Origin of the sequence: Amycolatopsis sp. cmx-8-4 (assembly GCF_046548675.1) — a bacterium.
Taxonomy (GTDB): Bacteria; Actinomycetota; Actinomycetes; order Mycobacteriales; family Pseudonocardiaceae; genus Amycolatopsis.
This window is the reverse complement of record NZ_JAEBDZ010000001.1, coordinates 53,633-164,659: the sequence shown is the minus strand read 5'-3', so window position 1 is coordinate 164,659 and position 111,027 is coordinate 53,633. Positions and strand designations below refer to the sequence as shown.

The following is a 111,027-nucleotide window of genomic DNA, read 5'->3' as shown; positions in this document are numbered from 1 at the left end:
CCACGGGGCTACGACGCGTGGACGCTGGCCGGGGACATCGGCGGGCTGGTCAAGTCGCTCGGCGCCCGGCGCGCGCACCTCGTCGGCCACGCGTGGGGCGGCATGCTCGCCTGGACGGTCGCCGCGCTGCACCCCCGGCTCGTGTCGTCGGTGACGGCGATCGGCGGCGCCCACCCGCTCGCGCTGCGGTCGTCGATCGCCCGCACGCTCTGGCGTGGCCAGGGCCGCGCGGCCGGGCACCTCTTCCGCTTCCAGATGCCGATGGCGCCCGAGAAGTGGCTGATCCGCGAAGATGCCCAAGCCGTCGAGGACCTCTTCGACGCGTGGGCCGGCGACTCCTGGCGGTCCACTTCGGACTTCGCCGAGAGCACGGCGGCGTTCCGGCAGGCGATGCTCGTGCCGGGCGTCGCGCACAGCGCGCTGGAGTACTACCGCTGGGCGTTCCGCGCGCAGTTCCGCGGTGAGGGCCGCCGGTTCACCGACGCCGTCGGCCGCCGGATCGCCGCCCCGACGCTGCAGCTGCACGGCGCCGACGACACCTGCATCCTCCCCGAGACGGCGAGGTCGTCCGCGCGCTGGGCGGGCCCGCACGCCGAGCCGGAGTTCTGGCCGGGCGTCGGGCACTTCCCCCACCTCGAGGTGCCGGACCGCACGTCGGCGGCCCTGGTGGACTTCCTCAGCCGAGCGTGAGCGCGTTCTTGGCCCGCCCGACGGACTCCTCCGCCGGACCGCCCGTCGGGTTCTCGGTGGCCAGCGCCTGGTTGAGCGCGACGAACGGCCGCATCCGGCGCTCGTAGGCCGCGAACGCCTCCTCGTGCCCGGCGCGGCCGAGCTCCTGCGCCAGGACGTACGCGCCGGCGAGCGCGAGACTCGTGCCCTGGCCGGACAGCGCCGACGCGCAGTACCCGGCGTCGCCGACCAGCACGACCCGGCCCGCCGACCAGCGGTCCAGGTGGATCCGCGCCATCGCGTCGAAGTAGAACACCTCGGCTTCGGCCATCGCGGCCAGCAGCTTCGGCATCTCCCAGCCGACGCCGGCCAGCTTCTCGGCGACCAGCCGCTTCTGCTCCGGGACGCTCATCGGGGGCAGCGGTTCCGAACCGAACCCGAGCGTCACGCGCAGCTCGGTGTTGTCCCGCACCGGGTAGACCGCGCCGCCGGTCTCCTCGTGCCGGACCCACAGCTGCCAGTCCTCGAGGCCCAGGAAGTTCGGCGCCGGGAAGATCGCCAGGTACTGGCCGAGGTGCGTGCTGAAGCGCTCCTCCGGGCCGAAGGCCAGCCGCCGGACCGCCGAGTGCAGGCCGTCTGCGCCGACGACGAGGTCGAACGTCCGGAAGCCGCCGTGCTCGAACTCCACGCGCACGCCGTGCGCATCCTCGGTCAACGCCGTGATCGAGTCGCCGAAGACGTACTCGACGCGGTCCGCGGTCACCTCGTGCAGGATCGCGACGGCGTCGTCGCGCAGGATTTCGAAGTCGGCGCTGTCGAGCCGGCCGCTGCTGTGGGTGAACTCCTCGGACCGGTACAGCTCCTGCCCGGCCCCGTCCACCACGGACATCCCGCGCATCCGCGTCCGCTTCGCCCGCAGCCGCTCGCCCAGGCCCATCCGGTCGACGACGTCGAGCGCGACCCCGCGCACGTCGACCGCCTGGCCGCCGGTGCGCGGGCCGGCCGCGCGTTCCACCACGGTCACCGTCCAGCCGTCGCGGGCCAGGAACCAGGCCAGGGTGGCGCCGGCGACGCCCGCTCCCGAGATCAGTACGTTCCGCATGCTTCCTCCAGAGTTGTACGCTTGCCTGCGTCACACTGGAGTCATCACAGTTCAGCAGCTAATTCTGTACTAGTACAGATGGCCATCTGTGCTAGGTCAGGGGGCAGCCGTGAAGTACGTGGTCATCGCCGAGGAGCTGCGCGGCCGGATCGCGCGCGGCGACCTCCCGCCGGGCGCGCGGGTGCCCTCGACCCGGCGGCTCGCGGCCGATCACGGCGTCGCGATGGCGACCGCGGCCAAGGCGCTCGCCCTGCTGAACCAGGAGGGGCTGGTGCGCGCGGAGCCGCGGTCCGGCACGGTCGTCGCCGGACGTGAGCACCGCGGCGGGCACCAGGGCCTGACGCGCGACCGGATCGTGCGCACGGCGATCGACATCGCCGACGCCGAAGGGCTCGGCGCGCTGTCCATGCGCGGGGTGGCGGCCCGGCTCGGCGTCGCGGCCATGGCGCCCTACCGGTACGTGCGCGGCAAGGACGAGCTGGTGCTGCTGATGGCCGACTCCGCGTACGGCGAGCGCGGCTACCCGGAAACCCCGCCGTCGGGCTGGCGTGAGCGGCTGACGCTGGCCGGCCGGACGCTCTGGTCGCTGCACCGGCGGCACCCGTGGCTGGCCCAGCTCACGCCGATCACCCGCCCGCTGCCGCTGCGCAACCTCGCGACGCACGCGGAATGGGCGCTCTCGGCGCTGGCCGAGCTGGACGACGACGCCGCCACCCTGTGCGACCTGCACGTGCTGTTCTTCAGCTACGTCCAGGGCATCGCGATCCACCTCGAACGCGAGCAGCACGCGCTCGCCGCGTCCGGGCTGTCCGAAGAGCAGTGGATCGACCACCAGGCGCCCGCGATGGCGGCGATGGTCAGCGGCCACCCGATCTTCACCCGGATGATGACCGAGCTGGGCTCGAACGGCTACGACCTCGTCCTGGACGACCTCTTCGAGTCGGGCCTGCGCGCCCTGCTCGACGGCCTCGCGCTGCGCTACGGCCGCTAGCTCTTCACGCCGTGTTGGCCACTCCGGGCGCCGTGTTGGCCGTTCTGGGCACTGTGTTGGCCACTCCGGGCGCCACGATCACCGGCGAGGTCACCCGGCGGCGTACGGAAACGGCCAACTCACTGCCCGGAACGGCCAACACGGCGACCGGAACGGCCAACACGCGGGCGTGGGCGGAACGCGGGCGAGGGTCAGGCCGCGCAGGAGCCGGTCGAGACGTCCGTCGTCTGCGTCGACGCCGCGTCGACCTCGCCGCGGACCTGCTCGGCCGTCAGCGTGAACCCGGTTTCCGGGTCTTCCACCGCCGCGCCGAACACGACGCCGATGACCCGGCCGTCCGGCGTCACCATCGGGCCGCCGGAGTTGCCGCTGCGGATCTCCGCGCGGACCGTGAAGACGTCGCGCTGCACGGTGTTGGCCTCGTAGATGTCCGGGCCGCGCAGGTTGATCCGGCCGCGCACGCGGGCCGGCGTCGCGCGGTAGGGGCCGTCGAGCGGGTAGCCGAGCACGACCGCGCTGTCACCCGCGCGGGCCGTCTCCGGCGCGAACTGCAGCGGCGGGGCGCTCAGCCGGGGCACGGCGAGCACGGCGATGTCGACCTCGGGGTCGAAGTAGACGACGCGCGCCGGGTAGTCGCCCTGCGTCGTCTCGATGCCGACGGTGTCGGTGCCGGCCACGACGTGCGCGTTGGTCATCACCCGCTGCGGCGAGATCACGAACCCGCTGCCTTCGAGGGATCGCGAGCAGGAGCTGGCCGTGCCGCGGATCTTGACGACGCTGCCGTGCAGCTGCTGGACGATCCCGCTGCTCTGCAGGGCCGGGTCCGGCGGGGACGTGTCCGCCGTCGGGGCCTTCTCGAACGGGTCCACTATGGACGGGAAGCCGGACGCGTCGAGCAGCTTCCGCAGCTGGCTCGGGAAGCCCTGGGCGGCCGCGGGCATGGTGTCGTTGACCTTGCCGAGCACGACCGAGTTGTTGATCGCCTTGGCCAGGCCGGGCAGGCCGGACACGGTCGTCAGCGGCGTCGCGATCAGCCACGCGACCACGAACACGACCGCGGCCTGCACGATCGCGCCGAGCGTCTTGTCGATGCCGGAGAGCTTGTCCGGGTTGATCTTCTGCCGCAGCCGGCGCCCGACGTACACGCCGAGCGCCTCGCCGAAGGCGACCAGGAACACCACGGTCGCCACCGCGAACGCGACCTTCCACACCGGGTCGTCGAAGAACGCGACGACCACCGGCGCCAGCTTGATGCCGGTGATCGCGCCGAGCACGACCCCGACCAAGGACGGCAGCGCGATGATCACGCCCTGGTATGCACCGGACACCGCCGCCAGCACGGCGAGCAGGAGGACCAGCACATCGACCCAGTTCACCGTGTCACTCCTCCACTGCTTTCGGGGGCTCCGGGTGGCGGAGCCCCCGGCCCGGGGCGGAGCCCTGGTGAGACGCTGCTACCCGCGCCTGGTACGCGGCCAGCGCCTCGTCGAGGTCCCGGACGTCGCCCGGGTTCCATTCGCGCTCCCAGCCTCCCAGGCCGAGCAACACGGACAGCAACCCGGCGGTGAACCCCCACACGAACAGGCCCGAGACCTCGAAGGCCGGGCCCTTCCACGGCGCGCCGGCCTTCTTGACCGTGAACCGGTTGGCCGGGTCGACGAGCTCGGCCACCGGGACGCGGGCCACCGACGCCGTCTCGCCCGGGTCGACGGCGTGCACCGGCGACGGCTCGGCCCAGTACGCCAGCACCGGCGTCACGGCGAACGCCGACACCGGGACGAACAGCTCCGGCAGGATCGCCACCGGCCGGATGCCCGCCGGGACGACCCCGGTCTCCTCCTCGGCCTCGCGCAGCGCCGTGCCGACCGGGCCGCCGTCGCCGTCCTCGGCACCGCCGCCCGGGAAGGCGACCTGGCCGGCGTGCGAGCCGAGCGTGTCGGCGCGCCGCTGCAGCAGGACGTCCGGCTCGCCGTCGGCTTCGCGCTCCCCGAAGAGGATGAGCACCGCGGCGGACCGGGTGTAGGCGCCGTCGGGCGGGCTGAACCGGGTGAACGTTTTCGAGTCGACCTCACCGCTGACCTTGACCAGCGGCCGGAGCCACTCCGGAACCGACTCCGGCTCGACCAGCGGTCCGATCACGATGCCCCCTCGACAGCCACGCGCACTTCGTCAGTGTTCCGGAAGGTCCGGGGATTCGCGATGAACCGCACCGCACCCGCGGCGGTGACCAGGTAGGACGCCGGCAACGCCGCGGGCACCTTGAGCGCGGTCCGGACCGGCCCGCGCTGCCCGTCGCCGTCGAACACCGACGGTAGGTGCACGCCCAGCCGGGCCAGCAGGTTCAAGCCGTCCGCCGCCGGGCTCTGGACCTGGACGCCGAGGACGCGCACCGCGCCCGGCTGCTTCGCGTAGTCCTGGAGCACGGGCAGCTCCGTCTTGCACGGCTGGCACCACGACGCCCACACGTTGACCAGCACCGGAGCGCCGGCCAGCGCGCGTCCGACGTCGACGCTCGCGCCGTCACCGAGGCAGTCGGCGCGGACGCCGTCGAGCTGCTTCACGGGCGCGGCCGGGCTCGCCGGCGGGCACGGCTGCAGCGCCGCCGCCGACCGCGCGGGCGCGAGGTCGGCCGACGGCGTCGCCGCGGTGTCCGCGCCCCCGCGCGGCAGCAGCGCGACGATCAGCGCCACCACCAGCACGGCGACGGCCAGGGCCCATTTGGTGACGGTCGTCACCGGGGCGCCGCCAGCGCCAGGATGTGGTCCCGTTCGACGCCTTTGACCAGCTTCGCGGCTTCCTCGAACCCGGTCGGGCCGGTGCCGTAGGAGGGGCAGTCCCGGGCCAGCGGGCAGGCGCCGCAGGCCGGTTTCTTGGCGTGGCAGACGCGGCGGCCGTGGAAGATCACCCGGTGGGACAGCATCGTCCACTCCTTGCGGGGGATCAGCTCGCCGACGACGTGCTCGACCTTGACCGGGTCCTCCTCCGCCGTCCAGCCCCAGCGCCGGACCAGCCGGCCGAAGTGGGTGTCGACGGTGATCCCCGGCACGTCGAAGGCGTTCCCGAGCACGACGTTGGCGGTCTTGCGGCCGACGCCGGGCAGGGTGACGAGGTCGGCGAGCTTGGCGGGCACCTCGCCACTGAAGCGTTCGACCAGCGCCGCGCCGAGCCCCATCACGGAGTTCGCCTTGGCCCGGTAGAACCCGGTCGAACGCAGGTATTCCTCCAGTTCAGGACGGTCGGCGCCGGCGTAGTCGGCGGCGGTCCGGTAGCGCTTGAACAGCGCGGGCGTGACGAGGTTCACCCGGACGTCGGTGGTCTGGGCGGACAACACGACCGCGACCAGCAGTTCCAGTGGTGTGGTGAAGTCGAGCTCGCAGTGGGCGTCCGGATACACGTCGTCGAGGCAACGCTTCATCCGCCTGGCGCGTCTCACCAGAGCTAACCGGCTTTCACCAGCGCCCTCACGGGGGGCGTTCGTGGTGGCAGGTGGCACCCCGATAGCCTACGGGCGCCGTCGGACGGGCCGGGCACAGCACCGGTGGACGACCGACACGCCAGAGCACCACCTCGGCGCAGTTTCCGGCCGCCATGAGCGAGGATCTGGAGTAGATGCTTTTCACTGAGTGTTTCCGGCTGTGTTCAGGAGTCCGGCCATGACCGTCTGGTTCGTCATCCTGGTCCCCCTGGTGATCATGTTCTTCGCCCTGTTCATGGAGCGGGTGGAGAGCCGGTTGAAGCACGTCACGGTGCAGGAGAACGAGGTCGAAGAGTTCCTCGAGCAGGCGCAGCCCAACGAGGTCCGGGCGCTCTACGGGCACGGCATCAGCCGCGCGCTGGAGCTATTCCGGCTGCGTAGGCTGGGCGGACGGGCAGCCAGGCAACGCGCGCGTCGCGTGCGGAGTTAGGCTCCACGTTCGGACGAGATCGTTTGCCGGGCCGCGCGCCCGGCGAGCGATCTCGGCTGTACGCCCTAGACTGACGCGCAAGTGACTGGCGTCACGCTCTGCGACCGACGCCGAGCGTGATCGTTTCTCGACGAGGAGGCACCCGAGGTGGACGAAACCCTGGCCCGTGCGGGCATTTTCCAGGGTGTGGAGCCGGCAGCGGCGGAGGCGCTGGCCCAGACCTTGGAATCCGTGGAGTTCCCCCGCGGCCATGTCATCTTCAACGAGGGTGAACCCGGCGACAAGCTGTACATCATCCAGTCCGGCAAGGTGAAGATCGGCCGCAAGTCCCCGGACGGCCGCGAGAACCTGCTGGGCATCTTCGGCCCGTCCGACATGTTCGGCGAGCTGTCGATCTTCGACCCCGGCCCCCGGACGTCGAGCGCGACCACGGTCACCGAGGTCCGCGCGGTCACGATGGACCGCCCGGCGCTGCGGCAGTGGATCTCGACCCGTCCGGAGATAGCGGAACAGCTGCTGCGCGTCGTCGCGCGCCGCCTGCGCCGGACGAACAACATGGTCGCGGAACTGATCTTCACCGACGTCCCGGGCCGCGTGGCGCGCGCGCTGCTGCAGCTCGCGCAGCGGTTCGGCAGCCAGGAGGCGGGCCTGCTGCGGGTCACGCACGACCTGACGCAGGAAGAGATCGCCCAGTACGTCGGCGCGTCCCGCGAGACCGTGAACAAGGCCCTGGCCGACTTCGCGCACCGCGGCTGGCTGCGGCTGGAAGGCAAGAGCGTCCTGATCCTGGACCCGGAGCGCCTGGCCCGCCGCGCCCGTTGATCCTGTTCCACAGCTGAAGAAGGCCTCCTGACCCGCGGGTCGGGAGGCCTTCTTCGCAGTGTTCAGCGCAAAACACTGTGCTGACCCAAAACAAAGAGCCGGGCGCCACCCCCGACGTGGCGCACCGGCTCTTCGTTTGTCGCGCGGACCATCCCCCGACGATCCGCGCTCCCCGCCCTCCGGGCCAGGCCCCGACCCATATGCCGGAGGGAGCTGGGTTATCTGTTGCTGTTGTCCAACCATCACGGCCCATACCCACTAATTCAAGGCCATTCACTCTCAAGGACGCGGTCGGCGCCGTTTCGTTGCAGGAGACCACACAGAATGTCGTGAGTGTTACCTGATCGAGACTTCCGGCTCCGACACCAAGATCCACCACCAGTCTGCCGGTGACCCACCTGACCGTCAAATAACTGGTACTGACGTACCACTCTGCGGCATACTTGTACGCGTGTCCCAGTCTGCCTCGAACCACGAAAGCCGGACGTCCCTCGCCGACTACCGCACCGCGCTGACGACCCGCGCGGCCCGGCGGCCCGCCGTCGCGTCCGTGCTCGCCCGCCTGCCGATCGCCATGATCGGCATCTCGGCCCTGCTCTACGTCCAGCGCGAAACCGGTTCCTTCGCCGCCGCCGGGCTCGTTTCGGCCGGTTCACTCGCCGGTGTCTCGGTGGGCGCGGTGATCCAGGGCCGGCTGATCGACCGGTTCGGGCCGACGCGGCCGCTGCTCACCGTCGCGGTCCTCCTGATGCTGTCGATGAGCGCGCTCGTCACGGCGATCGAGTCGCACGCGCCGACCGCCGTGCTGGTCGCGCTGGGCGCGGCCACCGGGCTGTCGGAGCCGATGGTCGGGTCGGCGTCACGCGCGCTGTGGACGCGTCTCCTGCCGCCGGGCGGGGCGCGCAACGCGGCGTTCTCGTACGAGGCGATCAGCATGGAGGTCTTCTTCATCCTGGGCCCGGGCGTGGCCGGGCTGCTGGTCATGGCGCCGTGGGCGGGCACCGGCCTGGTGCTGGGCGTCGCCCTGCAGTTCACCGGCGCGGTGCTGTTCGCGCTGAGCCCGGCCGTCCGCGCGTGGGGCCCGGCCGCCGCTTCGCGCGGCTCGCTGCTGGGCGCGCTGTCGAGCCCCGGCATGCGGACGCTCGCCGTGGCCGCGCTCGGCTTCGGCATCGTGATCGGCTTCGTCGAGGTCGCCGTGCCGGCGTCGGCCACCGAAGCCGGGCACGCCTCGGTCGGTGGCCTGCTGCTGTCGGCGTGGTCGCTGAGCTCGGTCGCGTTCGGCGTCGTGTACAGCCTGTCACCGTGGCCGCGCCGGCTGGGCGTGCGGCTGCCGGTGCTGCTGGGCGGATTCGGCGCGCTGGTGGCACTGCTCGCGTGGCCGTCGTCGCTGTGGGGCCTGGCGCTGGCGATGCTGGTCGCCGGGGCCCTGATCACCCCGCAGTCGACGGCCCACTCGGCGGCGATCGAGGTGGTCGCACCCGAGGGCACGGCCGCGGAGGCGTTCGGCTGGGTCCTGACGGCGGTGACGCTGGGGCTGGCCATGGGCCAGTCGGTGAGCGGTTACGTCGTCGAGCACGCGGGCCCGAGCACGGCGTTCCTGGTGGCGAGCGTCGCCGGGCTGGTGCTGGCCGGAGTCGTCTGGTTGCTGCGCGGCACGGTCCACCCGGTGCGTTCGGCGGCGGTCGAGCCGACCACGCTGGTGAGCGTCGGCCGCTAAGCCGTGGCGCGGCGCGACCTGACGAAGCCCCAGCCGACCAGCGCCGCGGCCGCCGCGGTGAGCACCAGGGCCGCGATCATGACCGCCGTCTCGAACTGCGAGGTCTGCTGGGCGCTCCAGTTCGACGTGGCGATGCTGCCGGTGAACAGCGCCGCGAGGATGGTGCCCACCGCGGCGATGCCGGCGCCCGTCGTGACTTCGGACGCGGTGTCGATGAGCGCCGCGCCGATCGTCGTGCGGTTCTCGGGCAGGCCGCGGAGGACGTTGACGCCGGCGACGACGCCGACCACGCGCAGCCCGGCGGCCACGAGCGCCAGCGCCAGCGCGACCCAGACGTAGCCGAGCCGGCCGAGCAGCGCGTAGAACGCGAGCCCGAGCACGACCGCCGCGGCACTGAGCCACGCGGCCCGCTCGAGACCGACCTTCCGCACGAACGGGCTGACGAACGCGCCGCCCGCGACGAGGACGACCACCTGCGGCAGCAGCCCGAGCGCCGCGAGCGCGGGCGGCCACCCCCAGTCGAGCTGCAGCTGCAGCGTCACCAGGTACCCGAGGCCGGCGGTCGCCAGCCCGGCCGCGGACTTGAACGCCAGGCCGCTGGAGACCAGCGGCCTGGCGACGAGCTTCAGGTCGAGCAGCGGATACCGGGTCGAGCGCTCACGGAGGACGAACGAGATCGCCCCCGCGACGGCCGCGGCGGTGACCGTCCACGGCGCCCACGATCCGGTGCCTTCGTTCACGAACAGGGTGGGCGCGACGAGCGCGAGTACGATCGTCGCCGTGCCCAGCACCGCTCCGAGGACGTCCAATGGGTCGCGGTGGAGGTCAGCGGGGTCGTCCGCGACGATGCCGGCCCGCACGCCGACGATCGCGAGCGCGGCGATCGGCACGTTCACCAGGAGCAGGACCTGCCACGGCGCGATCGCGAGCACCAGACCACCCGCGGTCGGGCCGATCGCGAGGCCGACCAGGCCCACGGTCGAGATGAGCGTGGTCGCCCGGACGCGCAGGTCGTCCGCCTCGAACAGCCGGAAGGCCAGCGCCATCGAGCCCGGCGTCGTCATCGCGGCCGCGATCCCCATCAGCACCCGGACGGCGATCAGCTGTTCCGCGGTGCCGACGAAGGCGGTCGCCAGGCTCGCGAGGCCGAGCAGGACCAGCCCGATGAGCATGATCCGCCGCCGGCCGAACCGGTCGGCGAGCGCGCCGAACGCCAGCATCAGCCCGCCGAAGACGACCGAGTACGCGCCGGTCACCCACTGCAGGGACGTCGTCGACGCGTGCAGTTCGCGGCCGATCGTCGGCAGCGCGACGTTCAGGATCGAGTTGTCCAGCATCTCGAAGAGGAAGACCGCGGACAGCCCCGCCAGGGCCACCCAGGCTTCCCGCAGCGATCGTGGCGAGCGGGCTGTCAGTTCGGTGTGCATGCCACTAGATTAAGCGACTAAGTTTAGTTACACAAGAGAGTGAGGTCCGGATGCCCAGGACGAGTGAACGCGGCGGGCCGCAGACGCGCGCGAAGATCGCGGAGGTCGCGGCTCGGCTGTTCCTCGAGCGCGGGTACGACACGGTCACGGTCGCCGAGGTCGCGAAGGAGGCCGGCGTCTCGAGCGTGACGGTCTTCAACCACTTCCCGCGCAAGGAGGACCTCTTCCTGGACCGCGCGGACGACGCCGCCGAGGTCCTGCGCGCGGCGGTGCGCGACCGCGCCCCGGACGTCGACGTGCTGACGTCCCTGCGCGACGCGGCGTTCCGGCTCTTCGACGACCGTCACCCGCTTTCCGGCGTCAACGACCGGTCGATCCCGTTCTTCCGGACCGTCGCGGGCTCGCCCGCCCTGATCGCGCGCGCCCGGGAGATCGCCGCCGAGCTCCAGGGCGTCCTTGCTGAGGAACTCGGCGGCGACGGGACGCTGCTCGCCGCCTTCTTCATCGCCGGGTACGCCGCGGTGCTGACCGAGACCGCTTCCCGGCTCGTCGCGGGAGAATCGCCGGACGTCGTGGTGGACGACCACCGTGTCCGGCTGGAGCGGCTGTTCGACGCCCTCCGCGACGGCGTCGTTTTTGTCGGTGGTGGCCGCTAGCTTGCGGGGATGGACGTCACCGCGCCTGCTCACCGCCTCTCGGCGGCCGTCTCCGCCGCGTCCCGCCTGCTGCCCGCGCGTGCCGCGCTGAGGCTGCGGGCGGACGCGTCCGGGCTGACGGTCGCGGGCAGCGACCCGGATCTCGCCGTCCGGTTCGACTGCCCGGCGACCACCCACACCGACGGCGAGGTGGCCGTGCCCGCGGCCCCGCTGGCCGAGACGCTGAAGATGCTGGGCGCGGCGCCGGTGCGCCTGGTCGTCGAAGGCAGCCGGCTGGCGTTGCGCCTGGATCAGGCCCGGTTCGCGTTGCCGTTGCTCGCTTCCGCTGCCGCGTCGCCCGCTTTTGCCGCACCCCAAGTGTCCGAAGTGGACGGACCGGCGTTCGCCTCGGCGTTGCGGATCGTCGCCGGCACGGCGGCCAAGGACGACCCGCTGCCGTTGTTCACCGGCGTCCGCGTCCAGGCCGCCGACGGCCGGCTGACGTTGACGGCGTCGGACCGCTACCGGATGGCGGTGGCCCGGCTGCCGCTGCGGTCATCGGGCGCGCTGGACGTCTTGGTGCCCGCGGCCCTGCTGACGGAGGCGGCGCGGCAAGCGCGGGGCGTGGTCGGGCTCCACACCGGCCCGGGCCGGTTCGGCCTGAGCTGGGCGGGCGGCTTGGTGGGTACAGCGGTCCTGGACGCGGGTTTCCTGTCGGAGGAGGCAATCCCCTCGGGCGCGGTCGACACCAGGGTGACGCTGGAGTCGGACGCCCTGGCGGCGGCGGTCCGCCGGGTCGGGGTGTACGCGGAGGACCGCCGGGTGCTGACGCTGGAGGTCGGCGACGCGCAGGTCCGCCTGGCGAGCGCGCGCCTGGACGCCGGCGAGGCGGAGGAGACGCTGAAGGCGGACGTGAGCGGTGGCCGGACGTCGCCCTCGTTCCAGGCTCGGTACCTGCTGGACGCGTTGAGCGCGTTCGCCGGGGAGCGGGTGGAGCTGTCGATCCAGCCGGGTATGCGAGCGTGCATCCTCCGGGCTGTGGACGCTGGGGAGGTGGAGCTGACGTACTACCTGATGCCGATGCTGCCCCGCTGACTCACGGATCCAGGGTGCCGAAGCGTTTCAGGGTGCGGATCATCGGGGCCGTCTCCACCTGCTGGACTCCGGCCAGTCCGCCGAGGTCGTCGGCCAAGTACTCGTACAGGGCCGCGTCGTCGCGGCAGCCAACGTTCGCCACCAGGTTCGACGGGCCCGTTGTGGCCGCCGCGAAGGCGACCGGTGGATGCTGTGCAAGTGCGCGGCCCGTCGATGACAGGGCCGAGGGGGCGACGGTGAGCCAGAGCGTTGCCGTCAACGGGTAGCCGAGGCGGGCCGCGTCTATCTCGACGTCGAAGTACAGCGCTCCCGCGTCTCGCAGGTGCTCCAGGCGTCGGCGGGTTGTCGACTCCGAGCGGCCCGCGGCCGCGGACAGTGTCGACATGTCGGCGCGGCCGTCGTGGGCCAAGGCCTCCAGCAAGGCCGGGTCCTCCGGCTCCGGGCGGTAGCCGACCTCGGCAGGAGGACGGCGCAGCGACGCCACGGATGACTCCGGCAGCGCGCTCGATCGGCCCGGCCAGCCCGCCGGGCCGCCCGCGAAGCGGCGTAGCAGCCGGTACGCCGTCATCGAAACCACGCGCGGCGTTCGCGGCAGCCGACCCAGCAGCAGGCCGTCCGCTTCCTCGCGTTGCGGGGCGCGGATGAAGCACACGATCTCCGTCCCGCCGGACATCAGGCTCACCCACTGCGTGTCCGCACGCCGGGCCAGGGCGGTCGCGATCGGGGCCGCCGCGTCCGGGACGCACCTCAAGCGCACCAGCCAGTGGACCTGGCCCAGCGGTGCCGCCTCCGGGACGCCGACCACGCGCAGCACTCCGGACGAGCGCAGCTTGCGGTAGCGGCGCGCGATCGTCTGGTCCGAGACACCGAGCACCTCGGCGATCGTGCTGAACGACGCGCGCCCGTCGAGCTGGAGCGCGTGCGCGAGCCGGCGGTCCAGGTCGTCGAGCAGGTCGGAATTCATCAAATCAGCCTAGAGAACGTCGGATTTCGCGCACAATCCCGCCACGGATGGAAGACCTGCCCAGGAGAATCCACGCTGGGGGACATGAACATCGACCACACCGTCTTCCTGACCCGCGGCTACGAACGAACCTGGCGCCGCTACGAAGAACTCGGCTTCACGCTCAGCCCGCCGTCGCGGCACTTCGCGTCCCGCAGCGAGGGCGGCGAACTGCTGCCGAGCTGCACGGCGAACCGCTGCGCCTACTTCGGCGGCTCCTTCCTCGAACTGATCGGCATCGTCGACGCGGCCGCCGGTGACCCGTGGCGCGTGCTGCCCATCCTGGACGAGCGCGGCGACGGCCTGCACGGCGTCTCCTTCGGCTGCGACGACTCCGAAGCCGCCGAACGCCGGCTGCGCGAAGCCGGGCTCTCGACGTCCGGGGTGCTCTCGCTGCAGCGCGACGTCGAACTGCCGGAAGGCACGCGCACCGCGCGCTTCCGCAGTGTCCACATCAGCCGCGACAAGACGCCCGAAGGCATCCTGCACACCGCCGAGCACCTCACCCCGGAGTACGTCCACCAGCCGCGCTACCTCGATCACCCGAACGGTGCCCGCCGCGTCGCCGGGATCCTGCTGGTCGTGGCCGACGACGAAGTCGAGAACTACCGCCGCCGCTACGACGTCATCACCGGCGGCGAGCAGCTCGTCGACATCGTCGGCGCGAGCGACCTCGACGCCGTCCTGCCCGGTGAGACCGCGCCGCGGCTGCCCTGCTTCGCGGCGCACGGCGTCGCGGTGGACGATCTGGACAAGGCACGGAAACTGGTCGAGCGGCACGTCCCGACCACCACTCGCGACCGCGGTTTCTTCGTCCGCGCCGAGGACGCGTACGGCGCCGCGGTGTACTTCGAAGAGGAGGCACGATGATCGTCGACACCACCAGCGGCCGGGTTCGCGGAGCGGCCGGCACGTTCCGAGGGATCCCTTACGCGGAAGCGAAACGCTTCGAACTTCCGACGCCGCCGAAGCCGTGGACCGGCGTCCGCGACGCCCTCGAACCCGGGCCCGCGGCGCCGCAGCCGCCGTCGCGGCTCGAACACGCCCTCGGGTCGATGCCGCTCCCCCAGAGCGAAGACTGCTTGTCGCTCAACGTCTTCACGCCGTCGACCACCGGCCGCAGGCCGGTGCTCGTGTGGATCCACGGCGGCGGGTTCTCCAGCGGCTCGGGCGGCCAGGTCTGGTACACCGGCACGCGCCTGGCCCGCGAGGCGGATGCCGTCGTCGTGACGCTCAACTACCGGCTCGGCGCCCTCGGTTTCCTGGCCATGGACGGCGTTCCGCCCAACCTCGGGGTCGCCGACCAGCTCGCGGCCCTCGAATGGGTTCGCGACAACATCGCCGCGTTCGGCGGAAACCCGGCCGAGGTCACCCTCGGCGGTCAGTCGGCCGGCGCGCAGTCGACGCTCGCACTGTGGTCGTCACCGCGAACGAAGAACCTCGTCAAGCGGATCGCCCTGCAGAGCGCGCCACTCGGCATGCGACCATCCACTTGGGACGACGCGAGCCAGAACGCCTTGCTGCTACAACAAGAAGCAGACGTCCGTACGGCCACAGTGGACCAACTGCTCGAAGCGCAGCTCAAGGTCGCCGCGAAGACCACGAAGCCCGGCTCGCTCGAACCACCGTTCCAGCTCGTCGCCGACGGCGATCTCGTCGCGGAAGACCTCATCGAGGCGGCGCCCCAAGGCGAAGCGCTCATCAGCTGGACGCGGGACGAGCTGCGCGCGTTCGTCCCCGACGCCCCGCAAGACGTCGTCGACAAGGCGACCAACACGTTCTTCGCCGGTGACATCCCGCGGCTCGCCGGGAAGCTCGACGCCGTCACTTTCCGCTTCGACTGGCAGGCGCCCGGCAACCGGTTCGGCGCGTGCCACTGCGTCGACCTGCCGTTCCTGTTCGGCACCCACGACGTCTGGGCCGCGCCGATGCTCGAAGGCGCGCCGAAGGGGCTCGAAGAGGAAGCCGGGCTGCGCAAGGTCTGGGCCGCCTTCCTGCACGGAAAGCGGCCCAGCCTCGAGTGGGCCGTGCTCAGGCCGCCTGAGCGGCCTTGACGGCGGCTTCGACCTCGGCGAACGACGGGTTGACCATCGCGACCGAGCCGACGATCACCGTCGGGACGGTTTCGTTCCCGTTCGCCACCTCGCGCACGCGCGCCGCGCCGTCCGGGTCCTCCCAGATGTTGATCTTCCGGACGTTGAAGCCGCTCTTGGAGATCGGCCGGTCGAGCGCGGCACAGAACCCGCACCCGGGCCGCCAGTAGAACTCCACCTCGACGTTGCTCATCCCTGTCCTTCCGACCGCAAGTAGTCCAGCTGCGCCTGCACGCTCCATTCGGCGGGCGCCCACAGTGCCCGGTCGACGTCGGCGTAGACGACTTCGACCACCTGGCGCGGTGTGGCGTCCGCCCCGAGCACCTGCAAGGCCGAACGCACCTGGTCGAGCCGCTGTTCCCGATGGGCAAGGTACTCGCGCGCGGTCGCGGGCAGATCGAGGAGCTCCGGACCGTGCCCGGGCAGCCCGAGCGTGCCCGCCGGCAGCTCGATCAGCTTGCGCAGCGACCGCAGGTAGTCACCGAGGTCGTGCAGCACGGTGGTGCCGCGGCCGAGCACGGTGTCGCCGGTCAGCACCTGGCCCTCGAGCACCAGCGACACCGAGTCGGGGGTGTGCCCGGGCGTGTGCAGCACCCGGATCTCCAGGCCCGCGGCGGAAATCAGCTCACCATCCTCAATGGACGTCGCATTGAGACAGAGCGAAGGGTCGAACGCGCGCACCGGCGCGCCGGTGCGCTCGGCGAACCACGGCGCGCCTTCGGCGTGGTCCGGGTGGAAGTGCGTCAGCAGGATCAGCTCGACCTCGCCGACGCCGGCCAGCAGTTCGAGGTGGTCCAGGTCGCGGTAGCCGGGGTCGACGACGACCGCCGACCGCTCCGGCGTCGCCCGCAGCACCCAGCTGTTCGTGCCTTCGAGCGTCATCGACGAGGGGTTGTTCTCCAGCAGCACCGACGCCGTCTCCGACACCCGCCGCAGGACGCCGTAGGCCGGGGCGCTCATCGCCGCTCCAGCACGACGCGGACCTGGTCGTTCTCGCGGACCAGCGTCGGCGCGATCCGGACGATCTCACGCTGCGCGTTCAGCACGTCGTCAGCCGTCGCGAACTCGGCCAGCTCGCTCAGCGTCAGCCAGGTCGGCGGCATCAGCATCCGGCGGCCTTCGCGGGCGTCGGCGATCGCGTCCTCCGGGCGCTGCCAGCCGGAGCTCGACGCCTCGGACGTCGCGCCGTCCGCCTGCTGGCCCTCGGGCAGCTTCGCGACGTAGAAGCGGGTGTCGTACCGGCGCGGCTCCTGCTCGGGGGTGATCCAGTGCGCCCACGGGCGCAGCAGGTCCGCGCGCAGCGTCAGCCCGGCGTCGGCGAGGAACCCGGCCAGCGACACCTCGCGGGTCTCCAGGGCGTGGCGGGCCGACGCGTACGGCGTGACGTCGACGAGGACCTCGTCCGCGCTGCCCGCGAGCAGCACGCCGGACTCCTCGAACGTCTCGCGCACCGCCGCGCAGGTCAATGCCCGCGCGAGCGCGTCGTCACAGCCGAAGCGGGCCGCCCACCACGACGGCGCCGGGCCGGCCCACGTCACGGACGCGTCGGCGTCGCGCTTGTCGACGCCGCCGCCGGGGAAGACCGTCATGCCGCCGGCGAAGGGCATGCCCTCGACCCGGTGCTGCAGGAAGGTCTCGACGCCCTCGGTCCCGTCGCGGACGAGGATCACCGTGGCCGCGTCCTTGGGGACGGCGGGTGGTCCATCGGCGTTGGCGCGGGTGGCGATCCCGGCGCCGACGGGGATGTCGAAGACGAACTCCTTGGGCTGCTCCACCCGGGAAACATACCTCCGATACCCGACGTTCCGTCGCGCAGTTGTGGCGTCCCGGACACAGCAAAAGCGGCACTTTCACGTGAAAGTGCCGCTTTGTGCCGTGAAACTACGGGGCGGTCCAGCCGCGCTGGTCGCCACCGGAGCGGGACGCGCCGTTGAGCCGCATCTTCGCCGCCTCGGCCCGCTCGCGCTCGGCCAGCTCGGCGTGCAGCTCGCGCAGCAGCGCCCGGTCGCGCTCGCTCAGGCTCGGGTCGTCCAGGTCCAGCGCGGGCAGCTCGACGACCTCGTGCATCGACGGCTTGCCCGCGGCGATCTCGCGGCCCTTCTCCGGGTCTTCGGCCAGCGCCTGCCGCAGCTGCGCGACCTCCGCCGGCGTCAGGTCGGCCGTGCGCTCCGCCCGCGTCTCGGCCCGTTCCGACCGCACCTTGCGGGGCGGCTCGGGGACCGGGGGCGGCGGCGACACGATCGGCACCACCGGAGCGACCGGCTCCGGCGCCGTGGTCGTCGGGGCGTTCGCCCGCATGCTGTGCCGGCTGCCCGACTCCGCGACCGTTTCCGCCGAGACGGCGGGAGCCGGCGGCTTCGCGACCGGCTTGGGCCGGTAGGAGGACGTGTTGGACGTCGCACTCCCGGTCACCCAGGCCGGCGACGCGGCCGCCGAAGCGGCCTGGTGGTACTCGGAGTGCGCGACGCCCGGGCCGCTCACCTCGACGACCGAGTGGATGCCGGCCCGGCGCAGCGCCGTGTCGACGCGGAAGGCGACGGCGGGCGGGTTGCCCTCCGGCCCCAGCTCGACAAGCACCACGCGCTGCGGCAGCGCGCCCGGCACGCTCCCGGCCGGGGTGTTGCGCCACACCGCGTGCACCGACCGGACGTCCGGCAGCACCTGCAGCGTCCGGTCGAGCGCCTCGGCGATGCCGAACTCCGGAGCGTTCTCGCCGGTGAACCGGTGCGTGCTGACCGGCTCGGCCTCGTCGACCAGCAGGTCGTTCGCCAGCGTCGCGTCCGACCGGCTCATCTCGAGGACCAGCGCCAGCTCGCGCTGTTCGGCGGAGCTGACCGGGATCCGGCCCGCGATGAGCGTGCCGGTGGTCAGTTCGACGGCCTCGTCGATGTGCGCGCGGGCGATCAGCTCCCGCGCTTCGGTGAGCGCGCTGTCGTCGATCCGGCCCGCCAAGGCCAGCAACAGGTTGTGCAGGCGCAGGGGCACCGAGAACCCGTCCATGGGCGGGCCGTCGTGGACCTCCACCATTGCCTTGCTCCCTCCCGGCTCGCTGGCGGTGCGAGCGTTAAGCGGCTACGAGCCGGTTGCCCGCCACCGCGCCCACGCAGACCAGCTCGGAATCAGCCAGCGCGGCCCGGTGGTAGCCCGGCAGGTCGAAGCGCGGCGGGATGACCTCGACGCTGGGCTCTTCGTCGCCCAGGACCCGCAGCACCCGCTGCAGTTCGCCGGTCAACCTCGGCAGCCCCGACAGCGCGGTGATCAGCAGGACGCGTTTGGCCGTTCCTTGCCCGACGACACCGACGTGCCGCCAGCTCTGCCGCACTTCCCCCACGTCCGGCCGTCCCCGCAACGTTGCGTGGATCAACACGGACACGGAGTCGACCGAGTTAACCCATTCGGGCGCACTCGACGTGAATGTGTACCTGTTCTCGGTGACGTCGTCTACCCCCAGGGTCGAACTCACCTGGTGCCAGTCGGCGCCGTGCGGGATGAGCCCGGCCACGAGCAGGCGGTACTCCGTCTGGTCGAGGTCAATCCTGTGCTTAAGCAAAGACCTCGGCAGGGTCCGGGCGAGAGTGCCCATCGCGCCCTCGCCGAGCCAGTCCCGGAAGCGCCACAGCAGCTGGTCGGGCAGCCGTCCGGCCAGCCGGAGCAGCAGCTCGTGGGTGGACTGCTCGATGTCCGGGTCCATCACTGCACCTCCACGATCAGTTCGACCTCCACCGGCGAGCCGATCGGCAGCTCCGCGACGCCGACGGCCGAGCGGGCGTGGACACCCGCGTCACCGAAGACCTCGCCGAGAAGCTCGGACGCGCCGTTGACGACCGCGGGCTGGCCGGTGAAGCCCTCCGCGGAAGCCACGAAGCCGACAACCTTGACGATCCGCGTGACGTTGTCAATGCCGACCAGAGCGTGCACCGCCGCGAGGGCGTTGAGCGCCGAGGTGCGGGCGTGGCCCTTGGCCTCCTCGGGGCTGATCTCCGCGCCGACCTTGCCGGTCGCGGCGAGCACGCCGTCGACGAAGGGCAGCTGGCCGGACGTGTAGACGTGCTGACCGCTCCGCACGGCGGGCACGTAGGCGGCCAGCGGTGCGGCCACACCGGGCAGCTCGACGCCGAGTTCCTTCAGCCGTTCGCTCCAGCTCACCGCGGATCAGCCCTTCGGACGCTTGAGGTACGCGACGTGCTGCTCGCCCGTCGGGTTCGGCAGGACGGTGACCAGCTCCCAGCCGTCCTCGCCCCACTGGTCGAGGATCTGCTTCGTCGCGTGGATCAGCAGGGGGACCGTCGAGTACTCCCACTTGGTGGCGCTCATAGCTCGGGAGCGTAGCCAAGCGGGCAAGAGCGCCGGGGTCCGCCGCCGGAAAAGCGCCGAGGTCCGGGGGACCCCGTCCGAGTGAACGATCACTCGTTGTGGGGCACCTCACGTCCGGCCGGGGCCCGCTAGCGTGGGCGCGTGGAAACGTGGCGGGTGATCGCGACGGCGCTGCTGGCCGCGGCCGGGCTGCCGCTCGTGCTGGTCGTGATGGCGAAGGTGCGCGACCGGACGCGGAGTTCGGGGCAGGTCGCGCTCGGCGGAGTGGTCACCCTCACCCTGCTGGTCGTGCTCGGTGTGCTGATGCTCACCGTGCTGCCCGGCCTGGCGACCTGGTTGCTGGTCGCCGCCGTGGCGGCTGCGGTCAGCGTCATGCTGCTGGCCAGCTGAGCACCGGTTTAGGGTGAAGAAGTGACCACTTCCCATGCCGGCTGGACCGACGAGCTTGCCCGCGCCCGGCTGCACTTCGTCACCGGCAAGGGCGGGACCGGCAAGACGACGCTCGCCGCCGCGCTCGGCCTCGCGCTCGCCCGTGAGGGCCGCCGGGTGCTGCTGATCGAGGTCGAGGGCCGGCAGGGCATCGCGCAGCTCTTCGACACCGAGCCGCTGCCCTACGCCGAGCAGCGGATCGCCTCCGTTCCCGGCGGCGGCGAGCTGCGCGCGCTGCACATCGACGTCGAAGCCGCGCTGCTCGAGTACTTCGAGATGTTCTACAACCTGGGCTTCGCCGGCCGGACGCTGCGGCGGATGGGCGCGATCGAGTTCGCGACCACCCTCGCGCCGGGCCTGCGCGACGTCCTGCTCACCGGGAAGATCAAGGAGTGCGTCGGGCGCACCGAGTCCGACGGGCGGCACACCTACGACGCCGTCGTCGTCGATTCGCCGCCGACCGGCCGGGTCGTCAAGTTCCTCGACGTCACCAAGGCCCTGACCGACCTCGCCAAGACCGGCCCGATCCGCGGCCAGGCCGACGGCGTCGTCCGGCTGCTGCACTCCGGCGAGACCGTGATCCACATCGCCACCCTGCTCGAGGAGATGCCGGTCCGCGAGACCGTCGAGGCCGTCGCCGAGCTGGACGGCGCCGACCTGCGCCCCGGCGCGGTGCTGGTCAACCGGGTCCGGCCGCCGCGGCTGCCGGCCCGCTCGGTGCTGGCCGCGGCCGACGGGCGCGTCGACGCTTCCCGCGTCCGCACCGGGCTCGCGTCGGCCGGGTTGAAGCTGCCCGACACCACGCTGGACGCGCTGGTCGAGGAGACCGTTGAGCACGCGGTGCGGGTCGCCGCCGAGCAGCGGGCCCGCGAGCAGCTCGCCGAAGCCGACCTGCCGACGCTCGAGCTGCCGGACCTTACCGGCGGCGTCGACGTCGGGGCGCTCTACGAGCTGGCCGAGGCTCTGACCGACCAGGGGGTGCGGTTGTGACCACCACCATCGACATCGACGCGCTGCTCGACGACGAGAAGAGCCGCGTGATCGTCTGCTGCGGTTCCGGCGGCGTCGGCAAGACGACCACCGCGGCGGCGCTGGCGCTGCGCGCGGCCGAGCGCGGCCGCCAGACCGTCGTGCTCACCATCGACCCCGCGCGGCGCCTGGCGCAGGCGCTCGGCCTGCGTGAGCTGGGCAACCACCCGAGGCAGGTGCAGGTCGAGGGTTTCGAGCCCAAGGGCGAGCTGTGGGCGATGATGCTCGACATGCGCCGCACCTTCGACGACATGGTGCGCGTGCACGCCGGCCCGGAACGCGCCGAGCAGCTGCTGCAGAACCCCTTCTACCAGACCATTTCCACGTCGTTCTCCGGCACGCAGGAGTACATGGCGATGGAGAAGCTGGGCCAGCTCGCGGCCACCGGCGACTGGGACCTGATCATCGTCGACACCCCGCCGAGCCGCTCCGCGCTGGACTTCCTCGACGCGCCGACGCGCCTGTCGTCCGCTTTGGACGGCCGGATGATCCGGCTGCTCACCGGCCCGGCGAAGGCCGGCGGCTGGGGCCTGCGCAAGGTCGTCAACGCCGGGTTCTCGATGTTCGCCAAGGCCGTGTCGACGATCATCGGCGGCCAGCTGCTGACCGACGCGTCGGCGTTCATGCAGGCCTTCGACAGCATGTTCGGCGGCTTCCGCGAGCGCGCCCGCAAGACGGCCGAGCTGCTGCGCTCGTCCGGGACGTCGTTCCTGGTCGTGGCCGCGCCGGAGCCGGACGCGCTGCGTGAGGCGTCCTACTTCGTCGAACGGCTCTCGGCCGAGTCGATGCCGCTGGGCGGGCTGATCGCGAACCGGACGCACCCGGTGCTCGCGAAGCTGTCCGGTTCCGAAGCGCTGGCCGCGGCCGAGTCCCTGCAGGAGGGCGACGTGAACGCGCCGCTGGCCGAGGCCGTGCTGCGGCTGCACGCCGACCGCGTCGACCTCGCCGCCCGCGAAGAACGGCTGCTCGCGCGGTTCACCCGGGCCCACCCCGAGGTGGCGCTGGCCCGGGTACCCGCGCTGGCCGGTGACGTGCACGACCTCGACGGCCTGCGCGACATCGGCACCAAGCTCGCCTCCTCGTGAGTGGTAATTCGGGTTAGAACCCGAATTACCACTCACGAGCGGTCAGCCGACTTCGACCCGCTCCAGGGCGTCCCGTTTGGCCGCCTCGAGCAGCTCGGCCCAGTTCAGCACGTCGGGACGGCGGCGCAGCAACGCCCGCCGTTCCCGTTCGGTCATACCACCCCAGACACCGAAGTTGATCCGGCCGTCGAGTGCTTCGGCGAGGCATTCCGTGCGGACCGGGCAGCCCATGCAGACGGCTTTCGCCCGGTTCTGCTCCGCACCCCGGACGAACAGGCCGTCCGGATCGGCGTCCCGGCAGGACGCGTTGATTCGCCAGCTCGACTGGTTGGTTTCCATACCCCCAGCTCCCTACCCTGGTGATCGACGCACCAGCGGGGACAAAGGCACTGCGCTCCTCGCCCCCGCGAGCGTGTCTCCCTCAGCTCACGTCGGTTTGCCGGACACCTCCCCGGTGCCGGTGCCTGAAGCCGGACCGCGCGAGCTCCCACTCGCGGTGATCCGCCTCTCGGCTTTCTTCGTGAGACGTTGACGGACTGTAAGGGCCCTCGGTTCCCTCCGCCAAGACCTAGAATGCCTTCCGTTACCAGATGTCACCGAAGGGGGTCGCGTTTGTCACTGAATTCACATCTTCGGGGACACGGCGTCACCGGCGCCTGACCCGCTCCGCGTAGGCTGGCCCTCGTGCGAAAAGCGGATGGTTTGTTCAAGCTCATCGGCCTCTGCCTGCTCGCGGGGGTGCTCGTCGCCGGCATGCTCTTCCCGGTCGTGGGGGCCGCCGGTGTCATGTCCAACCAGGCCAGCGAGACGGTCGAGAAGACGTCGTCGGACCTCGCGGACATCCCGCCGCCGCTGGTCACGACCGTCACCGACAGCGCCGGCACCCCGATCGCGACGATGTACGACCAGTACCGGCTGCCGATCAACGAGAACCAGATCAACGAAGCCATGAAATGGGCGCTGGTCTCGGTCGAGGACAAGCGGTTCTACGACCACCACGGCGTCGACTGGCAGGGCACGCTGCGCGCGGCCGTCAGCAACAGCACCGGCGCGGACACGCAGGGTGCGTCGACGCTCACGCAGCAGTACGTCAAGAACTACCTGATCAACGTCGTCTACCGCGGCGACACGGTGGGTCAGAAGAAAGCGCAGGAACAGTCGGTCGCCCGCAAGCTGAAGGAAGCGCGGATCGCGATCCAGCTCGAGACGAAGCTGACCAAGCAGCAGATCCTCGCGGGTTACCTGAACATCGTCGAATTCTCCCGGCAGATCTACGGGATCGGCGCCGCCGCGCACGCGTACTTCAACACCACGCCGGAAAAGCTGACCGTGCCGCAGGCCGCATTGCTCGCCGGATTGGTGAACAACCCGATCAACAACGACCCGTGGAAACACGCGGACAAGGCGACCGCGCGCCGCAATGTCGTGCTGGACCGGATGGTCGAGAACAAGAAACTGGCCAAAGCCGACGCCGACCGGTTCAAGGGCGAGCCGCTGGGTGTCGTACCGGACTTCCCGGCGAAGCCGCCGGCCAACTGCATCGGCGCGGGCCCGGAGGCCGGGTTCTTCTGCCAGTACGTCGAGGACTACCTGATCAAGTCGGGGATGAGCAAGGACCAGCTCTACACCGGCGGCTACACGATCAAGACGACGCTGGACCAGCGCGCCAACCACGAGGCGAAGGTCTCGGCGGAGACGCAGGTCAAGAAGACCCAGCAGTACGTGGCGAACACGTTGTCGCTGATTAAGCCGGGCAAGAACCGGCACGAGGTGGTCGCGCTGGCGGCCAACCGCGACTACGGGCAGGACCCGGATCAGGGCCAGACGACGTACGCGCTGCCGGCGGGTGTCTACAACACCGGTGGCGCCGGGTCGACGTACAAGATCTTCACCACGGCCGCGGCGATGGAGAAGGGCGTGGCGGGGATCTACTCGCCGGTCGAGGTGCCGGACTCCTACACCTCGCACGTGTTCACCGGTGGCGCGAAGACCTGCCCGCCGACGGGGCCGCCGCTGCGCTCGAACTGGTACTGCGTGGGCAACGCCGGTGACTACAGCCGGATCGCCCAGGGCGCGACCGTGCAGACCGCGCTCGCGACGTCGCCGAACACCGCGTTCGTGGAGCTGGAAGACCGGCTCGGCAGCACCGCGCCGGGCATCGACATGGCCAAGCGGCTCGGCATGCGCGACACCATGGCGAGCAACATCGGCGGCGGCACGGTCGACCCGAAGGCCGACAAGGCGGAGAAGAGCCAGACCCAGGCCGAGTACTACGGCCCCAGGCCGGGCTGGCCGGGCTTCGGCGCGTTCACCCTGGGCTTCAGCCCGCTGAGCGGCCTGGAGCTGGGCAACGTCGCGGCGACGATCCTCTCCGGCGGCGTCTGGTGCCCGCCGACGCCGATCGCCGGCGTGACCGACCGCAACGGCCAGCCGGTGCCGATCAAGGAAGCCGGCTGCGAGCAGGCGGTGCCCGAAGGCCTGGCGAACACCCTCGCGGTCGGCATGAGCAAGGACGACCAGCCGGGCGGCACGTCGGCGGCCGCGGCCGCCGCCGCCGGGTGGAACCGCCCGATCATCGGCAAGACGGGCACGACCCAGGGCAACGTCTCGGCGACGTTCGTCGGCGGCACCCCGCAGCTCGCGGGCGCGGCGATGACGTTCAAGTTCGGCGGCGGCGGCTCGGGCGGTCTCTGTGACGCCGGCCCGGGCAACGTCCGGGTGTGCGGCAGCGGAAACATGTTCGGCGGCAAGGCCCCGGCCCGGACGTGGTTCGGCGCGATGAAGAACATCATGGACGCCAGCCAGCCGGTCGTGGACCTACCCCAGCCGGACCCGCAGTACATGGGCGGCCCCGGCCGCTAGAAATGCCTGGGCGGGGCCGGAGCGGCTTGACTTGCTCCGGCCTCGCCTATCAGCTCTGCGGCATCTTCGACAGGACCTCCGTGTTCCACCACTGGTAGAGCATGTCCAGCTGGTTGGTGTCCGCGACCTTCGTGGACAGCAGGACGCCCGCGATCAGGCTCTTCTTCTCCGTCCACACGAGCTGCGCCGGGTCGCCGAGGAAGCACGTCAAGTACTCACCCGGGATCGGGTTCGGGACTTCCGCTCGGTAGTACGTGCCCCAGATCTTCGGGTACGTCTCCGGGCGGCACGCGCCATGCGCGTCGTCGCGGGTCAGGCCCTGGGTCTTGACGATGTTCTGGAAGTACGCGTCCATCGCGGCCGCGTCGGCGAAGCGGTAGAACTTCGCTCCGGTCGGCTGGGGGAACACCACGTTGCCGATCCTGACGTCGCCGACGTTCGAATCCGTGCACTCGATCGCGGCGGCCGTGCCGGCGGGCGCGGCCGCGTCGACGCACGTGTATTGCCTGTAGACGGCCGGAAGGGCGTTGTACAGCGCCATGTCGTGCTCCTGCTTCGGTGGCGAAGATTCCGAAGTGGACGGTGGCGGCTGTGAAGACGACGGCGGCGGCGACGAGGACGAACCCGGCGGCACCGTGACCGGCACGGTCGGCGACTGGCTGCCCGTCCGCGTCGTCTTGTCCTTGCTCACGAAGTACGTGACCAGCAACGCCACCACGACGATCCCGGCGAGCGCGCTGCACAACGCGATCCACCGGCCTCGCTGGGACTTCGACGGCCGAGGCTGAGACGGCGCGGTGAGCGGGGCCGGGCCGGTCAGCGGCCGCGGGCCCGTCGGCGGGCCGGCGTACTGCCCCGTCGGCGGGCCCGGGTAGGAGCCGGTCGGTGGGCCGGCGTAAGCCGGGGCCGGCATCGGGCGCGGCGGGGTCATCGGCGCGGACATGCCGTGCTGCGCCTGCAGAGTCGGCATCGGGCGCGGCGGGGTCACCGGGCCGGGCAGGGTTTTCTGCCAGGTCTGGATCGGCGCGGGTGCCGGTGTCGCCAGCGCGGTCCGGACGGCGGCCGCGAACGCCGCCGCCGTCGGGTAGCGGTCGGCCGGGTTCTTCGCCATCCCGCGCGCCACCACGGCGTCCAGCGCGCTCGGCACGCCCGCGCGCGCCTGCGAAAGCACGGGCGGCGGCGCGGTCAGGTGCGCGCCCATCTGCGCGGCCGCACCCTCCGCTTGGAACGGACGGTGCCCGGTGAGGCACTCGAAGAACACGCACGCGAGCGCGTAGACGTCGACGAGCCCGGTGATCGGGGCGTCGCCGAAGCGTTCCGGCGCCATGTAGTCGAGCGTGCCGATCACGTTGCCGGTGCCGGTGAGCGACGTCGCCTCCCCGCTCATCGAGCGCGCGATGCCGAAGTCCACGAGGTACACGAAGTCGCCGCTCGTGACGAGCACGTTCGACGGCTTGACGTCGCGGTGCACCAGGCCGTCCACGTGGGCGGCGTCGAGCGCGCCCGCCACCTGCTCCACGATGCCGGCGGCGCGATCGGGCGTCAGCGGCCCCTCTTCGAGCAGCTCCTTCAGGTCCTTGCCCTCGACCAGCCGCATGTCGAGGTACAGCTGCCCGTCGATCTCGCCGTACGCGTGGATCGGGATCACGTGCGGCTCACGCAGCCGCGCCACGATCTGCGACTCGCGGCGGAAGCGCGCGCGGAAGGCCTCGTCCGTCACGTACGGATCGGACAACAGCTTCAACGCGACGACGCGGTCGTGCGCCGTGTCGTAGGCGCGGTGGACCTCGCCCATGCCACCGCGGCCGAGCAGGCCCTCGATCCGGTACGGCCCGAACTGCTCCATCACTCTCCCCAAGCCCCCTAAAGACCCGTCTACGGGCCGACGCAAATGCTAAGCGGCAGGTTCCCCGGAACGGGGGCGAAGTCATCCAACCGTTGAGCACGTATCCTGGAGCCCGTGAGCACGCTCAGTAACAAACCCACGTCGGGGGCGAAGGCGATCCGCCTCGCCGCGGGGACAGTGGCGCTCGGCGCCGCGACCCTCGGTTACGCCGTCGGCATCGAACGGCGCCGCTGGACCCTGCGCACCGCCGAACTCCCAGTGCTGGCGCCCGGGTCGCGGCCGTTCACCATCCTGCACGTTTCGGACCTGCACATGCTGCCGAGCCACCGGAGCAAGCAGCGCTGGGTCGCGGCCCTCAACGAGCTGAATCCGGACCTGGTCGTCAACACGGGTGACAACCTGTCGCACCACCAGGCCGTGCCTTCGGTGCTGCGCGCGCTCGGCCCGCTGCTCGAGCGGCCCGGCGTGTTCGTCTTCGGGAGCAACGACTACTACGCGCCGAAACCCAAGAACCCGGCCCGCTACCTGATGCCGAAGGGCAAGAAGAAGCGCATCCACGGCGTCCAGCTGCCGTGGCGCGACCTGCGCGCGGCGTTCGTCGAGCACGGCTGGACCGACCTGACGCACGTGCGCCGCACGATCGACGTCGGCGGGCAGCGGGTGTTCGCCGCGGGCGTCGACGACCCGCACCTGCGCCGTGACCGCTACGCCGACATCTCCGGCCCGGCCGACAGCGGCGCGGCCGTCCGGCTCGGCGTGACGCACTCGCCGGAGCCGCGGGTCCTCGACACGTTCGCCACGGACGGTTACGACCTCGTGCTGGCCGGCCACACCCACGGCGGCCAGCTGCGCCTCCCGGGTTACGGCGCGCTCGTCACCAACTGTGACCTGGATCGCAGTCGCGCCCGCGGCGCCTCGCGCTGGGGCGCGCACATGTGGTTGCACGTTTCGGCCGGCCTGGGGACGTCGCCGTGGGCGCCGGCCCGGTTCGCCTGCCCGCCGGAAGCGAGCCTGTTGACGCTGGTCCCGCGCGGGTCCGGGGCTGACGAACCGCGTAAGGCAGCCCGCCGGAAAGCCCGTGACAACGTCCGCTAGACTTCTCCACGACCCGTTAAGCAGTACCTCGGGGTGTGGCGCAGCTTGGTAGCGTGCCTCGTTCGGGTCGAGGAGGTCGTGGGTTCGAATCCCGCCACCCCGACGAGTAAGAGCCGGTGTCTTCGGACACCGGCTCTTCTGGTTTCCGGGCTTCTCACACTCTCGTCGCCGTCACTTCCACCCAGCACTGGCTGAAGTCGCCGTCGCCGCTTCTGACCCACGTCCACGCCGACCGAGCCGCGCTCGCCAGCTGGTCGCGGTCGCGCCCGTAGTCCGGGTCCGAGATCGCCGCGTCCAACCGGGACTCGACGTATCTCGCCAGGTCGCGGTACGTCATGTCCTCGCGGTAGCGGGGGCGCGAGACGATCTCGGCGAACCCCGCCGCCGCGCAGTGGTCGGCGATCTTGCGCCCGGCGAACGGGTCGCCGCCCGCCCGGCGGCGCAACAGGTAGTGGCCGCGCAGGGCGGCGTCGACGTTCGCCGTCTTCGGGCGCAGCCGCGCCTTGCTCCAGTCCGAAGTGGACAGCGCGAGCCTGCCACCCGGCTTCAGCACCCGGCGCAGCTCCCGCAGCGCTTCCAGCGGCGCGGTCAGGTGCTCGAACAGCGCGTGCGAGAACGCGACGTCCACGCTGTCGTCGTCGAACGGCAACGCGTACGCCGACGCCACCACGAAGTCCACTGTGGACCGGCCGGCCCGGCGCGCGGAGTCGCGGGCCATCGCGATCTGACCGACGTCGCGGTCGACGCCGGTGACGCGCGACCCGGCGCCCAGCCCCAGCGTGATCGAACCCGGGCCGCAGCCGAGGTCGACCACCCACATCCCCAGCCCGAACAGCGGCTGGGCGAACGTCGCGCGTTCGGCAGCCGTGCGCGCGGACATCATCGAAACCGCGTCTCGCCCGTAGCCCGGCGCGTAACCCTCCAGCACCCCGCACACAGTACGGCCAGAAGGTGGCAGGATCGAGGGGTGAGCACGCAGTCAGCCAACCAATATCCGCCCGCGGTGGTCCCGGACCGGCTGTTCGACGAGGCCGAGACCGAAGCCCGCTGGCGCGCCCGCTTCCACGCGCCGCGCATTTCCGTGCCCGACTGGGCCCGCGACGCCCCCGATCGATGCGTCTACGTGTCCAACTCCAGCGGTGTCTGGGAGGTCTACGCCTGGAACCGGGCGACCGGCGAGCACCGACGCGTCACCGATCGGCCCAACGGCACCATGCACGCCACGCCCTCGCCGGACGGCGAGTGGATCTGGTGGTTCGACGACACCGACGGCGACGAGTTCGGCTCGTGGGTGCGCGAGCCGTTCGCCGCGACCGAGGGCAGCAAGCCCGAGAAGGCGGTGCCGGACGTCCACGACGGCTACCCGGCCGGCCTCGAGATCGGCACCGGACTCATCGCGGTCGGCGTCTCGACCGACGACGGCAGCGAGCTGTTCGCCCGGATCGACGGCGAGACGCACCGCTTCTACAGCCACGCGGACGACGCCGGCATCACGTCGCTCTCGCGCGACGAGAGCCTGATCGCCATCTCCCACTCCGAGCACGGCGACTCGCGCCACCCGGCGCTGCGGATCCTCGCGACCGACGGGTTCACCACGGTCGCCGACAAGTGGGACGGCGAGGGCAAGGCCCTGTCCGCGCTCGAGTTCTCCCCGCTGCCGGGCGATCAGCGCCTGCTGGTGCTGCACGAACGGCGGGGCCGCGAGGAGCTGCTGGTCTGGGACGTCCGGGCGGACACCGAGACGGAGATCGAGCTCGACCTGCCCGGCGAGGTCGTCGCCGGCTGGTACCCGGACGCGCGCGCCCTGCTGGTCGTGCACTTCCACGAAGGCCGCAGCTCGTTGTACCGCTACGACCTCGACTCGGCCGAGCTGTCCTCTGTGGACACTCCGGCGGGCCGGATCGGCGGCGCCGGCGTGCGGCCCGACGGGACCGTCGAGTACTCCTGGTCGAGCGCGGCCGAGCCGGCCGCCGTCCGGGCCCGCACCACCGACGGCTCCGACGCGGTGCTGCTGTCACCGCCGGGCGACCGGGCGCCGGGGTCGGAACCGCTGACCGACGCGTTCGTCGAAGGCGTCGGCGGCCGGATCCACGCGCTGGTCTCGCGGCCGTCCGGGGCGCCGGAGGGCCCCCTGCCGACGGTGTTCTCGCTGCACGGCGGCCCGCACGCGGCCGACGAGGACCGCTTCTCGGCGTACCGCGCGACCTGGCTCGACGCCGGGTTCGCCGTGGTCGAGGTCAACTACCGCGGTTCGACCGGCTACGGCTCGGCCTGGCGCGACGCCATCGAGGGCCGGCCCGGGCTGACCGAGCTGGAAGACGTCGCCTCGGTGCACGACTGGGCCGTCCAAAGTGGACTCAGCGACCCGAAGAAGTGCGTCGTGAACGGCGCTTCGTGGGGCGGTTACCTCTCCCTGCTCGCGCTCGGCACGCAGCCCGCGCGCTGGGCGGCCGGCGTCGCCGGGGTGCCGGTGGCGGACTACGTCGCCGCGTACGAAGACGAGATGGAGCAGCTGCGCTCGTTCGACCGCGCGCTCTTCGGCGGTTCGCCCGACGACGTGCCCGCGGTGTACGCGGAGTGCTCGCCGATCACCTACGTCGACGCCGTCACCGCGCCGGTGCTGGTGCTGGCCGGCGACAACGACCCGCGCTGCCCGATCCGGCAGATCGAGAACTACCTCGACCGGCTCGGCGGCCGCGAGCTGCACCACGAGTTCTACCGGTACGACGCCGGCCACGGCTCGCTGGTGATCGCCGAGACGATCAAGCAGACGTCCATCGAGGTCAACTTCGCCCAGCGGGCCCTCGGCCTGCACTGACCCACACCAAGTGCTGTGAGGGGCACCTTCAGGGACAGATAAGCCCTGAAGGTGCCCTTCACGGCTTTCAGCGTTCCGAATGCAGGACGCCGCCCGTCGACCAGTGGTCCGCGCCGACCTCGATGAGCGTCACCTGGACGCCCTCGGGCTTGCCGCCGCAGGTGCGGACGAACGCGTCGGTCAGCTCCCGGACCAGGGCGCTCTTCTGGGCGGGCGTGCGGCCGGGGAACATCGAGACACTGATCATCGGCATGGCGGGGCTCTCCTGAAGCGCGGCGGGTGAGACGCCGCGAAGCTAGCAAACCGGGACGGCCGCCGCGTACTGCGGGACGAGCCGCGCCCCGAGCGTCGCCTTCATCTCGGTCATCTTCTTGCCGAACACCACCGACGACCGCCCGTGCGCGATCGCCCAGCTCACCGCCTCGCCGTAGAAGTGGAAGTACAGGTTGGGCCGCCCGCCCGCCTCGGGCCCGAGCGCGCCCCAGTGCCGCGCGATCGGGCGGTCCGGGTGGTCGAGCAAGGTGGCCACGGCGAGCAGCCGCCCGGTGCCGGTGTCGCGGTACTCGATCACCGTGACGTCGGGCTGGCGCAGCAGCTCCGTCAGGTAGCCGGTGAAGTGCGGCAGCGGCACGATCGGGACGTCGTGGTGCTTGCGTTCGTTGTGCCGCAACACTTCCGCGATGGCGACCGGGTCGGCTTCCTTGCCCGGCACGCACCGCACCTCGACGCTCGGGTCGGCGTCGAAGGTGCGGAAGATCTTGCGCAGGTTCTGCTTGCGCTTGCGGGCCAGCGAGTGCATCCAGTCGTCGCGGGAGCCGAACGCGCTGACGTCGAGCACGGCGATGTCCTCGGTCCGCCGCACCAGCCGGAACCGGCCGCCGACGGCGTCGAGCCCGGCCTCGCCGACCTGCCGGACCAGCATCCCGCGGAACCCGCGGCCGAGTTCGGCGCGGATCGCCGGGACGTACGTCTCGAGCAGCCGCGTCACGCCGCCGTCGTCGCCCGGATCCGCGAACCACCAGCCGGGCTGCGAACTCGCGCCGGGCCCGCGGACGTCGAGGCCGCCGAGCCGGCCGCGGCGCGCGGTCGCGGAGCCGAACCGGTTGCGACGGGTCCGGCCGGTGACCCAGGCGGCGCAGACGACGCCGCGGGGTTCGTCGCCGTCGCGGAGCACGGTGACCGGCTGCGGGGTCCGCGCGGCCCACGCCTGGGTCCTGAGCACCTCCCAGCTCCAGTCGGCCCGGAGCCCGGCGCGCTCGCGCAACGCCGTCCAGTACGCCGGTTCCGCGTCGTGGCGCGGGTCGAGCACGTCGGTCACCATCGGATCACCGGCCTCGGCACGACGGCCCCGGCCATCGGGGCCGGGGAGAACCCCAGCGACGTCTTGAGGTCGGTGACCCCGCGGCCCAGGGACAGGAACTTCCGGCGGTGCTCGATCATGTGCCCCACCCCGCGCGCGACGACGTCGAAGTAGAGGTGCTTGGGCCGGCCCTCGGCGGGTGGCAGGGCGGCCCAGTGCTGGTGCAGCGGCATCACCGGGTGATCGAGCAGGTCGGTGAAGGCGAGCAGCCGGCCGTCGGCGTCGTGGTAGGTCGTCGTGACGACGTCCGGGCGCCGGATCAGCTCGTCCAGGTACTCGCCGGTGACCGGGCCGCGCTGGTCGAACTTCACCGGGCCCTTGGCCGCGCGGTGCGCGTGCAGCATCGCGGCCAGCTCGGTGCCGTCGAGGTCGTCGCGGGCGGTGCCGGCGCGGACGGTCAGCCCGGGGTCGGCGGCGATCTTGCGGATCTGGCCGCGCAGGCTCGACCGGCGGTTGCGGCTGAGCGTCGCGAGCCAGCCGTCGAGGTCGGTGAACGTGTTCTCCAGCACCAGCGTCGGCTGGATCTCGCGGACGAGCCGGCCCCGGCCGGACACCAGCCCGGTGGCGTCCGGCGCGACCGCGCGGTAGACCACGCCGAGGCAGCCCGGCCCGGCGAACCGGCAGACCGCCCGCTCGAACCGGCGCAGGATCTCGCGCCGGCCGGCCGGGTCGACGTCTTCGGCGAACAGCCACGCCGGATAGCTGCTCAGCCAGGCGTGCTGGACCTCCAGCCAGCGCGGCCCCCACCGGGCGGCCCCGCCGACCGGGCCCGGGTGGGTCGCGGAACCCGGGCGGCACAGCATGGCGAGGACGGCGGCGACGATCGCGCCGCCGTCGGTGACCACGGTCAGCAGGTACGGGCTGCGCGAGTGCCGCGACTCCGTGCACAGCAGGCTGTAGTCCCAGGTCAACGGCGCCTGCTGGGCGTGCAGGAACGCGGCCCAGCCGGCGGGCTCGGGATCGGTGCGCGGGTCGAGCACCCGGACGGCGAAGGTCATCGGCCCAGCACCGGACGCGGCACGGCGACCGACCACAACGAGCGCGTGCCGAAGCCGAGCGCGGTCTTTTCGTCGAGCATCGCCCGGCCCGCGGTCAGTTCGGGCCGGCCTTCGGCGATCATGTGCGCCACGCAACGGGCGTAACAGTCGACATAGAGCCCCTTCCGGCCGCCGGCCGCGCTCGGCCGCGCCGCCCAGTGGTGCACCGCGCAACCCGCGGGATGGTCGATCATGGTGGCGAAGCCGAGCAGGCGACCTGCTTCATCGCGGTAGGTCCGGGTCAGGACGTCCGAACGGCGGACCAGCGTGTCGAGGTAACCGGGCGCGACCGGGCTGCGGGTGTCCATGTGCAGCCCGCCGATCCGCGACCGCTGCCCGCCCGCCCACGCGCGTTCGTCCTGCCGGGCGCGGTGGGCGTTGAGCAGCACGGCCAGCTCGTGCGGGTCGACGTCGGTGCGGCCGAACGCCGCTTCGGTGTCGACGTCCTGGTGGAGGTACCGCCGGACTTCGGGAGCCAGCCCGCGCTCCCATTCGTCCACTGTGGAATAGGTGTTGCGCAGCACGGCGGCCGGGTCGATCTCGCGGGCCGCGCGGCCCCGGCCCGCCAGCGCGGGCACCAGTTCCGGGTTCATCGCCCGGTAGATCACGCCGAGCAGCCCGGACCCGACGTACTCCCGCAGCGCGCGTTCGAACGCCCCGACGGCGGCCCGCTCGTCGACGCCCTCGTCGAAGACGCACGCGGGGTAGCCGCTCAGCAGCGGGAGGTAGACCTCGGCCCAGCGCGGCCGCAGCCGGCCGCCCGAAAGCGGCCCGAACTCCCGGGACCGCCAGCCCCGGCACACCATCACCGACAGCGCGCCGACGACCCGCTCACCTTCGCGGACGACGGCGAGCACCGGTGGGTTCTTCGCCAACCACGCCTCGCGGCGCAGTAGTTCGTAGTCCCACACGGGCGGCAGGCACCGGGCGCGGAACGCCGCCCAGCCGTCGGGTTGCGGGTCGACGCGGGGGTCGACGACGTCCACTTGCGACACTCTGGTCACCGTCGCGGTCATCGGCCCAGCACCGGCCTCGGCACCGCCGCGGCGAAGAGCGCGCGCGGCCGGAACCCCAATTCCTGTTTCAGTTCGACCATGCCCCGGCCCGCCGAAAGTTCTTTCGCCCCGCGCCGCGCCATGAATCGGACAGCACGGACATACGCGTCGAAATACAAACCCGCGCCCCGGCCGCGCTCGTCCAGCGGCAAGGCCGCCCAGTGCTGCAGGCTGGGGCTGTCCGGGTGGTCGAGCATGGTGTTCACGGCCAGCAGCCGGCCGTCGGCGTCGCGGTAGGTCAGCGTGTGGACGTCCGGGCGCCGGACGTAGCGGTGCAGGAACCCGGCCGACGGCATCGTGCGCGTGTCCAGCGGGAGCTTCCCGTACCGCTCGCGGTGCACCTTGATCAGCGACGCGACCTCGACGCCGTCGACGTCGTCCCGGCCGGGGCCGCCGCGCACCACCAGCGCCGGATCCTCGGCGATCCGCCGGCCGCGGCGCCGCAGGCTCGACCGGCGGCCGGACGGGAGCGTCGCGAGCCAGTCGTCTTCGGTGGTGAAGCGGTTTTCCAGCACGGTCGTCGGGTCGGTCGGCTTGACCAGCCGGGCCCGGCCGCCGACGCCGGCGGCGAACTCCTCGCCGATCGCGCGGTAGACCACACCCAGCAGCCCGGGGCCCAGGTGCCGCCGCAGCTGCCGTTCGAACTCGCGCACCAGCGGCTGCCGGGCGGCGGCCGGGAGCGCCGGCGCGAACACGATGCCCGGGAAGCCGCTCAGCCACGGCTGGTAGACCTCGGCCCAGCACGGGCGCGGCGAACGACGTCCCGGCGCGGGCGCGAACCGCGAGGACCACGGCAGGCGGCAGACCAGAACCGACATCCCGGCGACGACTTCGTCCCCCTCGACGGCGGCGGCCACCAGCTGCGGGTTGCGTGCGCCCCAGGCCTCGAGACCCATCAAGCCGTAGTCCCACACCGGGTGCAGCCGTGCGGTCCGGGAGAAGTCCGCCCAGCCCGCGGGCGCCGGGTCCGTGCGGGGATCGTGGAACACGAACCTCATGCGACGACGACCGGGGTGCCGTGGCGCGGGCAGGACTCGATCCGGCCGGGCACCCCGCCGGCCGGGATGACGTCCACGAACCGCGGGGACTCCTGGCGCAGCAAGGTGAAGGCGAGCCCGCCGGCCGTCGGCCGGGCGTGGACGTGCGGCCAGTCGAGGTGCCACCGGCCGCAGCCGGCCAGTGCGCCGAGGTAGCCGAGCGCCGGGTCGTGCAGCACGCCGTACGGGCCGGCGTCCAGCGAGTCGAGTTCACGGTGCGGCACCGCTTCGACACGGTGCGCGCTGTTTTCGGGCAGTGCGGCGGTGAACGTCGTGATCGCCTTGTCGTCGCCGACGGCGAGCACGCGGTGACCGCGCGCCAGCACCGCCGTCAGCTCGCGGAGCACGGACGCGCTCGGCGCGTCGGGATCGGCGACGCAGCCACGAACGTCTTTCGGCAGGTCGGAAGGCGGGCGGAGATCGTCTTGTCCCAAAAGGACGATCAAGCTACCGGGTGTGGGCCGCCGAGCCGTCCGCAGCACCCGGCCGAGGCCGCGCGAAGGGTCGGTCCGCTGCGCGCCCCCGGCGAGCGGGACCAGGTCTACGAGCTTGTGCACGGCTTCCGCGAGCGGCGCCGCGCCGCCGTTCGTCCCGGTGCGACCCGGTACCAGCACTGGATCTTCACGGCCGTCGAGCGCCCAGCGCTCGCGGTAGAACGGCACCGTGGCGAACGCCGAGCGCACCGCCCGCGCGTAGGCAGCACGCCACACAACACCAGCCCCCGGACTCCACATGGCCGGGGAGTCTGCGCCATCGCGGGCCGTAGTGGAAGGACTTCGTCCGCAGGACACCCCGAATGCCGGATGGGTTAATACTTTGGTCTGGGTCTGAACGGAGGAATTCGCAGTAAAGCTGTCCCCAAACGGCGATCGGTCTGCTTATAACTCCGCAACGCCGCGCATCGACAAGCGGTCTGAGCAGATCCAACTGGGGTATTCATGAACACCATTCGCACTGTCGGTGATCGGACGGACACGAATCCGGCATCACCTGCCCGGCGTTGCAGATGACCAGGGCATTCCCTGGTCCGGCGACATGCGGACTCACCGTAGTCATTCCGTGCTTCAACGAAGTCGACAACGTCGGACCGTCCTATCGGGAAATAACCAACGAGCTGTCCGACTATTCACTCGAACTGTTTTACATCGATGACGGGAGCACCGACGGAACGCTCGGCGAGATCCGCACACTCGCCGCGGCCGACCCCCGGGTGCGGTATGTGTCCTTCAGTCGCAATTTCGGTTTCGAAGCCGCTTTCTCGGCCGGCTACCGGTACGCGTCCCAACCCTGGGTGCTGCACATCGACGCCGACCAGCAGTTCCCCGCCGCCGAGTCGCACAAGCTCATCGCGGCGGCCGAACAGGGGTACGACGCGGTCTTCGGCGTCCGCACGAACCGGCAGGACCCGCGGCTGCGGCGCTGGGGCACCGCCGCGTTCCACTTCATCGGCGCCCGCCTGCTGCGCATCGAGATCCCGCCGGGCGCCACGGCGTTCCGGCTGGTCCGGGCCGAGCTGGCACGGAAGATCGTGGACCTGCGGCTCGGCACGCCGTACTTCCTGGCCACGGTCCCGCGGCTGACGAGCCGCTACACCTGTGTCCAGGTGGCGCACCGGGCCCGCGAGCGCGGCGAGTCCAAAGTGGGCATGAGCTTCCTGTCGTCGCACGCCATCGAGCTGTTCGTCGGGTTCACCCGACGGCTGACCACCGCGGCCTCGGCGACCGCGTTGTTCGCCGCCGGCTTCGGGGTGCTGGCCGCCGCGGCGGCGGCGTCCGGCCTGCTCGGCGCGAGTGCCACGGCCGTGACGCTCTTCATGCTGCTCACCGTGCTGCTGCTGGTGCTTTCGCTGACCGTGCGCTACCTCGTCGTGGTCGGCGCGGGGCAGCCGAAGCCGCGGCAGTTCTACATCCGGGAGGCGAACGTCGTGGTCGACGTCGAGGACCGGCTCTTCACGACCGAGGACCCCGAGGGGCCCCGGCGGATCGATGTGCAACTGGGGAAAGGCATTTCAGCGTGACAAGTTCCGAGAGAGGCTCCGCGAGAACCCTGGTGATCCTGGGCGGCGCGGACGGTGCGGTCAGCACCTACGAACGGGCCCGCGAGCTGGGCTTCCGCACGATCTGCGTCGACGTCCGGCCCGGCGCGCCGGGGGTCGCGTTCGCGGACGAGTTCCTGCAGGTCAGCGTGCGGGCGCCGGAGCAGATCGCGGCCGCGCTCGACGGCCGGCCCGACATCGCCGGGGTGCTCTGCCCGGCGAGCGACGTCGGCCTGCCGACGCTCGCGTGGCTCACCCGGCACTGGGGCCTGCCGGATCCCCTGCCCGAGTACGCGGTCCAGGCGTCGACGGACAAGTCCGTCTTCCGTGCGCTCTGTGACCACTTGGGACTCCCGGGTTACCGCAGTGTCGCCGGCCGCCCGGGCCCGGAGCTGGTCAACGCCGCCCAGCAGCTGCGGTTCCCGACGCTGGTCAAACCGGTCGACTCGTCCGGCAGCCGCGGGGTCGTCTCCTGCTCCGGCCCCGGCCGGCTGACCAGGGCGTTCACCGAGTCGCTCGCGTTCTCGCCGTCCGGCCGCCTGGTCGTCGAGGAGCACCTCGACGGCACGCACTACACGATCGAAGCACTGGTCGTGGACGGCCGGATCGTCTTCCACGCCGTCACCGAACGCACGCTCACGCCGCCGCCGTTCTTCGTGACGTCGTCGCACCTGCTGCCCGGCGAACTGCCCGCGGACGCCGAGCTGCGGCTGATCGAGGCGCTCGACCTGATCTGCGCCGAGCTCGGCTACCGGACCGGGCCGCTCACGCTGGACGCCGTCCTGGGCCGCGACGGGCAGCTCTACCTCATCGAGATGGGCGCGCGGATGGGCGGAAACGGCCTCGCGGAAGCGATCCAGCACTGTTACGGCGCCGACCTGATCGCCGCCGGGATCGCGGCGGCCACCGGTGACGCGGTGGAGCTGGACCTGCACGCGGCGAAGCCGACGCTGGTGCACATCCTCGCGTCCGACCGCGGTGGTCATCTGTCCCGGGTGGACGGTGTCGAGGACGTCTGCGCGATGCCCGGCGTGGTCGGGCTGCACCTGTTCGCCGACGAAGGGTCCTACGTCAAGCCGTACGAGCAGGCCGGCTACAAGCTGGGCTACGTCGTGCTCACCGCCCGGTCCGTGCCCGAGGTGCTCGCCGCGGAGAACGAGGTGCGCGGCACGCTGAAGTTCCTGCTCCACGAGCAGGACATGGCGGTACCCCTGCCGTGACGGGGTTGTCCCCCGCCGCCCCGCCGGTCGTGGCCCCGCCACGGCCGGCGGTGGTGCTGCGCCTGCTCGCCGGCCGCGGGGTGTTCCGGTTGTCGGTCCAGCTGATGGGGCTGGTCCTGCTCACCGCGTGGGGCGCGCACGACTACGGGCGCTTCACGAACGCGCTCGGCCTGATGACGTGGCTCAACTTCGTGCCGGCCGCGGCGGAGAAGTCCGCGCTCAAGGCGTTGCCCCGGCTGCGCCTGACCCGGGACGCGGTCGCCGCGCTCGCGGTCCGGATCGCCGCCGTGCCGGTGCTGGTGGTGCTGGCCGCCATGGTCGTCGCGCTCGTCGTCGCGCCGAAATCGGACGCGGCGCTGTACCTGACGGCGGCCGCGTGGTCGATCGCCGGCGGGCTGCTGATGACCGTGTCCGGTCTGCACCGGCTGCGCGACAAGTCCACTTTGGACGCGCTCGCGTTCGCCGCGGGCTCGGTCGTCGTCGGGATCGTCACGTGCGTGACCTGGGCGGTGCGGTGGTCCCCCGAGACGCACCTCGCGCTGCTGCTCGCCGGGCTCGTCGTGATCCTCGGCGCTTCGGTGGCCCTGCTGCCGAGGCCGTGGCTGCGCGGCGGCGGCGTGCCCGGGCACCGGCTCCTGCCGGCGTACGGGCGCAGCACGGTCCTGCTCGGCCTGACCGAACTGCTCGACGTGATCTCGACGTCGGTCGTGTTCGGCGTGCTGGCGCTGTCCGGGCGGACGACCGACAGCGGCCCGTTCTACCTGGCGCTGCTGGTGTCGAGCGCGTTCTGCTCGCTGCTGTTCTACCAGCTGAAACTGCACCAGCCGACGGCGTCACGGCGGATGCGCGGCACGGGCGCGGTGGCCGGCCGGGCCCGCGCGTCGGAGCTGCTGAAGCTGGTCGAACGGGCCGGGATCGGCTTCGCCGTGCTGCTCGGGGCGGGTCTCGCCGTGCCGTCGACGCGCGCGTTGCTCATGACCGAGGACAGCTACGTCGTGCTCGGGCTGCTCGTGCTCGTCGAGACGGCGCTGTACGCGACCGGGCTCTACGCGAGCTTCCTCATCGAAAACACCAACAGCAAGGTGCTGACCCTGACCTCGGGCACCGCCGTAGTAGCGCTCGCCGCCCTCAGTGTGGGAGCCGCGCTGCTCGTGCCCCCGCTCGGGCCGGTCGGCGGGTTCGCCGCCCTCGTCCTCGCGCTCGCGGTCAAGGCGGCCGTCCTGCGGCGCCTGCTCCACCGCCGTCACTCGTTCTGAACTGGGAGAATCATGTACGTACTGGGCATCAGCAGGGTCCACGACTCGGCGGCGGCACTCGTGCGCGACGGCGAGATCATCGCCTTCGCCGAGGAGGAACGCTTCACCCGCAAGAAGCACGACGGCGGTTTCCCCGCCGAGGCCATCAAGTTCTGCCTGGAGCGCGCCGGGATCACGCTGGCCGACGTCGACCACGTCGCCTACTACTGGCAGCGCTGGAAGGAAGGCATCCACGCGGCCAAGGTGTTCGCGCGCTACTTCCCCGGCACGCTGGACGTCTTCCGCAACGCAGGCGGCGACGAAGGCGGCCGCTCGTCGGGCATGGTCGACACCTTCAAGACCGGCGGCGGGTCGGGCCACGACGACTACCACGTCGGCGGCGCGGTCCTGGCCCACATCAAGCGGTCCTACACGCTGGAGCAGGACGTCAAGGACGCCACCGGGTGGACCGGCCCGACGAAGTTCAAGACGCACCTCGTCGACCACCACCGCGCGCACGCGGCCAGCGGCTACTTCATCTCGCCGTGGGACGAGTCGGCCGTGCTCACCTTCGACGGCATCGGCAGCGACGGCACGGCGACCTACCTCGCGCACGGCCGCGGCAACAAGATCGTCGACCTGCGGCGCATCAAGTTCCCGCACTCGCTCGGCGCGATGTACGCCGGCGTCACCGGTTACCTCGGCTTCTACCCGACCCGCGACGAGGGCAAGATCATGGGCCTCGCGCCGCTGGGCGAGGACACCTACGTCGACGCGTTCAAGCAGCTCATCCACCTCGACGACGACGGCGGCTTCGAGCTGGACCTGAGCTGGTTCGCCCACCACCGCACCGGCAAGCACGTGATGGCCGAGAAGTTCTCCCGCACCTTCGGCCCCGCTCGGCCGAAAACTCGGGTCACGGCCGCGAATCCCGTTCCCCAGCACTACTGCGACATCGCGTACGCCCTGCAGGTGACGCTGGAGGAAGCCGGCCTGCACCTGGCCCGGTGGCTCCAGCGCGAGACCGGCTCGAAGCGGCTGTGCGTCGCCGGCGGCGTCGCGCTCAACAGCGTCATGAACGGCCGGATCCTGCTGGAGACGCCGTTCGAGGACTTCTTCGCCCAGCCCGCGGCGGCCGACGACGGCTGCGCGCTCGGCGCGGCGCTGGAGGTCTCGGTCGGCAAGTACGGCAAGCCGCGCCCGCGCGACGGTTACACCTACACCGGCCCGGACTACACCGAGGCCGAGATGGAGGTGGCGCTGCAGGACGCCGGCGTCGAGTACACCCACGTCGACGACATCGCCGCGCACACCGCCGCGAAGATCGCCGACGGCCGGATCGTCGGCTGGGTGCAGGGCCGGATGGAGTGCGGGCCGCGGGCGCTGGGCAACCGCTCGCTCGTCGCCGACCCGCGCGACCCGGAGTCGAAGACCCGGATGAACGAGAAGGTCAAGCACCGCGAGGCGTTCCGGCCGTTCGCGCCGTCGTGCCTGGCCGAGCGCGCGGGCGAGTACTTCGTCAGCGACTACCCGTCGCCGGTGATGCTGCTGGTGTTCGACGTCCTGCCCGACAAGCGCGCCGAGGTCCCGGCGATCACGCACGTCGACGGGACCGCGCGGGTGCAGACGGTCAGCGAGGCGGACAATCCGCTGTACTACCGGATGATCAGCGAGTTCGAAAAACTGACCGGCGTGCCGATGGTCGTCAACACGTCGTTCAACGACAACAACGAGCCGATCGTGGCGAGCCCGGCCGACGCCATCGCCTGCTACCTGAAGACCGACGTCGACGCGCTGGCCCTCGGCCCGTTCTGGGTCGAGAAGCCGCGGCTGGAGGAAGACACCGAATGACGATCTCCGCACCCGCCCCGGTCACCCCTGATCAGGGGTGGGTCGGCGCGTTGTACCGGCGACGGCGGTGGCTGTGGCTGGTGGCCGCCGTCCCGGCCGTGGTCACGACGCTGCTGATCATGGTGATCCTGCCGCCGGACCAGACGCTGGACAACGTCGGCGACTGGGCGTTCAAGCTGTGCCCGTTCCTGTTCGCGGTGCTCACGGTCTCGCTGTTCCCGCGCACGAAGCTGGGCCCGGCGCTGATCGTGTTCGCGGTATTCGTCTACATGTCCTATTTGGACACCGAACTGGTGATGCGGGTCCAGGCGTTCGCCCGCGACGCGGCTGCGAACGACGACGCGTTCCAGCCCGTCTACCAGTTCGAGCTGTTCGTGACGACGTTCATCGTGCTGTTCGCGCTGCTGGCCTACCGCCTCGGCGGCGGCCGGACGGCGAACGTGCTCAAGGCCGGCGTCGCGTCGATCCTGGTGGTCATCTCGGGCGTCAACGACCTGACGTTCTGGGCGCTCAACGACGTCTGGGCGGCGGGCACGAAGCCGACCGAGCTGAAGTGGGCGTCGCACATGATCGTGTTCCTCGGCGGGCCGCCGAGCGTGCCCGCCGCAGTGGCGTTCATGGCCGTGCACCTGGTGCTGGCCGCGATCGTCGTCGCGTTGCCGGTGGGGCGGTGGGTGAACCGGGCGCTCAGAGTCCCCGCTTCACCGACTGAAGCTTCGTGATCGCGGCCGGGTCGCCCTGGAAGTCCAGGTTCACGGCGTCCCGGCCGAACACGAACAGCAGCAGGTCGACCGGGTCCCCGACCACCGTCACGGGGTCGGGCCCGGTCTTGACCGCGGCCTCGCGGCCGTCGGCGGTCCGGAGGGTGACGCCGACCGGCGACTTGCGGAGGTTGAGCTTCGCGGCGCCCTTCGCCGAGCGCCACGCGGTGGCGTCCCGGGTGGGGTCGGCCGGGCGCGGCTTCCAGTCCGGCTGCGCGCGGCGGACGTCCTCGTGGTGGACGAGGAACTCGGCGCCGTTGGTCAGCTCGTCGAGCGGGCCGATCGCGGTGGGCCAGAACTTCGACGGCCCCTGGCGCACCTGGTCGACGAGGCTCGCCCACGGCTTCGCGGCGTAGCGGTCTTGGACCTTCTTCGTGTACCCGGCGAACGCGGGCACCGCGATGCCCGGCGCGGCGTCGATCCGGTGCTCGCGCACGACGAGGTGCGCGGCGAGATCCCGCGTCGTCCAGCCTTCGCACAAAGTCGGCGCGTCGGGCCCGAGGTCCTCGAAGAGCGAGCTCAACGCCTGGCGTTCGTCAGCAGCGACACCCATGTGTGTGACGCTACTCGCCGGTACCCGGGTCGGCGACGGGAAGAGACCGCGAGCACGTGTCGTTGATCGGGATGTGAGCCGACTCTTCAGCCCGATCACCGTCCGCGGCCTGACGCTGCCGAACCGCGCGTGGGTGTCCCCGATGTGCCAGTACTCCGCGACCGACGGCCTGCCAGGCGACTGGCACCTCGTCCACCTGGGCCAGTTCGCCACCGGCGGCGCCGGCCTGGTGCTGACCGAAGCGACGGCTGTCACCCCCGAGGGCCGGATCAGCCCGCAGGACACCGGCATCTGGAGCGAGGCGCACGCCGACGCGTGGCGCCGGGTCGTCGGCTTCGTGCACGCCCAGGGCACGTCGATCGGCATGCAGCTGGCCCACGCCGGCCGCAAGGGATCGACGAAGCGCCCGTGGGACGGCTCGGGCAGCGTCGCCGCTTCGGACGGCGGCTGGCAGAGCGTCGGCGCCGACGACCGGCCGTTCGGCTCGTACGACCCCGCGCGGCCGCTTTCGACGGACGAGGTGAGCGCCCTGCCGGCGGCGTTCGCCGCGGGCGCCCGCCGTGCGCTGGACGCCGGGTTCGACCTGCTGGAGCTGCACTTCGCGCACGGCTACCTGGTGCACCAGTTCCTGTCCCCGCTGTCCAACTCGCGCACGGACCGCTACGGCGGCGACTTCGAGGGCCGCACCCGGCTGGCGCTGGAGATCACCGACGCGGTGCGCGCCGAAGTGGGCTCATCGGTGCCGCTGTTCGCGCGCTTGTCGTCGTCGGACTGGACCGAGGGCGGCTGGACGATCGAGGACTCGGTGCGTCTCACGAAGCTGCTGGCCGAGCACGGCGTCGACCTGGTCGACGCGTCCTCGGGCGGCAACACCCCGAACCCGGACATCCCGGTCGGACCGGGCTACCAGGTCCCGTTCGCCGCCCGGATCCGCACCGAAACGGGCCTGCCGACGGGCGCGGTGGGCATGATCACGGACCCGGAGCAGGCGGAGGAAATCGTGGCGTCGGGCTCGGCGGACGCGGTGTTCCTGGCCCGCGCCCTGCTGCGCGACCCGCACTGGCCGCTGCGCGCGGCGAACGTCCTGGGCGCCGACGTGCCGTGGCCGAACCAGTACGCCCGGGCCAAGTCCTGGCACTGACCCGCAACCCACGGGCTCGAGCCCGTCTCCCACGTGACTGGACTCGTATCCCACGTGATCGAGGCCGGAACCCACGTGTCTTGACCCGTATCCCACGTGATTGGGGACGGAACTCGCGAATTCCGGCTTCAATCACGCGAGTTCCGGGCCCAGTCACGTGACTTCCGGGTCCAGACACGCGGGTTCCGGCTCTGATCACGTGGGTTCCGGGGCCGTGGCGGGACTGACTTTTGCCGCGAAAGGTCGGTTACGGTCTCTTTCGTACCCGGACCGACCGTTCGCGCACGCGGCTGCCGGCGGATGGCGCTACCGTCGGTTTCATGGTTCTGCACCAGGGAAAAACCGACCTTCCGGACCGCGTCGGCGGCACGAATCCGATGTACGCCGGAACGAACCCGGCGCTCGCGGCGGGCTTCGTCATGCCACACGACAAGCTGCTCGACACGCCCGTGCCACCGGACACGGCGCTGCAGCTCGTGCGCGACGAGCTGATGCTCGACGGCAACGCGCGGCTGAACCTCGCCACGTTCGTCACGACGTGGATGGAGCCGCAAGCGCGTGAGCTGATGGCCGAGTGCGTCGACAAGAACATGATCGACAAGGACGAGTACCCGCAGACCGCCGAGCTGGAGCGGCGCTGCGTGAACATCCTCGCCGACCTGTGGCACGCCCCGGACCTCGCCGACATCATGGGCTGCTCGACGACCGGGTCGTCCGAGGCCTGCATGCTCGCCGGGATGGCGTTGAAGCGGCGCTGGTCCAAGCTGGGCCGCACCGGGAAGCCGAACCTGGTGATGGGCGTGAACGTCCAGGTGTGCTGGGAGAAGTTCTGCGAGTACTGGGAGGTCGAGCCGCGGCTGGTGCCGATGGAGGGCGACCGGTACCACCTCTCCGCCGAGGAGGCGGTGGCGCGCTGCGACGAGAACACGATCGGCGTGGTGGCGATCCTCGGCTCGACGTTCGACGGCAGCTACGAGCCGGTGGCGGAGATCTCGGCGGCGCTCGACGCGCTGCAGGAGCGCGCGGGCTGGGACATCCCGGTGCACGTCGACGGCGCGTCGGGCGCGATGATCGCGCCGTTCCTCGACCCCGAGCTGGAGTGGGACTTCCGGCTGCCGCGGGTCGCGTCGATCAACACGTCCGGCCACAAGTACGGGCTGGTGTACCCGGGTGTGGGCTGGGTGATCTGGCGGAACAAGGAGGCGCTGCCGTCGGAGCTGGTGTTCAACGTGAACTACCTGGGCGGCGACATGCCGACGTTCGCGCTGAACTTCTCCCGCCCGGGCGCGGAGGTCGCGGCCCAGTACTACACGTTCGTGCGACTCGGCCGCGAGGGATTCCGCGCGGTGCAACAGGCATCACGTGACGTGGCGACCCACTTGTCGGCCGGTATCGCCGACCTCGGCCCGTTCGAGCTGCTGACCCGCGGCGACCAGCTGCCGGTGTTCGCGGTCACCACCCGTCCGGACGTGAACTTCGACGTCTTCGACGTGTCCCGCCGGCTGCGCGAGCGCGGCTGGCTGGTGCCGGCGTACACATTCCCGGACAACCGCACGGACCTGGCGGTGCTCCGGATCGTGGTCCGCAACGGCTTCACGCACGACCTGGCGGACCTGCTGCTGGCCGACCTGGCCCGGGTGGTCCCGGAGCTGGAGAAGGAAGGAGGCCGCCCCAAGGACCCGGCCAAGGCGACGGCGTTCCACCACTGAGCGCGCGAACGGCCGGCCCGCAGTCGAGTCGGTGAGCCACGCGACCGGGTCGCGGGTCGAGCGCAAACGTGGCGACCGCAGCCGGGTCGAGCGCAAGCGTGGCGACCGCTGCGGTGGTCCACGCGACCGGGTCGCGGCTCAGGCCACAACCCGCCGCGGTGTTCGGCGGGGAGCCGCGACCGTTCGGCGCCGAGTTGCTCAACCGGTGCGGTCCTTACGCCGGCGGCCACGCTGCGGGCGACCGGTTGCGGTGGCCACGCGACGGCGCTCCACCACTGAGCGCGCGAACGGCCGGCTCCCGGAGGAACCGGCCGTTCGCGAGACGGGGTCAGGCCTGCTGGGCCTGCCACATCCAGTGCGCCTCTTCGAGAGCGCGGGTGATCTCGATCAGCAGGTCCTGCGTCACGAGGTCGCTCTTGTCGGTCTCGTCGATGCGCTTGCGCAGCCGCTCGATGAGGGCCGAGAGGATGTCGACGATCGCACCGACGGTCGACTCGACCGACTGCCAGTTGTCCGGGTAGTCGGGCACGCCGGAGCTCTCGACGACGGTCTTCGCCTTGCCGTTCGGCGAGACGCCGATGGCGTTCGCCCGCTCGGCGACCTGGTCGACGTACTCGCGCGCGGTGGTCACGAGCTCGTCGAGCTGCAGGTGCGCGCTGCGGAAGTTCGCGCCGACGACGTTCCAGTGCGCCTGCTTGGCGATGAGGGAGAGGTCGACCAGGTCCACCAGCGTCGCCTGGAGGGCGTTGCCGGTGATCTCCTTGTCGGCCTCGGCCAGCGGGCTCTTGATCGGGGACTTGGCCATGCTTGATCCTTTCCTGGAAGCCGGAGCGGGATCAGACGGTCGCGGAGAGCGCGACCTCGATGTTCCCGCGGGTGGCGTTGGAGTAGGGGCAGACCTGGTGGGCCTGCTCGACCAGCCGGTCGGCCTGGGCCTGCTCGACACCCGGCAGCGACACCTTCAGCGCGACGCCGAGACCGAACCCGACGTCCTGCTTGAGCACGCTGACCTCGGCCGTGACGGTCGTGTCGTGCAGCGGCACCTTGGCCTGACGCGCGACCAGCTGCAGCGCGCTGTGGAAGCACGCCGAGTAGCCGGCGGCGAAGAGCTGTTCGGGGTTCGTCTTGTCCCCGCCCGGGCCACCCATCTCCTTCGGGATGGCCAACGACTCGTCGATGACGCCGTCGGACGAGGTGACCTCGCCGTTGCGGCCGTCTCCGCGTGCCGTCGCCACCGCGGTGTAGATCGCCTGACCCATGCTTCGCCTGCCTTCTTTCGGGGACGCTCCGCGTCGAGCGTCTCACTGGGTACAACATCCCGCACCCGCGGAACAGTGCCCCTACATGGCAGGCATCACGTGCTTCGGTTACCCGGCACCGGCCGGGCGAAACGCTCAGGAGTGGCGCGACACCGCGAACTCGGCGACCTGACGGCCGATCAGCCGCAGCGTGCGGCTGCTCTTCTCGTCGGACGCGCCGCCGCCGTCGTCGAACTTGGTCTCGGCCGAATTGATCGAACCGCCCAGCGGCGTGGCCCAGCCGCGCAGCGCGTGCGTGATCGTGCGCAGCTGCTCGAGCGTGGTGACCGCGGCCTGCCAGCCGTACGCGACGGCGGCGAGGCCGACAGCGCGGCCGTCGAGGTAGGGGCGGGCGTCGTCGCGGAGGTCCTCGACGTAGTCCAAGGCGTTCTTGACCAGACCGGACAGCGCGCCGTGGTAGCCCGGCGAGACGACGATCAGGCCGTCGGCGTGGCGGACGGCGTCGACGAGCTGCTCCGCGCGTTCGTCGCGCGCCGGCTCGCCCGCGTCGTAGAAGGGCAGCACCAGGTCCGGGCCGGAGAGCAGCCGCGTCCGGACGCCGACTTCCGCCGCGGCGGCGAGCGCGATCTGCAACGCGCGTTCGGACTGCGAGCCCTCGCGCAGAGAGCCGCCGATCCCGAGCACATTGACCGTCTTGGCTGAAGTCACGCTTTCCAGGCTAACCCCTCCACTTATGTGGAGGACCAGACTTTGGGACGGAGGTCCCGGTCACAGCCGGTGCCCCACTGGACCAGTTATCTACTGACAAGTAACGTCTGGGCGGCACCGATGCACAGGAGGCAACGATGGCGATCCCGCTCCCGGTCCGCGTCCAGGCCGCCGCGTCCCAGCTCGTGTTCTGGCTACCCGAGCCGGTCCGGCGGGCGGTGGCCGGGCGCCCGGTGCACCTCGACGGCCAGGACCTCGCCCTCGACGCCCAGCTGCTGCTGCGGCTGCAGAAGCTCTCCGGCGCGGAGCTGGTCCAAGGCTCGGTCGACAGCTCCCGCGCCCTGCTCGACGTCGGCCGGCACCTGGTGAGCGGCAAGTCGATCGAGCCCGTCTCGGTGCGCGAACTCTCCGTGCCGACCCCGGACGGCGATCTCCCGGCGACGCTCTACACGCCGGTCGGGCTGCCGGAGAAGTCGCCGCTGCTGGTGTTCTTCCACGGCGGCGGCTGGGTGATCGGCACCCGCGCCAGCCACGACAACGCCGTCCGCTTCCTGGCCAAGCACGCCGGGGTGCGGGTGCTGTCGATCGAGTACCGGCTGGCCCCGGAGTTCCCGTTCCCGGCGGCCGCCGACGACGCGCTGGCCGCGTTCGACTTCGCGCACGCCAAGGCGGGCGACCTCGGCGCCGACCCGGCCCGCATCGCGGTCGGCGGCGACAGCGCGGGCGGCAACCTCGCCGCGGTGACGGCCCAGCAGGCCGTCAAGCGCGGCGGCCCGGCGCCGGCGTTCCAGCTGCTGATCTACCCGGCCACCGACTTCGCGCAGCGCTACCGCTCGCAGGACCTGTTCGCCGAGAACCTGTTCCTGACCGACGTGCACATGAAGTGGTTCGAGGGCCACTACGTGCCGAAGGGCAGCGACCTGACCGACCCGCGCCTCTCCCCGCTGCGCGCCGACGACCTGAGCGGCCTCCCGCCGGCCCTGGTCGTGACGGCGGGCTTCGACCCGCTGCGCGACGAAGGCGAGGCGTACGCGAAGAAGCTCGCCGACGCCGGGGTCGAGGTGGCGTTGCGCCGGCACGAGGACCTGATCCACGGGTTCATCAACTTCACGGGCGTGGGCACGAGGTTCCGCGAAGCCCTCGCCGAGACGGCGGGAGCGTTGCGCCAGGGTCTGTCCATTCGCGACTGACGTGGGACCGGATCAGTCCACTGAGGACTGACCGGCGCCCCGGGAAACGACCCGGAGCCCGGCGCGGAGGAATGTCCGCCGCCGGGCTCCGGGTCCCCCTGTTTCTCCGATAGCTCAGCCCGCGGGCAGTGGCGGTACCGGCAACGGCAGCGGCGGCACCGGGAGCCCGCCGAGCAGGCCGCCGAGGATGCCCGTTACCGCGCCCAGCAGCGCCTTCACCAGGTCACTGACGATCTTCAGCGGTCCCGGCAGGTCCGGCAGCGAAGGGATCGGCAGCGGCAACGGCGGCAGCTGGCGCGCCTTGGCCGTCGGGTCGGTCAGCAGCCGGACGGACTCGTCCGCGCGGCCCTTGGCCAGCCCGGCGAGCTGCTGGGTGTCGGTCTGGATCGTGTAGCGCTTTCCGGCGGCGATGTCCGACATCACCGGGCTCATCTGCCCCAGGTCGGACCGGGTCGCGCCGACGTTGCCCGCGTAAGCCACCTTGGTCAGGTCGTCACGCATCTGCAGAACCTGTGCGGCGAGGGCCTGGGTGCTGGAGGAACCCTTGCCCCCGTCCGGGCTCGCCGCGGCGACACCGGCCGTCGCGACTGCCAGCAGACTGCCGGCGGCTACCAGGGCGATGGACCGCCCGAACTTGCCTTTCATACCTTTTACCTCCTGGCCTCGGGAGACCTGACGGGTTAAAGCGATACCCGCCGTATCGGAGATAAGCCACCCTCTCACCGGTTGGTGACGTTTTCCAACCCTTACGTGCCGGATGCGGAAACGGCGAACTCGCCCGCAATTGATTAACGCCGAAACCTTGCCAATACCCCTGAAGATCATCCGAACCGATCCCGTTTGTCACCAGGGGTCACGACCGTCCACTATGGAACAGTTCGGCCACTCGTTCGAGCGTAACCGGTGATCTATTGGCTTCATCACTCCGTAGGACCGCGTGTCGCGACTGCTCCAGAAGGGCGCCCCCCACGCTCGCACCGCCACCCACAAAGGTGCGCCGAAAACGCCGTTCCCCGTGGTGGGAGCACGAACCGGAAAATGCTTCAGAGCGGGAGGCCCGCCTCCAGATGTGCGAAGGCCTCGTCGAGCGAGTTCAGGAGCAGGTCCGGGTCGCCGCCGGCGGTGTAGAACGCCGCGAGCACGACGCCGACCACGGCGCCCGCCCAGTTGCGCACCTCGAAGTCGGTCGCGGACCGGCCGGCGCGGCGGGCCGCGAGGTCGGCGAGCAGGTCGATGCCGGCGCCGTACTGCTCCAGCATCGGGGCGCGCAGCTCCGGCTCGTTGAACACCAGCAGCTGCCGCTCGCGCTCGTCCTGCCAGGCGTCTTCCGGGAGCGCCTCGTAGACGTCGCGCAACGTCGCCCGCAGCGCGCCGATCAAGCTCAGCTCGGGCGGCTGGGCCAGCGCGGCCTCGACCATCATCGGGTCGAGGGCGTCGTAGAGGACCGTCGCCTCCTTCGTCGGGAAGTACCGGAAGAAGGTGCTCGGCGAGATCTCCGCCGCGGCCGCGATCTGGTCGACCGTCGTGGCCGTGTAGCCCTGTTCCCGGAACAGCCGCAACGCGTGCCGCTGGATCGCGGCCCGCGTCTTGGCCTTCTTGCGCTCTCGCAACCCCGTGGGCTCAGCCGGCGACGACGTCATGCTCCGATTCTCGCGGCTCGGTCCCGGCGGCCGCGCGTCCGGGCAGGAAGATCGCCGCCAGCAGCGCACCGGCTACGCCGAGCCCGGCGCAGACCCACAGCGTCGCGGCCATGCCGTCGGCGAACGCGGCCCGCGCGGAATCGGCCAGCGCGGGCAGGTGCAGCTTCTCCGCGACGGCGACCGCGGCGGATGCGCTCCCGCGGACCGCGCCGGCCACCGGCGCGGGCAGCCCCGCGACGGCGACGCCGTCGCGGTAGACGCCATTGAGGACCGTGCCGAGCACCGCGACGCCGATGGTGCCGCCGACCTGGCGCAGTACCTGGATCAACGCCGAACCCGCGCCCGAGCGGCCCTCGGTCAGCGCGCCCATCGCCATCGACATCAGCGGCGGCAGGGTGCACCCGGTGCCGAGGCCGATCACGCTCTCCCAGCCGAGAGTCAGGCCGTACCCGGCCGCGGCCGGCGCCGTCGCACCCCAGCCCAGACCCGCCGCGAGCAGCACGAACCCGCCGGCGACGACCACGCGGACGCCGGACGCCGCGACCAGCCGCTCGGCGATCTTCGCCGAGACCAGCATCCCGCCGATCGGCGGCAGCAGCCGCACCCCGGTCTGCAGCGCGTCGGCGCCCTGCACCGCCTGGAACAGCTGCGGCAGCACGAACAGCAGGCCCATCAACGCGAACGACGCGACGGTCGCGAGCACCGCGCCCCAGACGAACCGCGGCTCCCGGAACAGCGCGAGGTCGGCGAGCGGCGCGGCCACCCGCGTCTGCTCCCGGACGAACACCGCGAGCAGCACGGCGCCGAGCCCGATCAGCCCGTACGTCACCGGGTTGGCCCAGCCATGCTCGCCCGCGTGGACGAAGCCGTAGGTGAGCGCGACGAGCCCGGCCGCCGACAGCGCGATGCCGACGTAGTCGATCCCGCCATGGCCGGAGCCGCGGGTGAACGGCACCAGGAACAGCACCGCGACCAGGCCGACGACCGTCAGCGGGACGTTGATCAGGAACACCGAACCCCAGGCGAAGTGGTCGAGCAGCCAGCCACCGAGCAGCGGGCCGAGCGGGATGCCGACGAACGTCGCCAGCACCCACGTCGTCAGCGCCCGCGCCCGCTCCTCCGGCGGGAAGAGGATGTTCAGCAGCGAGAGCGACAGCGGGATCAGGAACGCGGCGCCCACGCCGAGCAGGACCCGGGCGGCGATCAGTTCGCCGGGCGAACCGGCGAAAGCGCACCACAGCGACGCCGGCCCGAACACCGCGAGCGCGCCGAGCAGCAGCTTCTTCGGGCCGAACCGGTCGCCCAGCAGACCTGCCGGCAGCAGCAGCGCGGCCAGCGCCAGCGTGTAGGCGTTGCCGAACCACTGCAGCTGCGTGGTCGTGGCGCCGAGGTCGACGGCCAGGGTCGGCACGGCGACGTTCAGCACGGTCAGGTCCAGGCCGACGGTCAGCAGGCTCACCGCGAGCGCCCCGAGCGCCCACCACCTGCGCGGATACAGCTGATTCATAGTGACCCCCACTTGGTAGTGACTACCAAATGAGAGTAGCTCTCACAATGTCCGGGCGCCAGGTCCGGGAAATAAGTTGCACGCGCGTACCACCTTGGGTTCTCATCGAGGCGTGCCTCTGCAGCCCTACCGCCGGGTGCTCTCCGTCCCCCGCGTCCCCTCGACGATGGCCATGATGTTCCTGGCCCGGCTGCCGATGACCATGAACGGCGTCCTGCTGACGCTGTACGTCGTCACCGGGCTCGGCCGCGGCTACGGCGCCGCCGGGCTGGTCGGCGCCGGCGTCACGCTCGGGATGGCCCTCGGGGCGCCGCTGCTCGGCCGCGCCTTCGACAAGTACGGGCTGCGCCCGATCGTCGCCGTCTGCGGCACCGGCACCACGGCGTTCTGGATCCTCGCGCCGCACCTGCCGTTCGAAGCGCTCGCCGCGGTCGCCGTCCCGGCCGGGATGCTCTCGGTGCCCGCGGGCTCGCTGGCCCGGCAGGTGCTGGCCACGCTCGTCCCGGTCGAGGAGCGCCGGGCGGCGTACTCGCTCGACACCATCTCGATCGAGGCGACGTTCATGATCGGCCCCGCGGCCGGGATCGCGGCGATCACCGCGTTCTCACCGACGTGGACGCTCAGCGCGCTCGGCGTGCTGTTCGGCGGCACGGCGTTCCTGATCTGGCTGGTGAACCCGCCGATCCGCGACGCCGCCGACCTGGGGGTGACCGCAGCCCGGCCGCCGCTGCGCAGCTGGCTGACCGGCAGGCTGGTGGGCACGCTGATGGTCGCCGCGGGCGCGTTGTTCGTGCTCGTCGGCACCGAGCTGGCGACGCTCGCGACCCTGCGCGCGCACGGCGACATCGGCGTGACCGGGCTGGTGATCGCGGTGATGTGCGCCGCGTCGATCACCGGCGGCATCGTGCACGGCTCGGTGAAGCGGTCGCTGCCCCAGGGCGTGCTGATGCTGCTGCTCGCGCTGCTGGTGGTGCCCGTGGGGCTCGCCGAACAGCCGTGGTGGCTGCTGACGCTCGTGCTGATCCCGACGAACCTGGTCTGCGCGCCGACGCTGGCCGCGACCACCGAGACGGTCAGCCGGCTCGCGCCACCGCGGGTGCGCGGCGAGGCGATGGGGCTGATGGACGGGTTCACCCGGCTCGGCCTCGCGGCGGGCAGCCCGGTGGTCGGCTTCGCGATCGACCACTCGAGCCCGGCCTGGGGCTTCGCCGCGGCCGGCATCGGCGGGCTGGTGATCGCGTCGGCGGGCCTGTTCGGGGTGCGACGCCGGCCTCGCACCCCCGACCCGGCGCCGGTACCCGCGCTCGCCGAGACCCGCTGACGCCGTCGTGAGTGGTAATGCGGGTTCTAACCCGCATTACCACTCACGACCGGTCAGCTGCAGGCGGTGCGCAGCGCGTCGAGCTTGCCGACGTTGCGCTTGGCCCACCGGGCCACGACGCCGGCGTCCTCGATGTGTTCCTTCTGCACCTCGACGTAGGAGTCGGCCATGCCGAGGAGCGCGTTCTTGACGTCCTGGTCGGCGACGTTCCCGGCCAGTGCGCGCAGCCGCTGCGCCTTGTCCGCGGCCCGTTCCTTGAGCCGCTGCGGGTCGACGAGCGGATTCAGGTCCGCCAGCCCGAGCGCCTCGGCGCAGGCGCCGACCTTGTCCGCGGTCCTGCTGCCCTGGTCGACCGCGTCGCTGACCTGATCGCACCCGCTCAGCAGCAGTGCGGCCCCGGCCAGCAACGCGGCCGTCCTCCCCCAACTGGTCATATCACCCAAGGTACCGCTCAGCCCTTGACGCAGACCACCTGCTTGAGGTGGGCGACGACCTCGACCAGGTCGGTCTGGGCCTTGATGACCGAGTCGATGTCCTTGTACGCCGCCGGGATCTCGTCGACGACGCCCGAGTCCTTGCGGCATTCGACGCCCGCCGTCTGCGCCGCCAGGTCGTCCGCGGTGTAGAGCTTCTTCGCCTTGGTCCGCGACATCCGGCGGCCGGCACCGTGCGACGCCGACTGGAACGACGACTCGTTGCCGAGCCCGCGCACGATGTACGAACCGGTCCCCATGCTGCCCGGGATGATCCCCAGGTCACCCGAGCCGGCGCGGATCGCGCCCTTGCGGGTGACGAGCAGCTCGACGCCGTCGTAGGTCTCTTCGGCGACGTAGTTGTGGTGGCACGAGATCGCGTCGTCGAAGGTCGTGCCCGGCACGACGTCCGCCAGCGCCAGCTTCACGAGCGCGACCATCGTGGCGCGGTTGCGCGCCGCGTAGTCCTGCGCCCAGAACAGGTCGCGCCGGTAGGCCTGCATCTCCGGGGTGCCCGCGACGAACACCGCGAGGTCCCGGTCGGGCAGGTCGGCGTTGTGCGGCAGCTTCCGCGCGACGGCCATGTGCCGCTCCGCGAGCTCCTTGCCGATGTTGCGCGAACCCGAGTGCAGCATCAGCCAGACGCGGCCTTCGTCGGCGCCGCCCTGCTCGAGGCAGACCTCGATGAAGTGGTTGCCGCCACCGAGGCTCCCGATCTGCCGCGCGGCCCGGTCGTGCAGCTCCTGGACGCCGGTGTGCAGCTCGCCGAAGCCCTTCCAGAACGCGTCCCAGCCGCCGACGCCGTGCACCTTCGCCGGGTTCACCGGCGTCTTGTGCAGCCCGAACCCGACCGGCACGGTGTTCTCGATGCGCCGGCGCAGCTTCCCGAGGTCGTCGGGCAGGTCCGCGGCGGTCAGCGACGTCCGCACGGCACTCATCCCGCACCCGATGTCCACGCCGACCGCGGCCGGCGAAACGGCGTCACGCATCGCGATGACGCTGCCGACGGTCGCCCCCTTGCCGTAGTGCACGTCGGGCATCACGGCGACCCCGTGCACCCACGGCAGGTTCGCGACGTTGTGCAGCTGCCGCATGGCCTGCTCTTCGACGGACGCGGGATCGGCCCACATCCGGATCGGCACGCGGGCACCGTCGACTGCCGTGTACATGATTTCCTCCCCTGGAAATGGTTACGGGACTTAGAATCCCCCCTGACAGGGAATCGGACAAGGCGATTTCCGATCGTCCACTGTGGAGGAGAACGGACATGGGCCTGCTACCCGGCCCCGCGGCCGCTGCCCGGGGGATGGTTCCGGACGCCGGGCTCAGCGCCGAGCCGCACTTCGACGAGCCCGGTCTCGCCGCCGCCGTCTCCGCCGCCCTCGCCGGTGACTGGCACCCCGCGGCCACCCTCGTCGCCGCCCTGAACGGTGACTGGGACCGGCGCACCGCCGTCGTCGACGCCCTCGCCAAGACGGCCACCACCGAACGCCAATGGCTGCGGGACTGGCTCGCCGAGCGGGAAGACGATCCCGACGCCGTTGTCGTGCAGGCGCAGACCTTCGTCGCCCTGGCCTGGCAGCGGCGGGGCAGCGCCGCCGCCAGGCACACCAGTCGTCAGCAGTTCGCGCCGTTCGTGCAGCTGCTGGAGCACGCCGAAGCCGCCGCTTGGCGGGCGGCCGAACTCGCTGAGGCGGATCCGACGCCGTGGGCGACCCTCGTCTCCGTCGCCACCGGGCTCAACGTCCGCTACCAGCCCTTCGACGGGATCTGGTCCGGCCTCCTCGTCCGCGCGCCCGCGCACCGGCCCGGGCACGAGCGCGCCCTGCGCTACTGGTGCCCGAAATGGCACGGCACCGAAGAGCGGCTGCTCGACTTCGCGACCGGTGCCGCGGCCATGGCGCCGTCGTTGACGCCGTTGCCCTTGCGAGCCGCGTTCGAAATGGCCATGGAGGGCAACCCGATCTGGCGTAGCCGGTACGTCCAGGAGGCTCTCGAAACGGCCATGCCCTGGTTGGACGGCGAAGGCGCCGAGCACCCCGCTACCCGGGAAGACCGCGGCTACGCGATCTACGCACTGCACCACAACGGCCGCCACGACGAAGCCGTCGCCCAGTTCCGGCGGCTCGGCGGGCACGCCGACGGCTACGTCTGGAACTTCGACACCGACGTCAAGCGATCCGCGAACCCCGTGAAGCAGTTCGCCACCCTGCGCGCGCGAGCCTGCCGGAACGCGACCCGAGACGCGTGAAGGCCCCCTCGACGACCGAGGGGGCCTTCGACGTCGGACCTACTGCTGCGCGATCAGCTCCGCGATCTGCACCGCGTTCAGCGCCGCGCCCTTGCGCAGGTTGTCGTTCGCGATGAACAACGCGAGCCCGCGGCCGCCCCCGACGCCCTGGTCGACGCGGATGCGGCCGACGTAGCTCGGGTCGTTGCCCGCCGCCTGCAGCGGGGTCGGGATGTCGGACAGCTCGACGCCCGGCGCGTGGGCCAGCAGCTGCGTCGCGCGCTCGACCGTCAGCGGCTGCGCGAACTCCGCGTTGACCGAGATCGAGTGCCCCGAGAACACCGGGACCCGCACGCAGGTGCAGGACACGCCCAGCCCCGGGATGCTCAGGATCTTGCGGCTCTCGTTGCGGAACTTCTTCTCCTCGTCCGTCTCGAGCTCACCGTCGTCCACAATGGACCCCGCCATCGGCAGGACGTTGAACGCGATCGGGCGGACGTACTTGTTCGGCGCGGGGAAGGCGATCGCCGCGCCGTCGTGCGTCAGCAGCGCCGCGTGCTCGGCGCCGGCCTTCACCTGACCGGCCAGCTCGTCGACGCCGGCCAGCCCGCTGCCCGACACCGCCTGGTAGGTCGACGCGACCAGCCGGACCAGGCCGGCCTCGTCGTGCAGCGGCTTGAGCACCGGCATCGCGGCCATGGTCGTGCAGTTGGGGTTCGCGATGATCCCCTTCCGCGCTTCCTTGATGGCCTCGGGGTTGACCTCGCTGACGACCAGCGGCACGTCCGGGTCCATCCGGAACGCCGAGGAGTTGTCGATCACCGTGACGCCGGCGTCGGCGAACCGCGGCGCCTGCGCCTTCGACGTCGAGCCACCCGCGGAGAACAGCGCGATGTCCAACCCGGACGGGTCCGCCGTGGACGCGTCTTCGATCGTGATTTCGCTGTCGCGCCAAGGGAGTTTCGACCCCGCCGAGCGCGCCGAAGCGAAGTACCGGAGCTCGGCGATCGGGAACTCCCGCTCCGCCAGCAGCTTGCGCATCACCGCGCCGACCTGGCCGGTCGCGCCGACCACCCCGACCCGCAGCCCGTCGGCCATCAGCGACCACTCCCCGCGTAGACCACGGCTTCTTCGTCGCCACCGAGCTCGAACGCGGCGTGGATCGCGCGCACGGCGTCGTCGAGCTGGGCGTCCCGGATCAGCACCGAGATGCGGATCTCCGAGGTGTTGATGATCTCGATGTTGACGCCGGAGGAGGCCAGCGCCTCGCAGAACGTCGCCGTGACACCCGGGTGCGACCGCATCCCGGCGCCGACCAGCGAGACCTTGCCGACGTGGTCGTCGTAGAGCACGGACTCGAAGCCGATCTCGGCCTTGACCTTCTCCAGCTCCTTGACGGCCTTGGCGCCGTTGGCCTTCGACAGCGTGAAGGTGATGTCGGTGCGGCCGGAGACGGTGCTCGACACGTTCTGCAGCACCATGTCGATGTCGATCTCGGCGTCGGCGATCACCCGGAAGATCCGGGCCGCCGCACCGGCGTGGTCCGGCACCCCGGTGACCGTGATCTTGGCCTCGGAGCGGTCGTGCGCGACACCGGTGATCAGCGCTTGTTCCACGGGGATCTCCTCGATAGAACCGGTCACCGTGGTGCCCGGCTTGTCACTGTAGGAAGAACGGACTCGGATCGGGACGCCGTAGCGGCGCGCGTACTCGACCGACCGCAGGTGCAGGATCTTCGACCCGCTGGCGGCCAGCTCCAGCATCTCCTCGTAGGGGATGACGTCGAGCTTCTTCGCGTCCGGCACGATGCGCGGGTCCGCGGAGTACACACCGTCCACATCGGAGTAGATCTCGCAGACGTCGGCGTTCAGCGCGGCGGCCAGCGCGACGGCGGTGGTGTCCGAACCGCCGCGGCCCAGCGTGGTGATGTCCTTGGTGTCCTGCGCGACGCCCTGGAACCCCGCCACCAGCGCGACGTAACCCTGCTCGAGGGCCTCGGTGACCCGGCTCGGGGTGACGTCGATGATGCGCGCGTTGCCGTGCACGGACGTCGTGACGACGCCGGCCTGCGAGCCGGTGAACGACCACGCCTCGGCCCCCTGGGCCGCGATGGCCATGGCGACCAGCGAGTTCGAGATGCGCTCACCCGCGGTGAGCAGCATGTCCATCTCCCGCTCCGGCGGCGCCGGGTTGACCTGCTGCGCCAGGTCGAGCAGCTCGTCGGTGGTGTCACCCATCGCCGAGCAGACCACGACGACGTCGTTGCCGGCCTTCTTGGTGGCGACGATCCGTTCCGCGACGCGCTTGATCCGGTCGGCACTTTCCAGCGACGATCCGCCGTACTTCTGGACCACGAGGGCCACGCCCGAACCTCCTCGACGGGCCGGGTCTGCTCCCTGGTGGGCACCGGAGAGCCCCCGCGTCCCATAGTTGAGAAGGAGCCTACCGGGGGTTCAGCGGCCTGCCACACCATCGAGTGGTGCCGGCCACCGGTCCGGGGCAGCGCGGAAGTAAATCTTCCGTAACACCAAGGAAATGCGCGGAGCCCTTCCTTCCGAGTGATGCAGCGCACTCCTCGGTACCTCCATCCATGCCCCCGCCACCGCCCTCAGCGGAGGCGCTTCGCGCCGCTGTAGCTTTTCGATCGTGCGCAAACCAGCTGTGACGAGCATCCCGATCGCCTCCCTGATGGCCGAGCGCTGGAGCCCGCGGGCCTACGACGCGTCTGCTGTTGTCACCCCGGACCAGCTGCGAGCCCTCCTGGAGGCGGCCCGCTGGGCACCGTCGTTCGGCAACACCCAGCCGGCGCGGTACCTGGTGGGCGTCCGCGGCACCCCGGCGTTCGACGCGATCCTGGCGACGCTCAACTCGGGCAACCAGGCGTGGGCCCGGCGGGCGAGCCTCCTGCTGATCGGCGTCATGGTGACGACGAACGCGAAGGGCGACGTCCCCTACACGGAGTACGGGCTCGGGCTGGCTTCGGAGAACCTCGTGCTGCAGGCGGTGGAGCTGGGGCTGATCGCCCACCAGATGGCGGGCTTCTCGGCGGAGGCGGTCCAGTCGACGTTCTCGCTGCCCGCGGACGCGGTACCGAAGGTGGCGATCGCGGTCGGTTCGCCCGCGCACCCGGACGTCCTGGAGGAGGACTGGCGGATCGAGCGCGAGCGGGCGGACCGGGTCCGGATCCCGCTGGAGGAGTTCGCGTTCACCGAAAAGTGGGGCAACCCGGCGCTCTAGGCGCCGCTCTGACAGGCGCCGAATTTCAAGACTTGAGCCCGAACCTTGAAGTTCGAGGCCGAGACTGCAAGAACCCTTAGATGTCGCCGACAGAACGAAAGCTTCATGCGCTAAACTTTAAAAGTGCAGGTAGAGACGTTCAGCAAGTCACCCGTCGGCCGGCTGGAGCCGATCAGCGGCGTGGACGGCCGGACCAAACAGGCCTACAACCACTTCGCCTTCGTACCCGCTCCGCTCCCGACTGTAGTCGACCTGTCGCCCGGCACCTACAAGTTCATCAGCGAGGCCGATCGCGCGCTGGGCGTACTGGACGCCCTGACCGACCGGCTACCCAACCCCGACCTCCTGGTACGACCGTCACTGACCCGGGAAGCCGTCAGCACCTCGGCGCTCGAAGGAACCTTCGCCCCCTACGCCGATGTGCTGGAAGCTCAGTACACCGAAAGTCACCATCCGACGGCAGAGGTGCAGGAGGTGCAGAACTACGTCCAAGCGGCTTTCGCCGGCCTCGACCTCATCAAGAAACTGCCGATCTGCCTGCAAGTGGTGTCGAGGCTTCAACAGATACTGGTGACGGGGACACGCGGCGACGCCTACGACGCCGGCCGGCTCCGAGAGCGACTCGTCTGCATCGGAGACCGGGGCCGAGGAATCGAACGGTCAAGGTTCGTCCCACCACCCAATGGCGACGTGCTGCGCGACGGCGTGAGCGACTGGGAAAAGTGGATAAACGCCGATCAGGAGATGCCGGTACTGGTGAAAGTGGCCCTTGGCCACTACCAGTTCGAAACACTGCATCCGTTCAGCGACGGAAACGGCCGGATCGGCCGGCTGATCATCACCCTGCAGCTCATCGAAGAGCACGTGTTGAAACACCCCGTGCTGAACCTGTCCCCCTGGCTGGAACCCCGTCGTGACGACTACATCGACCACCTGCTCACCGTGAGCAGGACGGGGAACTTCGACCCGTGGGTCCGGTTCTTCGCCGAAGCCGTGAAAGCACGCGCTCTGGCGGCCGCGGAAACCATCCGGAGCCTGATGGCGTTCTCCCAGGAAGTCATCGAAACGATGAAGGACGCGGGCGCGCGCGGCAGCGTCCACGACCTGGCGGTGACCATCATCGGATACCCGATGATGACCATTCCGAAGGTGCAGGCCGACCTCGGCGTGTCCTATCCGACCGCCGCCAGTGCGATCAGGAAACTGGAGGAAGCCGGGTTCCTCCGCGAGGTCACCGGGGGGAACTACGGGCGCCGGTACATCTGCGACCGGGTGTACGACGAACTCGCCGAGAGCTAGGCCGGCTCAGGAAGCGCCGCCCGCCCGGCGGATCACCTTCGCCAGGATTCCCGAGACCACGAGCCAGAAGACCGCCGCGATGCCGAAGTTCACCAGAACCCGCAGCTTGGCGTCGGTGGGTGTGAACAGGTCGCTGAAGCCCAGCGCCAAGCCGTCCGCCCAGGAGTGGACGAACGAGACGATGCCGTTGTCCGGGTTGGCCGAGCCGACCGTGAAGATCACGTGGATCACCAGGATCGCGGCGAAGACCAAGCCCACCCAACGGACGATCGACGCCACCGCGTTGGCCACCTTGCCCCCGGCGCGGCGCCAGTCGACGGGTGCCCGGCGGGCGACGCGCGTCTCCGTGTCCTCCGAAGACGCCGACGACTCTGCGTGTTCAGCCATGCCCGCAGTTTCGCACGGCACTGGGCCGATTGCTACCCGCTGGTAACTCGGATGGCGGATGAGAAGTAACGGTTGGATCGCGACCTCACTTCCCCCCGGCCTGGCTCGATGGTTATGGTGGGGGCGTGGCGCGTGCTCTCCTGCTTCGCTGCCGCGACGGGGCCTGACCGGACCGGCTCCCCGTCGCGGGGCTTCGTGGTGCCGGTCGTCCGCACCCGTTTTTCAGGAGAACCCTTTCCATGAGTTCGCGCATCCGCAAGCCTTCTCGCACCGCGCCCGCTGATCAGCCCGCCTGGAACACCCAGCGCGGCACGTCCATGCCGGTGCACCGCTACCGCCCCTGGTACGACCTGATCGAGAACATCGACGTCCCCGACCGCACCTGGCCGGACAAGCGCATCGACCGCGCGCCGCTGTGGTGCGCCGTCGACCTGCGGGACGGCAACCAGGCCCTGATCGACCCGATGTCGCCCGCGCGCAAGCGCAAGTTCTTCGACCTGCTCGTACGCATGGGCTACAAGGAGATCGAGGTCGGCTTCCCGGCCGCGTCGCAGACCGACTTCGACTTCGTCCGCGAGATCATCGAAGAGGGCGCCATCCCGGACGACGTCAGCATCCAGGTGCTGACCCAGTGCCGCCACGAGCTGATCGAGCGGACGTTCCAGTCCCTCGAAGGCGCGCCGCGCGCGATCGTCCACATCTACAACTCGACGTCGATCCTGCAGCGCCGCGTGGTCTTCCGCGAGGAGCGCGAAGGCATCAAGAAGATCGCGACGCAGGCCGCGGAACTGGTCGTCGAGCTGGCCGCGAAGCAGCCGGACACCGACTTTCGGTTCCAGTACTCGCCGGAGTCCTACACCGGCACCGAGCTGTCGTACGCGCTCGAGGTCTGCAACGCCGTCACCGAGATCTGGCAGCCGACGCCGGAGAAGCCGGTGATCCTGAACCTGCCGGCGACCGTCGAGATGGCCACGCCGAACGTCTACGCCGACTCGATCGAGTGGATGAGCCGGAACCTGGCGCGCCGCGACTCGGTGATCCTGTCGCTGCACCCGCACAACGACCGCGGCACCGGCATCGCCGCCGCCGAGCTGGGCTACCAGGCCGGCGCGGACCGGATCGAGGGCTGCCTGTTCGGCAACGGCGAGCGCACCGGCAACGTCGACCTGGTCGCGCTGGGCATGAACCTCTACAGCCAGGGCATCGACCCGCAGATCGACTTCTCGGACATGGACGAGATCAAGCGGACGGTCGAGTACTGCAACCAGCTGCCGGTGCCCGAACGCTCGCCGTGGGGCGGCGACCTGGTGTTCACCGCGTTTTCGGGCTCGCACCAGGACGCGATCAACAAGGGCCTCGACGCGCTGAAGGACGCCGCCGGCAAGCAGGGCGTGCCGGTCGACGAGTACCCGTGGGAGGTCCCGTACCTGCCGATCGACCCGAAGGACGTCGGCCGCACGTACGAGGCCGTGATCCGGGTGAACTCGCAGTCCGGCAAGGGCGGCGTCGCCTACATCATGAAGGCCGAGCACCAGCTCGACCTGCCGCGGCGCCTGCAGATCGAGTTCTCGAAGGTCATCCAGCGCTACACCGACACCGAGGGCGGCGAGGTCGACCCGACCACGATGTACAACGCCTTCTCGGCCGAGTACCTGGAGCTGAAGACGCCGCTGGAGCTGGTGCGCCAGCACGTCCGCGACAACGGCGACGGCGAGTACGACATCACCGCGACGGTGCGCGTCGAAGGCGACGAGCACGAGGTCACCGGCCGCGGCAACGGGCCGATCGCGGCGTTCTTCGACGCGCTCTCGACGGTGGGCTTCGACCTGCGCCTGCTGGACTACTCCGAGCACACGCTCTCGCCGGGCGACGACGCGCGCGCCGCGTCGTACATCGAGTGCGCGATCTCGGACCGGGTGTTCTGGGGCATCGGGATCGACCCGTCGATCGTCACGGCGTCGCTGCGCGCCGTCGTCTCGGCGGTGAACCGCGCCAACCGGTGAAGGCCGAGCGGCTGGTCGCGCTGCTGTTCACGCTGCAACGGCGGCGCAGCGCGACCGCCGCTGAACTCGCCGAGGAGCTGGGCGTCTCCGAACGCACCATGCACCGCGACCTGACGGCGTTGCGCGACGCCGGCGTTCCACTGTGGACGGAGCCGGGCCGGCACGGCGGCTTCCGCCTCGTCGACGGCTGGCGCGCGGGCCTCGACGGCCTGACCGCGCGGGAAGCCGTCGCGCTGTTCGCCCTCGGCGTGCCGGAGGCGCTGGCCGGGCTCGGGCTCGACACCGCGGGCAGCGCGGCGCGGGCCAAGGTGTCGGCGGGGATGCCGCCGGAGCTGCACGAGCAGGCCGCGCTCGTCGCGGGCCGCTTCCACCTGGACGCGCCGGGCTGGTTCGGCGCCGCGGACTCCTCACCCGAACTGGCGACGGTCGCCCGCGCGGTCTGGGCGCAGCGGCGGATCGCGATCAGCTACCGGCGCCGCGACAAGGTCGCCGATCGGGTGCTCGAACCGCTGGGCCTCGTGCTCAAGGCAGGCGTCTGGTACCTGGTCGCCGGCGTGCCGGACGACGACGCGCGCCGCACCTACCGCGTTTCCCGGATCCTGACAGCCGCCGAGCTGGAAGCGCGCTTCGAGCGGCCACCGGACTTCGACCTCGCGGGCTGGTGGCGCGCGGCATCGGCGACGTTCGAGCAGGTAGACCGCCCATTGCGCATCACCGCCCGCCTGAACCAGACAGCGGTGCGCGGCCTGCGACGCGTGTTCGGCGCCGAAGACCTGGCCCACACGGTGGTATCGCTGGGCGAGCCGACAGCCGACGGCTGGGCCGACGCCGAACTCGCCCTGGAAAGCGCCGAGATCGGTCTCGGCCAGCTGGTCGCACTGAGCCCCGGCGTGGAAGTCGTGGCACCGCCGGAGATCCGGGCCGCGCTCGCGGCGATCGGCACCGAGGTCGCGGCCCGCAACAGCGGTTAGTCCACAGGCCCCGGCGATTGTGGACAACTTGCTGCCCCGACGGGCTTGCGACCGGTTTCGCCGAGGGCCACCGATAGACTGGACAAGGGCACGCCCCCCTGAGGTGGGTGGGGGCTGCCATCGCGAGGCTGTGGCGGCAGGGGCTGCGAACAGCGGGAACTACGGCCGACGGGGCTGCGGGCGCCGCGGCCAGCGCGAGCCCCGCCAGCAGGGCCTGCGACTGGCGGGACCATGCTCAGCGCACCACCGCTCGGCCGCGCCTCGATCAGCGGTAGCCCGTCGTATCCGCCTCCTTGCCCGCGTCGGCCACCTCGACCATGTAGCGCCACGCGTCCGGGCGGCTGCCGTCGATGTCGTCGACTTCGTACTCCCGTGCCAGCTGGCCGCTGCTCACCGTCTGCCCGGACCACCGGTGCCGTTCCGGGTCCGCGGCCAGCGCCACCAGTGTGCGGCCGCAGAACGTCGAGGACTCCGAGATCGCGAAGTGCGGCGTCTTCTCCAGCGCGTCGCGCCAGTTCTGCTCGGTGACGCCGTAGATGTCCAGCATCGCCTCCGAGCGCAGGTAGCCCGGCGTGAACGCGACCGCGGTGCACTCGTGCGCCGACAGCTCCGCCGCTTCACCCTTTGCCAGCAGGTGCGCCGACGCCTTCGCGACGTAGAACGGCAGCGACGTGCCCTCGCGGTAGTTCGCGTTGTACTCCGCCGTGCCGTCGGTCATTTCGACGACCAGGCCGCCCGGGCGGCGGATCAGCAGCGGCAGCAGGTGGTGGCCGGTGATCAGGTGCGCGTCGATGCCGAGGCGGATCATGCGCAGGCCGGCGTCGAGGTCGTGCTCCCAGACCGGCTTGCCCCAGCCGAGGTGCTGATCGCCGCCCCAGATGCCGTCGACCAGGATGTCGAGGCCGCCGTGCGCCGCGTCGACCCGCTTCGCCAGCGCCGCGACCTCCGCCGGCTCAAGGTGGTCGACGCGGACGGCCTCGGCCCGGCCGCCCGCCTTCTCGATCAGCTCGACGGTCTCCTCGATGGTCTCCGGACGGTCCACTTCGGACTTCGTGGTGCCGCTGCTGCGGCCGGTCACGTAGACGAAGGCGCCCGCGCGGCCCAGCTCGACCGCGATCGCCCGGCTCGCGCCGCGGGTGCCGCCGGCGACCAGCGCGACCTTTCCGGACAGGGTGTTCGATTCGGTGCTCATGACCTCACGATCACCCCGAACCATGACAACTCCTGACATGGTTCGCCCAATCTGTGGAAGAGCTGTCGGCTTCCTGTGAGTCCCCCTTGATCGGGATTCATCCGGGCCGCGCGGGCGGTTAATGGAGGTGTGGACGCGACTACGGCAGGACTGCTGGTGCTGTTCGTCGTCTCGCTGGTGCCGCTGCTGCCCACCGAGGTGACACTCCTCGGCATGGGCGTCGCGGCGGCGCAGGGCGGGACGTCGCTGGCGCTGGTGATCGCCGTGGCCACGGCCGGGTGCCTGGCCTCCGACCAGGCGCTCTACGCCCTCGGCCGGTTCGGTGGCCGGGCGGCGCTGGAGCGGTTGAGCCGGCGGAAGAAGATCGCCGCCGGCATCGGCTGGCTCGACGGCCGCCTGCAGCGCCACCCGCGGCCGGTGCTGGTGGTGGCCCGCTGGCTGCCGTCGGGCGGGACGGTCGGCGCCCTCCTCGCCGGCTCCCGCCGGTGGCCCATGGCGGAGTTCTTCACCGCGTCGGCCGTCGGCGTCACGCTCTGGACGTCCTACGTCGCCTTCCTCGGCTACGCGGGCGGCCAGATCATCACCGAACCTGGGATCAGCATGCTGCTCTCCCTCGGCGTCGCCTTGGTCCTGGGTTCGGTGATCACCTACAGCGTGAAGCGCGGCGCTAGAGCGATTTGACGGCCTCGAGAATCTGCGCCGGCTCGGTGCGCGTGGTGTAGTCCGGGTGGACGTCGACGTACCGGATCGTGCGGTCCCGGTCGACCACGACGACCGCCGGGTACGCCAGCTCCCATTCGCCGGTGCCGTTGACCTGGCCCAGGTCCGTGCCGATCGAGCTCATCGCCGCCCGCACGACGTCCGAGACCCGGAACGTCAGCCCGAGCTGCCGCGACACGACGTTCCCGACGTCCGACAGCACCGCGAAGCCGAGCTCGTTCTTCTCCCGGGTGGACAGTGAACCGTCCGCGGTCTGTGGGCTGATCGCGGCCAGCGTCGCGCCGAGCTTCGCCAGCTCGGGGACGACTTCCTGCTGGTAGGTGCGCAGCGTCAGGTTGCAGAACGGGCACCACTCGCCGCGGTAGAACACGAGCACCGCGGGCCCGTCCGCGACGAGCCGCCCCAGGCTGACGGGTTCGCCGTCCGCTCCTGGCAGCGTGAAGTCCTCGATCGTGACCCCGGCTTCGGCGAACTTCGTCTCGTCGGCCGCGCGCGCCATGTCGGCCTCGAAGACGGTGAACACCTCCGGCGGCAACGCGCTCCGGCCGTAGTCCTTGACGCCGTCCAGCCCGCTCTTCAGGTCGTTCCCCACTGGGTCCCCGTTCGTTGTACTGATCGGTACAGTGAGGTTGACTGTACTATTCGGTACATGGAGACGCAAGCAGCGGCCACGACCGCGCGTGGCCAGCGGACCCGCGACGCGATCGTCGACGCGGCGGCGGAGCTGATGTACGTCAACGGCGTCGCGGGCACGAGCGTCGACAAGGTGCTCGCCGCGAGCGGAGCCGGGAAATCGCAGATGTACCACTACTTCAAGAACAAGGACCAGCTGGTCGAAGCCGTGATCGACCGCTACCTGACGGAGATCCTCGGCAACCAGCCCGCGATCTTCACGCTGGCGTCGTGGGCCGACTTCGACGCGTGGGCCGAGCAGCTCCTCGACGTCCAGCGCCGCGCCGCGGCGCCGATCCCGTGCCCGCTCGGCAACCTCGCCGGCGAACTCGGCGACGACCCGAAGGTGAGACCGCTGCTCGACCAGGCCTACCGGACCTGGGAGTCCCACCTGACGCGCGGCCTCGAACGGCTACGGAACCAGGGCGAACTCGCGGCCGACGCCGACCCGGCGCGGCTGGCCCAGGCCGCGATGGCGTGTGTCCAGGGTGGCCTGCTGCTGGCCCACATCCGCGGCGACCTGACGGCCCTGGAAGACGCGCTGCACATCGCCGTCGCCCACCTCCGCGCCCACCGCACGTCGTGAGTGGTTAGGGCGGTTCTAACCGCCCTAACCACTCACGAGCCGGTGAGCTGGGCGACCTCCGCACGCAGCTCTTCGATCACCTGGGCCACGGCCGGACGTTGCAGCGCGCCGGTGCGGCAGACCGCTTCCACCAGGCGGGCCGCGCGGATCCCGGCCAGCGGCCGGCCGATCAGGCCGCTGCCGCGGCGGGTGTCCATCGTGTACCGCGGCAGCAGCGCGATGCCGTGCCCGGCCGCGACCAGCCGTTCGGTGATCCGGAAGTCGTTGATCCGCTGGACCACCACCGGCCGGACGCCGGTGCGGACGGTCAGTGAGCGCAGCACGTCGTCCACCGGGAAGCCGAAGTCGACGCTGATCCAGCGTTCGTCCGCCAGCTCCGGCAGCTCGACGCGGCGCCGGCTCGCCAGCCGGTGCCCGGCCGGGAGCGCGACGTCGAGGGGCTCGCGCAGCAGCGGGACGACGTCGAGGCGGCCGGCGTCGAACTCCGGCGCGTGCTCGTCGCGGTGCGCCACGACGACGTCGTAGTCCGCGACCAGGCCGGGCACCTCCGGCGGCGTCATGTCGACGTCCCGGACGTCGACCTCCAGGCCGTCGTACCCGGCGACGCGGGTCAGCAGGCCCGGCAGCAGCATCAGCCCGGCCGACTGGAAGATCGCCACCCGCACGCGCCCACGCGGCGCGCTGCGATAGGTGTCCAGTTCGGACTCGGCGCGCTCCAGCGCGGCCAGCACCTCGTCGGCCCGGGCGACCAGCGCGCGGCCGGCGTCGGTCAGCCGCAGGCCACGGCCCGCCGGTTCGGTGAGCGGCAGGCCGACCTCGCCTTGCAGCGCACGCAGCTGCTGCGACACCGCGGACGGCGTGCAGTGCAGCGCGCGAGCGGCGGCCGTCACGCTCCCGCGGTCGGCGAACTCCCGCAGCGTGCGCAGGCGACCCAGATCCACGGCGTCAGCGTACGTGAAGCGCAGCTACACGATTCCTGCAGATATTCTCGCTGGTCCTTCACGGTCGGCCTTGTCAGAGTGGAGGCATGCCCACCCGTGACCGCCTGCTGGCCATGTTCGTCGCCGTCCTGTGGGGCCTCAACTTCCTGGCCATCCACGCCACACTCGGGCAGTTCCCGCCAGTGTTCGCGGGGGCGCTGCGGTTCGCCGTGATCGCCGTGCCGACGATCCTGTTCGTGCCGTGGCCGAAGGTGAAGGTACGGCACCTGCTCGGCTACGGGCTCGGCTTCGGCACCGGGCAGTTCGCGTTCCTGTTCATCGCGATGGACACCGGCATGCCGACCGGGCTCGCGTCGCTGGTGCTGCAGGCGTCGGCGCCGTTCACGGTGCTGCTCGGCGCCGTCTTCCTGCGGGAACGCGTCACCGCGCGGCAGCTGGCCGGGATCCTGCTGGCCGTCGCGGGGATGACGGCGATCGCGTGGCAGCAGTCCGGGCACGCGGCGCTGCTGCCGATGGTGCTCACCGTGCTGGCCGCGCTGAGCTGGGCGTTCGGCAACCTGAGCACGCGACGGGCGGAGCCGGACAACCCGCTGCACTTCACGCTCTGGATGTCCGTGGTCCCGCCGCTGCCGATGTTCGCGTTGTCGCTGGTCATGGAGGGTCCGGCGGCGCAGTGGCACTCGCTGACGACGCTGGGCACACCGACCGGGCTGACCGCGCTCGGCGGACTGGCCTACGTCGTGCTGTTCGGCACGATCGTCGGCTCCGGCATCTGGACGACGCTGATGCGCCGCAACCCGGCCGGCGTCGTCTCGCCGTTCTCGCTGCTGGTGCCGGTGGTCGGGCTGACGGCGTCGTTCCTGCTGCTGGGCGAGCGGCCGAGCGGGCTGGAGATCGCCGCCGCCGTGGTCGTGATCGGCGGCGTCCTCCTCGGCTCGCTCAAGTCCGCGCGCAAGCCCGATCCCGAGCTGCTGCCGGAGGAAGTGCCGGTCTAGGAGGCCGCTTCCTGCTTTTCCTGCGGCGTCTCTTCTTCACCCTCGTGCTTCTGGCCGAGACGCTTCTTCATGACGAAGAAGACGACGACGCCGATGATGATCGCGGCGACCAGGCCGTACTTGGAGAAGTTGCCGAGCCACTTCTCGGCGACGACGCCGAGGTAGTAGACGAGCGCGGTGGTGCCGCCCGCCCAGACGATGCCGCCGAGCGCGTTGGCGATCAGGAACTTCGGGTAGTGCATCTTCAGCGACCCGGCGAGCGGGCCGGCGAGGATCCGCAGGAACGCGATGAACCGGCCGAGGAACACGGCCCACATACCGCGTTTGTTGAAGATGCGTTCCGCGTTGGCGATGTGCGTCGGCCCGAAATGCTTCGGGAATTTCCGGCCCGCCCAGGCGAACAGCCGTTGCCCGCCGGTCTTCCCGATCAGGTAACCGATGCTGTCGCCGACGATGGCGCCGGCGCTGGCCAGCGCGCCGATCCAGAGCGGGTTCAGGTTGCTGTGCTGCGACGCCAGCAACGCGGCACTGACCAGCACGATCTCGCCGGGCAGCGGAATGCCGAGGCTCTCGATCATGATCACCGCGGCGACGATCAGGTACACCGAGATCGGCGGGATCGCCTCCAGCCATTGATCGATGTGCACTGCGGGTACCCCCTGGAAATCGGTCGTCTGTCACCGCAGGGTACCGGGGCCGGTCCGCACCGGGAGCCCCACTCAGGTATCCCTCCGTGTACTACTTGAGTCGCGTTTTTCACCCCAACGCGGCAAGGGCCGGCCCGACCGGGAAGTCGCCGGAAACGACGTCGAACCCGCGGTTTTCGGTGAGCGGCTCCCCGAGCACCCCGACGACCACGGCGGCGACGTCCAGCCGCGTCACCCGCCCGGGTTCGAGGTGCCCGGCGACCTTGACGCGCCCGGTGGCGGGGCCGTCGATGAGCGTGCCAGGCCGGACGATGGTCCAGGTCAGTGCGGACTTCTGCAGCGCGAGGTCGGACAGCTGCTTGGCGAGCAGGATCGACCGCACGAGCCGGTCGCCCTGGTCCGGGGAGTCGGCGAACTGCGCGGAGACCTGGATGTACCGCGCGACGCCGGCCTTCTCGGCGGCGTGGATGGCGGTGACGGAGCCGTCCCGGTCCACGAGGTTCACCGACGCGGGCTCCGGATCCGGCGCCCCGATGGCCGTGATGACGACGTCCGAGCCGAGGAAGGCTTCGACGAGGTCCTCGGGATCCGCCGTGACGTCGGCGACCACGGGTTCGACGTCGAGGTCGCGGAGGACTTCGGCCCGCTGACGGCTGCGAAGCCCGGCCCGGACGGTGTGTCCTTTGGCCGCGAGAAGCCGCGCGATGTGGAACCCGGTTCGCCCCGACGCGCCCAGCACGGTGACCTGCATGTGGTCGATCCTCCCGCAAGATCGGCGGCCGCGCTCGTCCTTCCCCAGGTTGTCCACAGGTGTGCCCCCATGTGGACAACTCACGTCAGCCGGGACGCCCGTGACTGCAGGTAGGCCTGCTCCGGCAGGCTCAACGTCCGCCGCGACGCCGTCAGGTACGCCTCTCGCGCCCCGACGACGTCCCCCGCCAGCTCCAGCAGGTGCGCCCGGACCGCGTCCACCCGGTGGTGGGCCTCCAGATCGGCGCCGGCCAGCTCAGCCAGGCCCGCTTCCGGCCCGTGGACCTGGGCGAACGCCACGACCCGGTTGAGCGTGACCATCGGGCCCGGCGCGACCACGCGCAGCAGGTCGTAGAGGGTGAGGATCTCGGCCCAGTCGGTGTCCGCGGCCGTCGAGGCCTCGGCGTGGACGGCCGCGATCGCCGCCTGGAGCTGGTACGGGCCGACCGGCGACGTCGACAACGCGGTCGTGATCAGCGAGACGCCCTCGGCGATGAGCTCCGCGTTCCAGCGGGACCGGTCCTGCGCCGCGAGCGGGACCAGCGCGCCGGTCGCGTCGACCCGGGCCGGGCGGCGGGCTTCGGTCAGGAGCATCAAGGCCAGCAGGCCCGTGACCTCGCCGCCCGCCGGCAGCTGACGGGTCAGGCGGATCGCCTCCGTCGTCAGCTCGACGCGGTTCAGGGCGTCGCCCGAGCTGGCCGTGTGGCCCTCGGTGAAGATCAGGTACAGCACCTGCAGCACCGCGGCCAGCCGGCCGGGGTCCGGCGACGGCGTGAACCGCTCGCCGCGCAGCTTCTGCTTCGCGCGGCTGATGCGCTGGCCGATCGTCGCCTCCGGGACGAGGAACGCGCGCGCGATCTCCGCGGTCGTCAGGCCGCCGACCGCCCGGAGCGTCAGCGCGACCTGAGACGGCCGGGTCAGCGACGGGTGGCAGCAGAGCAGCAGCAACGTTAGCGTGTCGTCGACGCCGGCGACCGGCTCCGGATCCGGCGGCTCGGCCAGCGCGACCGTCTCCTCGCGCCGCTGCCGCGCGGTCTCGCTGCGCCACTGCTCGATCCGGCGCCGGGACGCCGTCGTGATCAGCCACCCCTTCGGGTGATCGGGCACCCCTTCGACGGGCCACTGCAGCGACGCCGCCAGCAGCGCCTCCTGGACGGCGTCCTCACAGGTGTCGAAGCCGCCGTACCGCCGGACGAGCGCGGCGAGGACCAGCGGCGCGAGCTCGCGGAGCAGGCCCTCGATCACAGCTCGGTCCCGTGCAGCCCCATCACCGGCCGCACCTCCACCACCCCGAACGCCGCCTCCGGGATCCGCCCGGCGATCTCGAGCGCGCGTTCTTCGCTTTCGCAGTCGAGCAGGTAGAAGCCGGCGAGGAACTCCTTGGCCTCCGCGAAGGGCCCGTCGGTGGTCAGCGGCCCGCTGTCGCCGACGCTGACCTGCTTGGTCAGCTCGGGAAAGGCGAGCCGCTCGGAGACGAGCCGCTCACCGGACGCGTCGAGATCGTCGTTGAGCTGCTGGTAGTAGGCCAGCCCGGCGGCCCGCTGCTCAGCGCTCATCCCCTCCCACGCCCGGCGGGACTCGGGGTTGCCGTAGATCAGGACCACGTATTTCACGAGCGCCTCCCGAAAGGACTTCCACGTCGCCGACCCGCTCGGCAGCGTATGCCGCGGGACCAAGCGACAGCGGCCCCCCACCCTCCCCTAGGGGGGGCGGCCCCGAGTCCAGTCTATCGGCGGCCACCGACCGGAAGCCTGGTTCCGGGTCTCGTGGCCGGAGTTGTCCACAGTGGAGCGGGCCTGTGGATATCGCCCGATGAGACGGGGTCGATGGCGGAACCGGGACGTCGAGTGTCCCGAAACTTCCATCGGCCAAAGGGAAGCGGAGCCCGAACAAAAGACCGGCCGGGCAGCAACTGCCCGGCCGGTCTTCGGATCACAAGGTCACGAGATCACCGGTTCACAGGATCTCGGCTGAAGTGCCGATGTCCGGCGGGCCCAGGTCGGGGTTCAGCGCCCCGGTCAGTTCCACCAGTTCCGGCTTCACCTCGTGCGGCTGGATGCGGCCGTCGCGGATGTCCTCCGCGTAGTGGCACGCCACCCGGTGGCCGCCGCCGATTTCGCGGAGCTGGGGGCGGTCCGTGTCGCACAAGCTCGCCTGGCGCCAGGGGCAGCGCGTGTGGAAGCGGCAGCCCGACGGCGGGTTGGCCGGTGACGGGAGGTCGCCCGCGAGCAGGATCTGCTCGCGCGTGTCCTCCACCTGCGGGTCCGGCACCGGGATCGCCGACAGCAGCGCCCGGGTGTACGGGTGCAGCGGGTCGCGGTAGAGCGAGTCCGCGTCCGTCTCCTCCACCAGCGCGCCCAGGTACATCACGCCGATGCGGTCGGAGATGTGCCGCACCACCGCGAGGTCGTGCGCGATCACCACGTACGTCAGGCCGAGCTGGTCCTGCAGGTCTTCCAGCAGGTTCACCACCTGGGCCTGCACCGAGACGTCCAACGCCGACACCGGCTCGTCCGCGACGATCAGGTCCGGCTCCACCGCCAGCGCCCGCGCGATGCCGATGCGCTGGCGCTGACCGCCCGAGAACTCGTGCGGGTACTTCCGCAGCGACGACTCCGGCAGACCGACAGCCGACAGCAGCTGACGCAGCCGCCGCTGGGTGGCCTCCTTGTCCTTGTCGAGGCCGTGCGCGTGCATGCCCTCGACGAGGATCGACTCCACCGACTGCCGCGGGTCGAGGCTGGACATCGGGTCCTGGAAGATCATCTGCATCCGGCGCCGGGCCTTCCGCAGGTCCTCGCCCTTGAGCTTGGCGACGTCGGTGCCGTCGAACTTCACCGAACCGGACGTCGGCTCGTTGAGCCGCAGGATCGCCCGGCCCAGCGTGGACTTGCCGCAGCCGGACTCGCCCACCAGGCCGTAGGTCTCCCCGCGGCGGATGGCCAGGTCGACGCCGTCGACCGCGTAGACGTGCCCGACCGTCCGGTCGAACACGACGCCGCTCTTGATCGGGAAGTGCACCTTGAGGTCGTTGACCTCGAGCAGCACGTCACCGGCAGGCTGGTTCATCGGGCTCCTCCTCCCGCCACGACCGCCGGCCGCACGGGGTTGTGGCAGCGCAGCAGCCCGCCGTGGTCGGGCACCAGCTGCGGCGAGACCTCGCGGCAGACCGGCAGCGCGTTGGGGCAGCGGGGCGCGAACGCGCAGCCGCCGTCCCACGGGATGTTGTCAGCCACGGATCCCTTGATGGGGACCAGTTTCTCGCCGCGGCCCGCGTCCAGACGCGGGATCGAGGCGAGCAGGCCGTGGGTGTACGGGTGACGCGGTTCGGCGAACAGCTGGTGCCGCTTCGCCCGCTCGACGATCCGGCCGCCGTAGAGCACGTTGACCTCGTCGCACAGCCCGGCGACGACGCCGAGGTCGTGCGTGATCATGATCAGCGCGGTTCCGGTGTCCTGCACCAGTTCCCGCAGCAGCGCCAGGATCTGCGCCTGGATGGTGACGTCCAGGGCCGTGGTCGGCTCGTCGGCGATGAGCAGCCGCGGCCGGCACGCCAGCGCGATCGCGATCAGCGCGCGCTGCCGCATGCCGCCGGAAAGCTGGTGCGGGTACTCGGAAAGCCGGCGCGCCGGGTCGGGGATGCCGACCTTGTCCAGCAGGTCCGTCGCTTCGACGGACGCCGCCTTGCGCGACATCCCGCGGTGCCGCTCCAGGACCTCGGTGATCTGCAGCCCGATCGGGATGACCGGATTCAGCGAGGACAGCGGGTCCTGGAACACCATGCCGAGGTCGCGGCCGCGCCGGTCGCGCATTTCGCGGTCCGACAGCTTCAGCAGGTCGGTGCCCTCGTAGCGCACCGAACCGCTGACCTTGTTGCCGCGCCGCGCCAGCAGCCGCATGATCGCCAGCGACGTCACGGACTTGCCGCAGCCGGATTCGCCGACCAGGCCGACGGTCTGGCCCGGCTCGACGTCGAAGCTGACGCTGTCCACCGCGGTGAACGGCCGCTCGCCACGGCGGACGAAGTCGACCGTCAGGTCTCGGACTTCAAGGAGTGCCATGGGTTCTCACCGCCTGTTCTTCGGGTCGAGGGCTTCGCGGAGGGACTCGCCGAGCAGCGTGAACCCGAGCGCCACGATGATGATCGCGATCGCCGGGTAGTACGCGAGCTCCGGGCGGATGTCGAGGAACTGGCGCGAGGCCTTGCCCAGCATCAGCCCCCACTCCGCGCGCGACGGGTCCGGGTCGCCCAGGCCGAGGAACGACAGCGCCGCGGCCTCGAGGATCGAAGTAGCCAAGGTAAGCGTCGCCTGCACGATGACCGGGCCGAGCGAGTTCGGCAGCATGTGCCGGAACACGATCGCCCCGCGCTTCACGCCCAGGGACGTCGCCGCCAGCACGTGGTCGGCGTCGCGCTGCACCAGCATGGAACCGCGCAGCAGCCGGGCGAAGATCGGCACGCCGACCATCGACACGGCCAGGATGACCGTCCACTGGCTCGGGTTCGCGAACAGCGCCGCGATCGAGATGGCCAGCAGCAGCGAGGGGAACGACAGCATGACGTCGACGAGTCGCATGAGGAGGGTGTCGACCCAGCCGCCGAACGCGCCCGCGATCCCGCCGATGATCACGCCGATGAGGACGCCGATCACCGTGGCCAGCACGCCGACGAGCAGCGTCTGCTGGGCGCCGACGATGAGCCGGGACAGGAAGTCGCGGCCGAAGTCGTCCACGCCGAGCGGGTAACCGGGCATCGACCCGGGAATGATGCCCCGGCCCAGCTGGACCTGGTCCTGCAACGCGCGGTCCTGCGGGTCCTTGGGGGCCAGCAGCGGCGCGAAGATCGCCAGGAGCAGGAACAGACCGGTGATGCCACCGCCGGTGAGCGCGACCGGGCTGCGCAGCATCCGGCGCAAGGCTTCGCCGCCGAGGCTGCGCCCGCTCGCCGCGGCGAGCTTGTCGATCGGTTCCTTCTTCTTGTTCAGCAGAGTGTTCATCGCACACGCACCCTCGGGTCGATGATCCCGTAAGAGACGTCGACCAGCATGTTCACCAGCACGTACACCACCGCCCCGAACAGCAGGAGCGCCTGCAGCCGGGGGTAGTCACGCCGTTCGATCCCCTCGGCCAGCAGGAACCCGAGGCCGCGGAAGTTGAACACCCGCTCGGTCAGCACCGCGCCGCCGAGCAGGGCGCCGGTCTGGAGGCCGATCGTCGTGACCACCGGCAGCAGGCCGTTGCGCAGGACGTGCCGGGTGCGCACCACCTGCTGCGTCAGGCCCTTGGAGTTGGCCGTGCGGACGAAGTCCTCGTTGAGGACGTCCAGCACCGACGCGCGGGTGATCCGGGTGATCACCGCGAGCGGGATGGTGGCGAGCGCGAACGCGGGCAGGATCAGGTGCTTGATCGCGTCCCAGACGGCGTCCCACTCGCCGGTCATGATGCCGTCGAGGATGGCGAAGTTCGTGATCGCGGTGGCGTCGAGACCCGCGGCCTGGCGGCCCTGCGACGGCAAGCCGAGCGGGGCGGCCAGCAGGTCCTGCATCATGTAGCCGAGGAAGAACACCGGCACCGCGACGCCGATGAGGCTGAGCACGATGACCAGGTTGTCGACCGGCCCGCCGCGGAACCGCGCGGCCAGGTAACCGGCGGGGATGCCGACCACGATCGCGATGATCATCGCGGTGAGACCGAGCTCGATGGTCGCCGGCAGGAAGGTGACGATCTCGCCCATGACGGGCTGGGTCGACACCAGGGAGTTGCCGAAGTCGCCGGTGAACGCCCGGCCGAGGAACCCGAAGTACTGCAGGATGATCGGCTGGTCGAGCCCGAGGACGTGGTTGAGGTTGGCGATCTTCTCCGGCGTCGCCTTGTCACCCAGCAGCGCGGCGGCGGGGCCGCCGGGCAGGGACCGGAGCCAGGCGAAGATCAGGATGGACAGGATGAAGAGCGTCGGAATCGCTTGTAGCAACCGACGCACGAGAAAACGGAGCACGTGCAGTCCTTCGTAGCCGGCCCGGGATTAGGCGCAAGGGGTGGGCGCGGTAGCGCCCACCCCTTGCTTGGCCGAAATTCAGATCAGCTGACAGTCACGGTGTTGAAGCGCTCGTCGGTGAGCGGGCTCGCCACCAGACCCTTGACCTTCGGGCCGACCACGATCGCCGGGGTCGGGTAGGCGATCGGGATCGCCGGCAGGAAGTCCATGATCTGCTTGTTGACTTCCTGGTACGCCTTGGCGTGGGCGTCACCGGCCGCCGAAGCGTCCGCCGCGCTCAGGGCCGAGAAGAGCTGCGGGTTGTTGAACCCGAACTCCTTCTTCTCACGGCCGAAGAACGTGCCCACGAAGTTGCCGGCGTCGTTGTAGTCACCGGTCCAGCCGAGCAGGTGGAGGTCCTGCTTGCCGGCCTTCTGGACGTCGTCCTTGTAACCACCGTTCCACGGCTCGGCGTGGGTCTCGATCTTGATGCCGATCTTCTTCAGGTCCTCGGAGATCGCCGTGAAGGTGTCCGCCGGGTTCGGCATGTACGGCCGGGTGACCTCGGTCGGGTAGTAGAACTTCAGCGTCAGATCCGTCGCCCCGGCCTCCTGCAGCAGCTGCTTGGCCTTCTCCGGGTCGTACGGGTACTTGGTGACGTCGTCGGTGTAACCCGAGATGACCTTCGGGACGAACTCGGTCGCGACCTCGGAACCCTCGGCCAGCTTCGACTTCACGAACTGCTCGCGGTTGACGCCGTAGGCCAGCGCCTGGCGAACCTTGACGTCCTTGAGCTTCGGGTTGTTGGCCTGGTTGATGCCCAGGTACAGCACGTTGAACGACGGGCGGATGAGAACCTGCTCACCGTCGTTGCGCAGCAGGCCGTAATCCGCCGGGTTCGGGTAGTCGTAGCCGTTGATGTCGCCGGCCTTGAGCGCCTGCTTGCGGGCGTTCTCGTCCGGGATCACCTTGAAGATCAGCTTGTCGAGCTTCGGCGGCGTCGGGCTGCTGTCGTTCTTGACCAGCGTGATCTCACCCTTGGCCTGGTCCCAGCTCTCGAACTTGAACGGGCCGGTGCCGACCGGGAACTTGTTCGCGTACTCGCTGTAGGTGAACGAGTCGCCGCTCTGGGTGACCGTGTCGGCGTTGTGCGCCTTGAGCGCGGTCGGGCTCTGGATGGCGAACGACGGCAGCGTGAACGCCGACGGGAACGCGCCCTTGGGCTTGTTCAGGTTCAGGACCGCGGTCGCCGGGTCCTTCGCCTCGCAGCTCTTGTAGACGGGGTCACCCGTCGCGTCGCCCTCGTTCTTGGCGAAGCCCTCGAAGACGTCGCCGTAGTAGATCATCTGGCTCTGGGCGGCGGCGCCCTTCATGTTGAACCAGCGGTCGAAGTTGAAGCAGACCGAGGCGGCGTCCATCGGGGTGCCGTCGGAGAACTTGACGCCCGACTTCAGGCTGAACGTCCAGGTCTTGCCGTCGTTGCTCGGCTCCCACTTCTCGGCGAGAGACGGCTCGAGGTCGGCGGTGCCCGGCTTGTTCTGGATCAGCGTGTCGTAGATCTGGCGGGTGATCCGGAAGGTCTCGCCCTCGTCGTTGAACGCCGGGTCGAACATCTTCGGGTTTCCGGCGGCCCCGAAGATCATCGTGCCTCCGGTACCACCTCCAGCGCCCTCGTCACGCTTCGAATCCGCACAGGCGGACAGCGAAACCGCGAGCGCGCCGGTGAGCCCGATCAGGGCCACGCGGCGTGTTCGGGTCAGCCGCAATTGCTGCATCTGGCACCCCTTGGGAGATGTTCGGGTTTTTAAGTCACCGTCCGGTCGGTCAGGAACACCCCGGACGATCGGTGTGCTCGCCGACACTAGCGGGAACTCGGCTCGCACTTAAGCACGTGAGGTTACGATCGCGCTACGTGGGCGTCGATTTGACCGCGATGTGTCCGTAAATCACGACAGAATGTGACCATTTGTGGGCTACGGGTGCGCCGAGTGCCCGAACCCTGACTCAGATGGCGGTACCCGCGTTAGCCCAGCAGTGTTTTGCGCGAAGTCACCCTTGATCGATACGGAGTGCTTCGAACACGGAGCGTGAGTGATCCAACCCCGACGAAAGTCGGGTTCCGGCGGCATCGGGGGTGCCGTCGACGGCGAACCAGCCGCGCTCGAACCGTTGCCAGCGGCCCAGTTCCGCCCTCGACGCCTCGCCGTCGCGCGCCACGGACCGGGCCAGCCGCTCGGCCTCCGTGCCGCCGGAGATCCAGCAGAGGTGGGAAAGCAGGGGTCTTACCGAAGCCCGGCCGCTCGAAACACCTTCCAGCACCAGGACGTCCGCGGCTGTCACCCGGACGAGTTCCCCCGGTTGCGGGACCCCGGAGGACCAGTCCGTCCGCCGGTAACCGCCTTCGACGCCGGCCGCGAGCGGCTTCAGGACGCCTTCGACGAGCCGTGGCCACCACCCGACCGGGTCGTCCCACGTCGCGAAAGCATCCGTGCTCACGAGCTCGGTGCGGCACCCGCGGGCCCGCAGCCCGGCGACGACTTCCGAGGCCAGCGTGGACTTCCCGGCCCCCGAGGGGCCGTCGACGGCCAGCAGCCGCACCCCGCCGAGCCGCGCGGGCGCGGCCAGCAGGGCTTCGATCAGCGCGTCACTTGCCGACGCGCTCGACCGCGGGGAGCCCTTTGACGTCGTCCGGGGCCGACACCCGGGCTTCCAGCTCGACGATCCGGCGCTCCAGCTCACGCTTGGCGTCTTCGAGCTCGCAGCGCAGCAACGCGGTCTCCTCGACCGACGTGCGCACTTCTTCCTCCAGGTGCCCGACCTCGGTGGACAGGTGCAGCGACACCAGCGCCAGCACGACACCGGCGAGCAGGAAGACGAAGTTCGACGGGGTCTCGACCCCGCTCAGGTTGGCCAGGAACTGCGCGGCCGACGGGATCACGGCCAGCACCACCACGCCGACGGCGACGATCAGCCACACGCCCGCGTACTTCTCGCGGAGCTTGCGGCGTCGCATCATCTCGAGGACGACGAACAGCACCAAGCAGGCGATGACGATGCTGAGGATGCGCCAACCGGCCATCTTCGCGAGCTCCTTATGCCGAGTCGGACGAGTCGACCGCGGGGCGGCGGCGTACCAGCGCCAGCAGCAGCGCGAGCCCGGCCCGGCCCAGGTAGACAGCGGACTTGACGGGCGAGTGACTGGGGGTGCCGCCCGCGCGCTCGCGCATGACGACCGGGATCTCCTTGATGACCAGCTTCGCGCGGATCGCCATCACCAGCGACTCCACCGTGTCGCCGAGGTACTCGGCCGGGTAGTAGCCGGCGAACAGCCGGATCGCGCGCGGGCCCATCGCCTTGAACCCCGACGTGACGTCGGTGAGCTTGGTCTTGCCCAGCCGCGAGAACACCAGCGACAGCGCGACCATGGCGTACTTGCGCGGGCCGCTGGCCTTGTAGGAACCCTTGCCGGCGAACCGCGAGCCGATCACGATGTCCGCGTCGTCCAGGCCGCGCAGGAGGGCCTCGAGCTCGTCGGGGTCGTGCTGACCGTCCGCGTCCACCTGCACGACGACGTCGTACCCGCGGGCGGCGGCGTAGCGGAAGCCGGTGCGCATGGCCCCGCCGACCCCGAGGTTCACGGCGAGCCGGGCCACTTCGGCGCCGGCCGCGCGGGCCAGGCGGGCGGTGTCGTCGACCGAACCGTCGTCGACGACCAGCAGATCAACGTCCGGCCGAGCCCGTTTCACGTGCTCGATGACCGAAGCGACGCTCGCCTGCTCGTTCAGCGCGGGCATCACGATCAGCACCTTGCGGTGGGTCACGGAGGTCAGAGAAGACGCGGACACGCGATCACTTTAGCCCTTTCTTCTGGGGCCGAGCCCCAGACCCCGGCCGGGGGCAAGCCCCCTGGACCCCCGAAAGCATGTGGTTCACTGCCCGTTACCGGCCGGAGACCCAGGCGCGGCCCCGGAAGCGACGACACCCTGCTGCCCCTCGATCTCGTAGATCGAGGCACCGGCGTTGTGGTAGACCAGCTTGAACCCGGGGCTCTTGTCGAGGCCCAGGAGGCCGACGTCGTTGGGGGTCGTCTTGGTGACCTTCCCCTCCCCGACGAAGGCGTAGCGCACCTTCAGGTTGGTGAGCAGCCGGCGCACTTCCGGGTACTTCTCGACCTCGTTGGCGTAGACGCTCAGGTAACCCGCGTCCGTGTTCAGCTCGGCGCCGTAGAAGTTCCACTGCGTCGGCATCACGCCGGCCAGCGCGTACATCCAGACCGAGCCGTCGGCCTTGTCGTTCAGCACCCGCTCGCCCGGCGCGGTGTGCTGCGCGAGCCAGGCGAACGCGGTCTCCTCGTCCTTGCTGACCGTCGGGCCGCCGCTGTAGTTGAGCTGCAGGCGAGCGGCGTTGCGGCCGATGTAGCCGCCACGGCTCAACCCGCCGACCACCAGGGCCACCACGACGACGCCGGCCAGGGTGAGCGTGGCCGGCTTGAGGTTCGGCAGCCGGGGTGCGACCTTCTCGGCGAACCAGCCGGACGCGGTGTGCGCGAACTCGCCGAACGCGACGCAGCCGGCCAGCGGCACCAGGGCCGCGACGCGCCAGTTGTCGTTGTAGAACGGGCTGCTCAGCGTGTGGATCAGGTCGCTCTCCATCGACACCGTCGCGGCGAAGAGCGTGCCCAGCACGACGTACGCGCCGACCATCCACAGCATCCGGCGGTGCTTGACCAGCAGGAACACGCCGATGATGGCCGGGATGCCGATCCACCACTGCGGGAACGCGGCCATCGGCGAGAACGTGATCGTCTCGCCGAACGCGCCGGACACGGTGGCCTCGGACGCCCAGAAGGCGCTCGTCACGCCGCCCGCGTTGTACAGCGACGGCAGCACGACCGGGATGCCGAACGCGGCCGCCAGCACGACGCTCGCGACCAGCGACGTCAGCGACCGCCGCCAGACGATCTTCTCGAAGCGGAACACCACCGCGAGCAGGATCAGCAGGAAGTACACGATGACGACGAACACGACACTCGTGTGCAGCCCGGCCAGCCCGGCGACGCCGACGCCGATGGCGACCGGCCCGGCGATCGAACGGGGCTCCAGCAGGTGGCGTGCCACCGCGAGCATGGCCGGGATGAGCGCGACACCGGCGACGAACGGCCACAGCGGGCCGCGCCACAGCGAGTCGTACGGGAACACCGTGAAGCACGCCGACACCGTGGCGGCCGCGGCGACGCCGATGGCCGGCATCCGCCAGGCGTGGCACATCGCGGCGACGCCGAGCGGCACCGTGAGGACCACCGCGAGCGCCGCGAGGTTCAGCGTCGGCATGATCGTCAGGCCGCCCTTGCCGAAGACCAGGGCGAGCAGCGCGTGGTAGGTGTCCGGGTAGAAGTAGTGCGTCTCGTTCGGCAGGTTCGCGATCGTGCCGACGGTCGACGGGCGCGCGTCGCCGTGCTCGGCGATCCAGCGCACCAGGTTGGCGTGGAACGGCGCGTCCCAGCCCTGCTGGACGTTGTCGATGCTCCGGAAGCCGCGCAGGATCGTCACGGTGCCGATGCCCATGCCGGCGGCGACGCCGAGGCCGATGAGCACGTGGTCGCGGACGCTGCGCGCAGGCCGCTCCGGCTCTTCCCAGTCGGGATGGCGGCGGCGCGTGAACCGGGTCACGGCGAAGGCCAGGCCGAAGCCGGCCGCGGAGAGCACCAGCGTCCACAACGCGACGTTGAGCGTCGTCCAGCGGATGCCGAACCGGCCGAGCACCGGGATGCCGAGCGCGACCAGGCCGAACGTCAGCATCGGAGCGGCGGCGGCCAGCGTCCAGCCGCGCAGCTGGATCGCGGCACCGAACACCAGACCCGGCAGCCAGAACGCGAGCAAAACGAGCAGTACGTTCATTGAATTCGCAGTCCAAACCTTACCGGCACTTCACGCCGTTTCCCGTTCTCACCGGCGGGCCCAACGCACCTTACTGGGCCGCTATGAAGACGTTTCACCGGTGTCCGAGGTTGTCACGGTCGTCGATTCCGGTGCGCGCCGGAGAACGAACGCGAGCACCACGGCCAGGCCCAGCGTCGGCGCCACGGCCAGTGCGACGACCGCGCGGAACACGGTGTCGCCTGGTAGGAGCACCAGCAGCAGGGACGCCGTGCCGGTGACCACGGCCCAGGTGAGCAGCACGAGCTTGGCCTGGGTGCGGGCCACGAGCACGGCCGTGAGCAGCTGCATCGGCACCAGCAGCACCGACGACCACACCAGCCCCGCGACCGACCAGCCGTCGATGTCGTAGCGGGGGCCGCTGATGAACCGCACCGCCCACGGCCCGAGCCACATCCCGACCAGGGCGCCGAGCGCGGCGAGGACCAGGGACGCGGCCGCGCCGAGCGCGAGCACGCGGCGCAGCTTGTGGCGGCCTTCGGCGGTGACCGAGAGCCGCACGACGAACGGGACGGCCAGCGACTGCACCGGCCCGATCAGCGTCAGCGGCAGCCGGGCGATGACCAGCGCGGCGAACAGGGCGCCGACGCGGTCGCCGTCGCCGCCCGGGGCCAGCAGGCCGACCAGCGCCGGGTAGCCGGTGATGACCGCGGCCGTCAGGGCCGCGCCGACCAGCAGCATGCCCATCCGGCGGGAGGTGACGCCCCAGCCGTCGCCGTCCACCTGCGGGTCGAGCAGCCGCCGGGCCGGCCGGGCGAACAGCAGCCAGGCGAACGACCCCGCGGCGACCGCGATGGCCAGCGAGACGATGTTGTAGGCGACCGAGACGACCAGCACCCCCAGCACGAGCGCCCGGATCGCCGGTTCGGCCACCACGAGCAGCGAGAACGCCTTCACCTTGTGCTGCCCGATCAGCAGCCCGCGGGTGCCGAACTGGCAGGCGAAGGCGACGCCGCCGGCCAGCACGATCAGGGCCAGCGACCAGTCGCCGTGAAAGAGCTTCGCGTTGACCGGCGGGATCAGCAGGGCGAGGGAGAAGACCGCCGCGACCAGCACGCCGACGGCCACCGCGCGCAGCGCCGGGCGGCCGGCCTTGCCGCCGCCGAGCGCGGCCACCGCCGACTGGCGGGAGAGCTCCTGCTCCAGCGGCGAGAGCGTGCTGCCGAGACCCATCACCAGGCCCCAGAACGTGACGAAGATGGCGTACTCCTGCGGCGGAAGCAGCCGCTGGCAGGCGACGGTGAGGACGTAACCGAGGCCGATCGACACGATCAGCGAGCCGCCGAGGCTGCCCGCGGTCGTGCGGCCGCTGCGGGCGGCGGCCGGAGTCTCCACCTCGGTGCTCATCGGCGCCGGAGCGAGGTCCGCACGGCCATCGCCAGTCCGCGCACGACACCCGCGCCGAAGCCGCCGGCGAACACCGGCAGCAGCTTGGTGACCGCGCGGGCCTCCGGCCCGGTCGCGCCGCACTTCTTCACGACCTCGCCGGCCGCGACCGCGCCGAGCACCCCGGCGGCCAGCGTCGTCTTCGGCTTCTTCGCGGCGAAAGCCAGCCCGAGGACGCCGACGGCGAGCGCGCCGAACAGCGCGTTGCGGGCCGGGCCGGGTGAGCCGATGTAGGAGTCCACATAGGTCGTGCCGCGGAAGTAGGCCTGCTGCGTGAACTTCTTGAAGGAGTCGCGCCCGTTGTAGGTCGCGGAGAGCTCCGGGGCCAGCCAGATCCGCTCGCGCTCGGCGATCCAGCGCAGCATGCGGGTGTCGTCACTGGCGAAGCGGATGTCGTCGAACAGCGACGCGAACGCCGTGACCGAGCCTTCGAGGAGGGCGCGGCGGGCGCAGAAGAACGTCGTCCCCTTCGGGTAGACGTCGAATTCCTCGATGCCGTAGGACATCAGCCGCGGATTCGCGCAGTACTTGCGCCACGGGACCTTGACCAGCCCGGCCATGAAGCCCGCGTACGGGTTGTGCTCGGAGGCGACGTTGATGTGCCCGTTCCAGACCGCGCGCTCGGGGTGGTCCACGAGCTGGTCGCGCAGGAACGTGAGGGTCGGCTCGTCGAGGATGACGCGGCTGTCGAGCAGCGCGATCCACTCGCCGGACGACTTCGCGATGCCCGCGCTGCGGGCCTCGAACCGGCCGCCGTTGGCCTGGCTGAGCACGGTGATGCCGTGGCGTTCGCGCAGCGCGTCGAGCCGGGCCGGCGTGGCGTCGGTGCTGCCGTCGTCGACCACGACGACCTTGATCGGCCAGTTCGCCGCCTCGGCCGAGGCGAGCAGCGCGCCGACACTGCGTTCGATCCAGTCCTGCTCGTTGTAGACCGGGATCACGACGCTGAGCGAGGGGAGGAGCGGGTTCGCACTCACCGGGCCGAGGCTACCCGGCGGCCTCCACGCCGGGTCGGCCAGTATCCTTGCGCCACCGCACCCGACCAGAAATGGGCCTTCACGGTGATTTCCTTCATTCTCGGCACCACCGCGGAACTGATCAAGATCGCGCCCGTCTACCACGGGATCCGCGAGCGCGGGATGCGGCCCAAGATCTGGTTCACCGCGCAGCACGTCGACGAGGTGGCCGACGTCCTGGCCGACCTGGACATGCCGGCGCCCGACGTCTGGCTGGTGCCGGAGGAGAAGGCGCACAACCTCGAGTCGCCGTCGCAGGTGCCGGGCTGGGCCGCGCAGGTCATGCGCACCGCCTGGAGCCGCCGCCACGAGCTGCGCGCCGCCCTGACCGAGGACGGCCGGCCGCCGCTGGTGCTGGTGCACGGCGACACGTTCACCACGCCGTACGGCTCGCTGATCGGGAAGCGGATCCTGAAGTCCCGCGTCGGGCACGTCGAGGCCGGGGCGCGGTCGGGCAGCATCCTGTCGCCGCTGCCCGAGGAGCTCAACCGCAAGATCGCGGCGAAGATCGTCGACATGCACTTCGCGCCGAGCATCCGCGAGGTGAACAACCTGCGCAACGCCCGCGGCGTCGTCGTCGACACCGAGGCGAACACCGCGATCGACGCGATGCGCCTGGCCATCAACCAGCCGCTGGACGTGCCGAACCTGCCGGAGAAGTTCGGCCTGGCCACGCTGCACCGATTCGAGCTGGTCTCGCGCGCGGACAAGTACCGCGAGGTGCTGGAGATCCTGCGCGAGCAGAGCCGCAAGATGCCGATCCTGTACATGGCCGGCGCGCCCGAGCGCGAGAAGATCCGCTCGCTGGGCCTGGACAACCTGTTCGACGACAAGTTCATCGCGCAGCCGAAGATGCGGTACCTGAAGTTCCTGCCGCTGGTCGCGCGCGCCGAGTACGTCGTCACCGACTCGGGTGGTCTCTCGGCGGAGTGCTACTACCTCGGCCTGCCGTGCGCGGTGCACCGCGAGCGCACCGAGACGCCGCAGCACCTCGGCGAGACGGTGGTGCTGACGGAGATGCGCGGCGACAAGCTGCAGAACTTCCTCGACACCTACCAGAACCGCCGCGGTGAGTCCTGGATGGACAAGTACCACCCCTCCGAGATCATCGTGGACACCCTGGCGCAGCTCGGCTACTGCTGACGCCCGTTGGAGTGACGCGGGTCGCCGCGGCCGCGGGGATCGGGCAGCTTTGCCGCCATGATCCACTTCGGACTCGCGGCGGTCCTGCTGGTCGTCCCGCCGATCGACCAGGCCGCTACGCGTGACGCGGCGCTGAGCGCGGGCTACCAGCAGGCGTACGTCGGCGCGGCGGCCCCGATCGCCCTGCGGATCCGCGCCGCGTACGACATCCCGGCGTCGGTCACGGTGGCCCAGTCGATCCTGGAGTCGAACTGGGGCCGCAGCAAGCTGTCGACGGCCGAGCTGAACTACTTCGGCTTCAAGTGCGTCCGGCCGACGAGCCCGGGTCCGATCGCGCTGCGGTGCGCGCGCTACCAGACGTCCGAATGCGTTCCGGCGCCGTGCCATCCCGTCGACGCGTTTTTCCGCTCGTACGCGTCGGCCGACGACTCGTTCCGCGACTACGGGCGCCTGTTGACGACTTCGCCGAATTACGCGGCGGCGTTGCCGGTGCGCGAAGACCCGGACACGTTCATCCGGGCGGTGGCGCGGAAGTACGCCACCGACCCGGAGTACGCGAACAAGGTGATCCGGCTGATGGACCTCTACGACCTGCGCCGCTTCGACGCCCGCTAGAGCACCCGGCGGCCCCCGGACACCGCGGGAACGGCCAACACACTGACCGGAGTGGCCAACACGCCGACGATCCCGCACGGCCGCCGACCCTAGGCGCCGTGTTGGCCACTCCCGTCGCCGTGTTGGCCACTCCCGTCGCCGTGTTGGCCGTTCGGTCGCCGTGTTGGCCGTTCCGGCGGGAGTGCGGCACCGGTTTATGCGCGCGGCGGGTTCCGGATGCCGGCGCTGGGACCGGGGCCGGCGTTCAGAGGACCCGGCGGCCCGAGAGCGCGCGGCCCAGGGTCAGCTCGTCCGCGAACTCCAGGTCACCGCCCATCGGCAGGCCCGACGCCAGCCGCGTCACGCTCAACCCCGGGAAGTCGCGCAGCATGCGGACCAGGTACGTCGCCGTCGCTTCGCCCTCGGTGTTGGGGTCCGTCGCGATGATGATCTCGGTGATGTCCGCCTCGCCGATGCGCTTGAGCAGCTCGCGCATCCGCAGCTGCTCCGGGCCGATGCCCGACAACGGGTCCAGCGCGCCGCCCAGGACGTGGTAGCGGCCCTTGAACTCGCGCGTGCGCTCGACCGCCAGGACGTCCTTCGGCTCCTCGACCACGCAGATGACCGTGAGGTCGCGGCGCTCGTCGCGGCAGATGCGGCACCGCTGCTGCTCGGAGACGTTGCCGCAGACCTCGCAGAACTGCACGCCCTCCTTGACCTTGCCGAGGACGTCCTGCAGCCGGGAGATGTCCACCGGGTCCGCGGCCAGCAAGTGGAACGCGATCCGCTGGGCGCTCTTCGGCCCGACCCCGGGCAACCGCCCGAGCTCGTCGATCAGGTCCTGGACGACACCTTCGTACAAGTTCGTCAGCCGCCGAAGCCGAGGGCGCCGAGGTCCGGCATGCCGCCACCGCCGCCGAGGCCGCCGGCCAGCGGGCCGAGCTTCTGCTCGGTGAGCTTCTGCGCGCTCGCCGACGCGTCGCGGACCGCCGCCACGATCAGGTCGGACAGGGTCTCGACGTCGTCCGGGTCGACGACCTTCGGGTCGATCTGGAGGTTCTTGAGCTGGCTGTCACCGGACACGGTCGCGGTGACCAGCCCGCCGCCGGCACTGCCGGTGACCTCGGTGTTGGCGAGCTCCTCCTGCGCCTCGACGAGCTTCTGCTGCATCTGCTGGGCCTGCTGCATCAGCTGGGAAATGTCGAAGCCGCCGCCGGGTTGCACCATGATCGCACTCGGTCCTCTCTGCACGCCTGTGTCACCACCAGGGTAGTCGCGCCACGGGCGGGCCCGGGTTGTGGCACCGTGGTCGCCGTGCGACGCGCGATTGCTCCCCTCCTGCTGGCCGGTGCCCTGCTGCTCACCGGCTGCGAAGAAGACACCCCGACGGCTCCCGCGCCCGCTCCCGTCGTCACCCGGACGGTGACGCCCACGCCGACGACCGTCACGCCTTCGCCGGTCGTGCCGCCCGCGCCGCCCTCTTCGGCGGCCGCGCCACCGGTCGCTCCGGTCGCTTCGGGCAAGGTCGTCGTGCTCGATCCGGGGCACAACGGCGGCAACGGCTCGCACAGCGCGGAGATCAACCGGCTCGTGCCCGCGGGGCGCGGGCAGACCAAGCCGTGCAACACCACCGGGACGTCGACCAACGCCGGCTACCCCGAGCACGCGTTCACCTGGGACGTCTCCCAGCGGGTCGGGGAAGCGCTGTCGGCCAAGGGAATCCGCGTCGTCTACACGCGACAGAACGACACCGGCGTCGGCCCGTGCGTCGACAAGCGGGCCGCGGCCGGCAACGACGCGAACGCCGACGCCGTCGTCTCGATCCACGCCGACGGCTCGAACGCGCCCGGAGCGTCCGGCTTCCACGTCGCCTACTCGTCGCCGCCGCTGAACGCGGCGCAGGGCGCGCCGTCGACGCGGCTGGCCCAGACGTTGCGCGACACGATGCGCACCGGCGGCTTCAGCGTGTCGAACTACATCGGCGGCAACGGCCTTTCGGCGCGCGCGGACCTCGGTGGCCTGAACCTCTCGACGCGGCCGATCGCGCTCGTCGAGTGCGGGAACATGCGCAACGCGGCCGAAGCGGCCCGGATGTCGAGCGCCGAGGGGCGGCAGCAGTTCGCGTCCGCCATCGCGGCGGCGATCGAGGCCTACCTGGCCTCGTGAGCCGCGGTGACGGCCTCGCCGTGCAGGGTCGCCCACTGGGTGAGGACGCCGATCGGCTCGACGAGCGTCTGCCCGAGGTCGGTCAGGCTGTAGTCGACGAGCTCGCCGTGCCGCCGCTGAGCGCGAACACCACGACGACGGCCCGCTTGTCGGCGATGATCTCGATCGCCGGCCGGGCCGGGCAGTCCGCGAGGAAGACGTCGCCGGAGAAGTCACCCATGGGAACCAAGGTACCGAGGAGTACCTGTCGGGTTCCTAGTCTCGAGGGTATGGAACTCCCCGAAAGCAGCCACCGGCTGTTCGAGCGGCCCTTCAACGCGGTGCTGACCACGATCAACCCGGACGGCTCCCCGCAGACGTCGATGGTCTGGGCCAGCCGCGAGGGCGAAGAGATCGTGATGGGCATGGAAGGCCGCCGGCCCAAGGTGCGCAACATCCGCGCCGACCCGCGCGTGACGGTCCTGATCGAGGACCACGACGGCCACGATTCCCGTGGGTTGCCGCAGTACCTGCTGGTCCGCGGCACGGCGTCGATCGTCGGCCCGGACATCGCCGACGAGTTCACGGCGCTGATGGACCGCCAGGCCCAGCGCTACCTCGGCGTCCCGAAGTACCTGCTGGGCAACCAGGGCTCGCCGACCGCGGTGATCGTCCGGATCAGGGCGGACCGGGTCACGGGCATCGGCCCCTGGGCCTCCTAACACCCGTACCCAGCGGGGCCGTAAAGCCGTGAAGGCCTCCTTACCGGCTCTCATGGCCGGTAAGGAGGCCTTCACGGACCTTGGTCGTCAGGGGTCCGTCAGTCCAGGGGGCGGGCGCCGAGGTGGTCCGAGATGAGCTTGCGGGCCAGCTCGTCCGGGTCCTGGTCCGGCGGGGGCGGGGGTGGCGGCGGGGCCGGGCTGGCGTCCTCGTTGTAGAGGTCGTCGTCGTCCTCGTCGGAGGGTTCCGGGGGCAGCGGGATGTCCGGCTCGGCCGTCGTGACCTTGGGGCGCACCGGCTGGGCCGGGGCGGCGGGTGGGGCCGCTGGGCGGGCGGGCGCGGCCGGCGGGGCCGGGGCCGCCGCGGGGGCGGCCGCCGACTGACGGGTGAACGACTGCTTCGGCGCGGGCGCCGCCTGCTGGGCGCGGGCCGCGGGTGCGGCCGACGGGGCGTTGCCGTGGACGCAGCGGACCTGCCAGTCACCGCCGAGGACCTCGGTCAGCGCGCCGGCGATCTTGCGGGCGTTGTCCTGGTCGGACAGCCGGCGGGCCAGCGGCTCGGACTTGTGGGTCAACGTGACGGCGCTGCCCTCGACAGTCGCCACCGTGGCCTGCGTGAGCATCGCCTCGAGGCTGCGGCCGCCGGTGAACTTGCGCAGCGACGTCATCAGCTGCGGCCAGATGTTCCGGAGCCCGGCGGCGTCCAGCGCGCCGGGCGCCGCGGGCGCGGCGGCGACCACCGGCTCGGGCTCGGCGGCCGGGGCGGGTGGGTCCCCGCCCGGCGTCCGGGTCGCGCCCCAGCCGCTGTTGTCGCTGGGTACGGCGGCGGCCGCCGCCGGCTGCGCGGGGATCCCGCCGCCCGGGGTGCGAGGTGTGCCCCAGCCACCGTCCGCGGACGCCGATGTGGAGGCAGGCTGGGCCGCACCGGCCGGCGCAGCAGCGGGCTGCGCGGGACCAGCCGCCGGGGCGGCAGCCGCAGGAGCGGGCTGAGCCGGCGCAGCTGCGGGTTGCGCGGGACGAGCCACCGCCGGAGCGGGCTGAGCCGGAGCGGCCGCCGCGGAAGCGGGACTGGCCGGCGGATTCGGTTCGGCCGTGGGCGGCTCCGGGATCGCCACCGGCGCCGGGCCGGCCGACGCCGGGCGCTGCGACGGCCGCGAGAACTCCTTCTCCGGCGCGGCTCGCATCGGCGGCTCGACGCCACCCTCGGCGGGCGCGCCACCGCCGGCGACCACCGTCGCGCGGCGTTCCAGCCGCTCGATCCGCGCCAGCAACGCCTTTTCCGCGTCGGTGACCGACGGCAGCAGCATCCGCGCGCACAGCAGCTCGAGCACGAGCCGGGCGGACGTCGCGCCGCGCATCTCCAAGAGTCCATTGTGGACGATGTCGGCGTACCGCGAAAGCGTGCCGAGGCCGAGGCGTTCGGCCTGGCCGACCATCCGCGCCAGTTCCTCTTCGGGCGCGGACACCAGGCCACCCGCGGACTCCGGGACCGCGCGCAGCAGCACCAGGTCGCGCAGCCGGTCGAGCAAGTCGGTCGCGAACCGGCGCGGGTCGTGCCCGGCTTCGGCGACCTTCTCGACGGTGCCGAACACCGTGCCGGCGTCGTCGGTCGAGAGCGCGTCGACCATGTCGTCGATCAGCGCGACGTCGGTGACGCCCAGCAGCGACACCGCGCGGCTGTAGTTGATCCCGTCGGGCCCGGCGCCGGCGAGCAGCTGGTCGAGCACCGACTGCGTGTCACGCGCCGAACCACCCCCGGCCCGGATGACCAGCGGGTACACCGCGGGCTCGACCTCGACGCCCTCGGATGCGACGTTGCTTTCCAGCAGCGTGCGCATCGCGCCGGGCGGGATCAGCCGGAACGGGTAGTGGTGCGTGCGCGAGCGGATGGTGGTGAGCACCTTGTCCGGCTCGGTGGTCGCGAAGATGAAGATGACGTGCTCGGGCGGCTCTTCCACGATCTTCAGCAGGGCGTTGAAGCCCTGCGTGGTGACCATGTGCGCCTCGTCGATGATGAACACGCGGTAGCGCGACTCGGCGGGCGCGTAGAACGCCTTGTCCCGCAGCTCACGGGCGTCGTCGACACCACCGTGGCTGGCCGCGTCGAGCTCCGTGACGTCGACGCTGCCCGAACCCTCCGGCGCGAGCGCCTTGCAGGAGCTGCACTCGCCGCACGGGTCCGGTGTCGGGCCCTTCACGCAGTTCAGCGAGCGCGCCATGATGCGCGCGCTCGACGTCTTGCCGCAGCCGCGCGGGCCGGAGAAGAGGTAGGCGTGGTTGATCCGCCCGGCGGCCAACGCCGTGCGGAGGGGTTCGGTCACATGCTCCTGCCCGACGACCTCGGCGAAGGTTGCCGGACGGTACTTGCGGTACAGCGCTAGAGCCACGCCGCGAGACTACCGGGCAGGTCCGACAACCTTCGCCGTGCGGGTCAGGCCAGGGCAGCGGCCTCGGCGACCAGGGCGTTCACCTTGGCGACGTGCTGCGCCGTGACCGCGTCACGCGCCCGCGCCTTGAGCAGTTCGCCGTCCAGATACGCCTGCAGGGCCGAGTCGGGACCGTCGAGCACACCCTGCGCGACGGCGACGACCTCGGGCCCTTCCGACAGCGTCCGGGTGGCGTACACCGACAGGTCGATCAGGTGCGTGACGTACTGGCCGTGCGCCAGGAACTCGCGGACGTCGGCGACGGTGCCGTCGAGGGCCTTCTGGGCCGCCGGCTTCGTCGACGGGCCGCCGGCCGCCAGGATCTGGTTGACCTCGACGCGGTCGTCGGTGTCGCGGCCGGGGTAGTCGCCGGTGCGCAGCAGCGCGGCGACGCCGGCGTACGGGCCCGCGAGCGCGTCCCGAGCGGCCTGGCGCAGGCCCGGACGGGCCTTCGGGTCCGCCGCGATCGCCGCGACGGCCACCCGGTCGTCGGACTCCTGCGCGACGGCGAGCCCGCGGTGCACGAAGGTGACGACGTCGTCGTCGGAACCGCTCAGCGCGGCGCGGGCGGCGTCCTTGACCGCGGCCCCGCCGTTGCGCAGCAGGTAGACCGACACGCGACGGCCGTTCGGCACCGTCAGGGCCGGGTCGGCCGCGTCGGCCAGCAGCTTGTCGTTGTCGGTCTTGGCCTGCGCGGCGCGGGCCGCGGCCTCCTTGGCCTGCTGCTGCGCGGCGCCCTCGGCGCCCGCCGCGGCCTGGCCGTCCTACTGGTTCTTGCTCTGCTGGGCGGCGAGCCGGTCGGCGTTCGCCTTCCGCGCGTCCGACGCGAGCTTCGCGGCCTGGTTCGCCGCGATCTGGACCGCGACGCCGTTGTGCCGGGCCTTGGCCGCCTTCGCGCCGTCGACCTGGCCCTGGACCGCGGTGAGCTCGGCGTCGCCGGCCGCGGCGACCTGCTTCCAGAGGGCCAGGAAGTAGCGGACGTCGGCCGGGTCGCCGTCGAGGGCCGTCTGCGCGGCGGCCTTCACCTCGGGCCCGCCCGCGGCCAGCGCCTGGTTCGTGGTGATCCGGTCGTCGGTGTCCCTGGCCTGCTGAAGGCCGGTTTCGAGGAAGGCGCGGACGTCGGCGGGCGTGCCGTCGAGGGCCCGCTGGGCGGCGGCGTTCACGGTCGGGCCGCCGGTGCTCATGGCCTGGCCGACGGCGATCCGGTCGTCGGCCACCCGGGCCTGGGCCAGGCCGGTGGCCAGGAACGCGCGGACGTCGTCGATGGCGCCGCTGAGCGCCTGCTGGGCGGCGCGCTTGGTGGCCGGGCCGCCGGTCGTCAGGGCCTGGGCGACCAGGACCCGGTCGTCGTCGTCCTTGGCCTGGTACCGGCCGGTGGCCAGGAAGGCCTGCAGCTCGGCCGGCGAGCCGAGCAACGCCGTTTCGGCGCCCCGGGCCACGCCGGGGCCGCCGGTCTCCAGCAGCAAGACGGCCTGCGCCCGGTCGGGCAGGACGTCCGCCGAAGCAGGCGTCGCCAGCACGCCGACGGCCAAGGCCGCGGCCGCGGCAACGAAAGTTACGTTCACACGCAAGGTGATCCCCCTCGGATCGTCGATCTTCCGCTCCCCTATCGCCGGTAAAGCAGGAATGTTTCCGACCCCGGCTAGGCTCCGGTTCCGTGAGCCGAACAAGCAGGCAGGCACCGATCCCGGGCCAGTACCCGGTGCGGTTCGGGGCGGCGGAGCTCCAGCGCTTCGCCGACCGCGGCAACGCATGGCTGCTGTCAGTGGGCGGAGTAGCCCAGTCGTACGTGGACCTGGACGACCCGACCCACCTGGAGTTCGACTACGTACGCCGCTTCGGCGACGTAGTGGACCTACTCCCACCAGGCCCGATAGAGGCCCTACACATAGGCGGCGCGGCCTGCACCCTCCCGCGCTACATAGCGGCAAAGCGCCCGGGCTCCCGCCAGCTGGTCTTCGACGCAGACCCCGAACTGGTAGAAGTAGTACGCACCCAGCTAGGCCTAAAAATCCCGGGCTTAAGAGTCCGAATAACGGACGGCCGCGAAGGCCTGACAACCCGCAGAGAAAACACAGCAGACCTGGTAGTGGTAGACGCATTCGAGCAAGCAACCCTGGCCGGCGGCCTGGCCACCCTGGAGTCAGTACGCTCGATAGAGCAAATCCTCCGCCCCACAGGCACCTACCTGGCAAACATCACAGACGGAGCAGGCCTCCCCTTCGCCCGCCGCTTCCTGGCCACCCTGAAAGAGGTATTCCCCCAGGTAGTACTACTGGCGGACCCAGGAGTACTAAGAGGCCGCCGCTTCGGAAACCTGGTGTTCGCAGCATCGGCAACAGGCATCCCAACAGCGGCCCTAGCAGCCCGAACAGCCTCAGCAGCCTTCCCAGCAAGATGCGTAGAGGGCACAGAACTAACCAAACTGGCAGGCAAGGCAAAGCCAATAACAGACGAAGACAAACCCCCACCCCCAAGGCCACCAAAAGACATCCTGGGCGTGTTCTGAGGTCGTGAGTGTTTAGGGCGGTTAGAACCGCCCTAAACACTCACGACCAGCCACGGCAGACCACCAGGGCCACAAGGAGGGCACGGCAGCGCACGCAGGTCACGGGGAAGGCCACGGCAGAGCTGCCAGGCCGCGAGGAAGGCCACGGCAGCGCTCCCAGGTCACGAGCGGGGCACCGTGGGGGTCCGGGGGCTCGGCCCCCGGGTGAAAGAACGAAGTGAAGGCCCCCGGCGAAGGGGCGAAGCCCCGAAGCAGGGAGGCCGAAACGAAGGGGACCCCGCGCACCCGTCAGAGCCTGCTTATCCTTGCTGCCTTCCGGCCCTGGGGAAGTTCACAGGATGGACGCCGCGCGGGGTCCGTGGTCAAGTGTAGCGGGTCTCGTTCAGGCCCCCGCACCAGCCTGCGCTCGGGCCCGTTTGAACGTGTTGTGCAGGACCGCCAGCAGCGCGTCGCGCACCGACAGCTTCTGGCGCGCGTCGAACGTGATCAGCGGGACGTCCTCGCTCACCGCCAGTGCCCAGCGGATGTCGTCCAGGTTGTGGCCCAGCGCGCCGTCGAACATGTTGACCGCGACCACGAACGGGAGCCCGGCGTTCTCGAAGTAGTCGACCGCCGGGTAGCAGTCGTCCATCCGGCGGGTGTCCACGATGACCAGCGCACCCAGCGCGCCGTGGACCAGGTCCTGCCACATGAAGCCGAAGCGGTCCTGGCCGGGCGTGCCGAACAGGTACAGCTTGACCTCGTCGTCGATCGTGATGCAGCCGAAGTCGAGGGCGACCGTCGTCGTGGTCTTCGCCGGGACGTGGCCCGTGCGGTCGACGTTCGCCGCGACCGACGTGATCGCCGCCTCGGTCGTCAGGGGCTTGATCTCGGAGATGGACGACACCGCCGTCGTCTTGCCAACGCCGAAGCCGCCCGCGATGACGATCTTGACCGGCGCCGGCGGGCGCGCGGCCGGTTCAGTGAATGGCTTCGAGTCCACGAATGACCCTTTCGATCATGCCGAGGTCGTGCGAGTTGTGGTTCCCCGGCCGGCGGACGACGACGTAGCCCTGCTCGGCGAGGTCGGCCACCAGCACGCGCGCGACGCCGATGTGCAGGCCGAGCAGGGCGGCCACTTCGGCGACCGACACCGTGCTGCGGCAGAGGGAAACGATTTCCTGGCGTTCGAAGGTGAGCTTCGGGTGCGACGCCGCGCCGAGGCGTGACGTCATGACCTGCGCCTCGATCTCGAGGCTCTGGTCGACCGGCTGCGCTCGCCCCGAGGTCATCAGGTAGGGCCGCAGCAGCGAGATGTCCGGGTCGTCGTCGGCCATCACGAACCTACGGTGTTCTTGAGCTCCTCGATCAGCCCGGGCGTGAGGACTTCGGTGGCGCGGTTGGCGAACATCGCCATCTCGTAGGCGATCGTGCCGAGGCTCGCCTGCTTGTTGGCGAGGACGCCGAGCGAGCAGCCGATGCTGATGGTGCAGACCAGCAGGTAACCGTGCTCCAGCTCGATGATCACCTTGTCGGGCGCGCCGAGCGGGTGGCTTTCGGAGACGCCGTGGGCGAGGCCGAGCATGGCGGACGAGATCGCGGCGAGGCGGTCGGCGTTGGAGCGCTCGAGCTCCGAGGACACCGCGATCAGCAAGCCGTCGGCCGAGACCGCGATGGCGGCGATCGCGCCCGCGGTGTGCTGCGCGAAGCGGCTCACCAGCCAGTTGAAGTTCTGGGCTTCGACGCTGACACCAGCTGCGGGGATGCTCATTTCCTGCTCTCTTCTTCTCGTTCCATCACACGACCGGCGACCACGCCTGGCGGCGGGGTGTCTGCCGTAAGCACGTCCGCCTTGGCCAGGCCGGCGGCGAACGAGTCGAACGCCGCGCGCTCGGCCGCCGGGTCCCGCTTGGCGCGGTTCACGACGGGCCGGGCGATCGGCCGGCCCGCGGCCTCCTGCTTGCGGAGGCCGGGGGCGAGCTGGGCGCCGGGCACGCGCCGGGTCAGGCCGTCCCGCGAGATCGGGGCGGTGACCGGCGGCGGGGCGACGGCGGCCGAGAGCGCGATCCGGTCGGTTCCGGAGACGCGCACCGGAAGCGGCGGAGTCGCCGCCACGGGTTCGGTCACGACGGTGGGCGGCGGATCGGCCGGCGTGGCACCGGCCTCGACGTCCACGGCGGCCTTGGCGAACGCCTCCTGGAAGCCGTCCATGGCGACCCTGGTGGCCTCCGGGTCGTGGCGCGGCTTGTCGTCGACGACCGTGGCGGTCGTGCCCGGGCTGGGCAGCTGCGCACCGCGGACGCGACGGCGCAGGCCGCCACGGGACTCGGTTTCAGGTTCTTCGGCGACGTCGGAAGCGACGGCGGGAGCGGGTTCGGCGGGTTCGGCGTCCGGCCACACCGGCGCCAGCTGGTCGAACCAGCGGAACCCGTTGGCGTGGACGGTGCCGAGCAGGGCCGGGATCGCCGGCGACGGCAGTTCCTTCTGGCGCTCCGGCTCCGCGGGACGGAACATGTCCAAAGTGGACTTCGAGCGCGGCGCCGGGGCCGGGGCGGCGTGCCGGGGTTTCGGCGTGGCCACCGGGGGTGCCGCCTGCGCCGGGATCGCCGGCGCGCGTTCGGCCTTCGGGAGCAGCCCGGTGCGGTGGTCGAACAGCGACGGCGGGACCGTCAGCCGCGCGGTCACGCCGCCGGTCGTCGGCGTCGCGAGCAGTTCGACGCCCAGCTCGTGGCGCCGCGCGAGGCGGCCGACCACGAACAGGCCGAGCACACTGGTCGGCGCGAGCTCGAGGCGTTCGCGCTCGACGAGCCGCTTGTTCTCCTGCGCCATCTTCTCGGCGGTCATGCCGATGCCGTGGTCGACGATGCTCACCAGGCAGGAGCCGTCGGTGAGGAACATCGTGTCCACCTCGACCATCGAGCCCGGCGGCGAGAACGACGTCGCGTTCTCCAGCAGCTCGGCGAAGACCAGCACCAGGTCGGCGCCCAGCGCCGAGGACAGCAGGATCTCCGCGACGACGCCGAGCTTGACGCGCTGGTAGTCCTCGATCTCGGCCAGCGCGGACCGCAGGGCGGTGGCCAGCTCGATCGGGCCGGCGATGCGGGCCTCGTCGCGGGTGCCGGAGACGACGAGCAGGTTGTCGGCGTTGCGGCGCAGGCGGGTGGAGAGGTGGTCGAGCCGGTAGAGGCTGGCCAGCAGGCGGGTGTCCTGCTCGTTGCGCTCGACCTCGTCGATCAGCGCGAGCTGGCGGCCGACGAGGTTCTGCGTGCGCTTCGCGACGTTCGCGAACATCAGGCTGGTGTTGCGCCGGGTGAGCGCCTGCCGCTCGACCAGCTCGGCGGCGGTCGTCTGGACCCGGTTGAACGCCGCGGCGAGCTTGCCGAGCTCGTCGTCGGAGGTGACGTCGATGGTGGCCAGCCGCGGCACCTGCTCCTCGGCCTCCTCGGTGTCGGTCACGCGGACGAGCTCGGTGCCGGCGAGGTCGGCGACCGACGTCGCCGCCGTGGTCAGCCGCCGCAGCGGCCGGGCGATCGAGCGGGACACCGCGACGGCGAGGAAGGCGACCAGCAGGAACAGCGCGGCGGCGCCGATGCCGACCGTCCAGGCCAGCCGGGTCGCGTCGTCGGCCCGTCCGGTCGCCGCGTCGGCGATCTCGCCGGTGACCCGCTCCTGGACGAGCTTCCGTTGTCCCGCCTGGGTTTCCGCCGCGCCGAGGACGTCGGTGACGTACTGGCCGGTGGCCGCCGCGTCACGCGGGTTGTCGATCCGGGCGGCGAGGTCTTCGATGCGGCGGCCGGCCTCGCTCTGCTCGACGTTGACGACCAGCGCGGCCTGCTCGCTGTCGGACGCGTCGTCGGCCTGCTGGACGAACCGGTCGGTGAAGATCGGCGCCTGCTGGGTCGCGTCGTCCAGGATGGACTTGCCGGAGTCCGGCGCGACCGCCGTCACGATCAACGCCATGCCGCGCAACGAGTTCTCCTCGTTCGCGCGCAGCAGCGCTTCGAGGGCGGTCAGCTCGCGGGTGCCCTCGGCGTCGCTGGTCAGCTGCGGCACCAGCCGCAGCGAGTCGATGACCGCGCCGATCACGGCGTGGTAGGTGCGGGCGACGCTGTCGAGCGCGACCCCGCGGCGTTCGGCGTTCTGCCGCAGCTCGTTCAGCGAGCCGATCCGGGTCAGCGCCGCCGACAGCTCGTCCGGCGCGTCCGCGCCGAGCGAGGACCGCACGTCCTCGACCGCGGCGTCGACCGCCCGGCGCTGTTTCGTCATCTCGTCCGGCGACATCGACGGCGTCGCGACGAACGCGCCGGTCAGCAGCCGCTCCCGCTGCAGCTGCCAGACCAGGCCGCCGAGCTGCTGGGTGTGCCGCGCCACGGTCGCCGACTGCGTGGCCGCCGTCGCGCTGTTCGCCTGGGTCAGCACGAACGGCACCGAAACCAGGACCACCGCGACCAGCGGCGGCAGGAGCAGCAGGTTCAGCTTGCCGCGAATGCCGAGCCGCGCGAGGATTCCCCCGCCGCCCGCCCGTTTCGCGGTCGACCTGCCGTGCCTCATCCCGCCACCTTCCTCCTCCGACGTTCTCACTCGCCCGCGGCCACCCGGTTCACGTGGCCGCGGTGCTGCTCCCGGACGAGGTCCTCGATCCGGGCGCGCAGCGCGAGGAACCGCGGTTCGCGCTTCACCGCCAGATCCCGTTCGGCCGGCAGCGTCACCTCGACGTCGGCGGCGATCCGCCCCGGGTCGGAGGCGAGCACCACGACCCGCCCGCCCAGGAAGACCGCTTCCTCGACGTCGTGGGTGACCATCAGCACCGTGGTGCCGGTGTCGGCCCAGATCCGGCGGATCAGCACCTGCATGTCCTCTTTGGTCTGGACGTCCAAGGCGCCGAAGGGTTCGTCCAGCAGCAGCACTTCCGGCTCGCAGGCCAGCGCCCGCGCGATCGCGACGCGCTGCTTCTGACCGCCGGAAAGCTGTTTCGGCAGCGAGCGGCGCACCGCGTCGAGCCCGGTCTCGGCGAGGTACCAGTCGACGCGCTCGGCACGCTCGGCCGCGTCGATCGAGAGCAGCTCGAGGCCGAACGCGACGTTCTTCTCGACGCTGCGCCACGGGTAGAGCGCGCCGGCCTGGAACACCAGGCCGCGGTCGGGGCCGGGGCCGGTCACCGGGACGCCGTCGAGCAGGATCTCGCCCTCGGTCGGCCCGCTCAGCCCGGCCACCAGCGACAACAGCGTCGACTTGCCCGAGCCGCTCGCGCCGACGACGCAGACGAACTCGCCGCGCAGCACTTCGAGGTCGACGCCGTCGAGGGCGCGCGTCACCTTGCCGCGGACGGTGTAGTCCTTGGCGACGTTCCGCAGTTCCAGCGTCATGCCGCCCACTTCCCGACCTGGGTGCGCACCAGGCGCAGCACGACGTCGATGGTCAGCCCGGCGACGCCGATCACGATGAGCACCGCGAAGATCTTGTCCGTCTGCAGGAACCGCTGCGCGCGGACGATCCGGTAACCCAGGCCGGCCTGGGAGTTGATCAGCTCGGCGACGACCACGAAGTTCCACGCCGCGGCGGCGTTGACCCGGATCGCGTCGATCATGCCCGGCAGCGAGTGCGGCACGACGATCTTGCGCAGCACCTCGCCTCGGCGCGCGCCGAGGGTGTAGGAGACGTCGAGGAGCGCGTTCGGCACCGCGCGCACGACGTCGGCGGTCATCAGGGTGTTGAAGAAGACCGTCCCGATGAACAGGATCGCGATCTTCGACGGCTCGCCGAGGCCGAGCCAGATGATCAGCAGCGGGATGAACGCGCTCGCCGGGAGGTAGCGCAGCAGCCCGATCAGCGGCTCGAAGAAGGCCTGGCCCGCGGTGAACGTGCCCATCAGCATCCCGAGCGGCACCGAGACGAGCACCGCCAGGCCGAAGCCTTCGAGCACCCGCTGCGTCGTCGCCCAGAGGTCGTCGAACAGCTCGCCGGTGCCCGCCATGTCGGCCCCGGCCTTGAGCACCGCGGCCGGGGACGGCAGGAACGTCGAGTCGACGGCGCCGCTGACGCTGAGCACGACCCAGGCGAGAAACGGGATCGCGAACGACAGCACCGCCAGCGTCCACCGCGCGGACGCCGAAATCGGCGTCCGCAGGGAGAAGAGGGGCGACGCGGGTTTCGGCGTCGCCCGGCGCGGCAGCGGCGTCCAGGCCGGCCGGCCCCGGCCCGCCTGGACGCGCTCGGCGAGCCCCTGCTCGGCCTCCAGCTCCTCGGCCGCTCGTGCGTCGGCCGGGGAGTGGGAGGCCGCAGTGCGCTGGGTGGGACCGGTCACTGCGGCGCGGCCTTCACGAACTGGTCGTCGAACAGGCCGTCGAGCGACGGCCGCTGCTGGGCGAGACCGGTGCTCACGATGAAGTCGATGATCTTGTTCGCCTGGAAGTCGAGGTGCTGCGCGGTGACACCCGGGGTGAACGCGTCGAGGTTCTGCTGGCGCGTGAAGATCGTGGTGCCGGCGTCGTAGGTCTTGTAGTCCGCGTCGGACACCCCGCCGCGCTCGGCCATGATCTTGATCGCCGCGTCCTTGTTGTTCTTGATCCAGGTCAGCGTCTCGAACCAGGTGTTGACGAGCGCCTGCACGTCCTTCGGGTGCTCCTTGACCAGCTTCTGCGAGGTGACCAGGTGGTCCGGGATGGCGCCGGGGAACTCCGTCGACGACGAGATCGCGCGGCTGCCCGGGAGCTCGAGGGCCTTGGTGGTGAACGGCGCGAACGCGCCCACCGCGTCGACCTGACCGCCGACGAACGCGGCGGCCGCGGCGTCGGTCGGCAGGTTGACCAGCTGGATGTCCTTTTCGGTCAGCTTCGCTTCCTGCAGCGCGAGCAGCAGGAGGTAGTGGTCGACGGTGCCCTGCTCGACGGCGACCTTCTTGCCCCGGAGGTCGGCGACGGCGGTGATGCCGTCCCGCGCGATGATCTTGTCGTTGCCGGTCGAGTTGTCGTTCACCAGCACGATCGAGAGCTTCGCGCCGCCTGAAGCGGACGAAAGCGTGTCGTTGAGGGTCTGGCTGTTGGCGTCGATCGCGCCGCTGGACAGCGCGTTGATGCTGTCGGTGTAGTTGTCGAACCACTTGAGGTCGACGTTGACGCCGTTCTTGGCGAACAGACCCTGCTCCTGCGCCACCTGCCAGGGGAACCACCCCGGCCAGGCGCTGAACCCGAGCGTGATCTTGCCGCCGTCGCCGGAGGCGGAACTGTCACTGCAGCCGGACAGGGCGGTGACCCCCAAGAGGGTCAGCAGCGTCAGGAGCGCCGTCAGCAGACGACGAGGGCGGGAAGTCACAGCGAAACTCCAGAAGGCGGGGGAAGTGGAGTAGAGCGACACCGAAGAGGGAACGAGGCCTACCTGCCGTGACGACGAGGAGATGGTTCGGGCAAGGCTGCGCCACCGCGCACGGTCATCGCTGCTCTCTTCCAGACGCACCTGATCGGGTCAAGGCGAGAGAACGCGGACAAGGAGTACCTACACCCAGTGAAAACCGGCGCCGCACGCACCGGACCACTCACCCCTTGTCCCTCTCCCGGCGGAGACTCTAGCGAGTGGCACAAGATCCCCACAACGCCATCCCAGTGCCTCCAAAAGGGTGACGCTCAACCGGGTCAACCAGCGTCTTCGCGAGTCGACAAGATCAAGTACGCGGGTGTTTCTGTCGGCCGCCCGGTCAAGATCTCCGCACGCCTGAAGAGGTTCGCCCGTGCAGGCGCACGGGCAGCAAGGCCGCGTTGTTACACGTCGGCGCGGGATGTCGAGATCAGCAGCGAGGCCTCGCCGGACAAGCGAACAGTCGTTCGGAATGTGCCACCGATCGGCGACCCGTTCGAACAGGTGTCCGCATCCGCGAATACCGCACGGACGTCAAGGCCGTCGAATGGTTCCGCAACTGTTTACACGGCCGAAACATTCAATGTTTCTGTCAAGCGATCGATTTTGTGAGGTCGTAAACCGTCGTGCTCCCGACAGTCGAAGACGCGAAGTTCTGCTCCACCCACGTCTGGATTTCGCCCGAGGTGCCACGGCCCCCGCCGAACCCGCCGCGCCCGCCCGCGACGTAGTAGTGGATGTCGCCGTCGGCGACGTACTGCTCGAACTGCCGCAGCGTCGGCGCCGGGTCGCTGCCGCTGAAACCGCCGATCGCGAGCACCGGCCGGCCGCTGTCGAGCGCCAGCCCGGCCGACTGCATCGCGCCGCTCTGCGCCGCGGCCCACTTCGTCGTCGTGCCCTTCAGCAGGTCGATCACGGCGGTGTCGGCCTGTCCCCCGCCGAACCCGCCGGCCCCACCGCGGCCGCCGCCGAAGCCACCGAAGCCGCGTCCACTCGCGACCGCCGGGCCGGACGACGGCGTGCCGCCCGAGTGCGCCGTCGCCGCCGTCGCGAAGGTGAAGGACGCCGTCCCGAGCAACGCGCCGCACAGGCCGGCCGCGGCCACGACCGGGCCGAGCCGCCGGATCCGGTCCGCGCCGAAGAGCAGGGCGAACGCCGCGAGCGCGCTCAGCACCAGCAGCGCGTAGCGCAACCACGGCTGCCACTCCGGCGTCCGGGCGAGCAGCACGAAGCCCCACACCGCGGACACCGCGAGCATGACGGCCAGCACCGCGCGGGCCGCGAAGTTGGCCCGGCCCCGCCACAGCTCACGCGCGGAGATCCCCAGCGTGCCGGCGATCCCGGGCGCCAGCGCGACCGTGTAGTACGGGTGGATGATGCCGCTCATGTAGCTGAACACCAGCACCGTGACGACCGTCCAGCCGCCCCACAGCAGCAGGGCCGCGCGGGTCCCGTCGGTGCGCGGCGCGCGGCGGGTGAACCACAGCCCCGCGACCAGGCCGATCAACGCGGCGGGCAGCAGCCACGACGCTTCGGCGCCGAACTCGCCGCTGAACAACCGCGTCAGCCCGGTCTGGCCGCCGAACGCGCCGCCGCCGAAGCCGCCTGCTGCCGCCCCGGTCGGCGGGGTGAAGCCGCCACCCCCGCCGCCGCGGCCCTCACCGAAGATCCGGCCGAGGCCGTTGTAGCCGAAAGCCAGTTCCAGCACGGTGTTGTCGGTCGAGCCGCTGATGTAGGGCCGGTCCGCGACGGGCCACAGCGCGACGGCCGCGACCCACCAGCCGGCGGAGACGAGCACCGCGCCGGCGGCCGCGAACAGCTGACCGATCCGGCGCCCGGGCGACGTCGGCGCCGCGACGGCGTACACCAGCACGAACGCGGGCAGCACGAGGAACGCCTGCAGCATCTTGTCCAGGAAGCCGAAGCCGATCGCGACCCCGGCGAGCACCAGCCACCAGGTGCTCGCCTTGTCGAGCGCGCGCACGACGCAGTACGCGCCGGCGACGAGCAGCAGGACGAGGAAGGCGTCCGGGTTGTCGTAGCGGAACATCAGCGCGGCGACCGGCGTCAGCGCGAGCGCGGCCCCGGCCAGCAGCCCGGCACCGGGTCCGGAGAGCCGGCGCACCGCGAGGTACAGCAGGCCGACCGACGCGACGCCGGCCAGCGCGTTCGGCACCAGCAGGCTCCAGCTGGAGAACCCGAAGATCCGGCCGGACAACCCCATTACCCACAGGGAGAACGGCGGTTTGTCGACCGTGACGACGTTGCCCGGGTCGAGCGAGCCGAAGAACAGCGCCTTCCAGCTCCACGTCCCGGCCTGCGCGGCCATCGCGTAGAAGTCGTTGGCCCAGCCCGTTTTCGCCAGGTCCCACAGGTAGAGCAGCCCGGTCCCGAGCAGGAGCGCGGCCACCGAAGGCTTGATCCACCGCGGTTCCGGCGCGGCCTGGGGCGCGGGCTGGGCGAGTTCGGGCGCCGACAGGGTGGTCGTCATGAGCCCCACCGTCGCGGTGGCGCATGTGGTGAACTTGTGCCGAACCTGTGCCCCCGCTGTGCATCCACCCCGATCGAGTGACGCACCCTGCCCACCACGCCCCGCCTCGAGGGGCCCCAAGCGCCACTTTCGTTACGAAAGATGCGAGGTTGTGGAGCGATTTCGGAGGATGTGGACAACTCGGCGGTGTGGTCGTCGTCACTCGGGTGCCGGGGCCTCCGCGAAGACGATCTCGAACTCCGTGCGTCCCGGCCGGCTCTGCACTCCGACCCGGGCGCCGTGCGCACCGGCCACCGCCGCCACGATCGCCAGCCCGAGGCCCGTGCTGCCCGCCGCCCGCGAGCGCGAGTTGTCGCCGCGGGCGAAGCGCTCGAAGATGTCCGGGAGGATCTCCGGCGGGATGCCCGGGCCGTCGTCGGCCACCCGCAACCGCACAAAGCCGTCCGAAGTGGACAGTGTGGTCGTCACCGTGGTGCCCGCCGGGGTGTGCGTGCGGGCGTTGGCCAGCACGTTGATCACCACCTGGTGCAGCTGACCGGCGTCGCCGAGGACACCGATCGGCTCGCCGGGGACGTCCATCAGCCACTTGTGGTCCGGGCCCGCGACGTGCGCGTCCGCGACCGCGTCGGCCACCAGCCGGCACAGGTCGACCCACTCCGGCACCACCGCGCGGCCCGAGTCCAGCCGGGCGAGCAGCAGCAGGTCCTCCACTAGCGTCGTCATCCGCCGCGACTCCGACTCGACGCGGCTCATCGCGAACGCGATGTCCGGCGGCACCTGCTCGCCGCTGCGCCGGGTCAGCTCCGCGTACCCGCGGATAGCGGCCAGCGGCGTCCGCAGCTCGTGGCTCGCGTCCGCGACGAACTGGCGTACGCGGCTTTCGCTCGCCTGCCGCGCGGTCAGCGCGTTCGCGATGTGTTGCAGCATCCGGTTCAGCGCCGAGCCGACCTTGCCGACCTCGGTGTTCGGGTTGGTGTCGGCCTCCGGAACGCGTTCGGACAGCGCGACTTCGCCGCGGTCCAGTGGCAGTTCCGAGACGCGCGTGGCGGTCGCGGCCAGCCTGTCCAGCGGGAGCATCGTGCGGCGGATCGTCGCCGCGCCGACCGCGCCCGCGACCAGGATCCCGGCGAGCGCGACGCCGCCGAGGATGAAGCCCAGCCGCCAGAGCGTCTCGTTGACGTCCTTCAGCGGCAGGCCGATGACGGTCTTCTCGCCGCCGGGAGACGTCGTCGAGACGACGCGGTAGGCCCCGAGGCTGCCGCTCAGGACGATGCTGTGCGGCTTCCCGTCGGACGGCAACGCCAGCAACGTCCGCACCTGGCCCTCGTCGAGCTGCCGGTACGGCGCCCGCCGCTTGGTCGGCGAGCCCACGCTGGAGTCGAGCACGGCCCCGGTGCCCCGCGCACCGACCTGGACGGCGGCGAGCGTGCCCTCGCCCTGGCCCAGCGCCCGCAGCGGGTCCGGCGGCGGCGCGTCGCCGTACGTCCAGGGCGGCCGTTCCCCGCCGTGCTTGGCGCGGTCGGTGGCCGCGGCGAGCCGGTCGTCCTGCTGGCGCACCAGGAACTCGCTGAGCGCGAACTCCGTGACCACACCGACGACGACGCACACGAGCGCGAGCAGCGCAGCGAGCTGGACGATCAGCCGCCGGCGCAACGACCACGGCCGCTGCGTCCCGAACCGCCGCCGCTCAGCCCGCTGGCTTGAGGACATACCCGGCGCCCCGCATGGTGTGGATCATCGGCTCGCGGTCGGCGTCGATCTTCTTGCGCAGGTAGGAGATGTAGAGCTCGACGATGTTGGCCTGGCCGCCGAAGTCGTAGCTCCACACGCGATCCAGGATCTGGGCCTTCGACAGCACCCGCTTCGGGTTGCGCATGAGGTAGCGCAGCAGCTCGAACTCGGTCGCCGTCAACGGCACCAGGTCGCCGCCGCGGTGCACCTCGCGGCTGTCCTCGTCCAGGGTGAGGTCGCCGACGACCAGCGTCGACCCGCTCGCGCCGGTGACGCCGCCCGCCCGGCGCAGCAGCGCGCGCAGGCGCAGCGCGACCTCTTCGAGGCTGAACGGCTTGGTGACGTAGTCGTCGCCACCCGCGGTGAGCCCGGCGATGCGGTCCTCGACCGCGTCCTTCGCCGTCAGGAACAGCACCGGCAGGTGCGGGGCCTCGGACCGCATGCGCCGCAGCACTTCCAGGCCGCTGAAGTCGGGGAGCATGACGTCCAGGACGACCGCGTCGGGCCGGAAGTCGCGCGCGATCCGGACGGCTTCCGTGCCGTCACCCGCGCTGCGCACCTCCCAGCCCTCCATCCGCAGGGCCATCGAGACGAGCTCGGCCAGCGTCGCCTCGTCGTCGACGACGAGGACCCGGACGGGGCTCCCGTCGGCGCGGCGCAGGTCGGCCTTGCCGGGGCCGGGTGACGTGGTGTTCATAGCGGTCATAGTGCCATCTTCGCCACGCGCCCACCGGGTTCGCTGTGGGCGCGCTGTGCGTTGCCTGTGAGGTCCTTCGCCTGGGTAAGGGAGCCACAGGACCCGCTGACGCCTCGCACAGCTCAAACACAGCCAGGGCGGTGAGCCTGGGCTGGACCAGTGTGGGTACGACCGGAGGACACGATGACGACCGAGCCGACGCCGAACACTCCGCCCCAGGGCGAGCCGGCACCCGCGAGCCAACCGGCCGCGGCGAACTGGGGCGACCCCGCGGCGGCCGCGCCGAAGAAGGGCTGGTCCGGCAAGAAGACGGCGATCGCCGCCGGCATCGCCGTGGTGATCGCGGCCGGTGGCGGCGCGGCGATCTGGGCGGGCACCAGCAGCGCCGACAACTCCGCGCAGCAGGGCGGCCCCGGCGGCTTCGGCGGCCCAGGTGGTCCCGGCGGCGGCCAGTTCCGCGGCCAGGGCATGCCCGGCGGGAACTTCGGCGGCGGCGCGGCCGCGCTGCGGGACGCGCTGCACGGCGACTTCGTCGTCGCGAACCCGAACGGCGGCTACACGACCGAGCGGCTGCAGACCGGCGACGTCACCGAGCTGAGCGCCACGTCCGTGACGCTGACCAGCAAGGACGGCTACAAGCAGACGTACACGCTCGACGGCTCGACGCAGAAGACGGGCGACGTGAAGACCGGCGACACCAACGTGACGGTGGTGGCGAAGGTCGACGGCCAGACCGCGACGGCGACGTCCCTCGGCCAGGCGCTGCAGGGCCAGGGCCAGCGCCAGCCGGGCCAGCGCCGTGGCGGCTACCCGGCCCGCCCCTCGAACTGACGCTCCCGCTCCGCGGCTCCCCCTGCGCCCCAATGTGGCGTTGGGTGCGTAGGACGCACCCAACGCCACATTGGGTGCGTCAGATGCACCCAATGCCACATTGGGGCGTATGCGGACCCCGGCGGCGCGGTTAGGGCACAGTTGCGGGCGTGTACGACATCAGGGGGTCGCTGCGGCGGCAGTCGCTGCTCGTCGCGGTGGTCTGCGTCGGTTGTGACGCCGTCCTCTTCGGCGTGCGCGGACCGCTCGGCAACGGCCACTGGCAGCCGTGGGCCGTGCTGCTCGGCGGCGTCGCCGTCAATGCCGCGCTCGCCGGGCCGGCCCGCTACTCGGGCTGGGTGTCGCTGGCGCACGCCCTGCTCTTCGCCGCCTCGCCGCTGCTGATCAGCACCACCGCGGGGTACGTCGTCGGCAACAACGCCGGCATCCTGATCGCGGGGTACCGCGCGGGCGCCTGGCTGCGCCCGAAACCGGCGGTGCTCGCGCTCCTCGCGATGCTCGCCGGCGTCGCCGCGGGCTGCGTCGAAGGCGGCGGCCGGACCGCGAGCGACCTGCGGCTGATGGCGGTCAGCGTCAGCGTGAGCGCGCTCCTGCCGTGGCTGGTCGGCCGGTACACGACGGCGCGGCGCGCCTACATCGCCGACCTCGAACGCGAGGCGGACCAACGCCGTCAGCACGAAGAAGCGGCCGTGCGAAGGGCCGTCACCGAGGAGCGCACGACGATCGCGCGCGACCTGCACGACGTCATCTCCCACCACGTCAGCGCCATCGGCGTGCACGCCGGCGCGGCCCGGCTCGGGCTGCCCGAAGGCGACTCGCCGGTGCGCAAGTCGCTCGGCGCGGTCGAGTCCGCGAGCCGCTCGGCGATGGCCGACCTGCGCCGCCTGCTCGACCTCCTGCACGCCGAAACCGGCGCCGCCCAGCCCGGTCTGGACAACCTCGACGAGCTGGTCGAGACCGTCCGCGCGGCCGGCCTGCCGACCCGGCTGACGCTGCTCGGCGAACCACGTGAGCTGGCCGGCTCGCTCGACGTCGCGCTGTACCGGATCGCGCAGGAGGGCCTGACCAACGCGCTGCGCCACGGCGTGGGCCCGGTCGAAGTCGAACTAAACCACGGCCGCACCGAAATCGTGCTCACGGTGACCAACGGCCTGCGACCCGGCCGCACCTCCCGTGGCGAGCACGCGCACCGCGGCCTGGCGGGGATCCGGCAGCGCGTCACGCTGTTCGGCGGCCAGGTCGCCTACGGCGAAAACGGCACGCAGTGGCAGCTGCGCACGACCTTCCCGGTGGAGAGCACATGATCCGCGTCCTGCTGGCCGACGACCACGCGATGTTCCGCTCCGGGATGCGCGCGCTGCTCGACACCCAGCCCGACTTCACCTGCGTCGGCGAGGCGTCCGACGGCCGCGAGGCGGTGGCCGAGACGGCTCGCCTGCGCCCGGACGTCGCGGTCCTCGACGTCCGGATGCCCCGCCTCGACGGCCTCGCCGCGACCGAGGCGATCCTCTCCGCGCCGGGCAACGACACCCGCGTCCTCGTGCTCACCACCTACGACGCCGACGAGTACGTCTACCGCGCGCTGCGGGCCGGGGCGAGCGGGTTCCTGCTGAAGAGCCTGGCGCCGGAGGAGCTGGTCGCGGCGATGCGGGTGGCGGCCCGGGGTGACGCGCTGATCGACCCGTCGGTGACCCGGCGGCTGGTCGCGAAGTTCACGTCGGTGCTCGAGCCGGCCGCCGCCGAACCGCCCGAGGTCGCCCGGCTGACGTCCCGGGAGCGGGAGGTGCTGCTCCTGCTCGCCAACGCCTGCAGCAACGCCGAGATCGCGCGGCAGCTGCACGTCGGCGAGGAGACGGTGAAGACCCATGTGTCACGGGTGCTCTCGAAGCTCGGGCTACCCGACCGCGTGCACGCCGTCGTCTACGCCTACAAGCACAAACTCGTCCCCGGCGACTGACCCTGTTCGTGCAAGACTGGCGCGATGAAGCGGTGGATCACGTTCGCGGTCGGGGTCGTGCTCGTGCTCGTCGGCGCCGTCTGGGTGCTGCAGGGCCTCGGCGTCATCACCGGCAGTTTCATGACCGGCCAGAAGCTGTGGTTCCTGATCGGGCTCGTCGCGTTCCTGGTCGGCATCGTCCTGGTCGCGGCGAACGTGACCCGGCGGCGCAAACCTACTTCGTGAAGATCTCGAAGACCGGGTAGCCGGGGGCGATCTCGCGCAGCTGCTCGTCCGACGCCTTGGCGTCGACGCCCTCGAAGAACGCGCCGACCTCGAACTTCCAGCGCTTGAGGTAGGCACGCAGGATCACGGGCTTCTCGTCGTCGGCCAGCTCGCGGTAGGTGAAGGTCTCGTCGCGCCGTCCGACGCGCAGCTGTCCCTGGCCGGCCACGCGCAGGTTGCGCACCCACTGCGTCTCGCCGCGGGCGGCGACGAGGTAGTCGACGCCGTCGATGGTCAGCAGGTTGACCGGCGTCGAGCGCGGCTCGCCGGACTTGCGGCCGACGACGGTCAGCACCCGGCTGCCGAGGATGCTCACGCCCATCTTGGTCAGCTTCGCGACCAGCTCATTGAAGACGTTGGTGGACTTGGCGGGCTTCAGGTAGCGGGTCTCGGTCATGATGTCCTCCGGAGTTTCGGGAGAGCAGTGCTCTCGGTTAAGAGCAGTGAACACCCTTTGTCGCGACGAGTCAAGAGCAGTGCTCTCGGTTAAGAGCAGTGAACACCCTTTGTCGCGACGAGTCAAGAGCAGTGCTCTCGATTTTGTGCGCCGCTCTCGTGCATGGCAGACTGGGCGTCATGACCGCGACCCGGACCGCGCGCGAACGTGCCCGCGCCGAACTCACCCAGGAGATCAAGGACGAGGCCCGCCGCCAGCTCGCCGAGGTCGGCGCGAACGGGCTTTCGCTGCGCGCGGTGGCGCGTGAGCTGGGCATGGTCTCGTCCGCGCTGTACCGCTACTTCCCCAGCCGCGACCGGCTGCTGACCGACCTGATCGTCGACGCCTACAACGCGATCGGCGAGGCGGCCGAGGGCGCCGACCCGGGCCGGGGCGAACCGCGCGAGCGCTGGCTGTCGATCTGGTTGGCGACGCGCGGCTGGGCGAAGGCGCACCCACACGAGTACGCGCTGATCTACGGTTCGCCGATCCCCGGCTACCAGGCCCCGCAGGACACCGTCGCGCCGGCGGCCCGCGTCGCGCTGGCCCTGGTCAAGGTGCTCACGCACACCGAGCTGCGGGCCGTTGACGGCGACGTCGCGCCCGAGCTGCGGGCCCAGGCCGAGGCGCTCACGAAGGTCCTCGGGATCGTCGCCGGACCCGAGACGGTGGCCCGGCTGCTCATGGCGTGGACCCAGCTGTTCGGGGCGATCAACTTCGACCTGTTCGGCCAGTACGTCGGCAGCGTCGACCCGGCCGACGAGTTCTTCGCCCACACGGCGAG

At 71.2% G+C, this 111,027-nt stretch carries 111 protein-coding genes, 1 tRNA gene, 1 other RNA gene and 1 pseudogene (2 of these 114 only partly in view); 43 read left to right on the top strand and 71 right to left on the bottom strand.

From position 1 onward, the window contains the following. A protein-coding gene (locus ACLJQZ_RS00860) for an alpha/beta fold hydrolase (RefSeq protein ID WP_410618019.1) crosses the window boundary here: on the top strand, positions 1-690 show its 3' portion. It extends 240 nt beyond the left edge of the window; only the last 690 of its 930 coding nucleotides appear in the window; its start codon lies beyond the left edge, outside the window; the stop codon is at positions 688-690. Here the strand turns inward: ACLJQZ_RS00860 and ACLJQZ_RS00855 are convergent. Then, the gene (locus ACLJQZ_RS00855; RefSeq protein WP_410618017.1) at positions 677-1,771 is read right to left on the bottom strand and encodes an FAD-dependent oxidoreductase; all 1,095 of its coding nucleotides are present in this window, start codon (positions 1,769-1,771) and stop codon (positions 677-679) included. The genes ACLJQZ_RS00860 and ACLJQZ_RS00855 overlap by 14 nt on opposite strands. A 109-nt stretch (positions 1,772-1,880) precedes the next feature. Between ACLJQZ_RS00855 and ACLJQZ_RS00850 the strand changes: the two genes are divergently transcribed. After that, on the top strand, positions 1,881-2,762 hold the full coding sequence (locus tag ACLJQZ_RS00850) for a GntR family transcriptional regulator (RefSeq protein ID WP_410618015.1): 882 nt from the start codon (positions 1,881-1,883) through the stop codon (positions 2,760-2,762). Between the two features lie 191 nt (positions 2,763-2,953). Here ACLJQZ_RS00850 and ACLJQZ_RS00845 read toward each other — a convergent pair whose 3' ends face one another. From ACLJQZ_RS00845 to nth, 4 genes are read right to left on the bottom strand one after another with little or no spacing between them, the layout of a single operon-like run. Then, positions 2,954-4,138, bottom strand: a complete 1,185-nt coding sequence (locus ACLJQZ_RS00845; RefSeq protein ID WP_410618014.1) for a MarP family serine protease — start codon at positions 4,136-4,138, stop codon at positions 2,954-2,956. 4 nt (positions 4,139-4,142) lie between these two features. Beyond that, positions 4,143-4,901 carry an NUDIX hydrolase gene (locus ACLJQZ_RS00840; protein ID WP_410618012.1) on the bottom strand — a complete coding sequence of 253 codons (759 nt, stop codon included), beginning with the start codon at positions 4,899-4,901 and terminating at the stop codon, positions 4,143-4,145. Then, positions 4,898-5,497, bottom strand: a complete 600-nt coding sequence (locus tag ACLJQZ_RS00835) for a TlpA family protein disulfide reductase (RefSeq protein WP_410618010.1) — start codon at positions 5,495-5,497, stop codon at positions 4,898-4,900. The genes ACLJQZ_RS00840 and ACLJQZ_RS00835 overlap by 4 nt, the downstream gene beginning before the upstream one ends. Continuing rightward, complete coding sequence (gene nth, locus ACLJQZ_RS00830; protein WP_410618571.1) at positions 5,494-6,177, bottom strand: endonuclease III; 684 nt, start codon at positions 6,175-6,177, stop codon at positions 5,494-5,496. The genes ACLJQZ_RS00835 and nth overlap by 4 nt, the downstream gene beginning before the upstream one ends. Before the next feature lie 238 nt (positions 6,178-6,415). Here nth and ACLJQZ_RS00825 point away from each other — a divergent pair, with 238 nt between their 5' ends. The 3 genes from ACLJQZ_RS00825 to ACLJQZ_RS00815 all read left to right on the top strand — a co-directional run bounded on the left by ACLJQZ_RS00825 (position 6,416) and on the right by ACLJQZ_RS00815 (position 9,206). After that, on the top strand, positions 6,416-6,667 hold the full coding sequence (locus ACLJQZ_RS00825; protein WP_410618009.1) for a hypothetical protein: 252 nt from the start codon (positions 6,416-6,418) through the stop codon (positions 6,665-6,667). A gap of 147 nt (positions 6,668-6,814) precedes the next feature. Beyond that, positions 6,815-7,489, top strand: coding sequence for a Crp/Fnr family transcriptional regulator (locus tag ACLJQZ_RS00820; protein WP_003081747.1), 675 nt, complete (start codon positions 6,815-6,817; stop codon positions 7,487-7,489). 451 nt (positions 7,490-7,940) lie between these two features. Next, the gene (locus tag ACLJQZ_RS00815; protein ID WP_410618007.1) at positions 7,941-9,206 is read left to right on the top strand and encodes an MFS transporter; all 1,266 of its coding nucleotides are present in this window, start codon (positions 7,941-7,943) and stop codon (positions 9,204-9,206) included. Here ACLJQZ_RS00815 and ACLJQZ_RS00810 read toward each other — a convergent pair. Next, positions 9,203-10,633 carry an MFS transporter gene (locus ACLJQZ_RS00810; protein ID WP_410618005.1) on the bottom strand — a complete coding sequence of 477 codons (1,431 nt, stop codon included), beginning with the start codon at positions 10,631-10,633 and terminating at the stop codon, positions 9,203-9,205. The two genes, ACLJQZ_RS00815 and ACLJQZ_RS00810, sit on opposite strands and share 4 nt — an antisense overlap. A gap of 50 nt (positions 10,634-10,683) precedes the next feature. Between ACLJQZ_RS00810 and ACLJQZ_RS00805 the strand changes: the two genes are divergently transcribed. Both ACLJQZ_RS00805 and ACLJQZ_RS00800 read left to right on the top strand, forming a co-directional pair. After that, positions 10,684-11,289 carry a TetR/AcrR family transcriptional regulator gene (locus ACLJQZ_RS00805; RefSeq protein WP_410618003.1) on the top strand — a complete coding sequence of 202 codons (606 nt, stop codon included), beginning with the start codon at positions 10,684-10,686 and terminating at the stop codon, positions 11,287-11,289. 9 nt (positions 11,290-11,298) lie between these two features. Beyond that, positions 11,299-12,363 (top strand): DNA polymerase III subunit beta, encoded by a 1,065-nt coding sequence (locus ACLJQZ_RS00800; RefSeq protein ID WP_410618001.1) that lies wholly within the window; start codon positions 11,299-11,301, stop codon positions 12,361-12,363. Position 12,364: 1 nt separating this feature from the next. Here the strand turns inward: ACLJQZ_RS00800 and ACLJQZ_RS00795 are convergent, their stop codons facing one another. Continuing rightward, complete coding sequence (locus tag ACLJQZ_RS00795; protein ID WP_410617999.1) at positions 12,365-13,327, bottom strand: Lrp/AsnC family transcriptional regulator; 963 nt, start codon at positions 13,325-13,327, stop codon at positions 12,365-12,367. 84 nt (positions 13,328-13,411) lie between these two features. Between ACLJQZ_RS00795 and ACLJQZ_RS00790 the strand changes: the two genes are divergently transcribed. Next, positions 13,412-14,236, top strand: coding sequence for a VOC family protein (locus ACLJQZ_RS00790; RefSeq protein WP_410617998.1), 825 nt, complete (start codon positions 13,412-13,414; stop codon positions 14,234-14,236). After that, positions 14,233-15,420 (top strand): carboxylesterase family protein, encoded by a 1,188-nt coding sequence (locus ACLJQZ_RS00785; protein ID WP_410617996.1) that lies wholly within the window; start codon positions 14,233-14,235, stop codon positions 15,418-15,420. Before ACLJQZ_RS00790 ends, ACLJQZ_RS00785 begins: the two co-directional genes overlap by 4 nt. Here the strand turns inward: ACLJQZ_RS00785 and ACLJQZ_RS00780 are convergent. From ACLJQZ_RS00780 to ACLJQZ_RS00750, 7 genes are all read right to left on the bottom strand, one after another. Beyond that, positions 15,398-15,652, bottom strand: a complete 255-nt coding sequence (locus ACLJQZ_RS00780; protein WP_247058875.1) for a glutaredoxin domain-containing protein — start codon at positions 15,650-15,652, stop codon at positions 15,398-15,400. The two genes, ACLJQZ_RS00785 and ACLJQZ_RS00780, sit on opposite strands and share 23 nt — an antisense overlap. After that, positions 15,649-16,419 (bottom strand): MBL fold metallo-hydrolase, encoded by a 771-nt coding sequence (locus tag ACLJQZ_RS00775; protein ID WP_410617995.1) that lies wholly within the window; start codon positions 16,417-16,419, stop codon positions 15,649-15,651. Before ACLJQZ_RS00775 ends, ACLJQZ_RS00780 begins: the two co-directional genes overlap by 4 nt. Continuing rightward, on the bottom strand, positions 16,416-17,234 hold the full coding sequence (locus ACLJQZ_RS00770) for an NUDIX hydrolase (protein ID WP_410617993.1): 819 nt from the start codon (positions 17,232-17,234) through the stop codon (positions 16,416-16,418). The genes ACLJQZ_RS00775 and ACLJQZ_RS00770 overlap by 4 nt, the downstream gene beginning before the upstream one ends. Before the next feature lie 106 nt (positions 17,235-17,340). Further along, positions 17,341-18,486 carry a hypothetical protein gene (locus ACLJQZ_RS00765; RefSeq protein ID WP_410617991.1) on the bottom strand — a complete coding sequence of 382 codons (1,146 nt, stop codon included), beginning with the start codon at positions 18,484-18,486 and terminating at the stop codon, positions 17,341-17,343. Positions 18,487-18,523: 37 nt separating this feature from the next. Further along, positions 18,524-19,150 (bottom strand): hypothetical protein, encoded by a 627-nt coding sequence (locus tag ACLJQZ_RS00760; RefSeq protein WP_247058879.1) that lies wholly within the window; start codon positions 19,148-19,150, stop codon positions 18,524-18,526. Next, positions 19,150-19,605, bottom strand: coding sequence for a RidA family protein (locus ACLJQZ_RS00755; RefSeq protein ID WP_410617989.1), 456 nt, complete (start codon positions 19,603-19,605; stop codon positions 19,150-19,152). Before ACLJQZ_RS00755 ends, ACLJQZ_RS00760 begins: the two co-directional genes overlap by 1 nt. A 6-nt stretch (positions 19,606-19,611) precedes the next feature. Then, positions 19,612-19,773, bottom strand: a complete 162-nt coding sequence (locus ACLJQZ_RS00750) for a DUF4177 domain-containing protein (RefSeq protein WP_020642049.1) — start codon at positions 19,771-19,773, stop codon at positions 19,612-19,614. 141 nt (positions 19,774-19,914) lie between these two features. On the opposite strand from ACLJQZ_RS00750, the gene ACLJQZ_RS00745 reads away from it, so the two are divergent. From ACLJQZ_RS00745 to ACLJQZ_RS00735, 3 genes are read left to right on the top strand one after another with little or no spacing between them, the layout of a single operon-like run. Beyond that, positions 19,915-20,163, top strand: a complete 249-nt coding sequence (locus ACLJQZ_RS00745; protein ID WP_247058881.1) for a hypothetical protein — start codon at positions 19,915-19,917, stop codon at positions 20,161-20,163. Between the two features lie 21 nt (positions 20,164-20,184). After that, a complete protein-coding gene (locus ACLJQZ_RS00740; RefSeq protein WP_326945000.1) occupies positions 20,185-21,192 on the top strand; it encodes an ArsA-related P-loop ATPase in 1,008 nt (335 codons plus the stop codon). Then, a complete protein-coding gene (locus ACLJQZ_RS00735; RefSeq protein WP_247058883.1) occupies positions 21,189-22,316 on the top strand; it encodes an ArsA family ATPase in 1,128 nt (375 codons plus the stop codon). Before ACLJQZ_RS00740 ends, ACLJQZ_RS00735 begins: the two co-directional genes overlap by 4 nt. Before the next feature lie 42 nt (positions 22,317-22,358). Here ACLJQZ_RS00735 and ACLJQZ_RS00730 read toward each other — a convergent pair whose 3' ends face one another. Then, complete coding sequence (locus tag ACLJQZ_RS00730; protein WP_247058884.1) at positions 22,359-22,655, bottom strand: WhiB family transcriptional regulator; 297 nt, start codon at positions 22,653-22,655, stop codon at positions 22,359-22,361. A 345-nt stretch (positions 22,656-23,000) separates the two neighbouring features. On the opposite strand from ACLJQZ_RS00730, the gene ACLJQZ_RS00725 reads away from it, so the two are divergent. Next, on the top strand, positions 23,001-25,178 hold the full coding sequence (locus ACLJQZ_RS00725) for a transglycosylase domain-containing protein (protein ID WP_410617988.1): 2,178 nt from the start codon (positions 23,001-23,003) through the stop codon (positions 25,176-25,178). Positions 25,179-25,227: 49 nt separating this feature from the next. On the opposite strand, the gene ACLJQZ_RS00720 is transcribed toward ACLJQZ_RS00725, so the two are convergent. Further along, positions 25,228-27,024: a protein kinase domain-containing protein gene (locus ACLJQZ_RS00720; RefSeq protein ID WP_410617986.1), complete on the bottom strand. Its 1,797-nt coding sequence runs from the start codon at positions 27,022-27,024 to the stop codon at positions 25,228-25,230. A gap of 114 nt (positions 27,025-27,138) precedes the next feature. On the opposite strand from ACLJQZ_RS00720, the gene ACLJQZ_RS00715 reads away from it, so the two are divergent. Both ACLJQZ_RS00715 and ACLJQZ_RS00710 read left to right on the top strand, forming a co-directional pair. Further along, a complete protein-coding gene (locus ACLJQZ_RS00715; RefSeq protein WP_410617984.1) occupies positions 27,139-28,119 on the top strand; it encodes a metallophosphoesterase in 981 nt (326 codons plus the stop codon). 29 nt (positions 28,120-28,148) lie between these two features. Beyond that, positions 28,149-28,222, top strand: a tRNA-Pro gene (locus ACLJQZ_RS00710). A 51-nt stretch (positions 28,223-28,273) separates the two neighbouring features. Here ACLJQZ_RS00710 and ACLJQZ_RS00705 read toward each other — a convergent pair. After that, complete coding sequence (locus tag ACLJQZ_RS00705) at positions 28,274-29,047, bottom strand: class I SAM-dependent methyltransferase (protein ID WP_410617983.1); 774 nt, start codon at positions 29,045-29,047, stop codon at positions 28,274-28,276. A 39-nt stretch (positions 29,048-29,086) separates the two neighbouring features. On the opposite strand from ACLJQZ_RS00705, the gene ACLJQZ_RS00700 reads away from it, so the two are divergent. Beyond that, positions 29,087-30,937, top strand: coding sequence for a prolyl oligopeptidase family serine peptidase (locus ACLJQZ_RS00700; RefSeq protein WP_410617982.1), 1,851 nt, complete (start codon positions 29,087-29,089; stop codon positions 30,935-30,937). 67 nt (positions 30,938-31,004) lie between these two features. Here ACLJQZ_RS00700 and ACLJQZ_RS00695 read toward each other — a convergent pair. From ACLJQZ_RS00695 to ACLJQZ_RS00670, 6 genes and pseudogenes are all read right to left on the bottom strand, one after another. After that, a pseudogene (locus ACLJQZ_RS00695) lies at positions 31,005-31,196 on the bottom strand (tautomerase family protein); the annotation flags it as partial. A gap of 36 nt (positions 31,197-31,232) precedes the next feature. Next, positions 31,233-32,258 carry a GNAT family N-acetyltransferase gene (locus ACLJQZ_RS00690; RefSeq protein WP_410617981.1) on the bottom strand — a complete coding sequence of 342 codons (1,026 nt, stop codon included), beginning with the start codon at positions 32,256-32,258 and terminating at the stop codon, positions 31,233-31,235. Next, positions 32,252-33,295, bottom strand: coding sequence for a GNAT family N-acetyltransferase (locus ACLJQZ_RS00685; RefSeq protein ID WP_410617979.1), 1,044 nt, complete (start codon positions 33,293-33,295; stop codon positions 32,252-32,254). The genes ACLJQZ_RS00690 and ACLJQZ_RS00685 overlap by 7 nt, the downstream gene beginning before the upstream one ends. Further along, positions 33,292-34,320: a hypothetical protein gene (locus tag ACLJQZ_RS00680; protein ID WP_410617977.1), complete on the bottom strand. Its 1,029-nt coding sequence runs from the start codon at positions 34,318-34,320 to the stop codon at positions 33,292-33,294. Before ACLJQZ_RS00680 ends, ACLJQZ_RS00685 begins: the two co-directional genes overlap by 4 nt. A gap of 26 nt (positions 34,321-34,346) precedes the next feature. Continuing rightward, the gene (locus ACLJQZ_RS00675; protein ID WP_410617976.1) at positions 34,347-35,387 is read right to left on the bottom strand and encodes a GNAT family N-acetyltransferase; all 1,041 of its coding nucleotides are present in this window, start codon (positions 35,385-35,387) and stop codon (positions 34,347-34,349) included. Next, complete coding sequence (locus tag ACLJQZ_RS00670; protein WP_410618570.1) at positions 35,384-36,109, bottom strand: hypothetical protein; 726 nt, start codon at positions 36,107-36,109, stop codon at positions 35,384-35,386. Before ACLJQZ_RS00670 ends, ACLJQZ_RS00675 begins: the two co-directional genes overlap by 4 nt. A 323-nt stretch (positions 36,110-36,432) precedes the next feature. Between ACLJQZ_RS00670 and ACLJQZ_RS00665 the strand changes: the two genes are divergently transcribed. From ACLJQZ_RS00665 to ACLJQZ_RS00645, 5 genes are read left to right on the top strand one after another with little or no spacing between them, the layout of a single operon-like run. Next, a complete protein-coding gene (locus ACLJQZ_RS00665; protein WP_410617975.1) occupies positions 36,433-37,443 on the top strand; it encodes a glycosyltransferase family 2 protein in 1,011 nt (336 codons plus the stop codon). Continuing rightward, positions 37,440-38,681 (top strand): ATP-grasp domain-containing protein, encoded by a 1,242-nt coding sequence (locus tag ACLJQZ_RS00660; protein ID WP_410617974.1) that lies wholly within the window; start codon positions 37,440-37,442, stop codon positions 38,679-38,681. Before ACLJQZ_RS00665 ends, ACLJQZ_RS00660 begins: the two co-directional genes overlap by 4 nt. After that, positions 38,678-39,937 carry a hypothetical protein gene (locus ACLJQZ_RS00655; protein ID WP_410617973.1) on the top strand — a complete coding sequence of 420 codons (1,260 nt, stop codon included), beginning with the start codon at positions 38,678-38,680 and terminating at the stop codon, positions 39,935-39,937. The genes ACLJQZ_RS00660 and ACLJQZ_RS00655 overlap by 4 nt, the downstream gene beginning before the upstream one ends. A 12-nt stretch (positions 39,938-39,949) precedes the next feature. Then, a complete protein-coding gene (locus ACLJQZ_RS00650) occupies positions 39,950-41,767 on the top strand; it encodes a carbamoyltransferase (RefSeq protein ID WP_410617972.1) in 1,818 nt (605 codons plus the stop codon). Then, complete coding sequence (locus tag ACLJQZ_RS00645; protein ID WP_410617971.1) at positions 41,764-42,489, top strand: hypothetical protein; 726 nt, start codon at positions 41,764-41,766, stop codon at positions 42,487-42,489. Before ACLJQZ_RS00650 ends, ACLJQZ_RS00645 begins: the two co-directional genes overlap by 4 nt. On the opposite strand, the gene ACLJQZ_RS00640 is transcribed toward ACLJQZ_RS00645, so the two are convergent. Further along, entirely contained in the window at positions 42,455-43,081 is a 627-nt protein-coding gene (locus ACLJQZ_RS00640) for a TIGR03085 family metal-binding protein (RefSeq protein ID WP_410617969.1), read from the bottom strand. The two genes, ACLJQZ_RS00645 and ACLJQZ_RS00640, sit on opposite strands and share 35 nt — an antisense overlap. A 73-nt stretch (positions 43,082-43,154) precedes the next feature. Between ACLJQZ_RS00640 and ACLJQZ_RS00635 the strand changes: the two genes are divergently transcribed. After that, entirely contained in the window at positions 43,155-44,222 is a 1,068-nt protein-coding gene (locus ACLJQZ_RS00635) for an NADH:flavin oxidoreductase/NADH oxidase (RefSeq protein ID WP_410617968.1), read from the top strand. A gap of 320 nt (positions 44,223-44,542) precedes the next feature. Continuing rightward, a complete protein-coding gene (locus ACLJQZ_RS00630) occupies positions 44,543-45,931 on the top strand; it encodes a glutamate decarboxylase (RefSeq protein ID WP_410617967.1) in 1,389 nt (462 codons plus the stop codon). 328 nt (positions 45,932-46,259) lie between these two features. Here the strand turns inward: ACLJQZ_RS00630 and ACLJQZ_RS00625 are convergent, their stop codons facing one another. The 3 genes from ACLJQZ_RS00625 to ACLJQZ_RS00615 all read right to left on the bottom strand — a co-directional run bounded on the left by ACLJQZ_RS00625 (position 46,260) and on the right by ACLJQZ_RS00615 (position 47,898). Next, complete coding sequence (locus ACLJQZ_RS00625; RefSeq protein WP_326945017.1) at positions 46,260-46,736, bottom strand: DNA starvation/stationary phase protection protein; 477 nt, start codon at positions 46,734-46,736, stop codon at positions 46,260-46,262. Between the two features lie 31 nt (positions 46,737-46,767). Next, the gene (locus tag ACLJQZ_RS00620) at positions 46,768-47,190 is read right to left on the bottom strand and encodes an organic hydroperoxide resistance protein (RefSeq protein ID WP_410617966.1); all 423 of its coding nucleotides are present in this window, start codon (positions 47,188-47,190) and stop codon (positions 46,768-46,770) included. A 135-nt stretch (positions 47,191-47,325) separates the two neighbouring features. Beyond that, the gene (locus ACLJQZ_RS00615; RefSeq protein ID WP_410617964.1) at positions 47,326-47,898 is read right to left on the bottom strand and encodes an NADPH-dependent FMN reductase; all 573 of its coding nucleotides are present in this window, start codon (positions 47,896-47,898) and stop codon (positions 47,326-47,328) included. Positions 47,899-48,035: 137 nt separating this feature from the next. Between ACLJQZ_RS00615 and ACLJQZ_RS00610 the strand changes: the two genes are divergently transcribed. Continuing rightward, positions 48,036-49,088: an alpha/beta hydrolase gene (locus ACLJQZ_RS00610; RefSeq protein WP_410617963.1), complete on the top strand. Its 1,053-nt coding sequence runs from the start codon at positions 48,036-48,038 to the stop codon at positions 49,086-49,088. A 114-nt stretch (positions 49,089-49,202) separates the two neighbouring features. On the opposite strand, the gene ACLJQZ_RS00605 is transcribed toward ACLJQZ_RS00610, so the two are convergent. The 3 genes from ACLJQZ_RS00605 to ACLJQZ_RS00595 all read right to left on the bottom strand — a co-directional run bounded on the left by ACLJQZ_RS00605 (position 49,203) and on the right by ACLJQZ_RS00595 (position 52,235). Then, a complete protein-coding gene (locus tag ACLJQZ_RS00605; protein ID WP_326956752.1) occupies positions 49,203-49,733 on the bottom strand; it encodes a hypothetical protein in 531 nt (176 codons plus the stop codon). A 398-nt stretch (positions 49,734-50,131) separates the two neighbouring features. Beyond that, on the bottom strand, positions 50,132-50,728 hold the full coding sequence (locus ACLJQZ_RS00600; RefSeq protein ID WP_247058911.1) for a TetR family transcriptional regulator: 597 nt from the start codon (positions 50,726-50,728) through the stop codon (positions 50,132-50,134). After that, complete coding sequence (locus ACLJQZ_RS00595; RefSeq protein WP_410617961.1) at positions 50,709-52,235, bottom strand: DHA2 family efflux MFS transporter permease subunit; 1,527 nt, start codon at positions 52,233-52,235, stop codon at positions 50,709-50,711. The genes ACLJQZ_RS00600 and ACLJQZ_RS00595 overlap by 20 nt, the downstream gene beginning before the upstream one ends. 175 nt (positions 52,236-52,410) lie before the next feature. Here ACLJQZ_RS00595 and ACLJQZ_RS00590 point away from each other — a divergent pair, with 175 nt between their 5' ends. After that, positions 52,411-53,556: an MFS transporter gene (locus ACLJQZ_RS00590; RefSeq protein WP_410618569.1), complete on the top strand. Its 1,146-nt coding sequence runs from the start codon at positions 52,411-52,413 to the stop codon at positions 53,554-53,556. 53 nt (positions 53,557-53,609) lie between these two features. Here ACLJQZ_RS00590 and ACLJQZ_RS00585 read toward each other — a convergent pair whose 3' ends face one another. Beyond that, the gene (locus ACLJQZ_RS00585; RefSeq protein WP_410617959.1) at positions 53,610-53,990 is read right to left on the bottom strand and encodes a hypothetical protein; all 381 of its coding nucleotides are present in this window, start codon (positions 53,988-53,990) and stop codon (positions 53,610-53,612) included. A 17-nt stretch (positions 53,991-54,007) separates the two neighbouring features. Then, on the bottom strand, positions 54,008-55,198 hold the full coding sequence (locus tag ACLJQZ_RS00580; protein ID WP_410617957.1) for an RtcB family protein: 1,191 nt from the start codon (positions 55,196-55,198) through the stop codon (positions 54,008-54,010). A 98-nt stretch (positions 55,199-55,296) separates the two neighbouring features. Between ACLJQZ_RS00580 and ACLJQZ_RS00575 the strand changes: the two genes are divergently transcribed. Further along, on the top strand, positions 55,297-56,280 hold the full coding sequence (locus ACLJQZ_RS00575) for a DUF4034 domain-containing protein (RefSeq protein ID WP_410617956.1): 984 nt from the start codon (positions 55,297-55,299) through the stop codon (positions 56,278-56,280). A gap of 39 nt (positions 56,281-56,319) precedes the next feature. Here ACLJQZ_RS00575 and ACLJQZ_RS00570 read toward each other — a convergent pair whose 3' ends face one another. Next, the gene (locus tag ACLJQZ_RS00570; RefSeq protein WP_410617954.1) at positions 56,320-57,357 is read right to left on the bottom strand and encodes an aspartate-semialdehyde dehydrogenase; all 1,038 of its coding nucleotides are present in this window, start codon (positions 57,355-57,357) and stop codon (positions 56,320-56,322) included. Then, the gene (locus tag ACLJQZ_RS00565; RefSeq protein WP_326945025.1) at positions 57,357-58,622 is read right to left on the bottom strand and encodes an aspartate kinase; all 1,266 of its coding nucleotides are present in this window, start codon (positions 58,620-58,622) and stop codon (positions 57,357-57,359) included. Before ACLJQZ_RS00565 ends, ACLJQZ_RS00570 begins: the two co-directional genes overlap by 1 nt. 283 nt (positions 58,623-58,905) lie before the next feature. Between ACLJQZ_RS00565 and ACLJQZ_RS00560 the strand changes: the two genes are divergently transcribed. Continuing rightward, complete coding sequence (locus ACLJQZ_RS00560; RefSeq protein ID WP_410617952.1) at positions 58,906-59,496, top strand: nitroreductase family protein; 591 nt, start codon at positions 58,906-58,908, stop codon at positions 59,494-59,496. Positions 59,497-59,619: 123 nt separating this feature from the next. Beyond that, on the top strand, positions 59,620-60,795 hold the full coding sequence (locus ACLJQZ_RS00555) for a Fic family protein (RefSeq protein WP_410617951.1): 1,176 nt from the start codon (positions 59,620-59,622) through the stop codon (positions 60,793-60,795). A 6-nt stretch (positions 60,796-60,801) separates the two neighbouring features. Here ACLJQZ_RS00555 and ACLJQZ_RS00550 read toward each other — a convergent pair whose 3' ends face one another. Beyond that, positions 60,802-61,182, bottom strand: a complete 381-nt coding sequence (locus ACLJQZ_RS00550) for a hypothetical protein (RefSeq protein WP_410617949.1) — start codon at positions 61,180-61,182, stop codon at positions 60,802-60,804. A 239-nt stretch (positions 61,183-61,421) separates the two neighbouring features. Between ACLJQZ_RS00550 and leuA the strand changes: the two genes are divergently transcribed. Together leuA and ACLJQZ_RS00540 are read left to right on the top strand one after the other, a co-directional pair. Then, positions 61,422-63,185, top strand: a complete 1,764-nt coding sequence (gene leuA, locus ACLJQZ_RS00545) for a 2-isopropylmalate synthase (protein ID WP_247058921.1) — start codon at positions 61,422-61,424, stop codon at positions 63,183-63,185. Continuing rightward, positions 63,182-64,156, top strand: coding sequence for a helix-turn-helix transcriptional regulator (locus tag ACLJQZ_RS00540; RefSeq protein WP_410617948.1), 975 nt, complete (start codon positions 63,182-63,184; stop codon positions 64,154-64,156). Before leuA ends, ACLJQZ_RS00540 begins: the two co-directional genes overlap by 4 nt. A 265-nt stretch (positions 64,157-64,421) precedes the next feature. On the opposite strand, the gene ACLJQZ_RS00535 is transcribed toward ACLJQZ_RS00540, so the two are convergent. Continuing rightward, complete coding sequence (locus ACLJQZ_RS00535) at positions 64,422-65,348, bottom strand: SDR family oxidoreductase (RefSeq protein WP_410617946.1); 927 nt, start codon at positions 65,346-65,348, stop codon at positions 64,422-64,424. Between the two features lie 129 nt (positions 65,349-65,477). Between ACLJQZ_RS00535 and ACLJQZ_RS00530 the strand changes: the two genes are divergently transcribed. Further along, positions 65,478-66,029 (top strand): DedA family protein, encoded by a 552-nt coding sequence (locus ACLJQZ_RS00530; protein WP_410617945.1) that lies wholly within the window; start codon positions 65,478-65,480, stop codon positions 66,027-66,029. Here ACLJQZ_RS00530 and ACLJQZ_RS00525 read toward each other — a convergent pair. After that, entirely contained in the window at positions 66,016-66,660 is a 645-nt protein-coding gene (locus tag ACLJQZ_RS00525; protein WP_410617943.1) for a peroxiredoxin-like family protein, read from the bottom strand. The two genes, ACLJQZ_RS00530 and ACLJQZ_RS00525, sit on opposite strands and share 14 nt — an antisense overlap. 57 nt (positions 66,661-66,717) lie before the next feature. On the opposite strand from ACLJQZ_RS00525, the gene ACLJQZ_RS00520 reads away from it, so the two are divergent. Continuing rightward, positions 66,718-67,326, top strand: coding sequence for a TetR/AcrR family transcriptional regulator (locus tag ACLJQZ_RS00520; protein WP_410617942.1), 609 nt, complete (start codon positions 66,718-66,720; stop codon positions 67,324-67,326). A gap of 32 nt (positions 67,327-67,358) precedes the next feature. On the opposite strand, the gene ACLJQZ_RS00515 is transcribed toward ACLJQZ_RS00520, so the two are convergent. Beyond that, the gene (locus ACLJQZ_RS00515) at positions 67,359-68,267 is read right to left on the bottom strand and encodes a LysR family transcriptional regulator (RefSeq protein WP_410617940.1); all 909 of its coding nucleotides are present in this window, start codon (positions 68,265-68,267) and stop codon (positions 67,359-67,361) included. 86 nt (positions 68,268-68,353) lie between these two features. On the opposite strand from ACLJQZ_RS00515, the gene ACLJQZ_RS00510 reads away from it, so the two are divergent. Next, positions 68,354-69,262 carry an EamA family transporter gene (locus tag ACLJQZ_RS00510; RefSeq protein WP_410617938.1) on the top strand — a complete coding sequence of 303 codons (909 nt, stop codon included), beginning with the start codon at positions 68,354-68,356 and terminating at the stop codon, positions 69,260-69,262. Here the strand turns inward: ACLJQZ_RS00510 and ACLJQZ_RS00505 are convergent. From ACLJQZ_RS00505 to ACLJQZ_RS00435, 15 genes are all read right to left on the bottom strand, one after another. Continuing rightward, the gene (locus tag ACLJQZ_RS00505) at positions 69,259-69,909 is read right to left on the bottom strand and encodes a DedA family protein (protein WP_326956741.1); all 651 of its coding nucleotides are present in this window, start codon (positions 69,907-69,909) and stop codon (positions 69,259-69,261) included. The genes ACLJQZ_RS00510 and ACLJQZ_RS00505 overlap by 4 nt on opposite strands. Before the next feature lie 109 nt (positions 69,910-70,018). After that, the gene (locus ACLJQZ_RS00500) at positions 70,019-70,660 is read right to left on the bottom strand and encodes an SDR family oxidoreductase (protein WP_410617936.1); all 642 of its coding nucleotides are present in this window, start codon (positions 70,658-70,660) and stop codon (positions 70,019-70,021) included. Positions 70,661-70,740: 80 nt separating this feature from the next. After that, positions 70,741-71,904, bottom strand: a complete 1,164-nt coding sequence (locus ACLJQZ_RS00495) for an RNA polymerase sigma factor (RefSeq protein ID WP_410617935.1) — start codon at positions 71,902-71,904, stop codon at positions 70,741-70,743. After that, the gene (locus tag ACLJQZ_RS00490) at positions 71,901-72,272 is read right to left on the bottom strand and encodes a YciI family protein (protein ID WP_326945040.1); all 372 of its coding nucleotides are present in this window, start codon (positions 72,270-72,272) and stop codon (positions 71,901-71,903) included. The genes ACLJQZ_RS00495 and ACLJQZ_RS00490 overlap by 4 nt, the downstream gene beginning before the upstream one ends. Before the next feature lie 343 nt (positions 72,273-72,615). After that, positions 72,616-73,728, bottom strand: a complete 1,113-nt coding sequence (locus ACLJQZ_RS00485; RefSeq protein ID WP_326945041.1) for an oligopeptide/dipeptide ABC transporter ATP-binding protein — start codon at positions 73,726-73,728, stop codon at positions 72,616-72,618. Then, positions 73,725-74,720, bottom strand: a complete 996-nt coding sequence (locus ACLJQZ_RS00480; protein ID WP_410617934.1) for an ABC transporter ATP-binding protein — start codon at positions 74,718-74,720, stop codon at positions 73,725-73,727. The genes ACLJQZ_RS00485 and ACLJQZ_RS00480 overlap by 4 nt, the downstream gene beginning before the upstream one ends. Positions 74,721-74,726: 6 nt before the next feature. After that, on the bottom strand, positions 74,727-75,656 hold the full coding sequence (locus tag ACLJQZ_RS00475; RefSeq protein WP_410617932.1) for an ABC transporter permease: 930 nt from the start codon (positions 75,654-75,656) through the stop codon (positions 74,727-74,729). After that, positions 75,653-76,654, bottom strand: a complete 1,002-nt coding sequence (locus ACLJQZ_RS00470; protein ID WP_410617931.1) for an ABC transporter permease — start codon at positions 76,652-76,654, stop codon at positions 75,653-75,655. The genes ACLJQZ_RS00475 and ACLJQZ_RS00470 overlap by 4 nt, the downstream gene beginning before the upstream one ends. Before the next feature lie 83 nt (positions 76,655-76,737). Next, a complete protein-coding gene (locus ACLJQZ_RS00465) occupies positions 76,738-78,408 on the bottom strand; it encodes an ABC transporter substrate-binding protein (protein WP_410617930.1) in 1,671 nt (556 codons plus the stop codon). A gap of 274 nt (positions 78,409-78,682) precedes the next feature. Then, on the bottom strand, positions 78,683-79,273 hold the full coding sequence (locus ACLJQZ_RS00460) for a uridine kinase (RefSeq protein ID WP_410618567.1): 591 nt from the start codon (positions 79,271-79,273) through the stop codon (positions 78,683-78,685). Positions 79,274-79,277: 4 nt separating this feature from the next. Beyond that, positions 79,278-79,712 carry a DUF2304 domain-containing protein gene (locus tag ACLJQZ_RS00455; RefSeq protein WP_410617929.1) on the bottom strand — a complete coding sequence of 145 codons (435 nt, stop codon included), beginning with the start codon at positions 79,710-79,712 and terminating at the stop codon, positions 79,278-79,280. Positions 79,713-79,725: 13 nt separating this feature from the next. Then, the gene (locus ACLJQZ_RS00450) at positions 79,726-80,439 is read right to left on the bottom strand and encodes a glycosyltransferase family 2 protein (RefSeq protein ID WP_328649907.1); all 714 of its coding nucleotides are present in this window, start codon (positions 80,437-80,439) and stop codon (positions 79,726-79,728) included. A gap of 123 nt (positions 80,440-80,562) precedes the next feature. After that, a complete protein-coding gene (locus ACLJQZ_RS00445; RefSeq protein WP_410617928.1) occupies positions 80,563-82,530 on the bottom strand; it encodes a DUF6541 family protein in 1,968 nt (655 codons plus the stop codon). 81 nt (positions 82,531-82,611) lie between these two features. Further along, positions 82,612-83,916 (bottom strand): hypothetical protein, encoded by a 1,305-nt coding sequence (locus tag ACLJQZ_RS00440; protein ID WP_410617927.1) that lies wholly within the window; start codon positions 83,914-83,916, stop codon positions 82,612-82,614. After that, positions 83,913-84,932, bottom strand: coding sequence for a glycosyltransferase family 2 protein (locus tag ACLJQZ_RS00435; RefSeq protein WP_410617926.1), 1,020 nt, complete (start codon positions 84,930-84,932; stop codon positions 83,913-83,915). The genes ACLJQZ_RS00440 and ACLJQZ_RS00435 overlap by 4 nt, the downstream gene beginning before the upstream one ends. An 84-nt stretch (positions 84,933-85,016) precedes the next feature. Between ACLJQZ_RS00435 and ACLJQZ_RS00430 the strand changes: the two genes are divergently transcribed. Both ACLJQZ_RS00430 and ACLJQZ_RS00425 read left to right on the top strand, forming a co-directional pair. After that, positions 85,017-86,114: a UDP-N-acetyl glucosamine 2-epimerase gene (locus ACLJQZ_RS00430; RefSeq protein ID WP_410617925.1), complete on the top strand. Its 1,098-nt coding sequence runs from the start codon at positions 85,017-85,019 to the stop codon at positions 86,112-86,114. A 57-nt stretch (positions 86,115-86,171) separates the two neighbouring features. Next, positions 86,172-86,729, top strand: a complete 558-nt coding sequence (locus ACLJQZ_RS00425) for a glucosaminidase domain-containing protein (protein WP_410617924.1) — start codon at positions 86,172-86,174, stop codon at positions 86,727-86,729. A 244-nt stretch (positions 86,730-86,973) separates the two neighbouring features. Here ACLJQZ_RS00425 and recR read toward each other — a convergent pair whose 3' ends face one another. Both recR and ACLJQZ_RS00415 read right to left on the bottom strand, forming a co-directional pair. Next, a complete protein-coding gene (gene recR, locus ACLJQZ_RS00420) occupies positions 86,974-87,570 on the bottom strand; it encodes a recombination mediator RecR (RefSeq protein ID WP_247058945.1) in 597 nt (198 codons plus the stop codon). Positions 87,571-87,575: 5 nt separating this feature from the next. Next, positions 87,576-87,935 (bottom strand): YbaB/EbfC family nucleoid-associated protein, encoded by a 360-nt coding sequence (locus ACLJQZ_RS00415; RefSeq protein ID WP_410617923.1) that lies wholly within the window; start codon positions 87,933-87,935, stop codon positions 87,576-87,578. Positions 87,936-88,013: 78 nt separating this feature from the next. Here ACLJQZ_RS00415 and ACLJQZ_RS00410 point away from each other — a divergent pair, with 78 nt between their 5' ends. Then, positions 88,014-88,874: an N-acetylmuramoyl-L-alanine amidase gene (locus ACLJQZ_RS00410; protein WP_410617922.1), complete on the top strand. Its 861-nt coding sequence runs from the start codon at positions 88,014-88,016 to the stop codon at positions 88,872-88,874. Positions 88,875-88,956: 82 nt separating this feature from the next. Here the strand turns inward: ACLJQZ_RS00410 and ACLJQZ_RS00405 are convergent, their stop codons facing one another. Next, on the bottom strand, positions 88,957-89,094 hold the full coding sequence (locus tag ACLJQZ_RS00405; RefSeq protein WP_410617920.1) for a hypothetical protein: 138 nt from the start codon (positions 89,092-89,094) through the stop codon (positions 88,957-88,959). Positions 89,095-89,143: 49 nt separating this feature from the next. Here ACLJQZ_RS00405 and ACLJQZ_RS00400 point away from each other — a divergent pair, with 49 nt between their 5' ends. After that, on the top strand, positions 89,144-89,575 hold the full coding sequence (locus ACLJQZ_RS00400) for a TIGR03618 family F420-dependent PPOX class oxidoreductase (protein WP_410617919.1): 432 nt from the start codon (positions 89,144-89,146) through the stop codon (positions 89,573-89,575). Between the two features lie 98 nt (positions 89,576-89,673). Here ACLJQZ_RS00400 and ACLJQZ_RS00395 read toward each other — a convergent pair whose 3' ends face one another. The 3 genes from ACLJQZ_RS00395 to ACLJQZ_RS00385 form a co-directional block, all read right to left on the bottom strand. Next, the gene (locus ACLJQZ_RS00395; RefSeq protein WP_410617917.1) at positions 89,674-91,959 is read right to left on the bottom strand and encodes a DNA polymerase III subunit gamma and tau; all 2,286 of its coding nucleotides are present in this window, start codon (positions 91,957-91,959) and stop codon (positions 89,674-89,676) included. 44 nt (positions 91,960-92,003) lie between these two features. Further along, complete coding sequence (locus ACLJQZ_RS00390; RefSeq protein ID WP_410617916.1) at positions 92,004-92,615, bottom strand: ALF repeat-containing protein; 612 nt, start codon at positions 92,613-92,615, stop codon at positions 92,004-92,006. Between the two features lie 147 nt (positions 92,616-92,762). After that, positions 92,763-93,563: an ALF repeat-containing protein gene (locus tag ACLJQZ_RS00385; RefSeq protein ID WP_410617915.1), complete on the bottom strand. Its 801-nt coding sequence runs from the start codon at positions 93,561-93,563 to the stop codon at positions 92,763-92,765. 92 nt (positions 93,564-93,655) lie between these two features. Between ACLJQZ_RS00385 and ACLJQZ_RS00380 the strand changes: the two genes are divergently transcribed. Beyond that, positions 93,656-94,507, top strand: coding sequence for a spermidine synthase (locus ACLJQZ_RS00380; RefSeq protein ID WP_410617914.1), 852 nt, complete (start codon positions 93,656-93,658; stop codon positions 94,505-94,507). Between the two features lie 266 nt (positions 94,508-94,773). Here the strand turns inward: ACLJQZ_RS00380 and ffs are convergent. The 11 genes from ffs to ACLJQZ_RS00325 all read right to left on the bottom strand — a co-directional run bounded on the left by ffs (position 94,774) and on the right by ACLJQZ_RS00325 (position 106,755). Next, positions 94,774-94,868: signal recognition particle sRNA small type (ffs, locus tag ACLJQZ_RS00375), an RNA gene on the bottom strand. Positions 94,869-94,889: 21 nt separating this feature from the next. Beyond that, positions 94,890-95,489 carry a GTP-binding protein gene (locus tag ACLJQZ_RS00370; protein ID WP_326945052.1) on the bottom strand — a complete coding sequence of 200 codons (600 nt, stop codon included), beginning with the start codon at positions 95,487-95,489 and terminating at the stop codon, positions 94,890-94,892. Next, entirely contained in the window at positions 95,467-95,823 is a 357-nt protein-coding gene (locus tag ACLJQZ_RS00365) for a DUF742 domain-containing protein (protein WP_410618566.1), read from the bottom strand. Before ACLJQZ_RS00365 ends, ACLJQZ_RS00370 begins: the two co-directional genes overlap by 23 nt. Then, the gene (locus ACLJQZ_RS00360) at positions 95,823-96,257 is read right to left on the bottom strand and encodes a roadblock/LC7 domain-containing protein (RefSeq protein ID WP_410617913.1); all 435 of its coding nucleotides are present in this window, start codon (positions 96,255-96,257) and stop codon (positions 95,823-95,825) included. The genes ACLJQZ_RS00365 and ACLJQZ_RS00360 overlap by 1 nt, the downstream gene beginning before the upstream one ends. Beyond that, complete coding sequence (locus tag ACLJQZ_RS00355; protein WP_410617912.1) at positions 96,254-99,037, bottom strand: nitrate- and nitrite sensing domain-containing protein; 2,784 nt, start codon at positions 99,035-99,037, stop codon at positions 96,254-96,256. Before ACLJQZ_RS00355 ends, ACLJQZ_RS00360 begins: the two co-directional genes overlap by 4 nt. A 26-nt stretch (positions 99,038-99,063) precedes the next feature. Next, complete coding sequence (locus ACLJQZ_RS00350) at positions 99,064-99,852, bottom strand: ABC transporter ATP-binding protein (protein WP_410617911.1); 789 nt, start codon at positions 99,850-99,852, stop codon at positions 99,064-99,066. Beyond that, entirely contained in the window at positions 99,849-100,790 is a 942-nt protein-coding gene (locus tag ACLJQZ_RS00345) for an ABC transporter permease (protein ID WP_410617910.1), read from the bottom strand. Before ACLJQZ_RS00345 ends, ACLJQZ_RS00350 begins: the two co-directional genes overlap by 4 nt. Next, positions 100,787-101,797 carry an ABC transporter substrate-binding protein gene (locus ACLJQZ_RS00340; RefSeq protein WP_410617909.1) on the bottom strand — a complete coding sequence of 337 codons (1,011 nt, stop codon included), beginning with the start codon at positions 101,795-101,797 and terminating at the stop codon, positions 100,787-100,789. Before ACLJQZ_RS00340 ends, ACLJQZ_RS00345 begins: the two co-directional genes overlap by 4 nt. Before the next feature lie 631 nt (positions 101,798-102,428). After that, positions 102,429-104,327, bottom strand: coding sequence for an ArnT family glycosyltransferase (locus tag ACLJQZ_RS00335; protein WP_410617907.1), 1,899 nt, complete (start codon positions 104,325-104,327; stop codon positions 102,429-102,431). A gap of 198 nt (positions 104,328-104,525) precedes the next feature. Further along, on the bottom strand, positions 104,526-106,037 hold the full coding sequence (locus ACLJQZ_RS00330) for a sensor histidine kinase (protein WP_410617905.1): 1,512 nt from the start codon (positions 106,035-106,037) through the stop codon (positions 104,526-104,528). Beyond that, complete coding sequence (locus tag ACLJQZ_RS00325; protein ID WP_371827598.1) at positions 106,015-106,755, bottom strand: response regulator transcription factor; 741 nt, start codon at positions 106,753-106,755, stop codon at positions 106,015-106,017. The genes ACLJQZ_RS00330 and ACLJQZ_RS00325 overlap by 23 nt, the downstream gene beginning before the upstream one ends. Positions 106,756-106,938: 183 nt before the next feature. Between ACLJQZ_RS00325 and ACLJQZ_RS00320 the strand changes: the two genes are divergently transcribed. The 4 genes from ACLJQZ_RS00320 to ACLJQZ_RS00305 all read left to right on the top strand — a co-directional run bounded on the left by ACLJQZ_RS00320 (position 106,939) and on the right by ACLJQZ_RS00305 (position 109,768). Then, entirely contained in the window at positions 106,939-107,586 is a 648-nt protein-coding gene (locus ACLJQZ_RS00320) for a hypothetical protein (protein WP_410617903.1), read from the top strand. Positions 107,587-107,735: 149 nt separating this feature from the next. Continuing rightward, complete coding sequence (locus ACLJQZ_RS00315; RefSeq protein ID WP_410617902.1) at positions 107,736-108,890, top strand: sensor histidine kinase; 1,155 nt, start codon at positions 107,736-107,738, stop codon at positions 108,888-108,890. Further along, the gene (locus ACLJQZ_RS00310) at positions 108,887-109,543 is read left to right on the top strand and encodes a response regulator transcription factor (protein ID WP_326945061.1); all 657 of its coding nucleotides are present in this window, start codon (positions 108,887-108,889) and stop codon (positions 109,541-109,543) included. Before ACLJQZ_RS00315 ends, ACLJQZ_RS00310 begins: the two co-directional genes overlap by 4 nt. A 24-nt stretch (positions 109,544-109,567) precedes the next feature. After that, positions 109,568-109,768, top strand: a complete 201-nt coding sequence (locus tag ACLJQZ_RS00305; RefSeq protein WP_392760470.1) for a hypothetical protein — start codon at positions 109,568-109,570, stop codon at positions 109,766-109,768. Here ACLJQZ_RS00305 and ACLJQZ_RS00300 read toward each other — a convergent pair. Then, entirely contained in the window at positions 109,758-110,204 is a 447-nt protein-coding gene (locus ACLJQZ_RS00300; RefSeq protein WP_410617900.1) for a nitroreductase family deazaflavin-dependent oxidoreductase, read from the bottom strand. The two genes, ACLJQZ_RS00305 and ACLJQZ_RS00300, sit on opposite strands and share 11 nt — an antisense overlap. Before the next feature lie 179 nt (positions 110,205-110,383). On the opposite strand from ACLJQZ_RS00300, the gene ACLJQZ_RS00295 reads away from it, so the two are divergent. Further along, positions 110,384-111,027, top strand: partial view of a TetR/AcrR family transcriptional regulator gene (locus ACLJQZ_RS00295; RefSeq protein ID WP_410617898.1) — the 5' portion only. It continues 28 nt past the right edge of the window; 644 of the gene's 672 nt are visible here — the first part of the coding sequence; it begins with the start codon at positions 110,384-110,386; its stop codon lies beyond the right edge, outside the window.

What these genes read in the sequence shown, in the direction of transcription:
- ACLJQZ_RS00415 (WP_410617923.1), bottom strand. Translation starts at nt 87,935, where the DNA reads ATGGTGCAACCCGGCGGCGGCTTCGACATTTCCCAGCTGATGCAGCAG.
- ACLJQZ_RS00440 (WP_410617927.1), bottom strand. Translation starts at nt 83,916, where the DNA reads ATGAGCACCGAGGTGGAGACTCCGGCCGCCGCCCGCAGCGGCCGCACG.
- ACLJQZ_RS00640 (WP_410617969.1), bottom strand. Translation starts at nt 43,081, where the DNA reads ATGGGTGTCGCTGCTGACGAACGCCAGGCGTTGAGCTCGCTCTTCGAG.
- leuA (WP_247058921.1), top strand. Translation starts at nt 61,422, where the DNA reads ATGAGTTCGCGCATCCGCAAGCCTTCTCGCACCGCGCCCGCTGATCAG.
- ACLJQZ_RS00625 (WP_326945017.1), bottom strand. Translation starts at nt 46,736, where the DNA reads ATGGCCAAGTCCCCGATCAAGAGCCCGCTGGCCGAGGCCGACAAGGAG.
- ACLJQZ_RS00465 (WP_410617930.1), bottom strand. Translation starts at nt 78,408, where the DNA reads ATGCAGCAATTGCGGCTGACCCGAACACGCCGCGTGGCCCTGATCGGG.
- ACLJQZ_RS00665 (WP_410617975.1), top strand. Translation starts at nt 36,433, where the DNA reads ATGACCAGGGCATTCCCTGGTCCGGCGACATGCGGACTCACCGTAGTC.
- ACLJQZ_RS00585 (WP_410617959.1), bottom strand. Translation starts at nt 53,990, where the DNA reads ATGACCAGTTGGGGGAGGACGGCCGCGTTGCTGGCCGGGGCCGCACTG.
- ACLJQZ_RS00305 (WP_392760470.1), top strand. Translation starts at nt 109,568, where the DNA reads ATGAAGCGGTGGATCACGTTCGCGGTCGGGGTCGTGCTCGTGCTCGTC.
- ACLJQZ_RS00730 (WP_247058884.1), bottom strand. Translation starts at nt 22,655, where the DNA reads ATGGAAACCAACCAGTCGAGCTGGCGAATCAACGCGTCCTGCCGGGAC.
- ACLJQZ_RS00650 (WP_410617972.1), top strand. Translation starts at nt 39,950, where the DNA reads ATGTACGTACTGGGCATCAGCAGGGTCCACGACTCGGCGGCGGCACTC.
- ACLJQZ_RS00445 (WP_410617928.1), bottom strand. Translation starts at nt 82,530, where the DNA reads ATGAACGTACTGCTCGTTTTGCTCGCGTTCTGGCTGCCGGGTCTGGTG.
- ACLJQZ_RS00300 (WP_410617900.1), bottom strand. Translation starts at nt 110,204, where the DNA reads ATGACCGAGACCCGCTACCTGAAGCCCGCCAAGTCCACCAACGTCTTC.
- nth (WP_410618571.1), bottom strand. Translation starts at nt 6,177, where the DNA reads ATGAAGCGTTGCCTCGACGACGTGTATCCGGACGCCCACTGCGAGCTC.
- ACLJQZ_RS00750 (WP_020642049.1), bottom strand. Translation starts at nt 19,773, where the DNA reads ATGAGCGCCACCAAGTGGGAGTACTCGACGGTCCCCCTGCTGATCCAC.
- ACLJQZ_RS00765 (WP_410617991.1), bottom strand. Translation starts at nt 18,486, where the DNA reads ATGGTGGAGGTCCACGACGGCCCGCCCATGGACGGGTTCTCGGTGCCC.
- ACLJQZ_RS00720 (WP_410617986.1), bottom strand. Translation starts at nt 27,024, where the DNA reads ATGGAGCAGTTCGGGCCGTACCGGATCGAGGGCCTGCTCGGCCGCGGT.
- ACLJQZ_RS00825 (WP_410618009.1), top strand. Translation starts at nt 6,416, where the DNA reads ATGACCGTCTGGTTCGTCATCCTGGTCCCCCTGGTGATCATGTTCTTC.
- ACLJQZ_RS00605 (WP_326956752.1), bottom strand. Translation starts at nt 49,733, where the DNA reads ATGAAAGGCAAGTTCGGGCGGTCCATCGCCCTGGTAGCCGCCGGCAGT.
- ACLJQZ_RS00600 (WP_247058911.1), bottom strand. Translation starts at nt 50,728, where the DNA reads ATGACGTCGTCGCCGGCTGAGCCCACGGGGTTGCGAGAGCGCAAGAAG.
- ACLJQZ_RS00690 (WP_410617981.1), bottom strand. Translation starts at nt 32,258, where the DNA reads ATGGTGACCGACGTGCTCGACCCGCGCCACGACGCGGAACCGGCGTAC.
- ACLJQZ_RS00775 (WP_410617995.1), bottom strand. Translation starts at nt 16,419, where the DNA reads ATGAGCGCCCCGGCCTACGGCGTCCTGCGGCGGGTGTCGGAGACGGCG.
- ACLJQZ_RS00810 (WP_410618005.1), bottom strand. Translation starts at nt 10,633, where the DNA reads ATGCACACCGAACTGACAGCCCGCTCGCCACGATCGCTGCGGGAAGCC.
- ACLJQZ_RS00675 (WP_410617976.1), bottom strand. Translation starts at nt 35,387, where the DNA reads ATGAGGTTCGTGTTCCACGATCCCCGCACGGACCCGGCGCCCGCGGGC.
- ACLJQZ_RS00760 (WP_247058879.1), bottom strand. Translation starts at nt 19,150, where the DNA reads ATGGACCCGGACATCGAGCAGTCCACCCACGAGCTGCTGCTCCGGCTG.
- ACLJQZ_RS00365 (WP_410618566.1), bottom strand. Translation starts at nt 95,823, where the DNA reads ATGGCCGACGACGACCCGGACATCTCGCTGCTGCGGCCCTACCTGATG.
- ACLJQZ_RS00355 (WP_410617912.1), bottom strand. Translation starts at nt 99,037, where the DNA reads ATGAGGCACGGCAGGTCGACCGCGAAACGGGCGGGCGGCGGGGGAATC.
- ACLJQZ_RS00500 (WP_410617936.1), bottom strand. Translation starts at nt 70,660, where the DNA reads ATGCAGGTCACCGTGCTGGGCGCGTCGGGGCGAACCGGGTTCCACATC.
- ACLJQZ_RS00780 (WP_247058875.1), bottom strand. Translation starts at nt 15,652, where the DNA reads ATGAGCAACGTCGAGGTGGAGTTCTACTGGCGGCCCGGGTGCGGGTTC.
- ACLJQZ_RS00620 (WP_410617966.1), bottom strand. Translation starts at nt 47,190, where the DNA reads ATGGGTCAGGCGATCTACACCGCGGTGGCGACGGCACGCGGAGACGGC.
- ACLJQZ_RS00400 (WP_410617919.1), top strand. Translation starts at nt 89,144, where the DNA reads ATGGAACTCCCCGAAAGCAGCCACCGGCTGTTCGAGCGGCCCTTCAAC.
- ACLJQZ_RS00535 (WP_410617946.1), bottom strand. Translation starts at nt 65,348, where the DNA reads ATGAGCACCGAATCGAACACCCTGTCCGGAAAGGTCGCGCTGGTCGCC.
- ACLJQZ_RS00785 (WP_410617996.1), top strand. Translation starts at nt 14,233, where the DNA reads ATGATCGTCGACACCACCAGCGGCCGGGTTCGCGGAGCGGCCGGCACG.
- ACLJQZ_RS00480 (WP_410617934.1), bottom strand. Translation starts at nt 74,720, where the DNA reads ATGGCACTCCTTGAAGTCCGAGACCTGACGGTCGACTTCGTCCGCCGT.
- ACLJQZ_RS00580 (WP_410617957.1), bottom strand. Translation starts at nt 55,198, where the DNA reads ATGTACACGGCAGTCGACGGTGCCCGCGTGCCGATCCGGATGTGGGCC.
- ACLJQZ_RS00570 (WP_410617954.1), bottom strand. Translation starts at nt 57,357, where the DNA reads ATGGCCGACGGGCTGCGGGTCGGGGTGGTCGGCGCGACCGGCCAGGTC.
- ACLJQZ_RS00685 (WP_410617979.1), bottom strand. Translation starts at nt 33,295, where the DNA reads ATGACCTTCGCCGTCCGGGTGCTCGACCCGCGCACCGATCCCGAGCCC.
- ACLJQZ_RS00630 (WP_410617967.1), top strand. Translation starts at nt 44,543, where the DNA reads ATGGTTCTGCACCAGGGAAAAACCGACCTTCCGGACCGCGTCGGCGGC.
- ACLJQZ_RS00800 (WP_410618001.1), top strand. Translation starts at nt 11,299, where the DNA reads ATGGACGTCACCGCGCCTGCTCACCGCCTCTCGGCGGCCGTCTCCGCC.
- ACLJQZ_RS00475 (WP_410617932.1), bottom strand. Translation starts at nt 75,656, where the DNA reads ATGAACACTCTGCTGAACAAGAAGAAGGAACCGATCGACAAGCTCGCC.
- ACLJQZ_RS00550 (WP_410617949.1), bottom strand. Translation starts at nt 61,182, where the DNA reads ATGGCTGAACACGCAGAGTCGTCGGCGTCTTCGGAGGACACGGAGACG.
- ACLJQZ_RS00455 (WP_410617929.1), bottom strand. Translation starts at nt 79,712, where the DNA reads ATGGCCGGTTGGCGCATCCTCAGCATCGTCATCGCCTGCTTGGTGCTG.
- ACLJQZ_RS00590 (WP_410618569.1), top strand. Translation starts at nt 52,411, where the DNA reads ATGTTCCTGGCCCGGCTGCCGATGACCATGAACGGCGTCCTGCTGACG.
- ACLJQZ_RS00805 (WP_410618003.1), top strand. Translation starts at nt 10,684, where the DNA reads ATGCCCAGGACGAGTGAACGCGGCGGGCCGCAGACGCGCGCGAAGATC.
- ACLJQZ_RS00595 (WP_410617961.1), bottom strand. Translation starts at nt 52,235, where the DNA reads ATGAATCAGCTGTATCCGCGCAGGTGGTGGGCGCTCGGGGCGCTCGCG.
- ACLJQZ_RS00795 (WP_410617999.1), bottom strand. Translation starts at nt 13,327, where the DNA reads ATGAATTCCGACCTGCTCGACGACCTGGACCGCCGGCTCGCGCACGCG.
- ACLJQZ_RS00645 (WP_410617971.1), top strand. Translation starts at nt 41,764, where the DNA reads ATGACGATCTCCGCACCCGCCCCGGTCACCCCTGATCAGGGGTGGGTC.
- ACLJQZ_RS00520 (WP_410617942.1), top strand. Translation starts at nt 66,718, where the DNA reads ATGGAGACGCAAGCAGCGGCCACGACCGCGCGTGGCCAGCGGACCCGC.
- ACLJQZ_RS00320 (WP_410617903.1), top strand. Translation starts at nt 106,939, where the DNA reads ATGACGACCGAGCCGACGCCGAACACTCCGCCCCAGGGCGAGCCGGCA.
- ACLJQZ_RS00510 (WP_410617938.1), top strand. Translation starts at nt 68,354, where the DNA reads ATGCCCACCCGTGACCGCCTGCTGGCCATGTTCGTCGCCGTCCTGTGG.
- ACLJQZ_RS00350 (WP_410617911.1), bottom strand. Translation starts at nt 99,852, where the DNA reads ATGACGCTGGAACTGCGGAACGTCGCCAAGGACTACACCGTCCGCGGC.
- ACLJQZ_RS00425 (WP_410617924.1), top strand. Translation starts at nt 86,172, where the DNA reads ATGATCCACTTCGGACTCGCGGCGGTCCTGCTGGTCGTCCCGCCGATC.
- ACLJQZ_RS00335 (WP_410617907.1), bottom strand. Translation starts at nt 104,327, where the DNA reads ATGACGACCACCCTGTCGGCGCCCGAACTCGCCCAGCCCGCGCCCCAG.
- ACLJQZ_RS00485 (WP_326945041.1), bottom strand. Translation starts at nt 73,728, where the DNA reads ATGAACCAGCCTGCCGGTGACGTGCTGCTCGAGGTCAACGACCTCAAG.
- ACLJQZ_RS00325 (WP_371827598.1), bottom strand. Translation starts at nt 106,755, where the DNA reads ATGAACACCACGTCACCCGGCCCCGGCAAGGCCGACCTGCGCCGCGCC.
- ACLJQZ_RS00310 (WP_326945061.1), top strand. Translation starts at nt 108,887, where the DNA reads ATGATCCGCGTCCTGCTGGCCGACGACCACGCGATGTTCCGCTCCGGG.
- ACLJQZ_RS00610 (WP_410617963.1), top strand. Translation starts at nt 48,036, where the DNA reads ATGGCGATCCCGCTCCCGGTCCGCGTCCAGGCCGCCGCGTCCCAGCTC.
- ACLJQZ_RS00360 (WP_410617913.1), bottom strand. Translation starts at nt 96,257, where the DNA reads ATGAGCATCCCCGCAGCTGGTGTCAGCGTCGAAGCCCAGAACTTCAAC.
- ACLJQZ_RS00855 (WP_410618017.1), bottom strand. Translation starts at nt 1,771, where the DNA reads ATGCGGAACGTACTGATCTCGGGAGCGGGCGTCGCCGGCGCCACCCTG.
- ACLJQZ_RS00405 (WP_410617920.1), bottom strand. Translation starts at nt 89,094, where the DNA reads ATGGGTGACTTCTCCGGCGACGTCTTCCTCGCGGACTGCCCGGCCCGG.
- ACLJQZ_RS00790 (WP_410617998.1), top strand. Translation starts at nt 13,412, where the DNA reads ATGAACATCGACCACACCGTCTTCCTGACCCGCGGCTACGAACGAACC.
- ACLJQZ_RS00575 (WP_410617956.1), top strand. Translation starts at nt 55,297, where the DNA reads ATGGGCCTGCTACCCGGCCCCGCGGCCGCTGCCCGGGGGATGGTTCCG.
- ACLJQZ_RS00330 (WP_410617905.1), bottom strand. Translation starts at nt 106,037, where the DNA reads ATGTCCTCAAGCCAGCGGGCTGAGCGGCGGCGGTTCGGGACGCAGCGG.